Annotated in this window: 98 protein-coding genes and 1 pseudogene (2 of these 99 running past the window's edge); 57 read left to right on the top strand and 42 right to left on the bottom strand. The window is 72.8% G+C overall.

What is annotated here, in order from left to right:
* Positions 1-5991, bottom strand: the 5' portion of a protein-coding gene (locus ACZ59A_RS25340; protein WP_470962381.1) for an SDR family NAD(P)-dependent oxidoreductase. The gene continues 450 nt to the left of window position 1, outside the view; the window shows 5991 of its 6441 coding nt (coding positions 1-5991); it begins with the start codon at positions 5989-5991; its stop codon lies off the left edge, out of view.
* Positions 5992-6060: 69 nt separating this feature from the next.
* Positions 6061-7365, bottom strand: a complete 1305-nt coding sequence (locus tag ACZ59A_RS25335) for a beta-ketoacyl synthase N-terminal-like domain-containing protein (RefSeq protein ID WP_470962378.1) — start codon at positions 7363-7365, stop codon at positions 6061-6063.
* A gap of 326 nt (positions 7366-7691) precedes the next feature.
* Between ACZ59A_RS25335 and ACZ59A_RS25330 the strand changes: the two genes are divergently transcribed.
* From ACZ59A_RS25330 to ACZ59A_RS25275, 12 genes are all read left to right on the top strand, one after another.
* Entirely contained in the window at positions 7692-8207 is a 516-nt protein-coding gene (locus ACZ59A_RS25330) for an Lrp/AsnC family transcriptional regulator (protein ID WP_470962375.1), read from the top strand.
* A gap of 119 nt (positions 8208-8326) precedes the next feature.
* Positions 8327-9136 (top strand): dimethylargininase, encoded by an 810-nt coding sequence (ddaH, locus tag ACZ59A_RS25325; RefSeq protein WP_470962372.1) that lies wholly within the window; start codon positions 8327-8329, stop codon positions 9134-9136.
* Positions 9136-10380, top strand: a complete 1245-nt coding sequence (rocD, locus tag ACZ59A_RS25320) for an ornithine--oxo-acid transaminase (RefSeq protein WP_470962369.1) — start codon at positions 9136-9138, stop codon at positions 10378-10380. Before ddaH ends, rocD begins: the two co-directional genes overlap by 1 nt.
* 321 nt (positions 10381-10701) lie before the next feature.
* The gene (locus ACZ59A_RS25315) at positions 10702-11316 is read left to right on the top strand and encodes a hypothetical protein (protein WP_470962366.1); all 615 of its coding nucleotides are present in this window, start codon (positions 10702-10704) and stop codon (positions 11314-11316) included.
* Positions 11304-13523 (top strand): aminodeoxychorismate synthase component I, encoded by a 2220-nt coding sequence (gene pabB, locus ACZ59A_RS25310; protein WP_470962363.1) that lies wholly within the window; start codon positions 11304-11306, stop codon positions 13521-13523. Before ACZ59A_RS25315 ends, pabB begins: the two co-directional genes overlap by 13 nt.
* Positions 13524-13621: 98 nt before the next feature.
* Positions 13622-15127: an AMP-binding protein gene (locus ACZ59A_RS25305; RefSeq protein ID WP_470963125.1), complete on the top strand. Its 1506-nt coding sequence runs from the start codon at positions 13622-13624 to the stop codon at positions 15125-15127.
* Positions 15128-15204: 77 nt separating this feature from the next.
* Complete coding sequence (locus ACZ59A_RS25300) at positions 15205-16800, top strand: class I adenylate-forming enzyme family protein (RefSeq protein WP_470962360.1); 1596 nt, start codon at positions 15205-15207, stop codon at positions 16798-16800.
* A complete protein-coding gene (locus tag ACZ59A_RS25295; protein WP_470962357.1) occupies positions 16793-18022 on the top strand; it encodes an FAD-dependent monooxygenase in 1230 nt (409 codons plus the stop codon). The genes ACZ59A_RS25300 and ACZ59A_RS25295 overlap by 8 nt, the downstream gene beginning before the upstream one ends.
* Positions 18023-18150: 128 nt before the next feature.
* Positions 18151-18933: an aminotransferase class IV gene (locus ACZ59A_RS25290; RefSeq protein ID WP_470963122.1), complete on the top strand. Its 783-nt coding sequence runs from the start codon at positions 18151-18153 to the stop codon at positions 18931-18933.
* Entirely contained in the window at positions 18930-19433 is a 504-nt protein-coding gene (locus tag ACZ59A_RS25285; protein WP_470962354.1) for a carboxymuconolactone decarboxylase family protein, read from the top strand. Before ACZ59A_RS25290 ends, ACZ59A_RS25285 begins: the two co-directional genes overlap by 4 nt.
* Positions 19434-19524: 91 nt before the next feature.
* A complete protein-coding gene (locus tag ACZ59A_RS25280) occupies positions 19525-20142 on the top strand; it encodes an Rv1733c family protein (RefSeq protein ID WP_470962351.1) in 618 nt (205 codons plus the stop codon).
* Positions 20143-20195: 53 nt separating this feature from the next.
* Positions 20196-20486 carry a DUF1876 domain-containing protein gene (locus ACZ59A_RS25275; protein ID WP_470962348.1) on the top strand — a complete coding sequence of 97 codons (291 nt, stop codon included), beginning with the start codon at positions 20196-20198 and terminating at the stop codon, positions 20484-20486.
* A gap of 20 nt (positions 20487-20506) precedes the next feature.
* Here the strand turns inward: ACZ59A_RS25275 and ACZ59A_RS25270 are convergent, their stop codons facing one another.
* Positions 20507-21217, bottom strand: a complete 711-nt coding sequence (locus ACZ59A_RS25270; RefSeq protein WP_470962345.1) for a FadR/GntR family transcriptional regulator — start codon at positions 21215-21217, stop codon at positions 20507-20509.
* A 124-nt stretch (positions 21218-21341) separates the two neighbouring features.
* Here ACZ59A_RS25270 and ACZ59A_RS25265 point away from each other — a divergent pair, with 124 nt between their 5' ends.
* Positions 21342-22604 carry a cellulase-like family protein gene (locus ACZ59A_RS25265; protein WP_470962342.1) on the top strand — a complete coding sequence of 421 codons (1263 nt, stop codon included), beginning with the start codon at positions 21342-21344 and terminating at the stop codon, positions 22602-22604.
* Between the two features lie 48 nt (positions 22605-22652).
* Here ACZ59A_RS25265 and dgoD read toward each other — a convergent pair whose 3' ends face one another.
* Positions 22653-23798, bottom strand: coding sequence for a galactonate dehydratase (dgoD, locus tag ACZ59A_RS25260; RefSeq protein ID WP_470962339.1), 1146 nt, complete (start codon positions 23796-23798; stop codon positions 22653-22655).
* Positions 23799-23997: 199 nt separating this feature from the next.
* Positions 23998-24726: an SDR family NAD(P)-dependent oxidoreductase gene (locus tag ACZ59A_RS25255; RefSeq protein WP_470962336.1), complete on the bottom strand. Its 729-nt coding sequence runs from the start codon at positions 24724-24726 to the stop codon at positions 23998-24000.
* A 138-nt stretch (positions 24727-24864) separates the two neighbouring features.
* Here ACZ59A_RS25255 and ACZ59A_RS25250 point away from each other — a divergent pair, with 138 nt between their 5' ends.
* Complete coding sequence (locus ACZ59A_RS25250) at positions 24865-27342, top strand: SpoIIE family protein phosphatase (RefSeq protein WP_470962333.1); 2478 nt, start codon at positions 24865-24867, stop codon at positions 27340-27342.
* A gap of 98 nt (positions 27343-27440) precedes the next feature.
* On the opposite strand, the gene wrbA is transcribed toward ACZ59A_RS25250, so the two are convergent.
* Positions 27441-28061 (bottom strand): NAD(P)H:quinone oxidoreductase, encoded by a 621-nt coding sequence (wrbA, locus tag ACZ59A_RS25245; protein ID WP_470962331.1) that lies wholly within the window; start codon positions 28059-28061, stop codon positions 27441-27443.
* A gap of 165 nt (positions 28062-28226) precedes the next feature.
* Here wrbA and ACZ59A_RS25240 point away from each other — a divergent pair, with 165 nt between their 5' ends.
* Both ACZ59A_RS25240 and ACZ59A_RS25235 read left to right on the top strand, forming a co-directional pair.
* Positions 28227-28988 (top strand): pirin family protein, encoded by a 762-nt coding sequence (locus ACZ59A_RS25240; protein WP_470962329.1) that lies wholly within the window; start codon positions 28227-28229, stop codon positions 28986-28988.
* 217 nt (positions 28989-29205) lie between these two features.
* The gene (locus ACZ59A_RS25235) at positions 29206-29379 is read left to right on the top strand and encodes a hypothetical protein (RefSeq protein WP_470962327.1); all 174 of its coding nucleotides are present in this window, start codon (positions 29206-29208) and stop codon (positions 29377-29379) included.
* 132 nt (positions 29380-29511) lie between these two features.
* On the opposite strand, the gene ACZ59A_RS25230 is transcribed toward ACZ59A_RS25235, so the two are convergent.
* Entirely contained in the window at positions 29512-29979 is a 468-nt protein-coding gene (locus ACZ59A_RS25230; protein WP_470962325.1) for a MarR family winged helix-turn-helix transcriptional regulator, read from the bottom strand.
* Positions 29980-30148: 169 nt separating this feature from the next.
* Between ACZ59A_RS25230 and ACZ59A_RS25225 the strand changes: the two genes are divergently transcribed.
* The 7 genes and pseudogenes from ACZ59A_RS25225 to ACZ59A_RS25195 all read left to right on the top strand — a co-directional run bounded on the left by ACZ59A_RS25225 (position 30149) and on the right by ACZ59A_RS25195 (position 37200).
* Positions 30149-31369 carry an MFS transporter gene (locus ACZ59A_RS25225; protein ID WP_470962323.1) on the top strand — a complete coding sequence of 407 codons (1221 nt, stop codon included), beginning with the start codon at positions 30149-30151 and terminating at the stop codon, positions 31367-31369.
* A gap of 65 nt (positions 31370-31434) precedes the next feature.
* Positions 31435-31851, top strand: a complete 417-nt coding sequence (locus tag ACZ59A_RS25220) for a GlcG/HbpS family heme-binding protein (protein WP_470962321.1) — start codon at positions 31435-31437, stop codon at positions 31849-31851.
* Between the two features lie 82 nt (positions 31852-31933).
* Positions 31934-32758, top strand: coding sequence for an aldo/keto reductase (locus tag ACZ59A_RS25215; protein WP_470962319.1), 825 nt, complete (start codon positions 31934-31936; stop codon positions 32756-32758).
* 44 nt (positions 32759-32802) lie between these two features.
* A pseudogene (locus ACZ59A_RS25210) lies at positions 32803-33482 on the top strand (SDR family NAD(P)-dependent oxidoreductase).
* A gap of 105 nt (positions 33483-33587) precedes the next feature.
* Complete coding sequence (locus ACZ59A_RS25205; RefSeq protein ID WP_468043916.1) at positions 33588-34601, top strand: aldo/keto reductase; 1014 nt, start codon at positions 33588-33590, stop codon at positions 34599-34601.
* 101 nt (positions 34602-34702) lie between these two features.
* Entirely contained in the window at positions 34703-36037 is a 1335-nt protein-coding gene (locus tag ACZ59A_RS25200) for an MFS transporter (protein ID WP_470962316.1), read from the top strand.
* Positions 36028-37200, top strand: coding sequence for an anhydro-N-acetylmuramic acid kinase (locus ACZ59A_RS25195; RefSeq protein WP_470962313.1), 1173 nt, complete (start codon positions 36028-36030; stop codon positions 37198-37200). Before ACZ59A_RS25200 ends, ACZ59A_RS25195 begins: the two co-directional genes overlap by 10 nt.
* Before the next feature lie 6 nt (positions 37201-37206).
* On the opposite strand, the gene ACZ59A_RS25190 is transcribed toward ACZ59A_RS25195, so the two are convergent.
* From ACZ59A_RS25190 to ACZ59A_RS25170, 5 genes are all read right to left on the bottom strand, one after another.
* On the bottom strand, positions 37207-39192 hold the full coding sequence (locus tag ACZ59A_RS25190) for a SpoIIE family protein phosphatase (protein WP_470962310.1): 1986 nt from the start codon (positions 39190-39192) through the stop codon (positions 37207-37209).
* A gap of 55 nt (positions 39193-39247) precedes the next feature.
* On the bottom strand, positions 39248-39892 hold the full coding sequence (locus tag ACZ59A_RS25185; RefSeq protein ID WP_470963119.1) for a class I SAM-dependent DNA methyltransferase: 645 nt from the start codon (positions 39890-39892) through the stop codon (positions 39248-39250).
* A 133-nt stretch (positions 39893-40025) separates the two neighbouring features.
* Positions 40026-41894 (bottom strand): molecular chaperone DnaK, encoded by a 1869-nt coding sequence (dnaK, locus tag ACZ59A_RS25180; protein WP_470962307.1) that lies wholly within the window; start codon positions 41892-41894, stop codon positions 40026-40028.
* Positions 41895-41965: 71 nt separating this feature from the next.
* Positions 41966-43369, bottom strand: coding sequence for a Si-specific NAD(P)(+) transhydrogenase (gene sthA, locus ACZ59A_RS25175; RefSeq protein WP_470962304.1), 1404 nt, complete (start codon positions 43367-43369; stop codon positions 41966-41968).
* Between the two features lie 110 nt (positions 43370-43479).
* Entirely contained in the window at positions 43480-44229 is a 750-nt protein-coding gene (locus ACZ59A_RS25170; RefSeq protein ID WP_470962301.1) for a YoaK family protein, read from the bottom strand.
* A gap of 145 nt (positions 44230-44374) precedes the next feature.
* On the opposite strand from ACZ59A_RS25170, the gene ACZ59A_RS25165 reads away from it, so the two are divergent.
* Positions 44375-45409, top strand: a complete 1035-nt coding sequence (locus ACZ59A_RS25165) for a dipeptidase (RefSeq protein ID WP_470962298.1) — start codon at positions 44375-44377, stop codon at positions 45407-45409.
* 66 nt (positions 45410-45475) lie between these two features.
* Here the strand turns inward: ACZ59A_RS25165 and ACZ59A_RS25160 are convergent, their stop codons facing one another.
* Positions 45476-46903, bottom strand: coding sequence for a purine-cytosine permease family protein (locus tag ACZ59A_RS25160; protein ID WP_470962295.1), 1428 nt, complete (start codon positions 46901-46903; stop codon positions 45476-45478).
* Positions 46904-46993: 90 nt separating this feature from the next.
* Positions 46994-47911 (bottom strand): flavin reductase, encoded by a 918-nt coding sequence (locus tag ACZ59A_RS25155; RefSeq protein ID WP_470962292.1) that lies wholly within the window; start codon positions 47909-47911, stop codon positions 46994-46996.
* Between the two features lie 219 nt (positions 47912-48130).
* Between ACZ59A_RS25155 and ACZ59A_RS25150 the strand changes: the two genes are divergently transcribed.
* The 6 genes from ACZ59A_RS25150 to ACZ59A_RS25125 all read left to right on the top strand — a co-directional run bounded on the left by ACZ59A_RS25150 (position 48131) and on the right by ACZ59A_RS25125 (position 53591).
* Positions 48131-49270: an LLM class flavin-dependent oxidoreductase gene (locus ACZ59A_RS25150; RefSeq protein ID WP_470962289.1), complete on the top strand. Its 1140-nt coding sequence runs from the start codon at positions 48131-48133 to the stop codon at positions 49268-49270.
* The gene (locus ACZ59A_RS25145; protein WP_470962286.1) at positions 49263-49889 is read left to right on the top strand and encodes an amino acid synthesis family protein; all 627 of its coding nucleotides are present in this window, start codon (positions 49263-49265) and stop codon (positions 49887-49889) included. The genes ACZ59A_RS25150 and ACZ59A_RS25145 overlap by 8 nt, the downstream gene beginning before the upstream one ends.
* Complete coding sequence (locus ACZ59A_RS25140; protein ID WP_468043939.1) at positions 49886-50437, top strand: amino acid synthesis family protein; 552 nt, start codon at positions 49886-49888, stop codon at positions 50435-50437. The genes ACZ59A_RS25145 and ACZ59A_RS25140 overlap by 4 nt, the downstream gene beginning before the upstream one ends.
* A 5-nt stretch (positions 50438-50442) precedes the next feature.
* Positions 50443-51288, top strand: coding sequence for an alpha/beta fold hydrolase (locus ACZ59A_RS25135; RefSeq protein WP_470962282.1), 846 nt, complete (start codon positions 50443-50445; stop codon positions 51286-51288).
* A complete protein-coding gene (locus tag ACZ59A_RS25130) occupies positions 51285-52772 on the top strand; it encodes an aldehyde dehydrogenase (RefSeq protein WP_470962279.1) in 1488 nt (495 codons plus the stop codon). The genes ACZ59A_RS25135 and ACZ59A_RS25130 overlap by 4 nt, the downstream gene beginning before the upstream one ends.
* 138 nt (positions 52773-52910) lie before the next feature.
* Positions 52911-53591, top strand: a complete 681-nt coding sequence (locus ACZ59A_RS25125) for a GntR family transcriptional regulator (protein ID WP_470962276.1) — start codon at positions 52911-52913, stop codon at positions 53589-53591.
* A gap of 17 nt (positions 53592-53608) precedes the next feature.
* On the opposite strand, the gene ACZ59A_RS25120 is transcribed toward ACZ59A_RS25125, so the two are convergent.
* Genes ACZ59A_RS25120 through ACZ59A_RS25110 form a run of 3 tightly spaced genes read right to left on the bottom strand, consistent with a single transcriptional unit; the run spans position 53609 to position 56766 of the window.
* On the bottom strand, positions 53609-54283 hold the full coding sequence (locus ACZ59A_RS25120) for a GntR family transcriptional regulator (protein WP_470962273.1): 675 nt from the start codon (positions 54281-54283) through the stop codon (positions 53609-53611).
* A 36-nt stretch (positions 54284-54319) separates the two neighbouring features.
* Positions 54320-55390: a sialidase family protein gene (locus ACZ59A_RS25115; protein ID WP_470962270.1), complete on the bottom strand. Its 1071-nt coding sequence runs from the start codon at positions 55388-55390 to the stop codon at positions 54320-54322.
* Complete coding sequence (locus ACZ59A_RS25110; protein WP_470962267.1) at positions 55387-56766, bottom strand: MFS transporter; 1380 nt, start codon at positions 56764-56766, stop codon at positions 55387-55389. The genes ACZ59A_RS25115 and ACZ59A_RS25110 overlap by 4 nt, the downstream gene beginning before the upstream one ends.
* A 209-nt stretch (positions 56767-56975) precedes the next feature.
* Between ACZ59A_RS25110 and ACZ59A_RS25105 the strand changes: the two genes are divergently transcribed.
* The 5 genes from ACZ59A_RS25105 (at position 56976) to ACZ59A_RS25085 (ending at position 63171) form a co-directional block, all read left to right on the top strand.
* Entirely contained in the window at positions 56976-59279 is a 2304-nt protein-coding gene (locus tag ACZ59A_RS25105) for a glycoside hydrolase family 3 N-terminal domain-containing protein (RefSeq protein WP_470962264.1), read from the top strand.
* 184 nt (positions 59280-59463) lie between these two features.
* The gene (locus ACZ59A_RS25100) at positions 59464-60387 is read left to right on the top strand and encodes an AEC family transporter (RefSeq protein ID WP_470962261.1); all 924 of its coding nucleotides are present in this window, start codon (positions 59464-59466) and stop codon (positions 60385-60387) included.
* A gap of 196 nt (positions 60388-60583) precedes the next feature.
* Positions 60584-61408, top strand: coding sequence for a SigB/SigF/SigG family RNA polymerase sigma factor (locus tag ACZ59A_RS25095; RefSeq protein WP_470962258.1), 825 nt, complete (start codon positions 60584-60586; stop codon positions 61406-61408).
* A gap of 155 nt (positions 61409-61563) precedes the next feature.
* Entirely contained in the window at positions 61564-62400 is an 837-nt protein-coding gene (locus ACZ59A_RS25090; RefSeq protein WP_470962255.1) for an SDR family oxidoreductase, read from the top strand.
* 87 nt (positions 62401-62487) lie between these two features.
* Positions 62488-63171 carry an HdeD family acid-resistance protein gene (locus tag ACZ59A_RS25085; protein ID WP_470962252.1) on the top strand — a complete coding sequence of 228 codons (684 nt, stop codon included), beginning with the start codon at positions 62488-62490 and terminating at the stop codon, positions 63169-63171.
* Positions 63172-63566: 395 nt separating this feature from the next.
* On the opposite strand, the gene ACZ59A_RS25080 is transcribed toward ACZ59A_RS25085, so the two are convergent.
* The gene (locus ACZ59A_RS25080; protein WP_470962249.1) at positions 63567-64724 is read right to left on the bottom strand and encodes a baeRF2 domain-containing protein; all 1158 of its coding nucleotides are present in this window, start codon (positions 64722-64724) and stop codon (positions 63567-63569) included.
* Positions 64725-64877: 153 nt separating this feature from the next.
* On the opposite strand from ACZ59A_RS25080, the gene polX reads away from it, so the two are divergent.
* Positions 64878-66623, top strand: a complete 1746-nt coding sequence (polX, locus tag ACZ59A_RS25075) for a DNA polymerase/3'-5' exonuclease PolX (RefSeq protein WP_470962246.1) — start codon at positions 64878-64880, stop codon at positions 66621-66623.
* The gene (locus tag ACZ59A_RS25070; RefSeq protein ID WP_470962243.1) at positions 66620-67414 is read left to right on the top strand and encodes a uracil-DNA glycosylase; all 795 of its coding nucleotides are present in this window, start codon (positions 66620-66622) and stop codon (positions 67412-67414) included. The genes polX and ACZ59A_RS25070 overlap by 4 nt, the downstream gene beginning before the upstream one ends.
* Before the next feature lie 71 nt (positions 67415-67485).
* Here the strand turns inward: ACZ59A_RS25070 and ACZ59A_RS25065 are convergent, their stop codons facing one another.
* Entirely contained in the window at positions 67486-69147 is a 1662-nt protein-coding gene (locus ACZ59A_RS25065; RefSeq protein WP_470962240.1) for a S1 family peptidase, read from the bottom strand.
* A 199-nt stretch (positions 69148-69346) separates the two neighbouring features.
* Entirely contained in the window at positions 69347-69706 is a 360-nt protein-coding gene (locus ACZ59A_RS25060; RefSeq protein ID WP_470962237.1) for an L-rhamnose mutarotase, read from the bottom strand.
* A gap of 206 nt (positions 69707-69912) precedes the next feature.
* Here ACZ59A_RS25060 and aroQ point away from each other — a divergent pair, with 206 nt between their 5' ends.
* Complete coding sequence (gene aroQ, locus ACZ59A_RS25055; protein ID WP_470962234.1) at positions 69913-70386, top strand: type II 3-dehydroquinate dehydratase; 474 nt, start codon at positions 69913-69915, stop codon at positions 70384-70386.
* A 27-nt stretch (positions 70387-70413) separates the two neighbouring features.
* On the opposite strand, the gene ACZ59A_RS25050 is transcribed toward aroQ, so the two are convergent.
* On the bottom strand, positions 70414-71202 hold the full coding sequence (locus ACZ59A_RS25050) for a DeoR/GlpR family DNA-binding transcription regulator (protein ID WP_470962231.1): 789 nt from the start codon (positions 71200-71202) through the stop codon (positions 70414-70416).
* 151 nt (positions 71203-71353) lie between these two features.
* Between ACZ59A_RS25050 and ACZ59A_RS25045 the strand changes: the two genes are divergently transcribed.
* The 3 genes from ACZ59A_RS25045 to ACZ59A_RS25035 all read left to right on the top strand — a co-directional run bounded on the left by ACZ59A_RS25045 (position 71354) and on the right by ACZ59A_RS25035 (position 73948).
* Entirely contained in the window at positions 71354-72247 is an 894-nt protein-coding gene (locus ACZ59A_RS25045; protein WP_470962228.1) for an SIS domain-containing protein, read from the top strand.
* A 30-nt stretch (positions 72248-72277) separates the two neighbouring features.
* Complete coding sequence (locus ACZ59A_RS25040) at positions 72278-73120, top strand: class II fructose-bisphosphate aldolase (protein ID WP_470962225.1); 843 nt, start codon at positions 72278-72280, stop codon at positions 73118-73120.
* Between the two features lie 90 nt (positions 73121-73210).
* Positions 73211-73948, top strand: coding sequence for a glycoside hydrolase family 75 protein (locus ACZ59A_RS25035; protein ID WP_470962222.1), 738 nt, complete (start codon positions 73211-73213; stop codon positions 73946-73948).
* Between the two features lie 65 nt (positions 73949-74013).
* Here ACZ59A_RS25035 and ACZ59A_RS25030 read toward each other — a convergent pair whose 3' ends face one another.
* Positions 74014-74472 (bottom strand): GNAT family N-acetyltransferase, encoded by a 459-nt coding sequence (locus ACZ59A_RS25030; RefSeq protein ID WP_470962219.1) that lies wholly within the window; start codon positions 74470-74472, stop codon positions 74014-74016.
* A gap of 125 nt (positions 74473-74597) precedes the next feature.
* On the opposite strand from ACZ59A_RS25030, the gene ACZ59A_RS25025 reads away from it, so the two are divergent.
* Positions 74598-75008 (top strand): STAS domain-containing protein, encoded by a 411-nt coding sequence (locus ACZ59A_RS25025; RefSeq protein WP_470962216.1) that lies wholly within the window; start codon positions 74598-74600, stop codon positions 75006-75008.
* Here ACZ59A_RS25025 and ACZ59A_RS25020 read toward each other — a convergent pair.
* From ACZ59A_RS25020 to ACZ59A_RS25005, 4 genes are all read right to left on the bottom strand, one after another.
* Complete coding sequence (locus tag ACZ59A_RS25020) at positions 74919-75908, bottom strand: sigma-70 family RNA polymerase sigma factor (RefSeq protein ID WP_470962213.1); 990 nt, start codon at positions 75906-75908, stop codon at positions 74919-74921. The two genes, ACZ59A_RS25025 and ACZ59A_RS25020, sit on opposite strands and share 90 nt — an antisense overlap.
* Before the next feature lie 91 nt (positions 75909-75999).
* Positions 76000-76239, bottom strand: coding sequence for a DUF6296 family protein (locus ACZ59A_RS25015; RefSeq protein WP_468043984.1), 240 nt, complete (start codon positions 76237-76239; stop codon positions 76000-76002).
* Between the two features lie 106 nt (positions 76240-76345).
* Positions 76346-80782 (bottom strand): HAD-IC family P-type ATPase, encoded by a 4437-nt coding sequence (locus ACZ59A_RS25010; protein WP_470962210.1) that lies wholly within the window; start codon positions 80780-80782, stop codon positions 76346-76348.
* 126 nt (positions 80783-80908) lie between these two features.
* The gene (locus ACZ59A_RS25005) at positions 80909-81205 is read right to left on the bottom strand and encodes a hypothetical protein (RefSeq protein WP_470962207.1); all 297 of its coding nucleotides are present in this window, start codon (positions 81203-81205) and stop codon (positions 80909-80911) included.
* Positions 81206-81224: 19 nt separating this feature from the next.
* On the opposite strand from ACZ59A_RS25005, the gene ACZ59A_RS25000 reads away from it, so the two are divergent.
* Both ACZ59A_RS25000 and ACZ59A_RS24995 read left to right on the top strand, forming a co-directional pair.
* On the top strand, positions 81225-81545 hold the full coding sequence (locus ACZ59A_RS25000; protein WP_470962205.1) for a hypothetical protein: 321 nt from the start codon (positions 81225-81227) through the stop codon (positions 81543-81545).
* 561 nt (positions 81546-82106) lie between these two features.
* A complete protein-coding gene (locus ACZ59A_RS24995) occupies positions 82107-82682 on the top strand; it encodes a helix-turn-helix transcriptional regulator (RefSeq protein WP_470962202.1) in 576 nt (191 codons plus the stop codon).
* 128 nt (positions 82683-82810) lie between these two features.
* Here ACZ59A_RS24995 and ACZ59A_RS24990 read toward each other — a convergent pair whose 3' ends face one another.
* Complete coding sequence (locus ACZ59A_RS24990) at positions 82811-83599, bottom strand: Fpg/Nei family DNA glycosylase (RefSeq protein ID WP_470962199.1); 789 nt, start codon at positions 83597-83599, stop codon at positions 82811-82813.
* Between the two features lie 104 nt (positions 83600-83703).
* Here ACZ59A_RS24990 and ACZ59A_RS24985 point away from each other — a divergent pair, with 104 nt between their 5' ends.
* Positions 83704-84858, top strand: a complete 1155-nt coding sequence (locus ACZ59A_RS24985) for a PP2C family protein-serine/threonine phosphatase (protein WP_470962196.1) — start codon at positions 83704-83706, stop codon at positions 84856-84858.
* Between the two features lie 15 nt (positions 84859-84873).
* Here the strand turns inward: ACZ59A_RS24985 and ACZ59A_RS24980 are convergent, their stop codons facing one another.
* Both ACZ59A_RS24980 and ACZ59A_RS24975 read right to left on the bottom strand, forming a co-directional pair.
* The gene (locus tag ACZ59A_RS24980; RefSeq protein WP_470962193.1) at positions 84874-85608 is read right to left on the bottom strand and encodes a Mut7-C RNAse domain-containing protein; all 735 of its coding nucleotides are present in this window, start codon (positions 85606-85608) and stop codon (positions 84874-84876) included.
* Positions 85609-85686: 78 nt separating this feature from the next.
* Positions 85687-86535 (bottom strand): ribonuclease BN, encoded by an 849-nt coding sequence (locus ACZ59A_RS24975; RefSeq protein ID WP_470962189.1) that lies wholly within the window; start codon positions 86533-86535, stop codon positions 85687-85689.
* A gap of 158 nt (positions 86536-86693) precedes the next feature.
* On the opposite strand from ACZ59A_RS24975, the gene ACZ59A_RS24970 reads away from it, so the two are divergent.
* Positions 86694-90158, top strand: coding sequence for a SpoIIE family protein phosphatase (locus ACZ59A_RS24970; protein WP_470962186.1), 3465 nt, complete (start codon positions 86694-86696; stop codon positions 90156-90158).
* Here ACZ59A_RS24970 and ACZ59A_RS24965 read toward each other — a convergent pair.
* The 6 genes from ACZ59A_RS24965 to ACZ59A_RS24940 all read right to left on the bottom strand — a co-directional run bounded on the left by ACZ59A_RS24965 (position 90147) and on the right by ACZ59A_RS24940 (position 95023).
* Positions 90147-91037 (bottom strand): MauE/DoxX family redox-associated membrane protein, encoded by an 891-nt coding sequence (locus ACZ59A_RS24965; RefSeq protein ID WP_470962184.1) that lies wholly within the window; start codon positions 91035-91037, stop codon positions 90147-90149. The two genes, ACZ59A_RS24970 and ACZ59A_RS24965, sit on opposite strands and share 12 nt — an antisense overlap.
* The gene (locus ACZ59A_RS24960; RefSeq protein WP_470962182.1) at positions 91034-91687 is read right to left on the bottom strand and encodes a cell wall protein; all 654 of its coding nucleotides are present in this window, start codon (positions 91685-91687) and stop codon (positions 91034-91036) included. The genes ACZ59A_RS24965 and ACZ59A_RS24960 overlap by 4 nt, the downstream gene beginning before the upstream one ends.
* 9 nt (positions 91688-91696) lie before the next feature.
* On the bottom strand, positions 91697-92119 hold the full coding sequence (locus ACZ59A_RS24955) for a septal ring lytic transglycosylase RlpA family protein (protein WP_470962179.1): 423 nt from the start codon (positions 92117-92119) through the stop codon (positions 91697-91699).
* Positions 92120-92412: 293 nt separating this feature from the next.
* Positions 92413-93570, bottom strand: coding sequence for an acetyl-CoA C-acetyltransferase (locus ACZ59A_RS24950; protein ID WP_470962176.1), 1158 nt, complete (start codon positions 93568-93570; stop codon positions 92413-92415).
* 13 nt (positions 93571-93583) lie between these two features.
* Positions 93584-94171: a TetR/AcrR family transcriptional regulator gene (locus ACZ59A_RS24945; RefSeq protein WP_468044895.1), complete on the bottom strand. Its 588-nt coding sequence runs from the start codon at positions 94169-94171 to the stop codon at positions 93584-93586.
* 66 nt (positions 94172-94237) lie between these two features.
* Entirely contained in the window at positions 94238-95023 is a 786-nt protein-coding gene (locus ACZ59A_RS24940; RefSeq protein WP_470963115.1) for an SDR family oxidoreductase, read from the bottom strand.
* Between the two features lie 54 nt (positions 95024-95077).
* Here ACZ59A_RS24940 and ACZ59A_RS24935 point away from each other — a divergent pair, with 54 nt between their 5' ends.
* The 3 genes from ACZ59A_RS24935 (at position 95078) to ACZ59A_RS24925 (ending at position 98557) form a co-directional block, all read left to right on the top strand.
* Positions 95078-96235: an acyl-CoA dehydrogenase family protein gene (locus tag ACZ59A_RS24935; RefSeq protein WP_470962173.1), complete on the top strand. Its 1158-nt coding sequence runs from the start codon at positions 95078-95080 to the stop codon at positions 96233-96235.
* A 262-nt stretch (positions 96236-96497) separates the two neighbouring features.
* Positions 96498-97478: an acyl-CoA dehydrogenase family protein gene (locus tag ACZ59A_RS24930; protein ID WP_470962170.1), complete on the top strand. Its 981-nt coding sequence runs from the start codon at positions 96498-96500 to the stop codon at positions 97476-97478.
* A 74-nt stretch (positions 97479-97552) separates the two neighbouring features.
* Positions 97553-98557, top strand: a complete 1005-nt coding sequence (locus ACZ59A_RS24925; RefSeq protein ID WP_470962167.1) for a LacI family DNA-binding transcriptional regulator — start codon at positions 97553-97555, stop codon at positions 98555-98557.
* A gap of 11 nt (positions 98558-98568) precedes the next feature.
* Here the strand turns inward: ACZ59A_RS24925 and ACZ59A_RS24920 are convergent, their stop codons facing one another.
* Entirely contained in the window at positions 98569-99306 is a 738-nt protein-coding gene (locus tag ACZ59A_RS24920; RefSeq protein ID WP_470962164.1) for a PaaX family transcriptional regulator C-terminal domain-containing protein, read from the bottom strand.
* 128 nt (positions 99307-99434) lie between these two features.
* Here ACZ59A_RS24920 and ACZ59A_RS24915 point away from each other — a divergent pair, with 128 nt between their 5' ends.
* The 3 genes from ACZ59A_RS24915 to ACZ59A_RS24905 all read left to right on the top strand — a co-directional run bounded on the left by ACZ59A_RS24915 (position 99435) and on the right by ACZ59A_RS24905 (position 102814).
* Entirely contained in the window at positions 99435-101090 is a 1656-nt protein-coding gene (locus ACZ59A_RS24915) for an acyl-CoA dehydrogenase family protein (protein WP_470962161.1), read from the top strand.
* Positions 101091-101485: 395 nt separating this feature from the next.
* Complete coding sequence (locus ACZ59A_RS24910) at positions 101486-101854, top strand: hypothetical protein (protein ID WP_470962158.1); 369 nt, start codon at positions 101486-101488, stop codon at positions 101852-101854.
* 189 nt (positions 101855-102043) lie between these two features.
* Positions 102044-102814, top strand: coding sequence for a bestrophin-like domain (locus ACZ59A_RS24905; protein ID WP_470962155.1), 771 nt, complete (start codon positions 102044-102046; stop codon positions 102812-102814).
* Positions 102815-102824: 10 nt separating this feature from the next.
* On the opposite strand, the gene ACZ59A_RS24900 is transcribed toward ACZ59A_RS24905, so the two are convergent.
* Positions 102825-103676, bottom strand: a complete 852-nt coding sequence (locus tag ACZ59A_RS24900; protein WP_468044025.1) for a metallophosphoesterase family protein — start codon at positions 103674-103676, stop codon at positions 102825-102827.
* A gap of 269 nt (positions 103677-103945) precedes the next feature.
* Here ACZ59A_RS24900 and ACZ59A_RS24895 point away from each other — a divergent pair, with 269 nt between their 5' ends.
* Positions 103946-104407 (top strand): universal stress protein, encoded by a 462-nt coding sequence (locus tag ACZ59A_RS24895; protein ID WP_470962152.1) that lies wholly within the window; start codon positions 103946-103948, stop codon positions 104405-104407.
* 116 nt (positions 104408-104523) lie between these two features.
* Complete coding sequence (locus ACZ59A_RS24890; RefSeq protein WP_470962149.1) at positions 104524-104760, top strand: dodecin; 237 nt, start codon at positions 104524-104526, stop codon at positions 104758-104760.
* A 1-nt stretch (position 104761) separates the two neighbouring features.
* Here the strand turns inward: ACZ59A_RS24890 and ACZ59A_RS24885 are convergent, their stop codons facing one another.
* From ACZ59A_RS24885 to ACZ59A_RS24865, 5 genes are all read right to left on the bottom strand, one after another.
* Entirely contained in the window at positions 104762-105829 is a 1068-nt protein-coding gene (locus ACZ59A_RS24885; RefSeq protein WP_470962146.1) for a phosphatidylinositol-specific phospholipase C domain-containing protein, read from the bottom strand.
* Between the two features lie 101 nt (positions 105830-105930).
* The gene (locus tag ACZ59A_RS24880; protein WP_470962143.1) at positions 105931-107763 is read right to left on the bottom strand and encodes a transketolase; all 1833 of its coding nucleotides are present in this window, start codon (positions 107761-107763) and stop codon (positions 105931-105933) included.
* 43 nt (positions 107764-107806) lie between these two features.
* Positions 107807-109117, bottom strand: a complete 1311-nt coding sequence (locus tag ACZ59A_RS24875; protein ID WP_470962140.1) for an NAD(P)/FAD-dependent oxidoreductase — start codon at positions 109115-109117, stop codon at positions 107807-107809.
* A 107-nt stretch (positions 109118-109224) separates the two neighbouring features.
* Complete coding sequence (locus ACZ59A_RS24870; protein WP_470962137.1) at positions 109225-110421, bottom strand: FAD-dependent monooxygenase; 1197 nt, start codon at positions 110419-110421, stop codon at positions 109225-109227.
* A gap of 76 nt (positions 110422-110497) precedes the next feature.
* The gene (locus ACZ59A_RS24865) at positions 110498-111364 is read right to left on the bottom strand and encodes an Fpg/Nei family DNA glycosylase (RefSeq protein WP_470962133.1); all 867 of its coding nucleotides are present in this window, start codon (positions 111362-111364) and stop codon (positions 110498-110500) included.
* A gap of 148 nt (positions 111365-111512) precedes the next feature.
* On the opposite strand from ACZ59A_RS24865, the gene ACZ59A_RS24860 reads away from it, so the two are divergent.
* The 3 genes from ACZ59A_RS24860 to ACZ59A_RS24850 all read left to right on the top strand — a co-directional run.
* The gene (locus ACZ59A_RS24860) at positions 111513-112808 is read left to right on the top strand and encodes a catalase family protein (RefSeq protein ID WP_470962130.1); all 1296 of its coding nucleotides are present in this window, start codon (positions 111513-111515) and stop codon (positions 112806-112808) included.
* 81 nt (positions 112809-112889) lie between these two features.
* The gene (locus tag ACZ59A_RS24855) at positions 112890-113942 is read left to right on the top strand and encodes a LacI family DNA-binding transcriptional regulator (protein WP_470962127.1); all 1053 of its coding nucleotides are present in this window, start codon (positions 112890-112892) and stop codon (positions 113940-113942) included.
* Positions 113943-114056: 114 nt separating this feature from the next.
* Positions 114057-114403: the 5' portion of a lipase maturation factor family protein gene (locus ACZ59A_RS24850; protein WP_470962125.1), read on the top strand. The gene runs 1099 nt beyond the window's last position; 347 of the gene's 1446 nt are visible here — the first part of the coding sequence; its start codon is at positions 114057-114059; its stop codon lies off the right edge, out of view.

The raw sequence follows: 114403 nt of genomic DNA, 5'->3' as shown, positions 1-114403 counted from the left end.
CGCCAGCAGGGTGCCGAGCGCGCGGAGCCCCTCGTCGGTGGGGATGGTCTGGTAGCCGCGGTCGGCGAAGCCGGTGGCGACGCCGGTCTCGCCCCACGGGCCCCAGTTGACGGCCAGGGTGCGCAGGTCCCGGGCGGAGCGCCAGGCGGCGAAGCCGTCCAGCCAGGCGTTCGCGGCGGCGTAGGCGCCCTGCCCGGGGTTGCCGAGCAGCGAGGCCATGGAGGAGAACACCGCGAACCAGTCGAGCCGCACCCCGGCGGTGGCCCGGTGCAGCCGCCACGCCCCGGTGACCTTCGGTGTCCACACCCGGTGCAGCTGGTCCTCGTGGATGTTGGTGACCACCGCGTCGTCGAGGACCATCGCGCAGTGAACGACGCCGTCGAGCGTCGCCCCGTTCGCGGTGGCGGCGGCCACCAGCCGGTCGGCGGTGCCGGGGCGGCCGATGTCGCCGAGGATGACGGTGACCCGGGTGCCGGTGGCCGACAGTTCGCCGAGCGTCTGCGCGTCGGCGGCCAGGGGTGCGCTACGGCCGTTGAGCACGAGGTGGCCCGCGCCCTGACCGGCCAGCCAGCGGGCGGTGGCCAGGCCCAGCCCGCGCAGCCCCCCGGTGATCAGATAGGTGCCGCCCTCGCGCACCGGGAGGGGCCCGTCGGGCAGGACGGCGCTGATCTCGCCCTGCTGCGGCAGGGTCAGCACCAGTTTGCCGAGGTGGCGGGCGCCCGCCATCTGCCGGAACGCCTCGGTGACATCGGCCAGCGGATAAGTGGTGCAGCGCAGGGGCTTCAGGCGCCCGGCGGCGAACTCGTCGAGCACCTCGTGCAGCATGGCGGCGAACACCGCGGGGCGGGAGGTCTGGAGTTCCACGAGGTCGACCGTGCTGAAGGTGATGTTGTGGCGCAGCGGCGAGAGCCCGAGCGGGGCGTCGGAGAGGATGTCGCGGACGCCGAGCTCGATGAAGCGGCCGAAGGGGCGCAGCGACTCCAGCCCCGCCCGGATGGCCGAGCCGGACAGGGAGTTGAGGACGACGTCGACGCCCTCGCCGCCGGTGGCCTCCCTGATCTGGTCGCGGAAGTCGAGCGACCGGGAGTCCATGACATGGGTGATGCCCATGGAGTGCAGATAGCGGCGCTTGTCCTCGCTGCCCGCGGTGGCCAGCACCTCGGCGCCCAGCAGCCGGGCGACGGCGATGGCGGCCAGGCCGGTGCCGCCGGTGGCCGAGTGGATCAGCACCCGCTCGCCCGCCGTGACCCGGCCGATGTGGCGCAGGGCGTACCACGCGGTGATGAAGGCGAGGGGCAGTCCGGCGGCGGTGGCCGGGTCGAGGCCGTCCGGGATGGGGCCGGTGCACGCGGCGGGTACGACGGTGAAGGAGCCGAAGGCGCCGCCGCGCGCGTCGGCCGCGACGACCCGGTCGCCGACGCGGACGTGGTCGACGCCGGGGCCGACCGCGGTCACCTCACCGGCGCATTCGAAGCCGAGCCGGTAGCGGACGTCGGTGTCGCCGGGGAGCAGGCCCATGGCGGTGAGCACGTCGCGGAAGTTTAGCCCTGCGGCCAGGACGCGCAGTTCGGCCTCGCCGGGGCCGGGCGGGCGCCGCCGGGCGGTGGCGAGTTCCAGGGTGCCGAGGTCGCCGAGGCGTCCGGCCCGCAGCCGGTAGCCGTCGGTGCCGCAGCGCACGGTGCGGGCGGTGGCCGTGGTGCGTTCGGCGTCGGTCAGGGGTGCGTAGCCGAGCCGGGCGGTGTGGCGTGTTCCGTCGCGGAGGGCGACCTCGTCCTCGGTGGCGTCGGCGAGGAGTTCGGGTACGAGGCCGAGGGGTGCGGCCTGGTCGGTGTCGACCAGAGTGGTGCGCAGTTCGGGGTGTTCGTACGCGAGCACCCGCACCAGTCCGCGCAGTGCGCTCTGCGCCGGGTCGGGCACGTCCCCGGGTGCCACGGCCCGGGCGCCGCGGGTGACGGCGTACAGGCGCGGCGGGTCGGCGGGACCGCCGGAACCGCCCCGGCCGCCGGGGCCGGAGGCGAGTGCCTGGGCGGCGGCGAGCAGCCGCCGGGTGCGGCGCAGGGCGTCGTCACCGCTGTCGTCGGGAGGCGTGGCTTCCGTACGCGCGCCCTCGTCGCCCATGTCCTGAGTCGGTATGCCCGGCGACGTGCCGCACAGGAGGACGACGCCTCGTGGCAGGGCGCCGGGACCGGTCAGCCGGGCGGTGAGGTCGTCACGGAGGGCGTCGAGCGGTGTGTCGTCCAGGGGCGGGTCCCAGACCCGGGTGGTGGCTCCGGCGGCGCGCAGGGCCTCGGAGGTGGCGCGGGCCGTGCCGTCGCCCTCGCCGACGACGACCCAGTGGCCCGGCGGGCGTCCGTCGTCCGGGGCGGGCAGCGCGGCGCGTTTCCAGTCGACCTCCAGGAACCACTGGTCGACCTCGGTGGTCTGCTGGACGGCGCGGCGGGCGATCCGCAGGCCGTCGATGGCGAGGATCGGGCGGCCCTCGCCGTCGAGCAGCCGGATGTGGCCGACGAGGGTTCCGGCGGTGCTCTCGGCCGTCAGCCGGGCGTGGCAGTAGACGGCGGTGGCGGGGTCGCCGGTGACGCGGGCGGTCTGGATCCCGACGGGCAGCACCAGCCCCTGGTCACCGTCCTTCAGCAGCCCGGCGACCAGGAGCTGGGCGCAGAGGTCGACCAGGACGGGGTGGATGCGCAGGGCGTGTTGGGGGGTGCGGGCGGCCTCGGGGATCCGTACCCGGGCCCAGAAGCTGTTGCCGAGCCGGGAGGTGTGCACCTCGGTGATGCCGTTGAACGCCGGGCCGTGTTCGATGCCGCGGGCCCGCAGATTGGCGTACAGGGCGGCCGGTTCGACGGGGAGGGGGTGGCGCAGGGCCAGGGTGCGTACGGAGGCGGGGCGGGGCCGCGGGGGCGCGGCGAGGCGGCGCAGTACCGCGCCGGCCTGCCTGATCCAGGTGCCGTCGTCGTCGCGTCCGAAGATCTCGCAGGTGGCGCGGTCGGCGCCGGCCACGGTCACCGTGGTGCTGAGGTCGGTGTGGTCGGCGAGGGTGAGGAGTTCGTGGAAGCGCAGATCGGTGACCTCGACCTCGGTGGGGTCGGCGTCGAAGACCTGGCAGGCGGTGGTGAGCGCGAGGGCGTAGTAGGCGGCGCCGGGCAGCACGGGGGTGCCGTGCACCCGGTGGTCGTCCAGCCACGGCAGGGTGGCGGTGCCGGTGCTGGCGCGCCAGGAGTGGCGGAGGGATTCGCCGGGCACCTCGGTGTGGCTGCCGGGCAGTTCACCGGCGGACCGGCCGGTGGTGTCGGCGGCGGGCGCGGGGAGGGTGGGGGCGGCCCAGTGGGGGGTGCGGTCGAAGGTGATGGCGGGGACGTCGGCGAGGTCGCCGTCCCCGTACAGGTGCGCCCAGTCGACGGGGACGCCCGCGCAGTGGAGGGCGGCGAGCTGGGTGCGGAAGGTGGTGGTCTCGTCCTCGCCGCGGCGCAGGGTGGGCAGGACGACCGGGTCCCGGGTCAGATCGGCGAGGGTGCGGGCCACGGGGTGGGTGACCACCGGGTGCGGGGAGATCTCCGTGTACACCAGGTGGCGGTCCGCCGCGGCGGCGGCGAGCGCGGCGGAGAAGCGCACCGGGCGGCGCAGATTGGCACACCAGTAGTCGGCATCGAAGGCGGGGAGGTCGTGCGGGTCGTCGAGGACGGTGGTGTAGAAGGGGATGTCCGGCCGCCGGGGGGTCAGATCGGCCAGGACGGTGCGCAGTTCGGGGAGCAGGGGGTCGACCTGCGGGGAGTGCGAGGCGACGTCGACGGCGACCAGGGCGGCGGGGACGCCCCGGGCCTCCCAGTCGGCGACGAGGCGTTCCACGCGTGCGGTCTCCCCGGCCACGACGGTGGAGCCGGGCGCGGCCATGACGGCGACGGTGACGGCGCCCGAGGCGTCGGCGGCGGTGTCGAGTTCGGCCTGCACCTCGTCGGCGGGCAGGCCCACGGTGGCCATGGCGCCGTTTCCGGCGATCCGGGTGAGCAGCGCGGAGCGGCGGCAGATGACCTTGACGCCGTCGGCCAGGGAGAGCGCCCCGGCCACCACGGCGGCCGCGACCTCGCCCATGGAGTGGCCGATGACACCCGCCGGTTCGACGCCGTGGGCGCGCCAGGTGGCGGCGAGGGCGGTCTGCAGGGCGAACAGCACGGGCTGGACGCGGGCGCAGCCGGACACCGGCTCGCCCGCGCGGATGATGTCGAGCACCGAGAACCCGGTCTCGGCGGCGATGAGTTCGTCGGCCTCGGCGAGGGCGGCGGCGAAGGCGGGTTCGCGCTCCAGCAGTCCGCGTCCCATGCCGGGCCACTGCGAGCCCTGTCCGGAGAACACCCACACCGGCCGCCGGGACACCTCGGCGCCCACGGCGCCGGTCACCACGGCGGGGTGGGCCTGGCCGGTGGCGAACGCCCGTAGCGCCTGGCTGAGTTCGCCGTGGGTGGTGGCGGTGACGCCGAGCCGTCCGCGGCCCGCGGCGCGGCGCAGGGCGAGGGTGTGGGCGATGTCGCGCAGCGGTACGGCCGCGCCGTCGCCCTCCAGCCAGTCGGCCATGCGCCGCGCCGCGACCGGCAGCGCGGCGGGGGACCCGGCCGGGAGGAGGACGATGTGCGGGTCGGTGGCGATGGTGTGGCGTGGCCGCCGCACGCGGGGGCGCGCGGGGGTGGCGGGCGGCTGTTCCAGCACCACATGGGCGTTGGTCCCGGAGAACCCGAAGGAGGAGACGGCCGCGAGGCGGGGGCCGGTGCGCACGGGCCAGGGGGTGAGTTCCCGGGGGACGAAGAAGCGGGTGGCGTCGGCGTCGATGGCCGGGTTCCAGCGGGTGAAGTGCAGGTTGGGCGGGATGAGGCCCTGGTTCAGGCAGAGGATGGCCTTGATGAGGCCGGTGACCCCGGCGGCGGGTTCGAGGTGGCCGAGGTTGCTTTTGACGGACGCCAGTGCGCAGCGGTCGCGGCCGGTGCCGTACACCTCGGCGAGGCTGGTGAACTCGACGGGGTCGCCGACCGGGGTGCCGGTGCCATGGGTCTCGATCATTCCGATGTCGCGGGCGTCGATTCCGGCACGGGCGAGCGCCTCCTCGTACAGGGCGCGCTGGGCGGTGGCCGAGGGTGCGGCGAGTCCGTCGGAGTGGCCGTCCTGGTTGACGGCGGAGCCCCGCAGGACGGCGAGGACGCGGTCCCGGTCGCGGATGGCGTCGGGGAGGCGTTTGAGGACGACGATGCCGCAGCCCTCGCCGCGTACGAAGCCGTCGGCGGCGGCGTCGAAGGGGTGGCAGTGGCCGGTGTGGGAGAACATGCCCATCCGGTCGAAGGAGCGGGTGACTCTGGGCTCGAACATCAGGGTGACGCCACCGGCGAGGGCCAGGTCGCATTCGCCCGCGCGCAGCGCCTGGGCCGCGAGGTGCACGGCGACGAGGGAGGAGGAGCAGGCGGTGTCCAGGGCCAGGCAGGGCCCCTGGAGGCCGAGGAGGTAGGAGATCCGCCCGGCGGCGACGCAGTGCGCGTTGGACAGGGCCGAGCCCTGCTGTTCCTGGGTGTGCCGGTCGAGGCGGTCCGCGTAGTCGTTGTAGCTGAGGCCGGTGAAGACGCCGGTGGCGGTGCCCCCGAGCCGGTCGGGCGGTGTTCCGGCGTGTTCCAGGGCCTCCCAGGCCACTTCGAGCAGCAGCCGGTGCTGCGGGTCGAGGACATCGGCCTCGCGGCCGGAGACGCCGAAGAAGTCGGCGTCGAAGCCGGACACTTCGCGCAGATAGCCGCCGACGGCGGGCAGTCCGGAGCCGTCCGCCGGGGCGGTGGCATCCGGTGTTCCCCACAGGGCGGTGCGCTCGGCGGGGGGCGCGGCGACCGCGTCCCGTCCCTCGGCGAGCAGATGCCACAGGGCGGCGGGCGAGTCGATGTCACCGGGGAGTCGGCAGCCCATGCCGACCACGGCTATGCGGGTGGGCGGGCGCCCGGAGGCAGGGGTGTTGTGACGCATCGGGGTCTCCGTGGGGGTGTTTCGGCCTGTGGGGTGGAGGCCGGGAGGGGGCGGGGTCGCGGGGACCGCCTACGTGGCGTCCGGGCTGCCCAGCAGCATCGCGTGCTTCACGCCACCGATCTGGTAGTTGAAGCTCAGCGCGTAGTCGAAGTCAAGGGGGCGGGTGCGGGTGCCGGGGACCGGGTCGAAGGGCAGTCCTTCGGCGGGTTCCTCGCAGTTGGCGGTGGGGCACACCGCGCCCTGTTCCATCATCATCAGGGTCAGGGCGGCGCCGACGCAGCCGATCGGCGAGCCGTGGTGGCCGAAGCAGGCCTCCTGGGTGCTCACCAGGACGGAGCTGTCCGGTCCGTACAGCTCGCGGATGGTGTTGGCCTCCAGCGCGGTGACGGCCGCGCCGCCGTCGCAGGCGCCGTTGACGTACGGGATCTGCTCGATGCGCCACCGGTCGCCGAGGCAGGCGCGGACGGCCCGGACGAGCTGTGCGCCGCCCGCGTCGGTGGCGAGGGGGTTGTCGAGGCCGTCGCGGGTCATGGCGGTGGCGAGCACCTGGCCGTAGAGGTGTGCGCCGCGGCGCAGGGCGTGTTCCCGGCTTTCGAGAATCACGGTGGCGGATCCCTCACCGTGGTTGATGCAGTCGGCGCGCCGGTCGTAGGGGCGCATGAGGGAGTCGAACGAGGCGAGGAGGTCGGGCATGGCGGCGGCGTCCATCGCCTCGTGGGCGCGCTGCGCGCCCACTTGCACCTGCTGGCCCTGCTGGATCAGGGCGAGGTCGAAGACGTCGACTCCAGTGACGGCGGCCATCTCGACCTCGCCGGTGGCGATGAGCCTGCGGGCGTTGCCGATCTGCACGGCGGCGGACGAGCAGCCGCAGGTGACGGTGTAGCAGGGGCCGGTGGAGCGGGCCGCCGCGGCCTGGACGACCGCTACGTCGGAGGGGGTCGCGCCGAGCGCGGCGGCGACGAACATCTCCACGCCGTCCAGCGCGGTGGCCTCGTCGGCCTGGGTGTTCAGCAGCGAGAGATACACGCCGACGTTGGTGTCCACTCCGCCGCGGCCGACGAGGAGGGCGGCCTCGCTCAGATCCCCCGCCTGGAGGTCCAGTTCGGCGTCGGCGCAGGCTTCCACCAGGGACACCAGGCCGAAGCGGTGGGCGTTGGTGTAGTGGCGGGAGAAGAACTCGGGGATTTCGGGGAGCCGTTCTCCGAAATGTTCTGGGGTGAGGTTCACCGCACCGTAAGCGATGTCCCGCTGTACGAGCGCGGATCGGCCGTGGGAGGCCATATCCCATGCCTGCCCGGCGGTGAATACGGGCTCGCCGTCGCCCGGCAGGCAGAAACCCAGACCGGTGACCACGGCGTCCCGCGGTCTTTTCACCGCGGCCTCCTGAAGCTGATAATAGTTGTCATGACGACCTCCTGATCCTCACTCGGAAACGATTTACGGAATAGAAGACGTTACGCCGCGGCAAGGACCGTCGGTAGGTTGTGCCGTATCACCCAGGTGGATTCGGCAGGTACGGTTCGGGGATTCGTACGCCCGGCGCCCGGCGCACACCACCGCCCCGGTATCGGGCCCCGCGTTCCCCCGCACGCCCCCTCTTGCGGAAACTTCCTGAAAACCGGGGGAAAACACAGCCGTTCGCGGGCATCTCATCGGTACGTCATTTCGACTGTTCAGCACAGGCCGCCGAAAGGACCACCATGGCGAACCAGTCCGTCCCGTTCGACAACCTGGACCGCAAGATCGTCGCGGCTCTGGTGGCGAATGCCAGGGCGAGCTTCACGGAGATCGGCGACGCGATCGGACTGTCGGCGTCCGCGGTCAAGCGGCGGGTCGACCGGATGCGGGAGAACGACGTGATCACCGGCTTCACCACGACCGTGCGCCCGGCCGCCCTGGGCTGGCGGACCGAGGCGTACGTGGAGGTGTACTGCGACAGCGCGGCCCCGCCGCGGCGGCTGGCCGAGGTGGTGCGCAGCTACCCGGAGATCACCGCGGCCATGACGGTGACCGGGAGCGCCGACGCCCTGCTGCACGTCATGGCCACCGATGTGGAGCACTTCGAGGAGGTGCTGGAGCGCATCCGGACCGAGCCCTTCATCCGGAAGACCATCAGCTACATGGTGCTGTCGCATCTGATAGCGGGCAGCGCCGAGGCCGGTGCCAGCCCCGCCGCCGCACCGCCCGGGGCGATGGACGCAATGAACGGCCGCTGAACCGCTCGGAGACGCAACATCGCTGCACCATCGCGCAATTTTCCTTTCTTGTGTCCCCTCTCGTCCGCTTTCTACCGTTGGAATCATTCACCGGCCCGCGGAAGCGAGAGGACTGCTCCGTGCCCCAGACCCGTGTGCCGCGCCCCCGGCGCTATCTGACCTGTCCCCCCAGATTTTTCGACGTCCGGTACGCCATCAATCCCTGGATGCGCGAGGACACCGTGGTCGACACCGCGCTCGCCCACACCCAGTGGGAGACGCTGATCCGGACCTACCGCGACCATGGCCACCGGGTGGAGGCCGCCGAGCCGGTGCCGGGCCTGCCGGACATGGTGTTCGCGGCGAATTCGGCCCTGGTCCTTCAGGGCCGGGTCTTCGGCTCCCGGTTCCACGCGCCCCAGCGGCGGCCGGAACAGCTCGCCTACACCTCCTGGTTCAAGGCGGCCGGATTCGAGGTGCACCCGCCGGAGGCCGTATGCGAGGGCGAGGGCGACCTCGTGCCCGCGGGCCGGTTCATCCTGGCCGGTACCGGGTTCCGTACGACGCGCGCCGCCCACCAGGAGGTGCAGGAGTTCTTCGGGGTGCCGGTGATCAGCCTGCTGCTGGTGGACCCGTACTTCTACCACCTGGACACCGCCCTGTTCACGCTCGACGAGGAGAACATCGCCTACTACCCGGGGGCGTTCTCCCCCGGGAGCCGTGAGGTCCTGGAGCGCCTGTTCCCGGAGGCGCTGATCGCCACCCGGGACGACGCCATGGCCTTCGGGCTCAACTCCGTCTCCGACGGCCGCCATGTATTCGTCGCCCCGCGCGCGACCGGCCTCATCGACCAGCTCACCGACCGCGGTTTCGTCCCCGTCCCCGTCGACCTGTCGGAGCTGCACAAGGCCGGCGGGGGCATCAAGTGCTGCACTCAGGAGATCCGCTGATGACCGCACCCGCACGCACCGCCCCGGCCGCAGGCGCCCGCCCCGCGCGCTCCTCGGAAGAACTGATCGGCGCCGAGGAGTCCTCGCTCGCCCACAACTACCATCCGCTGCCGGTGGTCGTCTCCCGCGCCGAGGGCGCCTGGGTGTGGGACGTCGAGGGCCGCCGCTACCTCGACATGCTGGCCGGGTACTCGGCCCTCAACTTCGGCCACCGCCACCCGGCGCTCATCGAGGCCGCCCACCGCCAGCTCGACCAGCTCACCCTCACCTCGCGCGCCTTCCACAACGACCGGCTCGCCGGGTTCGCCGAGGGCCTCGCGCACCTCACCGGCCTGGAGATGGTGCTGCCGATGAACACCGGCGCGGAGGCGGTGGAGAGCGGCATCAAGCTGGCCCGCAAATGGGCGTACGAGGTCAAGGGCGTCGCCCCGGACCGGGCGACGATCGTGGTGGCCGACGGCAACTTCCACGGCCGTACGACGACGATCGTGGGGTTCTCCAGCGACCCGGTGGCCCGCGAGGGGTTCGGCCCGTTCGCCCCGGGCTTCCGCGTCGTCCCGTACAACGACCTCGCCGCGCTGGAGGCGGCGGTCGACGAGACCACGGCCGCCGTGCTGATCGAGCCCATCCAGGGCGAGGCGGGCGTGCTGATCCCCGACGATGGCTATCTGCGCGGGGTGCGCGACCTCACCCGGCGGACCGGGACGCTGTTCATCGCCGACGAGATCCAGTCCGGTCTCGGCCGCACCGGTACCACCCTCGCGGTCGACCACGAGTCGGTGCGGCCGGATGTGCTGCTGCTCGGCAAGGCGCTGGGCGGCGGCATCGTGCCGGTCTCCGCCGTGGTCGCCGACCGTGCGGTGATGGGCGTGCTGCGCCCCGGTGAGCACGGCTCCACCTTCGGCGGCAATCCGCTGGCCGCCGCCGTCGGTTCGGCCGTGGTCGACCTGCTGCGCACCGGGGAGTTCCAGCGCCGCGCCGCCGAGCTGGGCGAGGTGCTGGACGCCGGGCTGAGCGCGCTGCACGGCAAGGGCGTCACGGGGCACCGCTGCCGCGGCCTGTGGGCCGGGGTCGACGTGGACCCCGCGCTGGGGACCGGGCGCGAGATCGGGATGCGGCTGCTGCGCGAGGGCATCCTGGTCAAGGACACCCATGGTTCGACGATCCGGCTGGCGCCGCCGCTGACGATCACCCGCGAGGAACTTCAGGCGTCGCTGGCGTCGCTGGAGAAGGTACTCGGCTGACCAAAACCGGTACCTCCGCTCACCGACGGCGACATTGAGCGCCGGGCCGCATTACGTTCCATACGGCCCGGCGCTTCGTCTTGTTCAATCCATCTCCGAGATTCTTTTTCGAGGGCCTGAACCAGCGCGTGAACCGTAGATAACGCGCAGGTCACGGCCCTTTTATGTACGTTGTTGAGCATTCGACTGTTGCGGATCTCCCGATGTGGAACACTTCCTGTCAACTCGCCGGGAAGACCTGGTGGAGGGTGTGAAGTCCTTGCAGGTCAGCATGGGTTGAGAAGGCGAGCGTGCAGGGTGCGGGAAGGAGTTGCGGCTGGAGTGGACACGGAGCCGGTCACGGTGACGGCCGCATACCGGGTGGAGCCCGGCCGCGAAACCGAGTTCTATGGCTGGGCGATTGAGATGCTCAATGCCGCGGCAAGCCTTCCGGGATACCTGGGGGGCGGCGTCATGGGCTCCGGCCAGCTGTCCTCGGAATGGCATGTCATCTACCGATTCGACAGGGAAGTATCCGCACAGGGATGGGAATCCTCGCTCGAGCGCGCCCGGTTGGCGACTCGGGCCGGACCCTTCGTACAAGAAAAGGGAACTCAGCGCACCTCAGGACTGCAGAACTGGTTGAAGGGTCCGGTGCGGCCGCTACCGCCGCCCCCCAAATGGAAGCTCTGGCTGGTGAACCTGGGCGCCGTGTTCCCTCCGGTCCTCATGTTCAACGTGCTGGTGATCCCGTTCCTCGACGGTACCAATTTCCTGCTGCGGACCCTGGCTCTGTGTCTTGGCGTGACCGCGATGGTGACCTGGCTCGTCATGCCGCGCCTGCAGCGGCTCCTCAAGAAGTGGCTCTACCCGCCGCTTCAGTCGATCCGAGGACGCCACAGGCGCATGGCGATGGACGGCCCGAAGCAAGGAGGCAAATCCGGATGGAATCGCTGAGGACGCTCCTCGTCGATAATTATGACTCGTACACGTACAACCTCTTCCATCTGCTCACCGAGGTCAACGGTGAGGAACCGGAGGTGCTTCTCAATGACGCGCCCGAATGCGCGGACATCGACCTCTCCGAGTTCGACAACATCGTGGTCTCCCCCGGCCCCGGACATCCGGCCGACACGCGTGACTTCGCCGGGGCCGCCCGGCTGATCGAGCGGGCCACGATTCCGGTACTGGGCGTGTGCCTGGGCCATCAGGGCATAGCCCTCGGCGCCCAGGGGCGGGTGGTGCCCGCCCCCGAGCCGCGGCACGGCCATCTCTCCCGGATCAAGCACGGCGGGCGTGGCATCTTCCGTGGTCTTCCCCAGGACTTCACGGCAGTCCGCTACCACTCGCTGTGCGTGGCCGAGCCGATGCCGCTGGGTCTGCAGGGCATCGCCTGGTCCGAGGACGGCGTCCTGATGGGGCTGCGGCACCGGGCCCGCCCGCTGTGGGGCGTGCAGTTCCACCCGGAGTCGGTGCTCACCGGATACGGCCACCGGATGTTCTCCAACTTCCGCGATCTGACGATCGAGCACGCCAACGGCGAGTCCGTGACGTCCACCGCCTCCCCCGGCCAGCCCCGCAAACCCCGCACCCCGCGCCCCAGGAAGCCGGTGACGGTGAGCGCCCCCGCGGCGGACGCCACGAAGGCCCGCTCCTACCGGCTGCACGCCCGCTGGCTGGCCGACGCGACCGACACCGAGGCGGCCTTCACCCGGCTGTACGCGGACGCCCCGCGCGCGTTCTGGCTGGACAGTTCGCGGACCCAGGCCGGCGAGGCGCGCTTCTCCTTCCTCGGCGACGGACAGGGGCCGCTGGCCGAGTTCGTGGCGTACGACACCGCCACCAAGGTGTGCGAGATCGAGCGGCCAGGGCAGCCCGCCGCCACCTACCAGGGCAGTGTCTTCGACTATCTGAAGCAGGAGCTGGCCGCCCGCCAGGTCCACGCCCCGGACCTGCCCTTCGACTTCACCGGCGGCTATGTGGGCTACTTCGGCTACGAGATGAAGGCCGACACCGGCGCCCCCGGGCGGCACGAGGCCGCTACCCCCGACGCCTGCTGGCTGTTCGCCGACCGCTTCGTCGCGGTCGACCACCAGGAGGGCGTCACCTACATCTGCTGCCTCTCCGAGGACACCCCCGACGGCCACCGCGGCGCCAAGGAGTGGCTGGACGCGACGGTGACCGTGCTCACCGGGGTACCGGCGCAGACCGAGCCCCTGCCCACGCCGCCGCCGCTGACCACCACCGCGGCCGTCGAACCCTGGCTGGTCAGGGACCGGGAGAAGTACCTGGCCTCGATCGAGGCGAGCCTGCGCGAGCTGCGCGCCGGGGTGAGCTACGAGATCTGCCTCACCAACTCCGCGTGGCTGCCCGCCCCGAGCGACTCGTACACGTTCTACCGGACGCTGCGCCGCTGCAACCCGGCGCCGTACGCCGCCTATCTGCGGTTCGGCGACACGGACGTGGCGTGCGCCTCCCCCGAGCGCTTCCTGCGGGTCACCCCGGACGGCATCGCCGAGGCCAAGCCGATCAAGGGTACGGCGCCGCGCTCCGGGGACACCGACAAGGACGCCCGGGCGCTGGCCGCCCTCGCCACCAGCGCCAAGCCCCGGGCCGAGAACCTGATGATCGTCGACCTGCTCCGCAACGACCTGGGGCGGGTGTGCAAGCCGGGCAGTGTGTACGTCCCGCGGCTGATGAACACCGAGTCGTACGCCACCGTGCACCAGCTGGTGTCCACCGTGCGCGGACGGCTGCGCCAGGACACCAGCACCGTCGACTGTGTGCGGGCCTGCTTCCCCGGCGGCTCGATGACCGGCGCCCCCAAGCTGCGCACCATGGAGATCATCGACTCCCTGGAGACCGAGGCCCGCGGCGTGTACTCGGGCGCCCTCGGCTTCCTCAGCTGCAACGGCGCGGCCGACCTCAGCATCGTGATCCGCGCCGCGGTGTTCACCGGCGGCCGGATGCACATCGGGGCGGGCGGTGCCATCGTCCTCGACTCCGACCCGGCCGAGGAGTACGAGGAGATGCTGCTGAAGACCGCGGCGACGATGCGCGCCTACGACGCCTCGGAACAGCGGCCCGCCGATGAGCTGGACGACCTGCTGGTGGCGGCGGCCCCATCGCTGCCGGACTCCCCCGCGAAGGAGCTGGAACGGTGACCGCTCTCCCGGATTCCGCCCTCTCGGATCCCGACCTGCTGGATCCGTCCCTCGCCGCCGCGCTTCCGCTGTCCGGCCCGTCGGTCTTCGTCCCGTCGGTGTCCGCCAACGTGGCCGCGCATCTGGCGGCGCTCGCCGACCGCAGCGGCTGGTCGGCCCGGCCCGCCTTCCTCGAGGCGCACCGGATCTGGACCCATGGCGAGGTCCACGACCGTGCCGCGCGCGCCGCCACCGTACTGGCGGGGCGCGGGGTGGGTGCCGGGGACCGGGTGCTGATGGCGCTGCCCGACGGCATCATGTGGGTGGCCACGTTCCTGGCCGCCGCCCGGCTGGGGGCGACGGCGGTGCTGGTCAACCCCGGGCTCACCGCCGACGACCACCGGTTCATGGCCGAGGACTCGCGGGCCGCGCTGTGTGTCTCGGGGCCCGATCTGCAGGACCACTTCGACACCGCGCGCTGGCTCGGCGCGGACCAGCTGTCGGCGCTGACGGACCCCGGCGGCATCGACGCCGCGGCCGCGGCGCCGGAGGCCGAGCCGGTGACGGCCGACGCCCCGCTGTACGTCCAGTACACCTCGGGCACCACCGGCCGCCCGAAGGCGGTGACCCACACCCATGGCGATGTGGCGGCGTACTACGACCTGGTGGGGCGGGAGGTGCTGGACATCGGCCCGGACGACGTGACGTTCTCGGTGTCCAAGCTGTTCTACGCCTACGGGTTCGGGAACGCCTTCGTCTTCCCGCTGTTCTCGGGGTCGTCCGCGGTGCTGAGCGCGCAGCGGCCGGGGCCCGGCCTCACCGACGACCTGGTGGCCCGGCACCGGGTGACCCTGCTGTACTCGGTGCCGTCCGCGTACGCCGCCCTGGTGGACGAGCGCGGCACCGGCCACACCCACTGCTTCGCCTCGGTGCGCGCCGCCGTCAGCGCGGGCGAGAGCATGCCCCGCGGGCTGGGGGAACGGGTCGCCGAGATGCTGGGCGCGCCGGTGCTGGAGCAGATCGGCTCCACCGAGGCGGGCCACGCCTTCTGCGCGAACACCGTCTGGGAGAACGCCCCCGGCACCCTGGGCCGCCCGGTGCCGCGCTTCGAACTGGAGCTGCGGGACAGCGGCGGCACCGTGGTGGAGGCCACCGCCGGTGAGGCGGCCGAGGGCGAGCTGTGGGTGCGCGGGCCGACGGTGGCCTCCGTCCGCCCGGCGGACGACGGCTGGCTCGCCACCCGGGACCGGGCCCGGCGCAACCCGGACGGCACGTACCAGCACCTGGGCCGGGTCGACGATCTGGAGATGGTCGGCGGGATCACCGTGTCCCCGCTGGAGGTCGAGGAGGTGCTGCGGCACCACCCGGCCGTGCGGGAGGTGGCAGTGGCCGCCGTCCCCGACAGCCGGGGCGCGACCCGGCTGCACGCCTTCGTGGTGCCGACCGCGCCGGTGGCCGGTGGCCGGACCGTCGACGAGCGGGCCCTGTCGGCCGATCTGATCGCGCTGGCCCGGAAGCGGCTCGCCGCGTTCAAGGCGCCGCGCACGGTGCGGGTGGTGACGTCCCTGCCCCGGACGCAGACGGGCAAGCTGCGCCGCCATGTCGTACGGACGGGCGCCTGGTGACCGGCCGTCATCCCGCCGGTCCCCCTCTCTCCCCCGCGCGCACCCTCGTGAACGATTCCGAACGGTAGGTACTGCAAATGTTGGAGCGGCTACTCCCCGAGCGCGGGTTCTACCTCGGGCTGATGTTCCAGGAGGCCGCGGCCCGCCACGGCAGGGTCCGGGTGACGCTCGACCGGGCGCTGGACGTCGCACCGGACGCCGGTACGGACCTCGGGTACACCGACCTGGCGGATCTGGTCGACGACCTGGCCGCCCGGCTGTGGTCGGCGGGGGTGCGGCCGAGCGAGCATGTGGCGATCCACAAGAGCGACAACGTCGACATCGTGCTGCTGGCCTGCGCCGTCTCCCGGATCGGTGCGGTGCCCGCGCTGCTGTCGCCCTCGCTGGACGGCGGGGTGGCCGCGGTGCTGCTGGACCGGCTGCACGCGCCCTGGCTGATCACCGACCGGGCCGTGCTGGAATCCGCCCTGAGCGGTCTGGACACCGGGCTCGCCCGTGGCGTGCTCACCGTGGACGAGGCGCCCGGGAACGCACACGCGATCCCGCTCGCCAAGTACGCCGGAGTGCCGCGCCGCGCGCCCATCCGGCTGCACCCCCGCGAACCCTCCCTGATCACGCACAGCTCGGGCACCACCGGCGTCCCCAAGCTGGCGGTGCACTGCGCGCACACCATGTGGAACCGGCTCGTACCGCAGCAGGCGCTGGGCCGGGCCACCCGCGGCGAGTCCGCGGCGCTGCACATGTCGTTCGTGCACTCCCGCTTCTACCATCTGCTGGGCGTGCTGCTGCACTTCGGCAGCCCGCTGCTGCTGCTCCTCGACCCCGACCCGGCCCACGCGGGCCCGCTGCTGGCCACGTACCGGCCCGGCATCGTGGAGACCCACCCCAACACCTTCGTGCTGTGGGAGGACCTGGCCGACGCGCCCGGGGCGCCGCTGGCCAACGTACGGGCGTACGGCTCCACCTTCGACGCCATCCACCCGCGCACCGTGCAGCGGCTGCTCGCCGCGTCCCGCCGCCGCGACCCGCGGCTGGTGCAGCTGTACGGGCAGAGCGAGACCGGGCCGATCGCCTTCGGCTGGTACACCCGGCGCGGCGCGGACCGGGTGCAGGGGCGGCGGGTGGGCACCGGCATTCCCGGGTTCACCCGGATCCGGGTGGTGGACGAGCGGGGCCGGAAGTGTCCACCCGGTGCGCCGGGTGCCATCGAGGCCCGTACCCGCGGCCGGATCCTCACCTATCTCGGCGCCCCCGACCAGTACGCCCGCCAGGTGGACCGCGGCTGGTGGCGGATGGGCGACATGGGATACCGCGACCGGTGGGGCGCGCTGTATCTGCTCGACCGCGAGGTCGACCAGCACGCCACGGTGGACTCCAATCTGGAGGTCGAGGACGAGCTGCTGTCCCGGGTCGCCGAACTCCGCGAGGTGATCATCGTCCACGGTCCCGACCTGGAGCCGGTGCCGGTCGTATGCACCCGCGGGGACCAGCCGCTGGACGCGGGCCGCTGGCGGCTGGCCACCTCGGACCTGCCGCCGCTGGCCGAACCGGTGCAGTGCCGCTTCGAGGACCTGCCCCGCACCGGCACCTGGAAGATCAAGCGGCTGGAGATCAGCCGGCTGCTGGCCGAGGGCGAACTGCCCACGCTGTCCACCGCCCGGGCCCATGGCTGACCCGGCGGCGATCGAGCGGCCGGTGCTGGTGGTGGGCGCCGGGCCGGTCGGGATGACCGCGGCGCTCGCGCTGCGGGCCCGCGGGCTGCCGGTCACCGTGCTGGAGGCGGGGGCGAAGGACCGGGTGCGGCCCGGGAGCCGCGCGCTGTTCGTGCACCGCCAGTCGCTGCGGCTGCTGGAGCGGGCCCGCCCCGGGCTCGGGCAGGGCATCGCGGCGTACGGCACGACCTGGCGGACCCGGCGCACTCTCTACCGCGGGCGCCAGGTGTTCGCGCAGACCTTCCCGGAGCCCGCTGACGGCGGCGGTGGCAAGCTGCCCGCCTTCGCGAGCCTGCGCCAGGTGGACACCGAGCGGTTTCTGTACGAGGCGTGTCTGGACTCGGGCGTGGACTTCCGCTTCGACGCCGAGGTGTCCGGGGTCGAGGCCACCGGCACCGGGGTGACGGTGACCGCGGCGGACGGCGACAGCTGGTCGGCCGGTCATGTGATCGCCGCCGACGGGGCCCGCTCCGCGGTGCGCAAGGCGCTGAACATCCCGCTGGAGGGGACCCGTTCCGAGGGCTATCACGTCGTCGTGGACGTGGCGGACCCGGCGGGCGGGGAGTTGTCGGCCGAGCGGGTCTTCCACTACGAGCACCCCGCCGCCGGCGGCCGCACCGTGCTGCGGGTGCCGTTCACCGGCGGCTTCCAGATCGACCTGCAGTGCCGGGCGGGCGACCCGCCGGGCACGTACGACACCGAGCAGGCGGTGCGCCGCTGGCTGCCCCGGCTGGTGGGCGCGGACTGCGCGCACCATGTGCTGTGGGTGTCCCGGTACCACTTCCTGCGCAAGGTCGCCGCGTCGTTCACCGATCCGGCCGGCCGGGTGCTGCTGGCGGGCGAGGCGGCGCATCTGTTCCCGCCCTTCGGGGCGCGCGGCATGAACAGCGGGATCGCGGACGCGGTCGCGGCGGCCGATGCCATATCGGTGGCATGCTCCGACCCGTCGCGGGCACCCGTGGCCATCGGCGAGTTCGCTTCCACCCGCCGTCGTGCCGCGCTGTTCAACAGCGTGGCCGCGGGGGCGGCCCTGGACCATATGCGGCCACGCCGCTGGGCCCGGATGACCCAGCGGGCGGCGGCCACGCTGGCCCCGGTGGTCCCCCGGTGCGGCGCGTGGCTGGAGCACGCCCCGTACGGCCCCCGCGGCGGCCCGATGGCCGACGCGGCGCGGAAGTACTGACGGTGGAGGGGAACGAAGACGTGAACACGGACACGGACAGGCGTGCGGCGGCCCGGAACACCGGCCCGGCCCGGGGCGCGGCCCGGCACGGCGGCCACCGGCAGTCGTCGGAGCAGCAGTGGACGCTGATGTGGCGCGAGGACGGCGGGCTGATGCCCTCCCGCCCGGTGCCCGACAGCGCGCTGCTGGCCGCCGACTCCTGGCTGGTCGACGAGGGGCGGGTACGGGCGCTCGACCACCACCACCGGCGGTTCTCCGTCGCGTGCGCCGAGGCGACGGGCGACTCCCCGGCCCGGATCGAGAGCTTCTGGCGGGACGCGGTGGCGGCGCTGCCGCGCACCGGCCGCTGGTTCCCGCGGGTCGAGCTGGCCGGTCCCGAACCGGCCCGGCTCTATCTGCGGATACGGCCCGCACCGCCCCGGACGTGCGACGTGGCCGTCTGTCTGACCGAGGAGTTCGACCCGCGCGTCCATCCGCGCCGCAAGGGACCGGATCTGTCCCTGCTGGCGCATCTGCGCCACCGGGCCGCCCAGCGGGGCGCGCAGGAGCTGCTGCTCACCACCCCCTCGGGTCTGGTGCTGGAGGGGACGACGGCGAACGTCCTGTGGTGGGAGGACGACGTCCTGTGCCTGCCGCCGCCGGACCTGCCGCTGCTGGCGGGCGTCACCACGACCCTGCTCCAGGAGCGCGCGGCGGAGCTGGGCGTCCGTACCGAACACCGCCGGTGTCCCGTCCACGAGCTGGACGGGCGCGAGGTGTGGCTGGTCAACGCGTTGCACGGGATCCGGCCCGTGACCGCGTGGCTCGGCCGTCCGCTGCGCGCGGGACCGGCCCTGCGCGCCGCTTCCTGGCAGAGCTGGCTCGACAGCGCCGGCGATGTCCTCATGCCCACGAACGGAGTTCACCGATGACCGCGACCGCGCCCGGCCCGCAGGCCACCACCGCCCGGCTGGAACTGAAGAAGCTGGCCCCCAAGGTGTCCGCCGCGATGGGTGCCCTGCACGCGGCGGCCGTCGAGGCGGCGCAGGAGGCGAAGGTCGAGCCCGAGCTGCTCGAACTGGTCAGAATCCGCGCCTCCCAGCTCAACGGCTGCGCGTTCTGCCTGGACATGCACACCAAGGACGCCCGGTCCCGGGGCGAGACCGAGCAGCGCATCTACGCCCTGAGCGCCTGGCGGGAGACCCCGTTCTTCACCGAGCGCGAGCGGGCCGCGCTCGCCCTGGCCGAGGCGGTGACCGACGTCCAGGACGGCCACGTCCCGGACGAGGTCCACCGCGCCGCGTGCGAGGTGTTCGACGAACCGCAGGTGGCAGCGTTGATCTGGGCCGCCGTCGTCATCAACGCGTACAACCGCACAGCGATCAGCGCCCGGATGGTGCCCGGCGCGTATCAGCCCGCCCCTCGCACCTGACCCCCTGCCCGTCGCGTGGCGCGCCATGGGGCACCCCCGGCGCATGGCGCGCCGTGCGACGACGTCAGCACTTGCTGGAGGCATCAGACCCATGAACACCCACGGACCGCGGGGCGCTTCCGGCCCCCATCCGCCCCTGCTGGGCCGCCCGGCCCGGGGGCGCAACCCGCTGCGCAGGCGGACGGACCGGGTCCAGTCCTGGTTCACCGCGCTCTTCCTGCTGGTCCTCGTGCTCGGCCTGCCGATGGCCGCGATCAGCGCGGGGAACGCCGCGTACGCGTCGCAGATGCGCGTCGTGCACGACCAGGCCGCGGCGCGGCACCAGGTCACCGCGCGGCTTGCCGAGTCCCCTCCCGGCGGGCCCGGCCAGTCGGACGCCACCGAGCTGAGGATGGCGAAGGTCGGCTGGACCGGCGACGACGGCGCCCGGCACACGGGTGTGGCCACGGTGCCCGGCGGTGCGGACGCGGGTGCGGAGGTACGGGTGTGGGTGGGCCCGGACGGGCATCTCGCCCAGCCGCCCACCTCCCCCTCGACCGCGCGGACGATGGGCTGGTTCACCGGCATGCTGACCGCGGCGGCCGTGGCCGGGGCGGCGTTCGCGGGGCGGGCCCGGGCCCGGCACGTGCTGGACCGCCGCCGGTACGCGCGATGGGAGGCAGAGTGGAAGGTGGTGGAACCCGCGTGGTCCGGCAGGAACCGTCGCTGACCGCTCCCTGGCCGCCCCCGCCGCGGGTTCGTATGCGACGTGAGGAGCAGACAATGCCGCACACAGTGGAGTGGAAGGTCCACCTCTACCTCTTCGAGGACGACGCGGGCCGTACGAAGGCGCGCGTCGAGCTGGACACCGGTGCCGCGGCGCTCACCGGCCGGGGAACGGCACGGCTCAACCCGGAGGACCGGGACATCCCGGTGATCGGCGACGAGCTGGCGGCGGGCCGGGCCCTGAGCGATCTCGGGCAGCAGCTGCTGCGGGCCGCCGAGCACGACATCGACAGCGAGGAGCCACCGGCGCCGCGCAAGCCCCGACCCGGATACGGCTGGGTGGTCTGAGCCCCCGGCTCCCCGGAGGGTCAGCCGCCGGACGGCCGGGACGCGGCCGCGCCCACGTCCTCGGCGGCCTTGGCGAGCAGATCGAGCATGGCCCGCTCCGCGCGCGCGGCGTCCCGGTCGCGTACCGCGTCCAGCACCCGGCGGTGGCTGGGCACCGGGTCGTCGGCGTCCCCGTGGGCGTGCACCAGCCGGTCGCGCTCGCGCAGCCCGGGCTCCAGGACCAGATCGAACCGGGCGAGGAGTTCATTGCCGGTGGCGGCGAGCAGCGCCCGGTGGAAGGCGGCGTCGGCGTCCGCCTCGGCGACCAGGTCGCCCCGGGCGCGTTCCATCGCGGTCAGCGCCGCGTCCAGCGCGGCCAGGTCGGCGTCGGTGCGGCGCAGCGCGGCCCGGTGGGCGGCGGCGGGCTCCACGACGGCGCGTACGTCGGTGAGGTCGCGCATCAGCCGCTCGCCGTCGCCGCCCGCCATGCGCCAGCGGATCACGTCGGCGTCCAGCAGGTTCCACGCGGAGCGGGGGCGCACGTACGTGCCGCGCTTCTGCCGGGCGTCGATGAGCCCCTTTCCGGCCAGCACCTTCAGGGATTCGCGCATCACGGTGAGGCTGACGTCCAGTTCACCGCCGAGGGCCCGTACGTCCAGGACGTCGCCCTCGGCCCAGTGGCCGCCGACGATGCGGGCGCCCAGCCGCTGGACCACCTGGCCGTGCACACCGCGGCCGGAATAGGACGCCATGGGGTTCTCCTCGTCGACGCTGGTCAGCTGGGCATTATTTATGAATACATCTTGACACCCCCCAGGCCCGCCCGGACGATGAACCGACCTCACCGACGAGCACGCCGACCGCGGGGAGCCCCCTGTGACGCAGTCGCCGCACGCCCATCTCCCGGCCACCCTGACCATCTCGCTGTGGGACTTCAGCTGGTACACCCGTACCGGCCCGGGCGAGCCCTTCGCCGATCTGGACCGCGCCTTCGAGGACGCCGTCGCCCGCGGCTACAACACGGTGCGCGTCTGCGCGATGCCGTATCTGCTCTTCGGCTCGGGGCTCGACACCAGTCGGCTGCGGCTGCGCCCGCTGGGCGGCGACTACGGGCAGCGGATGCGCTGGTACGACGTGGGCGCGGTCGCCGAGATCGACGGACGCGCCCAGCTGCGGGCGCTGTTCGAGGCGGCCCTGCGGCACGACTGCTACGTCATCCTCTCCAGCTGGGAGTACCAGCAGAGCCCGTCGTTCGCCGAGGACCGCGCCTGGTTCGACGCGCTGATGGCGATCGATCCCGAAGGGCGCGCCGAGGCGCTCGCGGACGCGCTGGCCGATCTGATCGACTTCCTCGTCGTGCACGGTCTTGACGACCGGATCGCCTTCACCGAGCTGCACAACGAGGTGCAGGGGACCCGGCTCACCGACGGTCTGCGGGGCGAGGACAGGATCGTCGCGCTGCGCCCGCGGCTGGAGCGCGGTCTCGCCCGGTTCCGGGAGCGCCACCCGAACCGGCCGGTCACCGTCAACTACGCCATGGTGCCGGTCGGTTCGCTGCGCGGGGTGCCCCGCGACATCGACGTCGCCGTGTTCCATCCGTACGTCTACGGCGTGCTCGGCGAGCTGATCGACACCTTCGCGATCCGCGACCGCGCCCGGCCCTTCCCCCAGCCGCGGGCCCGCCGGGAGCTGCTGCGCCCCGGCGCGCCCGATCTGGCGGACTGGGTGCCGCCGGAGCGCGACCGGTGGCGGCTGGCGGCCACCACGGTCGGGCCGCGGGAGATCTACGTCCACGACTGGTGCGACCCGGTCAAGTGGGACGCCTGGCTGTACGAGCGGTACGCGACCCACCGGCTGGCGATGGAGCAGAAGCTGGTCACCTGGATCGAGGCCGCCGCGGACTGGGCGGCGGACACGGGCGTGCCGCTGGTCTTCGGCGAGGGCTGGATCGGCTACACGCCGCTGCACGGCACGTTCGAGGAGGGCCCGGTGGGGGCCGCGTTCTGCCGCCGCGCCGTGACCGAGGCGGCGCGGGTCGGCGCGTGGGGCGCGGTGGTGTGCTCCAACGCCGCGCCCCAGCACCCGATGTGGCAGGACATCGCGCTGCAGCGGGAGTGCAACGCCATACTGCGCGGCTGAGCGGCGTCACCCCGAAGCCGCCACCCCGAAGCCCTCACCCCGCAGTCCTCACCACTCGGCGAACGAACCGTCCGAGTGGCGCCAGACGGGCCCGCGCCAGTCGGGCGTGGTCCCGTCGGCGGCGCGCACGGCCCGCTCGTCGACCTCGATGCCGAGCCCGGGCGCGGTCGGCCGGTTGATGTGGCCCTCGTGGAAGCGGAACACCTCGGGGTCGACCACGTAGTCGAGGACTTCGGCGCCGTCGTTGTAGTGGATGCCGATGCTCTGTTCCTGGATCAGGAAGTTGGGGGTTGCGAAGGCGATCTGGAGGCTGGCGGCGAGCGAGACCGGGCCGAGCGGGCAGTGCGGGGCGAGGGGGATGTCGAAGACCTCGGCGAGCGAGGCGATGCGCCGCACCTCGGAGATGCCCCCGGCGTGCGAGAGGTCGGGCTGCAGCACCGCGACCCCGGCCTGCAGGGCGGGCAGCACGTCGGTGCGCGAGTAGAGCCGTTCCCCGGTGGCGATGGGTACGGGCGAGGAGGCGACGAGATCGCCGAGCAGATGGGTGTACTCGGGAAGGACCGGCTCCTCGGCGAACAGCGGGCTGTACGGGGCCAGATGGGGCAGCATCTTGCGCGCGCCCGCGGCGGTGAAGCGGCCGTGGAGGTCGACCGCGAAGTCCCGGTCCGGCCCCAGGGCCTCGCGGGCGGCGGCGGCGCGGGCCACCACGGCGTCGATGTCGGAGACGGTGGGCAGCCGGTTCATCCGCCCGGAGGCGTTCATCTTGACGGCGGTGAATCCCGCCTCGACCTGGGCGGCGACCGCCTCGCCGATCGCGCTGGGCTCATCGCCGCCGACCCAGCAGTAGGCGCGGACCCGGTCCCGTACCGGCCCGCCGAGCAGGACGTGGACGGGGACGCCGAGGGTCTTGCCCGCGATGTCCCACAGCGCCTGGTCCAGTCCGGCGACCGCGCTGGAGAGCACCGGGCCGCCCCGGTAGAAGGAGCCCTTGGTCATGAGCTGCCAGTGGTCCTCGATCCGCGCGGGGTCCTTGCCGACCAGGAGTTCGGACAGCTCATGGACGGCGGTGCGGACGGTGGCGGCGCGGCCCTCGACCACCGGCTCGCCCCAGCCGACGACGCCCTCGTCGGTCTCGACGCGGCACAGCAGCCAGCGCGGCGGGACGGCGAAGGTCTCGACACGGGTGATTTTCACAGGTTGCTCCTTAGGGGGTGTCTTACCGGTCATGCCGGGCTCCCGACGCCTGGCACGGCACCTCGCGGCCCCGCGCTCGTCGCACGCGGCGCCGCTGCGCTCTCCTCACGCGGCTTGCGATGCTCCCCCAGCTACCGCTGGGAGGTGCCCCCTGCACCAGACGCCGCTCGCTGATCCGGCATGACCGACAAGGCACCCCCTAGGAACTGGTTTTCAGCACGCTCCACCCGCCGTCGACCACCAGCGAGGCGCCGGTGACGAACGAGGCGTCGCCGCCGAGCAGGAACGCGATGGCCCCGGCCACCTCCTCCGGGCGGCCGAGGCGGCGGGCCGCGGTCTGCTCGGCGCTGTTGCGCCGGTCCTCCTCGCTGATCCCGGCCCAGGCGCGGGTGAGGACGGGGCCCGGCAGGACGGCGTTGACCCGCACGCCGGGGCCGTACTCGACCGCCAGCTGACGGGTCAGCCCGGTGAGCCCGGCCTTCGCGGCCGCGTAGGCGGGACGGCCGGGGAGCCCGACGAGGGCGTGCACGGACGACACCAGGACCGCGCTCCCCCGGGTGGCCCGCAGGCCGGGGAGGCAGGCGCGGAAGCCCAGGAAAGCGGCGGTGAGGCCGACCGACAGCTGCCGGTTCCACTCGTCGAGGCCGATCGCGTCGGCGGGCCCGATCCGTACCGCGCTGGCGTTGCTGACCAGCCCGGACACCGGTCCATGGGCCTCGGTGGCGGTACGCACCGCCGCGTCCCAGGACGCCTCGTCGGCCACGTCGCAGTGCTGGAAGACGGCCCTGCCGCCGTCGGCGCGGATGTCCCGGGCGGTGTCCTCGCCCTCCTCGCGCAGCACATCGGCGATCAGCACCCCGGCACCGTCAGCGGCCAGTCGGCGGGCGGTGGCCGCGCCGATGCCGCCCGCGGCGCCGGTGACGATCACGCATCCGGACCCCTGAGCGGGGGAAGAAGACCTCACGGTCGATATTAAATATGAATTAATGAGCGCCGCCAAGGGGTCGTGTGACCCGACCGGAGTAAGATTCGCTGCACGTGCCGGAACGAGGCGAGAGCGCATGCAATGGCCGACAGCACCTTCCGCGGATGGCCCCACCACCTCCCCGACCTGATCTCGGACGCCACCCTCGTGGTGGACGAGCGGTGCGTGCTGACCGGCTGGAGCCTCGGAGCCCGGAACCTCCTCGGATACCGCGCCGAGGACGTGGTGGGACACCCGGCGGCCGAGCTGTTCGCCCCCGGCGGCCCGGGGCCGCTCCCCTTCGACACGTACGCCGCCGACGGCGGCAGCCCCGCGGTGCTGCGCCACCGCGACGGCCACGACATACCCACCGTCCTGTGGGCCCAGCCGTGGTCCTTGGGCGACGGGCGCGCCCACTGGCTGCTCCAGGCCACCCGCGAGGAGGCGGTGCGGCGCCAGGACATCGGCCGCGCGCTGCTGGACGGCCTGGGGCTGGCGTCACCCGTGGCCATGAGCGTCTACGACGACCAGTACCGCTGTGTGATGCAGAACGCCGCGCTGCGTCGGCTCAGCGGCGTCCCGGACGAGAAGCGGCTGGGACTCACCCTGGGCGAGACGGTCTCGCAGGTGGACACCTCCGGAATGGAGGCGACCCAGCACCAGGTGCTCCGCCAGGGCGTCGCGGTCGCCGACGTCGAGATCCAGGGCCGGGTGCCCTCCGACCCGGGCCGGGAGCACGTCTGGTCCAACTCGGTCTTTCCGCTCAAGGACCGCTCCGGCGAGGTCTTCGCCGTCTGCCACGCGGTGCTCGACATCACCGAGCGGCACCGCGCCCGGGAGCGGCTCGCGGTGCTGAACGACGCCAGCGCCCGCATCGGCTCCACCCTGGACCTGCTGCACACCGCCCAGGAGCTGGCGGACGTGGCGGTGCCCCGGCTCGCCGACTTCGCCTGTATCGACCTGATCGACTCGGTCTTCGAGGGCGAGGAGCCGCCCATCGGGGCGGTGGCGGGCGAGACCGTGTTCCGGCGCGCCGCGCACCAGTCCATCGTGCCCGGCTCCCCGGAGGCGGTGGCCGACGTGGAGGACGTCGACGTCCACGCGTCCGCGCCGGACTCGCCCTTCGCCCGCGCCCTCGCCACCGGCACCTCCGTGCTGGAGTCGGTGGGCGGCCCGGGGCCGGACCCCGGCTGGCTCGCCGACGATCCGAAGCGGGCCGAGGGCATCACGCGGTGGGGCATCCACTCCTGGATGGTGGTGCCGGTGCGGGCGCGCGGCAGCACCCTCGGAGTGGCGGTGTTCCTGCGGCGGGAGCGCCCCGAGCCGTTCGAACAGGACGATCTGCTGCTGGCCGACGAGATCGTGGCCCGCGCCGCGGTCTGCATCGACAACGCCCGCCGCTACACCCGCGAACGCGGCACCGCCCTCGCCCTCCAGCGCAGCCTGCTCCCCCAGCGGCTGCCGGTGCAGGCGGCGGTGGAGGCCCAGTCGCGCTATCTCCCGGCCGAGAGCCGACTGGGGGTGGGCGGCGACTGGTTCGATGTGATTCCGCTGTCCGGGGCCCGGGTGGCGCTGGTCGTGGGGGACGTGGTCGGCCACGGGATGAAGGCCGCCGTCACCATGGGGCGGCTGCGCACCGCCGTCCGCACCCTGGCCGATCTCGACCTGCCCCCCGACGATCTGCTCGCCCATGTGGACGACCAGGTCCGGCGGCTGGTCGACGAACAGGCCGACGAGGGCCGGGAGTCCGGCGATGCCATCGGGCCCGCGCCCGAACCGGCCATCGACGCCTTCGCCTTCGGCGCCACCTGTGTGTACGCGGTCTACGACCCCATCACCCGGCACCTCACCTTCGCCCGGGCCGGTCATCCCCCGCCCGCCGTCCTCACCCCCGGCGGCCGAACCGAGTTCCTGGACTCCCCGAACGGGCCGCCGCTGGGCGTGGGCGGGCTGCCGTTCGAGGCCACCGAGGTCGAACTGCCCGACCACAGCCTGCTCGTGCTCTACACCGACGGCCTGGTGGAGTCGCGCGACCACGACATCGACGCCGGGCTCGACCGGCTGCGCCGCACCCTGGACGACGGCTGCGGCGATCTGTCGCCGGACGCGGTGTGCGACACCGTCGTCTCCCGGCTGATCCCGGGCCATCCGTCCGACGACGTGGCGCTGCTGGTGGCGCGCACCCGGGCGCTGAGCGACGACCACTGCGCCGCCTGGGATCTGCCCGCCGAGCCCGCGGTCGTCTCGCGGGCCCGGGCCCAGGTGGCGAGCCAGCTGGCGCGATGGCAGCTGGGCCATCTCGCGGCCACCACCCAGGTCGTGGTCACCGAGCTGCTCACCAACGCGATCGTGCACGCCCGCAGCCCGATCCAGCTGCGGCTGGTCAGAAACCAGTCGCTGATCTGCGAGGTGTCCGACAGCAGCGCGGCCGCCCCGCATCTGCGCCGGGCCGGACGGATGGACGAGGGCGGCCGCGGCCTGTTCCTCATCGCCCAGCTCAGCCAGCGCTGGGGCACTCGGTACTCCGGCGACCGCAAGACCATCTGGGCCGAGCAGTCGCTGAACGGTCCGCACCGGTAGGGCGGGTCCGGCGACTCTCGGTGATGCCTCGGCCGGCCGGCCGTACGACGTCGTGCGGCCGGCCCAGCCCAGGGGTGGTGTTCTGCCGGTTGGCGGGCTCAGGCGGTGGCGAGGCCGGCCTTGAGGGCGGTGGTGATGCGTACGACGCGCTCGGCTTGGACGCGGGCGGCATCGCGGGTGGTCTGGTCGACGGGGTTGTTGCCCTGGGCGTCGACGTGGGAGGTGCCGTAGGGGTTGCCGTCGGCGAACTTGACGGGGTCGGTGTAGCCGGGGGCGACGACAATGCCGCCGAAGTGATGGAAGGAGTTGTACAGGGCGAGCAGGGTGGATTCCTGGCCGCCATGCGTGGTGGCGGAGGAGGCGAAGCCGCTGTAGACCTTGTCGGCGAGCTTGCCCTGCGCCCACAGGCCGCCGAGCGTGTCGATGAACTGCTTCAGCTGCGAGGCGATGTTGCCGAAGCGAGTGGGGGAGCCGAAGATCACGGCGTCGGCCCATTCGATGTCGGCCGGGGTGGCCTCGGGGATGTCGGCGGTGGCGGCGGCGTTGGCGGCCCAGGCGGCGTTGGCGTCGATCACGTCCCGCGGGGCCAGTTCGGCTGCCTTGAGCAGTCGGACCTCGGCGCCGGCCTTCTCCGCGTACTGGGCGATCTGCTTGCTGACCTCGGTGTTCGTACCGGTGGAGGAGTAGTAGACGACGGCTACCTTGATCGGGGTGCTCACGGTTGCGGTCTCCGTTCCGTTGGTGTCGTTCGTTCGATTGCGGCTGAATATGCCCATGACAGATTTCCTTGGGATTCGTGCCCGCGACCGGACACTAGTTGAACCGTAAACCAAATGCTAGCCTCGTACAACGTTCAACTACGCACGGACAGGAAGGACCGCACCATGACCCGCCCCCTCGACATCCGGCGCGCCAACGAGCGTTTCCACACCCGCGCCGGCTGGCTCGACTCGCGCCACTCCTTCTCCTTCTCGCACCACCGGGACCCCAAAAACACCCACTTCGGGCTCCTGCTGGTCTCCAACGACGATGTCGTCGCCCCCGGCACCGGCTTCGAGACCCACCCCCACCGGGACATGGAGATCATCACCTGGGTCCTCGACGGCGGCCTCGTCCACCAGGACTCCGAGGGCCACAACGGGGTGATCTACCCCGGCCTCGCCCAGCGGATGAGCGCCGGCACCGGCATCCTCCACAGCGAGAAAAACGACTCCTGGACCCTGACCGGCCAGCCCGAGCACCACGACCCCGTCCACTTCATCCAGATGTGGACCATCCCTGACGAGTCCGGCATCCGCCCCGGCTACGAACAGCTCGACATCAACGACGAACTCACCCACGGCGGCTGGACCACCCTCGCCTCCGGGATGCCCGGGCACGACAACCAGCGCGCGATCGGCATCCGGCAGAAGCACGCCGCCCTGCACGTCGCCCGCATCCGCCCCACCGAGACCCTGCAGATTGCCACCGCCCCCTTCGTCCACCTCTTCGTCGCGCGCGGCAGCGCCGAAATGGAGGGCGCGGGGGCGCTGGCCACCGGCGACGCGGCCCGGATCACCAGCGCGGAGGGCCAGCGCCTCACCGCAGGCCCCGACGGCGCCGAAGTACTCATGTGGGAGATGAACGCCACCATCTCCATGGCCTGACCCCCAGCCCCCAAGGCCGCTCCATCGAGTCGGTACGTCGCCGCGCGTGGATCCGCATCCTTGCTTCGACACGACCCGGAGGCAAGGACCCGTGGCGCGGCGGCCGACCGTCACGAGTGCGCAGATCGCCCAGCCAGGCGGCGCGGAGCCTGGTGGGGGCCCGCTCGGGGCTCATCGGGGTCGTCATCCGGGACCTGGCGAACCGTTCCATCCGGTGATGGTCAAGGCGATGGAGCGGGTGTTGCACGAGCAGGGTCTGCGCCTGTCGCTGGTCACGGATGTGATGACCGCCGAGGAGGGCCTGGCTCTGTTGCGGCACTGGCGAGCACGGCGCGGCAGCGCGGCCGCGGATTCCGCGAGCGGGTGCGATCCAGCGAAGGCATCACGGTGATGTGGCGGGCTGTGACGCTGTTCCTCGGCCTCGGCGCACGCCACGGTCTACGCCCCCCTGCCCGCGCTGTAGTGCAGCATGCTGACGACGCATCGGCGAAGTCGCGGCACACTCTGGCCCACCGGGGGAAGGTCACCCAGGGACCGGGGCACTCTGCAACTGCTCGATCGCGTGGACAAGGGGGGCGAGTTCCGGTGCGGCGGCCGCCGCGTCGAGGGCTTCGCGCAGGGCCGCGTTGTTGGTGGGGCGGGCTTCCTCCAGCAGGCGCCTGCCCTTGTCGGTGACATCGGTGTAGATGCCGCGCCGGTCGGTGGGACACAGGTAGCGGGCGAGCAGGCCGCGGTTCTCCAGCCGGGTGACCAGACGGGTGGCCGCGCTCTGGCTGAGGACGACGGACTCGGCGACCTGGCGCATCTGCAGGTGGCCGCCCTCGCCCTCGTACTGCCGGCTGAGGACGTCGAGCAAGGAGTACTCGCGCGCGCTCAGGTCGTGCGCGGCCTGGAGAGCGCGTTCGACGCTGCTCTCGATGCGCCCGTGCAGCAGCGAGAGCGCGCACCAGCTGTGGGCGAGAGCGGTCATCGCAGGGTCTGTGGCGGTCATGTCGGCTCCCTCGGTCCGGCCGGTCGACTGGGGCGCACCGCGGAACAGCACCCCTTAGTCACGTACGCCACTATAGCGCGTTTGCCAATATGCGGCGTGTGCAATTATTGTTGATGCCTGCAAGTCGCTTGCGCCTCTATTCGCTGTCTGCATGGTAAGGACATATGTCATGCCGCTCGCACTGCTGGCCCTGGCCATCGGGGCCTTCGGGATCGGGACCACCGAATTCGTGATCATGGGGCTGCTGCCCCAGGTCGCCGGAGACCTCGGAGTGTCCGTGCCGACGGCCGGCCTGCTGGTCACCGGTTATGCGCTCGGCGTCATGGGCGGCGCGCCGATCATGACGGCTCTCGGCACCAGGATCTCCCGGAAGAACATGCTCATGCTGCTCATGGGCCTGTTCATCGTGGGGAACGTCATCTCCGCCGTGGCTCCCGTCTTCGCCGTCATGCTCATCGGCCGGGTCGTGGCCTCGCTGGCCCATGGAGCATTCTTCGGCATCGGCTCCGTGGTCGCCGCCGAACTGGTGGCACCGGAGAAGAAGGCCGGGGCGATCTCCCTGATGTTCACCGGGCTGACCGTGGCGAACGTGGTCGGAGTCCCGCTGGGCACGTTCGTCGGTCAGAGCGCGGGCTGGCGCGTCACCTTCCTGATCGTCGCGGCCCTCGGTGTCATCGGCCTGGCCGGTGTCGCCAAGCTGGTCCCGGATCTGCCCAAGCCCGAGGGCGTACAACTGCGGCACGAGGTGGCGGCGTTCAAGAACCCCCAGGTACTGCTGGCCATGGCGATGACCGTGCTCGGCTTCGGAGGTGTCTTCGCCGCGATCACCTACATCGCCCCGATGGTGACCGAGGTCAGCGGTTACGCGGACTCCTCCGTCACCTGGCTGATGGTGCTCTTCGGACTGGGCATGGTGGCCGGGAACCTCATCGGAGGACGGTTCGCCGACCGCCGGCTCATGCCGATGCTCTTCACGGCCCTTGGCGGTCTCGCGGTCGTCCTGGCGCTGTTCACCGTCGGCGCGTCGAACAAGGCCGCGGCGGCCGTGGCCGTCTTCCTCATCGGCGCGCTGGGCTTCGCCACCGTCCCCCCGCTCCAGAAGCGGGTCCTGGACCACGCGCACGGCGCCCCCACGCTGGCGTCAGCCGCCAACATCGGTGCCTTCAACCTGGGCAACGCCCTCTCCGCCTGGCTCGGCGGCATCGTGATCTCCGCCGGGTACGGCTACACCGCCCCCAACGCCGTGGGCGCCGTACTCGCCGCCGCCGCTCTCGTCCTCGCGTTCGTCTCGCAGCGCCTGGAGCACCGCTCCGGGCCCCTCGCCGCCCGGTCCCAGCAGCCTGTCACCGGGCGGGCGGACACGTCGGCCGCTGGCGTCGTCCACCACTGACCCCGGCGCGCCCCTGCGACGAAGTGCCCCTCTCCACAGCACCCTCAGCGAAAGGAAAGAACCACATGAGCACCACCGCAGTCGCCCCGCTGACCACCGAGGACGCGGACGTACTCGTCCTCGCCGCCCGCCGCGCCGCGGAGGCGGCCGGCGTACACGTCAGCGTCACGGTCCTGGACGCGGGCGGCCACCTGCTGGCCTTCCGCCGGGACGACCGGGCCGTGCTGATCTCCGGCGAGACCAGCACCCGTAAGGCGTACACCTCTCTCCAGCTCGACGCCCCGACGGCCGACCTGGTGGATCTGGTCAAGCCCAACGGCCCCTTCCACTCCCTGCCCACCGCTCTGGACCAGCCCCTGCTGTTCATCGCGGGCGGAGTACCGGTCCACCGGGACGGACGACTGGTCGGTGCGCTCGGACTCGGCGGCGGCGCCCCCGAACAGGACCACGCCTTCGCCACAGCCGCCCTCCGGGCGCTCTGAGCCACCCCTCGTCCCTCCCCGACTTCCCGCCTCTCTCCCGCACTCGGCGCGAGAAGGAACACCCAGAAAGGCGATTGTCATCATGACGTCGATTCCGAATGTGACGCTGAACAACGGTGTCGCGATGCCGCAGTTGGGCTTCGGTGTCTTCCAGGTCCCCGACGACGAGACCACCGCCGCGGTCAGCAGCGCCCTGGAGGCCGGCTACCGCAGCATCGACACCGCCGCCGTCTACGGCAACGAACGCGGAGTCGGCCGCGCGCTGGCCGCCTCCGGCATCCCCCGCGGGGAACTGTTCGTCACGACCAAGCTGTGGAACGACGACCAGGGCTACGACGCGACCCTCGCGGCCTTCGACACCTCCCTGGAGAAGCTCGGCCTGGACCACATCGACCTCTACCTGATCCACTGGCCCACACCGGCCCGTGACCGGTACCTCGACACCTGGCGCGCCTTCGAAAAGCTGCTCGCCGACGGCCGGACCCGCGCCATCGGGGTGTCCAATTTCCAGGTGCCCCACCTTCAGCGCCTGCTGGAGCACACCGGCATCACCCCGGTGATCAACCAGGTCGAGCTGCACCCCGCCCTCCAGCAGAGCGAGCTGCGCGCCTTCCACGCGGAGCACCGGATCGCCACCGAGGCATGGAGTCCGCTGGCCCAGGGCGCGGTCCTCGACGCCCAGCCCATCGTGGACATCGCCGGCAGGTACGGCGTCAGCCCCGCCCAGGTGGTGCTGCGCTGGCACCTCCACACCGGCAACGTGGTCATCCCCAAGTCGGTCACCCCGGAGCGCATCCGGCAGAACCTCGACGTCTTCGGCTTCGAGCTGAGCGACGACGACATCGCCGCCATCGCCGGCCTCGACGCCGGCACACGCACGGGCCCGGACCCCGACACCCTCAACTGATCGGCCGGCATCAACCGTTCACCTCTCCAGGAGGGCATCGCACCGTGAATATCGACCTTTCCGGCCGGACCGCGCTCGTCACCGGTTCCACCCAAGGCATCGGTTACGCCATCGCCGCCGGCCTCGCGCGCGCCGGAGCGCGCGTCGCCGTCAACGGCAGGCGCGCCGAGACCGTCGAACAGGCCGTGCGGAGGCTGCGCGGCGAGACGGACAGCGACGACATCGTTGCCGCACCCGGTGACCTGGCGGACGAGGGCGGCACACGAGCCGTCCTGGACGCCGTTCCGCAGGTGGACATCCTCGTCAACAACCTCGGAATCTTCGGCGCGACCCCGCCGCTGCAGATCGACGACGCCGAGTGGCGCCGCTACTTCGAGGTCAACGTGCTCTCCGCCGTGCGACTGATCCGCGCCTGTCTGCCCGGCATGGCTTCGCCAAGGAGGCCGCCGGTACGGGTGTCACCGTCAACTCCGTGACCGCCGGACCCACGCACACCGGCGGGGTGGAGGACTTCGTCCGCCAACTCGTCGGCGACGAACTGCCCTGGGACGAGGCGCAGCACCAGTTCATGGTCGAGCACCGCCCTCAGTCCCTGCTCCAGCGCCTCATCGAGCCCGAAGAGATCGCGAACATGGTGGTCTACCTCAGCTCCCCCTACGCCTCCGCCACCACCGGCGGCGCACTGCGGGTCGACGGCGGCTACATCGACTCGATCGTGCCCTGACACCACCACGTACGGCACGCGCGTATGAGGCCGGACGGCGCACGAAAGCGCCGTCCGGCCGGCCAAGGGCCAAAGGCCAAAGACCAAGGAAGAAGGGTGCTCCTCATGAGCCTCACCACACTGCTGCCCGGTCGCCTCGGATTCGGTACCGCACCGCTGGGCAACATGTTCCGCGCGATCCCGGAGGAGGAGGCCCAGGCAACGCTGCGGGCCGCCTGGGACCAGGGGATCCGCTACTTCGACAGCGCTCCGTTCTACGGCGCGGGCCTCGCCGAGATCCGTCTCGGGGAGATGCTCGCCCAGCACCCGCGGGACTCCTTCGTCCTGTCGACGAAGGTCGGCCGGATCATTCACGGCGAGCCCGAGGACCCCTCCGGCCGCGATCTCGGCGAGAAGGGCGGCCTGTTCGAGCACGGCCGGCCGAACAAGGTGACCGACGACTACTCGGCCGACGCCACCAAGCGCTCGATCGAGGACAGCCTCCGGCGGCTGAACACCGACCGGCTGGACATCGTCTGGGTGCACGACATCGCCCAGGACTTCCACGGCGACCGCTGGCTGGCCCAGTTCGAGACCGCCCGCACAGGCGCCTTCCGCGTCCTGGACGACCTGCGCGACCAGGGCGTCATCAAGGCGTGGGGACTCGGCGTCAACCGTGTCGAGCCGGTCGAGCTGACCCTCGCCCTGGACGAGCCCCGACCCGACGGCTTCCTGCTCGCCGGCCGCTACACCCTCCTCGACCACCGCCAGGCACTGCAGCGGCTCCTGCCCACCGCCCGGGAGCAGGGCGTCGACATGGTCGTCGGCGGCCCCTACAGCTCCGGTGTCCTCGCCGGCGGCACCCACTTCGAGTACCAGCAGGCCCCGGACGACATCGTGGAGAAGGTCCGCCGTATCAGCGGCCTCGCCGAGCGGTACGGCGTGACCGTCAAGGCGACGGCGCTCCAGTTCTCCCTGGCCCACCCTGCCGCCGCGGCCGCCATCCCCGGCGCCACCCGCCCGTCGCGCATCGCCGAGGACCTGGCAGCCCTGCGGGAAGAGATCCCCGCCGGTTTCTGGGACGAACTCCGGGCGGCCGGCCTGCTCGATCCTGCCGCGCCGCTTCCGGCCGCCACCTGAGCCACCCGCGCCGCAGCATCTGGGCCGAGCAGTCGCTGAACGGTCCATCCCGGTAGCCACTTCCGGTACGCACCCGCCCCCGGCGGGTACGGACCTTTGATGTGAGCGCTTCTCTCCCCGGTCCGGCCACGCGCCGCGCTCTGCTGGCGGGTTCGGTCGGCAACTTCATCGAGTGGTACGAGTTCGGTGTCTACGGCTTCTTCGCGACGGTCATCGCCGCGAACTTCTTCACCCCCGAGGGCGGCAGCGCCGTCGAGGGCCTGGTCAAGACCTACGCCTCGTTCGGGCTCGCGTTCTTCTTCCGGCCCGTCGGCGCCGTCCTCTTCGGCCGCGCGGGCGACCGGATCGGACGGCGCCCGACCCTGATCCTGGTGCTGCTGCTGATGACCGGCGCCACCACGCTCATCGGCCTGCTGCCCACGTACGACACGGTGGGCGCAGCCGCCCCGTGGCTGCTCACCCTGGTGCGGATCCTGCAAGGGCTGTCCGCGGGCGGGGAGTTCGGCGGCGCGGTGTCGATCATGACGGAGTTCGCTCCGCCGGGGCGCCGCGGGCTGTACGGGGCGTGGCAGTCGTTCACCGTCGCGCTGGGGCTGCTCGCCGGGGCCGGGACGGCCGCCGTCCTGGCCACCGCGCTGGGCGAGGAGGCCCTGAACGACTGGGGCTGGCGGCTGCCGTTCCTGCTGGCCCTGCCGATCGGGCTGGCCGCGCTGTGGCTGCGGCTGAGGCTGGAGGAGACCCCGGCGTTCCGGGAGAGGAGCCCGGCAGCCCTCCCCGTGGCCGCGCGCCGCGAGGCGGCCCGGGCCGTCGTGCTCGGCGCCGGGCGCGTCATGGGCTGGGCCGCGGCCGGGTACACCTTCCTGGTCGTCATGCCCTCGTATCTGCAGTCCACTCTGGACGCCACTTTTCAGCAGGCGCTGATCGCCACCGTGGTGGCCAACGCCGGGTTCGCGGCCGCCATCCTCCCGGCGGGGCTGCTCAGCGACCGGATCGGGCGGCGGCCGGTCATGCTGACCGGCGCCGCCCTGGTGACCGTGCTCGCCTTCCCGCTCCTCAACCTCCTTCAGGATCCGGACAGTTCGGCGCTCGTCCAGGGCGTGGCCGTTTTCGTGGCGGGCGCGGTGGTGGGGCTGATGGCGGGTCCCGGACCGGCGATGCTGGCCGAGATGTTCCCGACCCGGGTCCGGTACACGGGACTGGGGCTGGCGTACGCGCTGTCGAACGCCGTGTTCTCGGGGTGCGCGGGGCTGATCATCACCGAGGCGATCGAACGGACCGGCGAGGCGGACATCCCCGCGTACTACGTGGCGGGGACCGGCGCCCTCAGCATGATCGCCCTGGCCACCCTGCGCGGCGACACCCACCGGGGCGCGCTCGCGGAGGAGGAGCGGCACCCGCCCCGGGACGAACCCATGGAGGAAACCCCTTGCGCGTGATCGGACTGATGTCGGGCACATCCCATGACGCGGTGGACGCGGCGGCCGCCGATCTGGCCCTCGACGGCGACACCCTGGTGCTCGCCCCGCTGGGCCTGGTCAGCGCCCCCTATCCGGACGCGTTGCGCGCGGCGCTGGCCGCCGCGCTGCCACCCGCGGCGACCACCCTGGCGGATGTGTGCGCGCTCGACACCCGTATCGGCCAGGCGTTCGCCCGGGTCGCCGTCCGCGCGGACCGGGAGCTGTGCGACGGACGGGCCGACCTGATCAGCTCGCCCGGCCAGACCGTGTACCACTGGGCCGAGGACAACCGGGTGCACGGCACGCTCCAGCTCGGGCAGCCCGCCTGGATCGCCGAGGCCACCGGGGTCCCGGTCGTCTCCGATCTGCGCAGCCGGGACGTGGCCGCGGGCGGCCAGGGCGCTCCGCTGGTCAGCCTGGTCGACACGCTGTGGCTGCGCGGGCGGCCCGGGGTGTGTGCCGCGCTGAACCTGGGCGGCATCGCCAACCTCACCGTGGTGCCCCGGGCCGGTGAGCCGCTGGCCTTCGACACCGGCCCCGCGAACGCCCTCATCGACGCGGCGGTGCGGGATCTGACGGACGGTCGGCTCGACCACGACGCGGACGGTGTCCTCGCCGCACGCGGCACCGTCCACCCCGGACTGCTGGAGCGGCTGCTCGCCGAGCCGTACTACGCGCTGCCGCCGCCCAAGACGACCGGCAAGGAACGGTTCCATCTCCCCCATCTGCGGACCGCGCTGGCGGCCACCGGCCCGGTGGCGGGCGACGATGTCGTCGCCACCGTCACCGAGCTGACCGCCCGTACCGTGGCCGACGCGGCGCGCTCCGTCCACGCCACCGAGGTGATCGCCTCCGGCGGTGGCATCCGCAACCCCAGCCTGATGGCCGCGCTCCGCCGCACGCTCGGCCCCCTCGCCCTGCGGGTCTCCGACGAGCTGGGGCTTCCGGCGGCGGCCAAGGAGGCGTACGCCTTCGCCGTCCTGGGCTTCCTGACCGCCCATGGCCTGGCGGGCACGGTGCCGAGCTGCACCGGCGCCCGGCAGCCGCGCGTCCTGGGGTCGATCACCCCGGGGCGGCGGCCGCTCGTCCTGCCGCCGCCGGACCGGTCGGCGCCGTCCCGGCTGGAGATCTTCCGCCGGTGAGCGCCCTCAGTCGTCCGGGATCTCCATCCGGAGGTCCCGGGGCAGCTGCTGTTCGAACCACACCAGCTTGCCGGTGCTCAGCCGGGTCGCGCCCCAGCACCGGGCCAGCTCGTTGACCAGGAACAGTCCGCGGCCGCCCTCGTCGCCCGGGCGGGCGTGCAGCATCCTGGGGACGAACGGCGAGTCGTCGCCGACCTCGCAGCGCAGCACATCGGTGCGCAGCAGCCGCAGCGTCACCGGGCGGGAGGCGTAGCGGACGGCGTTGGTGACCACCTCGCTGACCATCAGTTCGGTCGGCTCCAGCAGCGAGTCCAGCTGCCAGCGGTGCAGGGTGCGGCGGGTGAGCCTGCGCGCCCGGCCCGCGGTCTGCGGCTTCGGATCCAGGAACCAGTAGGCGACGTTGTACGACGGGATGCCGTCGAAGCGGGCGGCGAGCAGCGCGACGTCGTCGTCCCGTTCGCGGGGCGTGACTCCGCCCACCGCCGCGTCGCACAGCAGCTCCAGCGGCGGGGGGTCGAGCACCTGGGCGGTGGTGTGCAGCCGGTCGCGCAGCAGCTCGGCCCCGGTGGCGACGTCGGTGTCGCGGGTCTCCACCAGACCGTCGGTGTACAGCAGCAGGGTGGCCCCGGTGGGCGCGAACATCTCCACCGTCTCGAAGCTGACGCCGCCGACGCCGATCGGCGCGCCGGGCGGGAGGTGCAGCACCCGGCCACGGCCCCCCGGCTGGAGCAGCACCGGGGGCGGATGGCCCGCGTTGGCCATCAGCAGCCGGTGCGCGATGGGGTCGTAGATCCCGTAGAGACAGGTCGCCATGTGGCGGCTGCCCAGCCGCTGGGCCTGCTCGTCGAGGTGGTGCAGCACCTCGTCCGGGGACAGGTCGAGTCCGGCGAGGGTCTGCACGATGGTGCGCAGCTGACCCATGATCGCGGCGGAGGTCAGGGAGTGGCCCATGACATCGCCGATGACGAGGGCGACGCGGTTGCCGGGCAGCGGGATCGCGTCGTACCAGTCGCCGCCGATCCGGGCGGTCTTCGAGGAGGGGAGATAGCGGGTGGCCAGCCGGATGCCGATCGGTTCGGGCAGCGAGGAGGGGAGCATGGTGCGCTGCAGGGCGTCGGCGACGGAGACCTCGCGCCCGTAGAGCACCGCCTTGTTCAGGCCGAGGGCGGTGTGGGTGGCGAGCTGCGAGGCGACCAGCAGATCGTCGCAGGTGAAGGGCGGCCGGTCGGGGTGGCGTACGAGGACGGCGGCACCCATGACGGTGCGCTCGCGGCCGTGCAGCGGGGCGATGATCAGCCGTCGGCCGGGCGGCACGGGGCCGGGGCCGCCCACCGCGGGGCTCAGCAGCTCGGCGACCGCGGCGGCGATTCCGGGGATGTCGCCGAACGCGGGGCGCCCGGCGCCGAGCAGATCGGCCAAGCGGCCGCTGACGGTGAGCCGGGCGAGTCCGGGCGGCGCGGGGCGCGCCGGGGGCACGGCCGTCCGGGGCCCGCCGCTGGGGGCGGGGCCGTCGGGGGCGGGGCCGTCGGGTTGGGCGGGGGCGGCGGTCTGGCCTCCGGGCCCGGCGCCCGGCGCGGCTTCCCACGCGGCTCCCGGCCCCGCTTCCGGTCCGGCTTCCGGCATGGCATCCGGTACGGCGGCGTGCGGGCGGAGCACGAGCGGGCCTGACGGCTCCTCTTCCCCGGCGGGCAGCGGATCGCGCAGATGCACCACGGCCGAGTCGGCGAAGGCGGGCACGGCGGCCCGGCACAGCTCGTGCAGCGTCTCGTCGAGGTCCATGCCACGGGCGATCCGCCGGGTGGCGGTGTCGAGGTAGCGCAGCCGGTCGGTCTGCGGCCCGGTGGCGTACACCGCCTCCTCCCGTGGCTGCTCCGCCCCGGGCGGGCCCGGTCCCGACCGCCGCGGCGGAGACCGGCGGGGGTTCGGCGCGGTGGGCCCCACGGCCCGGCCGCCCGGGTGGTCCGGGCCTTCCTGGGGGGTGGGGTGGGCCATCAGCTGTGCCGTTCGTCGCGGATGCGGATGCGGATGCGGATTCGATGCGGATTCCTCAGCCGCCTCGTCGGCATCGGAGGAAGATCTGCTCCTCGGGCGGAACGTCCGAGGAGGCCGGTGCGTAGGTGTAGGACGACTCGCCGACGATCTCGAAGCGGGCCGCTTCGACCACCTCGCGCAGATCGTCCCGCAGATAGCCGGTGACCCGGATGGTGGAGCGGAGGAACGGGATCGAGAAGTCGTCCACATCGGCCTCCACCATCGACAGGGCGAACAGCCCGCCGGGCGTCAGCAGGCGGTGGATGGTGCCCAGCGCGAGCGGGATCTCGGCACGGGGCAGCATCAGCAGCGAGAAGAACGCCGTGACCGCCTCGAACCGGCCGAGATCGACCGCGCCTCCGGGACGCAGGTCGGCGATGTCCGCCCGGTGGAAGTCGGCACCGGGCACAGAGGACCGGGCGAGCCGCACCATTCCGGCGGACAGGTCGACCCCGGTGACCCGGAGCCCCGCGCCGGTCAGCTGGCGCGCGGTGGGCAGTCCGGTGCCGCAGCCCAGATCGAGCACCCGGGATCCGCGCGGGAGCAGCCCGGTCAGCCACTCGCCCGCGGCGAGCTGGCCTTCCTTGTGCGGGAACGCCTCGTCGTAGCGGTTGCCGATGGCGTCGAACGCCTCGGCCTGGCCGGTGCGGTCGAGCCGCATGTTCGCATAGCCGGTGTCGCCGGTACCGTTGCTCACGGACACATCTGACACATCCCCGCAGTTTTCGACGTCACCCCCCATTCTCCTCGCATTCCGGGTCCGCGCCATGGCCGGAGCACACCTTCCGGGGCCGTCAGCCGGTGCTCCCCTTCGGCTTCTCGTCGTCCACGATCTCCGCGTCCACGACCTCGTCGCCGTCCGCGTGCGGCTGATCCTGGCCGCCAGCGCTCCCGTCCGGGGTCCCGGACTGCCCTTGCGCCTGGGCGTAGAGGGCGGTGCCGATCTTCTGTCCGGCGGTGGCGGCCTTGTCGGTGGCGTCCCGGATCGCGGTGGTGTCCTCGCCCTTCAGCGTCTCCTTCAGCTCCGCGACCGCCGTCTCGGCCTCCTCCCGGACGTCCTGCGGGACCTTCCCGGCCTGGTCGCGGAGCAGCTTCTCGGTCTGGTACACGAGGGATTCGGCCCGGTTGCGGGTCTCGGCGGCCTCGCGGCGCTCGTGGTCCTCCGCCGCGTACTGCTCGGCCTCGCGCATCATGCGGTCGATGTCGTCCTTCGGCAGCGCCGAGCCGCCGGTGACGGTCATCCGCTGCTCCCGGCCAGTGCCCAGATCCTTGGCGGAGACGTGCATGATGCCGTTCGCGTCGATGTCGAAGGCCACCTCGATCTGCGGCACCCCGCGCGGGGCGGGCGGCAGCCCCGTCAGCTCGAACATGCCGAGCTTCTTGTTGTACGCGGCGATCTCGCGCTCGCCCTGGAACACCTGGATCTGCACCGAGGGCTGGTTGTCCTCGGCCGTGGTGAAGACCTCGGATCGCTTGGTGGGGATCGTCGTGTTGCGCTCGATCAGCTTGGTCATGATGCCGCCCTTGGTCTCGATACCGAGGGACAGCGGGGTGACATCGAGCAGCAGGACGTCCTTGACCTCCCCCTTGAGCACACCGGCCTGGAGGGACGCGCCGATGGCGACGACCTCGTCCGGGTTGACGCCCTTGTGCGGCTCCTTGCCGGTCAGCTCCTTGACCAGGCCGGTCACCGCGGGCATCCGGGTCGAGCCGCCGACCATGATCACGTGGTCGATGTCGGAGGTCTTGATCCCGGCGTCCTTGATCGCCTGGTGGAAGGGGGCCTTGCAGCGCTCCAGCAGGTCCTCGGTCAGCTGCTGGAACTGCGAGCGGGTGAGCTTCTCGTCCAGGTGCAGCGGGCCCTCGGCGGACGCGGTGATGTAGGGCAGGTTGATCGCGGTCTCGGTCGCCGCGGACAGCTCGATCTTGGCCTTCTCGGCGGCCTCGCGCAGCCGCTGCACCGCCATCTTGTCCTTGGCCAGGTCGACCCCGTAATTGTTCTTGAACTGCTTCACCAGGTGGTCCACGACGCGCTGGTCCCAGTCGTCGCCGCCCAGCTGGGTGTCGCCGTTGGTGGCCTTGACCTCCACGACGCCCTCGCCGATCTCCAGCAGCGACACGTCGAAGGTGCCGCCGCCGAGGTCGAAGACCAGGATCGTCTGGTCGTTCTCCCGGTCCAGCCCGTAGGCGAGGGCGGCGGCCGTGGGCTCGTTGATGATCCGCAGCACCTTCAGCCCGGCGATCTCGCCCGCCTCCTTGGTGGCGGTGCGCTGGCTGTCGTTGAAGTAGGCGGGGACGGTGACCACGGCGTCCGTGACGTCCTCGCCGAGGTACGCCTCCGCGTCGCGCTTGAGCTTCTGCAGCACCCGCGCGGAGATCTCCTGGGCGGTGTAGCGCTTGCCGTCCACGTCGCCGGTGGCCGGGAAGCGCCAGCGCTCCTCCCCCATGTGGCGCTTGACCGACCGGGCGGTGCGGTCCACGTTGGTCACCGCCTGACGCTTGGCGACCTCGCCGACCAGCACCTCGCCGTTCTTCGCGAAGGCGACCACCGAGGGGGTGGTCCGGGCGCCCTCGGTGTTGGTGATGACGGTGGGCTCACCGCCTTCGAGGACCGAGACCACGGAGTTCGTGGTCCCCAGGTCGATACCGACTGCGCGGGTCATCTCGCACCACCTCCCGATACTCCTCCAAGTATCCCAAAAGATGGTTTATCGGGCGGGGGCGGAGGTCCGGGTCAGTCCCCCAGGTGGTCGATCTCGCGCATCCGGTTCGTCGCGTCGAGGGCGGCGACCTTGTAGGACTCGGCGAAGGTCGGATAGTTGAACACCGCGTCCACCAGATAGTCGACGGTCCCGCCGCAGCCCATCACCGCCTGGCCGATGTGGATCAGCTCGGTCGCGCCGGTGCCGAAGCAGTGCACCCCGAGCAGCCGCCGGTCCCGCGGGGACACCAGCAGCTTCAGCATGCCGTGCCCGTCGCCGACGATCTGGCCGCGGGCCAGCTCCCGGTACCGCGACACCCCGACCTCGAACGGCACCTTCGCGTCCGTCAGCTGGTCTTCGGTCCGGCCGATGAAGCTGATCTCCGGGATGGAGTAGATCCCGATGGGCTGCAGACCGTGGATCGGGTTCACCGGCTCGTCGCACGCGTGGTACGCCGCGCTGCGGCCCTGCTCCATGGAGGTCGCGGCCAGCGCCGGGAACCCGATGACATCCCCGACCGCGTAGATGTGCGGTACGGCCGTACGGTAGTGCTCGTCCACCGTGATCCGGCCCCGCCGGTCGGCGGTGAGCCCCGCCCGCGCGAGGTCCAGCTCCTCGGTCAGCCCCTGCCGCCCCGCGGAGTACATCACCGCGTCGGCCGGGATCTTCTTCCCGCTCTCCAGCACGGTCAGGGTGCCGCGCTCATGCCGCTCGACCGCGGCGACCGTCTCGCCGAAGCGGAACGTGACGTCGAGGTCCCGCAGCCGGTACCGGAGCGCCTCGACGATCTCGACGTCGCAGAAGTCCAGCATGCCGTCCCGCTGCTCGACCACGGTGACCTTGCTGCCCAGCGCGGCGAACATCGAGGCGTACTCGATGCCGATCACCCCGGCCCCCACGATGACCATGGAGCGCGGCACCCGCTCCATGCCGAGGACGCTGTCGGAGTCCATGACCGTACGCTCGTCGAACTCCACGCTCGCCGGGCGGGCCGGGCGGGTGCCGGTGGCGATCACGATGTGCCGCGCGGTCAGCAGCTGTTCGCGGCCGGAGGCGTCGGTCACGGCCACGGTGTGGTCGTCCACGAACCGTCCGGTGCCGGAGAACAGCGCGACCCGGTTGCGGGAGAGCTGATTGCGGACGACGTCCACCTCGCGGCCCACCACATGGCGGGTGCGCGCCGTCAGATCCGCGACCGTGATCTCTTCCTTGAGCCGGTAGCTCTGGCCGTACAGGTCCCGCTGGGTCAGCCCGGTGAGATAGAGCACCGCCTCGCGCAGGGTCTTGGACGGCACGGTCCCGGTGTGCAGGGACACCCCGCCCACCATGTCCGGCCGGTCGACCACGGCGACCCGGCGGCCGAGCTTGGCCGCCGCGATGGCGGCCTTCTGACCGCCCGGGCCGGATCCGATGACAAGCATGTCGAAGTCGGTCACGGAAGGAGTCTGTCACCCGGGCATCCGCGCCGGAAGGGTCTTCCACCGGGCAACGGCCCGCATGCGACGCGCACTTGAGGCACCGTACGGCCGCCCACGGATGACGGCCCTCACCACAGCCTTCCGTCGGCGGCCCGGGCCGATGAGGTGAAGGACACCAGGAGGACCAGCGCGACCAGCCCGGTCGGCAGGGCGGGCGCGGCCGGAGCGGCGTACACGACCAGCAGCGCGCCGAGCGTCGCGCCCACCACGAGGGCGGCGAGCAGCGCCACGCTGACCCAGCGCACCCGGCCGTCGCGGGCCACGTCGACCAGCAGCCCGGTCAGGGTGCCGGTGAGGTAGGTGGTGGACATCCCGGGCGGCCCGGTGGCGCGCACCAGGCCGCTCTGGCCGCCCATGGCGAGCGCGGCCACCGCGAGCAGCCCCAGCCGCGCGCCCCCGCCCGGGTGGCCGCCCGCCGTGGCCCACCCCGCCCACAGCGCGCCGAGCGCGAGCACTTCCACGCCGAGGGCCCAGCGGGTCCGCCGTACGCGCCGCTCGCCCCGGACGATACGGGCGCTGAGCAGGGCGCCCGCGATGAAACCGGCCACCGCGACGGCGGCGTCCAAGGCCCGGCCCGGGTCCTGGGCCCCCGCCGAGATGCCGAGGAGCGAGAGGTTGGCCGTCATGACGCTGGTGAAGACGCCGCCGAGGGCGAGGAAGCTGATCGCGTCCATCGCCCCGGTGGCCACGGTGAGCGCGACGGCGGTCGCCACCGGGCTGCCGTCACCGCCGCCGCGTGCCCGGCCCGGACGACGTCCGCCCGCCGGGGGCGCGGTGCCGTCCCCAGGCGGAGCCGCGGTCTCGTCGCCGTCCGCCATCGGCCACCTCCGGGCGCCCCGGGTGCCCCGCCCGGGGCGCGGGAAACGGCGGGCCCGGATTCCGGGCCGTATTCCGCTTCCCACGCGGCCACGGCATCGTTAGGTTCGGGGCTCGCACCCGTAACGCCCCCTGCACCGTGGAGGAATGCCGCACGTGTCCCGCGAACTCCATCACCGCGCGGTCGTCGCCGACGCGCACAACGACCTGCTGGTCGCCGTCGCCGCCCGCCCGCCGCGGCGCTGGTCGGCCTTCTTCCGGGAGCGGTGGCTGCCCCAGCTGCGCGAGGGCGGCGTGGACCTCCAGGTCCTCCCGGTCTTCATCGAGGACCGGTTCCGCCCCGAGGGCGCGCTGCGGGAGACGCTCCGCATGATCGAGTGCGCGCATACGCTGGCCGAGGGCAACCCGGACGAGGTACGGCTGTGCCTGGACGGGTCCGACATCGACGCCGCGCTGGCGGAGGGCCGTATCGCGCTGGTGCTGGCGCTGGAGAGCGCCCCCGGGCTGGACGCCGACGTGGAACTGATCCCGACCGTCCACCGCCTGGGCGTGCGGATCGCGTCCATCGCCCACTGGGGGCGCACCGCGCTGGCCGACGGCAGCGGCGAGGACGCCACCGGCAGCAGGCTGACGGCGGCCGGGGTCGAGGCGCTGAGCGAAATGGAGCGCCTGGGCATCCTCTTCGACGTCTCGCATCTGAGCGCCTCGGGCGTCGCCCATGTGCTGGAGCTGGCCACGCGCCCGGTGCTGGCCACCCACTCGTCGGCGCGTGCGCTGCTCGACCATCACCGCAATCTCACCGATGAGCAGATCCGCGGCATCGTGGCCACCGGTGGCATGGTGTGCGTGAACTTCCTCGGCGAGTTCCTGGCCACTGACCCGGAGGAGCGCACGGTGGACCGGCTGGCCGACCACATCGCCCATATCGCGGAGGTCGCCGGGCCGGACCGGGTGGGGCTGGGGCCCGACTTCATCAAGGAGGTCAGCGCGGACACCAGCCCGCCATGTTGCGAGGACCTGGAGTACGCCGAGCTGGTCGTCCCGGGCCTCGAAGGACCCCGTGGCCTCCCCCTGGTCACCGAGGCGCTGCTCGGCAGGGGTTTCTCCGAGGCCGCAGTGCACCAGATCCTCGGCGGCAATGTGCTGGACCTGTTCCGCAAGGAGCTGGGCCGCCCCGCGTGAGTCCGGCGCCCGGAACGCCGAACGGGCGGCACCGCCACCGCGATGCCGCCCGCCGCTGAGAGCCCGTCAGGAATTCGCCACCGCGGCGGCTTCCGCGGGCGATCCGGCCGGGGTGTCCTCACCGCCACGTACCCACAGCGGCTTCAGCCGGTAGGTCAGCAGGTACAGCACCACGGAGACGCCCGCGGCGACGTACATGCTCAGGTCGCCCGCGCCCGGGTACGCCGAGGCGAACGCCCCGGTGTACAGCTTGGACTCCCAGAAGGGTATGGACGCCAGCACGCCGCCCGCCCACGCGACGAAGCCCCAGGAGAGCACCCGCTTGCGGTCGTACAGTTCGGCGATCCGCGCCGGGTCGGAGCGGCCGCCGAGCCAGTAGTCGAGGAGCAGCACGGTGGCGAAGGGCGCGATGAAGTAGGCGGTGAGATTGAGGAACACGTTGAACTTCTCCTCGATCCCGGACTCGCCCCACAGGCTGATGACGTACGCCAGCAGACAGATGACGGTGACCGCCTGGGTCCGGGTGACCGGCACCTTCAGGGTCTGGACGGAGATCGCGCCGCCGTAGACGTTGAGGAAGTTCTGCGCGAGCGCCGAGAGTCCGACCGCGATGAGCGCGGGGATGGCGAACGGCCCGGCTAGTTCGTGGAGGGCGGTGATGGAGTCGGTGCTGTTGGCGTTCGAGCCGACCAGGACGCCCAGGATGCCGAGCCAGCTGATGGTGACGAAGTTGCCGAACCCGGTGTACCAGGCGGTGCGCTTCACCATGGACGGGGTGTCCGGCAGATAGCGCGAGTAGTCGGAGGCGAACGGCGCCCAGGCGACCAGGAAGGAGAGGAACCAGCCGCAGAAGGTGATCCAGCCGCCGGTGTCACCGATGTAGCCGGACGCCTTCGGGTTGGCGTCGAAGGTTCCCGCGCCACGTACCAGGGCCACGACCGTGATCATCGCGAACAGCGGGGTGAGCACATAAGTGAGCACGCGCTGAAGGAAGTTGATCATGTTGTAGCCGAAGATGGACACCACCAGCACGATCGCGGTGAGCAGCAATCCGCAGATCCAGTACGGCAGATGCGTCAGCTCCGAGATCGCCTTGCCACCGAGGATCACGGTGACCGAGGCCCAGCCGACCCCGGCGAACACATTGATGTACGCCACCGGCAGGAAGTTCCCGAAGAAGCCCAGCGGGCCGCGCGCCTGAATCTGCTGCGGCACCCCGAGCCGTACGCCCATCTTGGACATCACGGCCATCAGCACCGAGCCGACCCCGGCCCCGACGACGATCGCGGCGACCGCGCCGGCGAAGCTGAGGCCCAGGCTGATCGCGCTGAATCCGAGCAGGATGATGGGGAAGTTGAGGCCGGCGGCGAACCAGACGAAGAACTGCGAGCTGGGCTTGCCGTGCCGCTCGTTGTCGGGGATGTGGTCGACCCCGAAGGGTTCTACTTTGGTGACCGCGCTGCCGTAGACCGGCGCCGCATCGTCGTGGGTCATGGGCGTGCTCCTGGGGGCAGGGGAGATCGGGGCGTCAAGGGGTGGCGGTGTGCGGAGGGAAGGGTGGGTCCAGGCGCGGCCGGAGGCGTCTCACCACGGCAAAGGCGCTGTGTTCGAGATATCGAAAAACCCGCCACCACTGTAGACCAGAGGTGCCAGGTCCTCGTGACGGGCCGCGACCACCCGGCCGGTGAAGACGGTGTGGCTGCCCGCTTCCAGCCGCTCGCCGATCTCCACCTCCAGCTGGGCGCAGGACCCGTCGAGCAGGGGGACACCGGAGTCGCCCGGGGTCCAGGACAGCCCGGCGAACTTGTCGTCGCCCTTGGACGCGAAGACCTTGGCGACGTCGAGCTGACCGGCGGCGAGGATGTTGATGCCCAGGTGGGTGGCCCGGTGCAGCGCGGGGTGGGTGGTGGAGCTGCGCTGGACGCAGACCAGCACCATCGGCGGGTCCAGTGAGATGCTGGAGAAGGCGTTGACAGCCAGGCCCCGGGGCGTCCCGTCGTCGTCGGTGGTCACCACGGTCACGCCGGTGATGAACTTGCGGTGCACCCCCTTCACCAGGTCGGCGTCGACGGCGGCCTCCTGGGTGGTGGTGATGATCCCCAGCGCCTCCAGCAGCTGGCGGGGGTCCCAGGTCACCCACTCCTCGGCGATCACACCTTTGTCGAAGTGAGTGAAGGTGGCGCCGGAGACTTCGACCGGTCGGCCGGTGGGTGGCACGCCGAGGAAGTCGCCGGTGTGGCTGCCGGTGCTGCGCCAGCGGATCGCCAGCTCCTCACCGTCCTCCACGATCTCCTCGATCTCGGTGTGGAGGTCGGGGAACGCCTCGCGGATGGCACGTACGGAGTCCTTGAACTGCTCGCGGTCCTGGGGCGCCGCGGCGGGGCCGCGCCGCCGGACGTAGCCGGGGCTGAGCAGCTCGTCGAGCGCCTCCATCCGGCCCTGATCCCAGGCGGCCTGCCAGGCGGAGCGGATGCGGGTGGTGCGGTCAAGAGTGTGCGTCATGACGGATCCCTCATTCGGCTCTTGTATGGCAGAGGACGCTAAGAACGGCGTCGGTTGCTGTCAACACCCTGGGACAAATAAGCCGGGAAAGAACCGCTCTCGCACCAAATACACAGGTCAAAGTTGTTGCCTGGACGTTAACCCTTGACGGTCCCGAACCGGACTCCTAGCCTCACTGCCATGGCACAGCGCAACCCGGGAGAACAGGACGGACGCTGCATGCGATTCTCGATATTCCACAACCTCGGAGCACCGGGCCGGCTCGGCTCCTACTCCGAAGTCATGGACGAAGCACGGGAGTTCGCGGTCGCCGCGGACCGCGCGGGCTTCTGGTCCACCTGGTACACCGAGCATCACTTCGGCCACGAGGCCATCGAGATCACCCCGAACCCGGTCCTGATGGGCACCGACATCGCCGCCCGCACCGAGAACATCAGGATCGGCCAGGCGGCGAACATCGCCACCTTCTGGCACCCGCTGCGGCTCGCCGAGGACATCGCGATGCTCGACCAGCTCTCCGGTGGCCGGGTCGAGGTGGGCCTCGGCCGGGGGCTGTACGGGCGCGAGGCCCTCAATCTGAACGCCCTCGCCGATCCGCGCGACCAGGAGCAGAACCGCGCGCTGTACGACGAGACCGTGGAGATCCTCCGCAAGGCCTGGAGCGGCGAGTTCTTCTCGCACCAGGGCCGCTTCTACGAGTTCCCCGCCCCGGGGGTGAAGTGGAACCACCCGCTCTCCCCCGCCACCCCGGACTACATGGAGGACGGGGTCATCACCAAGATGCAGGTCACCCCGTTCCCGCTGCAGCGGCCGCATCCGCCGCTGTGGCAGGTCATCGACAGCCCCCGGTCGATCAAGGCGGCCGCGGCCGACGGGGTCCAGGGGATGTTCTGGCTGCCGCCGGTCTCGGCGCTCAAGGAGCGCTTCGAGCTGTACCGCGACACCGCGAGCCAGGCGTCGGGCCGCGAGTACGCGCTCGGCGAGGGCATCGGCCTGGTACGGGACGTGTACGTCGCCGACACCATGGAGCAGGCGCGCGCCGACTTCGAGGAGGCGCTGCTGACCACCTACCGGTGGATCATGCACTTCCGGGGTCTGGGCAACCTCATGGAGGCGGGCGAGGAGCTGACCGACGCCCACGAGCTGTCCTTCGAGTTCCTGGCCGAGCGCAATCTGCTGGTCGGCACCCCCGAGTACGTCTCGGAGAAGATCGCCGAGCTGCGGGAGGAGGTGGGCCTGGAGCATCTGCTGCTGTGGACCACCCACCCCGGCCTGGAGCACCGCAAGGCGATGCGCAGCCTGGAACTGTTCGCCGAGAAGGTCATGCCGCGGTTCACCGGTGGCGGCGGCCATGAGTGACCTGGGCCTGCGCAAGGTCGTCAGCGTCACCGACGAACTGCTGCTGGAGCTGGGCCGCCCGGTGGCCGTGCCGGTGCGCCGGGTCGCGGCGGCCGCGGTGATCCGTAACCCCTGGGCGGGCCAGGGCCTGGTGGCCGATCTGCAGCCCGAGGTCGAGCGGATCGCCCCGGGGCTCGCGCGGCTGCTCACCGACCGGGTGAGCGAGGCGCTGGGCGGCGTGGAGCGGGTCGAGTCCTTCGGCAAGGCCGCGATCGTCGGCCTGAACGGCGAGATCGAACACGGCGGGGCGCTGATCCACACCCCGTTCTTCGGCAACGTCCTGCGGGAGCTGACCGAGGGCACCTCGATCATCGTGTTCAGCGACGACCGGCTTCCGGCGGGTGAGCCGCTGACCGTACCGCTGTGGCACAAGACGGCGGCCGCGACCCGCTCGCACTATCAGACGTGCCAGATCCGCATCCCCGACGCGCCCCGGCCCGACGAGATCGTCGTCATCGCCGCCGGTGCCTCCGGGCCCCGCCCGAACGCCCGGATCGGGGACCGGGCCACCGACCCCGCCATCCGCCTCGCCGACCTGGAAAACCGGGCGGACCCGAACCACATGGAGACCGTGCAGTGAACGTCCGCAAGATCATCACCTTCACCGAGGACATCCACAGCGAGGGCGGCCGCCCGGTGGATCCGCCCGCCCGGACCGCGGTGGTGCTCGCCATCATCGAGAACCCCTGGGCCGGGCAGGGCTATGTGACGGACCTGCTGCCGGGCATCGACGAGGTGGCGCCGAAGCTCGGCGAGCTGCTGGCGCCCCGGGTGGTCGAGGCGCTGGGCGCGCCGGTCGAGGCGTACGGCAAGGCCGCCATCGTGGGGCTGGACGGGGAGATCGAGCACGGCTCCGGGCTGATCCACACGCTCAAGTTCGGCGACCACTTCCGCCGGGCGGCGAAGGCGACCACGCTGCTCCCGGCCGTGGAGAAGCGCGCGGCCGCGGGCACGGTCTTCGACATCCCGCTCAAGCACATCACCGATGCCACGATCCGCTCGCACCACCAGAGCATCGAGGTGCGGGTGGCGGACGGACCGCGCGCCGACGAGATCGTCATCGGGCTCGCGGCCGCCGCCCAGGGCCGCCCCCAGGCCCGGCTGGCCCCGCTCACCACGGAGCAGTGAGCGACATGGGCACGGGCAGCGGTACGCACGCGCCCCGGACGGGCGGTCCGGCCCGGCCGTCCGGGGCGCGCTCCACCACGCCGGTCGCGCTGGGGCACGAGACGCACGGCACCGGGCCCGGCCTCGTGCTGCTGCACGGGGTCGGGCTCGACCGGGGGATGTGGGAGCGGTGTCTGCCCGCGCTCACGGCCCGGCACCGGGTCACGCTGGTCGATCTGCGCGGCCACGGCGCCTCCCCGGCCGCGGCCCCCGGGGTGTCGCTGGCCGAGCTGGCCGCGGATGTCGCGGCCCTGCTGGACGGACCGGCGCATATCGCCGGCTTCTCGCTCGGCGCCCTGGTCGCCCAGCAGCTCGGCCTGGACCGGCCCGACCTCACCGCCTCACTGACGCTGGTCAGCTCGGTGGCGGGGCGGTCGGAGGAAGAACGCGCGGCGGTGGCGCGGCGGCGGGAAGTGGCGGCCCGGGACTTCGGGGCGTCCGCCTGGGCGGCGGTCGACCGCTGGTTCTCGCCCGGGTGGCGGGCCCAGGAGCCCAGCCTGGCGCAGCGGGTGCTGGACACGCTGCTGGCCAACGACCCCGTCTCATACCTCGCCTGCTACGACATCTTCGCGACCGCCGACGCCGGGCTGTGGCCGGTGCTCCCCCGGATCACCGCCCCCACCCTCACGGTGACCGGGGAGAACGACCCCGGCTCGACCCCGGCCATGTCCCGCCTGCTCGCGCGGCGGATCCCCGGCGGCCGGGCGGTGATCGTGCCCGGGGCCCGCCATCTGCTGCCGCTGGAATGCCCGGAACAACTCGCCGAAGCGATCCTCACCCACACCGGACATCAGGAGTGCCACAGCTCATGAACCGCCTGCCGCGCCATGACCACTACATCGCGGGCGAGTGGACCGCCCCCGCCGACGGCGGCTACTTCGCCAGCGTCAACCCGGCCACCGCCGAGCCCTGGTACGAGGCGGCGAACGGCACCGCCGCCGATGTGGAGCGCGCGGTGGGCGCCGCCCACGCCGCCTTCGAGGATCCGCGCTGGCGCGATCTGAGCCAGACCCGGCGCGGCCGGCTGCTGCGTGACCTCGGCGATCTGATCGGCGAACACGCCGAGGAGCTGGCCCGCACCGAATCCCTCGACAACGGCAAGCTGCTGCGCGAGATGCGGGCCCAACTCGCGGGCCTGCCCGAGTACTTCTATTACTACGCGGGGCTCGCCGACAAGATCCAGGGCGATGTCATCCCCGGCGCCAGCCGCGAACTGCTCAACTACACGTTGCGCGAACCGGTGGGCGTGGTGGGTGCCATCACCCCCTGGAACTCCCCGCTGCTGCTCACCGCCACCAAGCTCGCCCCGGCGCTGGCCGCGGGTAACACGCTGGTCATCAAGCCGTCGGAGCACACCTCGGCCTCGCTGCTGGCGCTCGCCCCGCTCTTCGAGAAGGCGGGCTTCCCGCCCGGCGTGGTCAACGTGGTCACCGGCTTCGGCGCGTCCGCGGGCGGCCCGCTGACCGAGCACCCGGACGTGGCCAAGGTGACCTTCACCGGCTCGACCGAGACCGGCCGCCGGATCGCCCGCACCTGCGCCGATCGGCTGATCCGCTGCACCCTGGAGCTGGGCGGCAAGTCGCCCAACATCATCTTCCCGGACGCCGATCTCGGCTCGGCCGCCATGGGCGTGATCGCCGGGGTGTTCGCCGCCGCGGGCCAGACCTGTGTGGCGGGCAGCCGGGTGCTGGTCCACCGCGAGGCGTACGACGAGGTTCTGGAGCGGGTGGCGGCCCGGGCCGCCACCATCGCGATCGGCGACCCCCTCGACGACGCCACCGAGCTGGGCCCGCTGGCCATCGCCGACCAGCTGGAGAAGGTCGAGGGTTACGTCGAACTGGGGCGCTCCGAGGGCGGAAAGGTGATCTGCGGCGGGTCCCGGCCCGACACCGGGCTGAACGGATACTTCTACTCCCCCACCGTGTTCACCAACGTCGACAACACGCTGCGGATCTGCCAGGAGGAGATCTTCGGGCCGGTGGCCACGGTCATGCCCTTCGACTCCGAGGAGGAGGCCCTCTCCATCGCCAACAACTCGGCGTACGGCCTCGCGGCGGGGGTGTGGACCCGGGATGTGAACCGGGTGCACCGGATGGCCTCCCGGCTGGAGGCGGGCACGGTGTGGGCCAACACCTACCGTTCGATGTCGCCGATGTCGCCCCGGGCGGGCTTCAAGAACAGCGGCATGGGTACCGAGCACGGCACGGAGGTCATCCGGGAGTACACCCGGCTGAAGAGCGTGTGGATCAACACCAGTGAGGAACCGGCCGGGGATCCGTTCATCCTCAGGTCATGAACCTATGAGGTCATGACGGCAACAGGTCATGACGACATGTCCAGGCGGGAGCGCTCTTGTATGGCAGATCACACTGGCCTGTCCCCGATTGAGGGCCCGGTTGACGGGGAGAGAGCGCCCCGCATACTGTCCCGTGCCATGCAACAACCCACAGGGAAGCGGCTTCAGCAGACCAGCATGCAGGCCAGGGTCGCCGAAGAGCTGCGGCAGATGATCATCAGTGGCGAACTGCCGCCCCGCTCCAGCCTGTCCGAGATGGCGCTGTCCGAGACCTTCGGGGTCAGCCGGACGCCCATCCGCGAGGCCCTCAAGCAGCTCCAGATAGAGGGGCTGGTCGAAGTCCGGCCACGGGTCGGCACCTTCGTGGCCGTACCGTCACGCCGTGAGCTGACCGAGCTGTTCCAGATGAAGGAGCTGTTCGAGGGGGCCGCCGCCCGGCTGCTCGCCTTCCGGGGGAACGTACCCGAGGTGGAGCAGCTGGAGGCCAGCATGCGGGCGGCCGACCAGGCCGTCCAGGACGGCGACGCCGAGCGGTACGCGGCGCTGGTCCACGAGTTCCACGATCTGATCGTCAGGGGCGCGGACAACAGCAAGCTGGAGGGGCACTACCGCACCCTGATGAACCAGCTCGCCTACGCCCGGCTGGTGCGCACCTCGCTGTCCCGCCCCGGGCGGCTCATCGAGTCGGACTCCGAGCATCATCGCGTCCTCAGCCTGATCCAGGCCAAGGACGGCGACGGTGCCGAGCGGGTGATGCGCGAGCATGTGCGCGCCAGCCACCAGGCCCTGATGAAGGGCATGGACGAGCGCGGACACTGAGCGCGTCCCGGGGGCCGTCAGCTGTCGGTGGCGGCCCGAGCGGTGCGCAGCGCCGAGCGGAGCCGGTTCCTGGCGCCGAGCAGGTGTTCCCGCAGGGTGGTGACGGCGGTCTCGGTCTCGCCGCCGCGCACGGTCTTCAGCAGGTCGACGTGGGCCTCGGCGGAGGGGTGCAGATCGACGTCCTGGGCGTTGGTGACGTCGAGGATGACCCCGAAGGTGGGGCGGTACTGCTCCCAGACCGCGACCAGCCGCCGGTGCCCGGACAGCAGGTAGAACTGGGAGTGGAACTCCAGGTCGGCGAGAGCGAAGTCGCTCGGCGAGGAGCGGTCCGCGGCGTCCCGCATCCGGTCGACGAAGCCCTGGGCGCGGTCCCAGTCGCCGGGTTCGGCCCGGCTGATGGCGAGGGTGAGGGCCAGGGTCTCCAGGGATTCCCGCAGCGTGTACAGCTCGTCCACGTCCGTCTCGGTGAGCCCGGTGACGAAGACCCCGCGGCGGCGGGATTCGACCAGCCCCTCGGCCTCCAGCTGCCGCAGCGCGTCGCGGACCGGGCCGCGGCTGACGTCGTACTGCTCGGCGAGGGCACCTTCGACGAGATGGGTGCCGGGGCGCTGCCGTCCTGAGATGATGAGGACGCGCAGCTCGTGAGCGACCAGATCGCCGAGGGACTGCTGCTGTAGCGAGGTGATGGGCACCGACGGGCTCCTTCTGGGGGGCGGAACGTCCTTCAGTCAACGGTTAACCGTCGACTCATTATTCCTCCTCAGGGCCGCTTCGGAAACGGTGGCGAAGGCGATGCCGCGCCGCTGCCACGTATACGCGACCGCGACGCCGTCCGCCCAGGGCACGACCGCCGGGTAGGAGAACTCAGCTCGGCCGTCGGTCCGCACGCCGGTCTCGTCCGGGACGATGGCGCCGGGGCGGGAGACCGGGCGGTCCTCCAGCACCACCGCCCGGCGCCAGGTGATCCCGTCGTCCTCGGAGACGGACAGCACCAGCGGGGTGCGGGCGCCCCACTCGGCCGCCACCGGGTTGTGCGCCAGCACCACCCGGCCGTCGGCCAGCCGTACGGCGTCCAGACCGCTGTTGTTGTTCGGGACCTCCAGCGGCCGCGCGGTCGACCACGTACGGCCGCCGTCGTGGGAGGCGCTGCGGCAGACCCGGCCGCAGGAGCTGCGCAGCAGCATCCGGACCTCGCCCGGGGCGCTCTCCCACAGCGCGGGCTGGATGACCCCGGCGCCGGGGAACGCCGGGCGGTCCAGCGGTACGGGCGCGGAGCGCCGCCAGCTCGCGCCGCCGTCGTCCGAGCGGTCGGTGAACGCGTCCCAGCGGCCGCCCGCGCGCTGCGGCTCCTCGGTGGAGGCGGGCGCGAGCCAGCCGCCGTCGGCGAGGCGGACCGGCTTGTTCTTCACCGGTCCGCGGCCACCCGCCCCCTCCCCTCCCGGCACCAGTTCGGCGGGGGCGGACCAGGTGCGGCCGCCGTCCGGGGAGCGCAGCACCCGGGTGCGCCAGTCGGGGATGCGGTGGCCGGTCTTGTAGAAGAGCAGCACCTCGCCGCGGCCGGTGGCGAACAGCACGGGGTTCCAGTGCGGCAGCCCCGCCTCGTCCGCCACCTTCACCGGCGCCTGCCACCCGCCGTCGGTCCGCCGCGCGAGCCAGATCGCCACGTCGTCCGCGCCCTCCCGGCTTCCGGCGAACCAGGCGGCCAGCGCCTCGCCGTCCGGCAGCGGAAGCAGGGTGGCGGCGTGGCAGTGTCCGAAGCGGGGATCGTCGCGCAGGACGAACTCGCGGCGGACGCTCACGGCCGGCTCTTGGCGGTGGCGCGCTCCGGCGCCTCGGCGGTCTCGGGACCCGGTGCGGGCGCGGGCCCGGCCGCCATCGCGGAGCTGGTGTCGACCAGGTCGCGGCGGGAGGTCTCGGGGGTGAAGAAGTACGCGGCGGCGGCCGAGACCAGGGCGACGGCGCTCGCGTAGGCGGCCACCGGGACCCAGTTGTCGCCGCCGCCGGTGAGCGCGGTGGCGATGAACGGGGTGAGGCCACCGGCCACGATCGCGCCGAGCTGAGCGCCGACCGAGGCGCCGCTGTAGCGGACCTTGGAGCCGAACAGCTCGGTGAACAGGGCGGGTTGGACGGCGTTGCAGGCATTGTGGGCGAGGTTGATGACCAGGCAGTACGCCAGCACGATCAGCACCGCCGAGCCGGACTTCAGCAGCAGGAACGCCGGGAAGGCCAGCACCGCGGCGGCCAGCCCGCCGTAGACGTAGACCGGCCGGCGGCCCACCTTGTCGGAGAGCGCGCCGAAGAAGCCGTGGGCGGGGAAGGCGAGCACCGAGGCGATCATGATGGCGGTGGTCAGCGTGGCCTTCGGGATGCCGAGGTGTTCCGGTCCGTAGGACACCGCGAAGACGGTCAGCAGGAAGAACGGCACGCTCTCGCTGAACCGCAGCGACATGATCAGCAGCACGCTCCGCCAGTCGTGGCGCAGCACCTCCAGCAGCGGCGCCTTGGCCTTGCCCTCCTCTTGCTTGACCTGCTCGAACACCTCGGACTCGCCGAGCCGCCCGCGCATCCAGAGCCCTACGCCCACCAGCACCGCGCTGCACAGGAACGGCACGCGCCAGCCCCAGGACTGGAACTGCCCGTCGGGCAGCATGCCCATCAGCGCGAACATTCCGGTGGCCAGCAGCTGCCCGGAGAAGCCGCCGGTGTTGGGCCAGGCGCTGAAGAAGCCACGGCGGTGGGCCGGGGCGTTCTCGACGACCATCAGCATGGCGCCGCCCCATTCGCCGCCGACCATGAAGCCCTGGACGAAGCGCAGCACCACGAGCAGCACCGGCGCCCAGATCCCGATGGTGTCGTACGTTGGCAGAAGACCGACGGCAAAGGTGGCGGCGCCCATTCCGCACAACGTCGTGATCAGCGTGGTCTTGCGCCCGATGGTGTCGCCGAGGTGGCCGAAGACGAAGCCGCCGAGCGGGCGGGCGATGAAGCCGATGCCGAAGGTGGCGAACGAGGCGAGGGTGCCCGCGAACGGGCTCAGACTCGGGAAGAAGAGATCGCCGAACACCAGCGCGCTGGCGAGGCCATAGAGCAGGAAGTCGTAGAACTCGATGGTGTTGCCGATGAAGCTCGACAACACGGTGCGACGGAGCTGGGCGGACGCGTGGCGTGAGGTCATGTGGTTCTCCTGCTCTGGGCCTCATTGCCCGGGAAACCAGTTAACCGTTCACGGTTAACCGTGGCGATGAGTATGGGATCCCGCACGACACCCGTCAATAGGAACCCTTGACGCCGCGGAAACGGCTCCGTAACTTCGGTTCAACTTTTGAAAGATCGAACCGTCGAACACCTGCAGAACCCTTCAATTCTCTTCAAGGGGCGAAGAACATGAATGGTGTGCGCAGACGAACGGTGCTCGCCGCGGCCGGTGGCACGGCCATCGCGGGCAAGGCCGCGACCGGCACGGCCCACGCCCGGGAGCGGCCGGGCCCCGGCGAGCGGCCCGCGGCGGAGCCCGCGCCGTACGAGGCCGAAGTCCAGGCCCTGCTGGGGAAGATGACGGTCGAGGAGAAGCTGGGCCAGCTCCAGCAGCTCGGCTGGACCGGCGACACCGGGCCCGGCGGCGGACAGACCGCCGAGGCGGAGAAGGCGGCCCGCCAGGGACGGCTCGGCTCCGTTCTCAGCATCTACGGGGCGAAGACCACCAACACGCTCCAGCGGATCGCCGTCGAGGAATCACGTCTGGGCATTCCGCTGCTGTTCGGGCTCGATGTCATCCACGGCATGTGGACCACCTTCCCGATCCCGCTGGCCCAGGCCGCGAGCTTCGACCCGGCGGTGGCCGAGCGGGACGCCGAGGTGTCGGCGAAGGAGGCCCGCTCCGTCGGGGTGCACTGGGCCTTCTCCCCCATGATGGACGTCACCCACGAACCGCGCTGGGGCCGGATCTCCGAGGGCAACGGCGAGGACCCGCATCTGACGGCCGCGTTCGCCGCCGCCAAGACCCGCGGCTACCAGGGCGAGGACCTGCGGTCCAAGGACCGGCTCGCGGCGTGCGCCAAGCACTTCGTCGCGTACGGCGGCGCCGAGGGCGGGCGCGACTACAACACGGTGGACGTCTCCGAGGCCCGGCTGCGCAACCTCTACCTCGGTCCCTTCCTGGCGGCCGTGGACGCCGGGGTGGCCACCATGATGGCGAGCTTCAACACCATCAGCGGGGTCCCGGCCCATGGCAACCCGCACACCCTCACCGACATCCTCAAGGGCGAGTGGAAGTTCGACGGCGTCGTCGTCAGCGACTACAACGGCGTTCAGGAGTTGACGGTCCACGGCTTCGCCGCCGACCAGGCCGACGCCGGACGGCTGGCGCTGAACGCCGGGGTCGACATGGAGATGGTCAGCACCACCCTCGCCGACCATGGCAAGCGGCTGCTGCGCAGCGGCGCGATCACCACGGCCCGGCTGGACGACGCGGTGGCCCGCATCCTGCGCCTGAAGTTCCGGCTCGGGCTCTTCGAGCACCCCTACGTGGACGAGGACGCGGCGGTCAACGAGCCCACGAAGGCGTCCCGGGCGGCGGCCCGCGAGACCGCCGCGCGCACCATGGTGCTGCTCAAGAACACCCCGCCGAAGAAGGAGAAGAAGGCGCTCCTCCCTCTCGGCCGGTCCGTCTCCTCCATCGCCGTCGTCGGCCCCTTCGCCGACTCCACCGATCTGCGCGGCTCCTGGGCCGGGCCCTGGGCGGACGCGTTCCCGCCGGTCACCGTCCTCGACGCGGTCAAGGACGCCGCGCCGAAGGCCCGGGTCAGCCATGCCCCCGGAGTGGACCCGGCGGGGAAGGACACCGACGGCATCGCGAAGGCCGCCACGGTGGCCAGGGCGGCCGAAGTGGCGATCGTCGTGGTCGGGGAAGCCTCGGAGCTCAGCGGGGAGGCGGCCGTACGCAGCGACATCAGCCTGCCCGGGCAGCAGGAGAAGCTGATCGCGGCCATCGCGGACACCGGCACGCCCTTCGTGGTGGTCCAGGTCAGCGGGCGCCCGCTGGTGATGAGTGGCTGGCTGGACTCGGCACCCGCGGTGCTCCAGGCGTGGCATCCGGGCATCGAGGGCGGCAATGCCATCGCGGACGTCCTGTTCGGCACCGTGAACCCGGGCGGCAAGCTGCCCGTGTCCTTCCCGCGCTCGGTCGGGCAGATCCCCGTCTACTACAACCACGAGAACACCGGGCGCCCCTACAACCCGGACGACAAGTACACGTCCAAGTACCTCGACCTCGCCGACGGCCCGCAGTTCGCCTTCGGCCACGGCCTCAGCTACACCACCTTCGACATCGGCGGGCCGAAGCTGTCCGTCAGCCGGATCACGGCCGACGCGCTGCGCGAGGGCGACACCGTGGAGGTGGCGGTCGCGGTGCGCAACACCGGGGAGCACGAGGGGGACGAGGTGGTGCAGGTGTATCTGCGCGACCCGGTGGCCAGCCTCGTACAACCGGTGCGGCGGCTGTGCGGGTTCCGCAGGATCACCCTCGGCGCGGGGAAGTCCACCACCGTCCGGTTCCGGCTGGGCGCCGAGGATCTGGGCTTCTGGACCCATGACCGGGACGGCACGTTCACGGTGGAGAAGGGCGAGATCCAGATCTACGCGGGCGACAGCTCGCTGGCGAGGAGTGAGACCACCCTCACGATCACATAGTGGGACGGCGTCCGGTCTTCTGCACAGCCCGCCCGGGTTACTTGTAGGGTGCATGCTGACAACTCCAGCCCGGGAAGACCTCGCCCATGACCGCCGCGCCCCGCCCCTCGCCCCGCATGCCGAGAAGCCACCCCGTCCCGCGACACCGCGCGGCCCCCCGGAACTCCGGCCGGGCGGAGGTCCCGTGGGCGGTGTGATCACCGGTTTCGGTGTCATCGCGAGCATCATCGTCACCGGCTATGTGCTCGGTCGCCGCGGGGCGTTGGGCGGGCAGGGCCGGGAGGTGCTGACCAAGCTCTCCTTCAACGTGGCCTCGCCCGCGCTGCTGTTCACCACGCTGGCCCATGCCCACCTCGCCGTCGTCGTCTCGACCCCGCTGCTGGTCACGGCCCTGAGCACCTTCGTGGTGGCGGGCGTGTTCGTCACGGTCGGCGCGGTACGCAAGTGGAGCGTGGGCCGCACCACGATAGGCGCCCTGTGCGCCAGTTATGTGAACGCGGGCAACCTCGGCATCCCGATCGCCGTGTACGTCCTCGGCGACGCGTCCCTCGTCGCCCCGGTGCTGCTGTTCCAGCAGCTGGTGATGACCCCGATCGCGCTCACCGTCATCGACCTCAGCCGCCCCGGCGAACACCCGCCCTCGGTACTGCGCCGCCTGACCACCCCGTTCCGCAACCCCATCGTGATCGGCTCGCTGTCCGGGGTCGCGGTGGCCGCCACGGGGTGGCGGGTGCCCGGGCCCGTCATGGAACCGTTCAACCTGGTGGGCAGCATGGCCGTCCCCGCCGTGCTGCTGGCCTTCGGGATCTCGCTGCCGGGCAGTGAGCTTCCCGGGCGGGGCGAGGAGCGCGGCCCGGTGCTGCTGTCCGTGGCGCTGAAGTCCTTCGGCCAGCCGGTGGTGGCATGGGCCATCGCGGCCGGTGTCTTCGGGCTCAGCGGCCCCGCCCTCTTCGCGGCCGTCGTCACCTCCGCGCTCCCCGCGGCGCAGAACCTGTTCACCTACGCCGTGCGCTACGACACGAGCACCATCCTGGCCCGCGAATCCATCCTGCTGTCCACGGTGCTGGCCGCGCCCGTGCTCCTCACGGTGGCGGCGCTGCTGGGCTGAGCCCGGGGCCCGGTGGGGTTTACCGCCGGAGGCCCCGGGCAGGCGATTATTCGTGCTTCGGACCGGAGGCACGCCTCGCGGGAGCAGTTCGACCGCTCCAGGACGCGGCCCACCGGTCCGTATTCTGCGCGCTCCCGCATGGCAGCGACCACGGTCCCAGGCGACCCGTCAGTCCATCGCAGGAGAGGTGTGTGACATGACGACCGCAGCGCAGCACACGGCACGTCCCCGGTCCGGTTCCTCGAAGCACCCGCATGACGATGCCCCCGACACCAGCGCCGAGTTCCACGAGATGGCCCGCCTCCCCGAGGGCCCCGAGAAGGAGGCGCTGCGGCAGCGGGTGGTGGAGGCGTGGATGCCGATGGCGCGGCGACTGGCCCGCCAGTACCGCAACCGGGGGGAATCCTTAGAGGATCTGGAGCAGGTGGCCGCGCTGGGCCTGGTGAAGGCCGTCAAGCGGTACGACCCCGAACACGGCACGGCGTTCGCGGGTTTCGCGGTGCCCACCGTCGTCGGCGAGATCAAGCGCCACTTCCGGGACCACCTGTGGGTGCTGCACGTCCCGCGCCGGGTCCAGGAGCTGCGCAACCGGGTGCGGGCCGCACACCGCGAGCTGTCCCACTCCCTCGACGACGCCACGGTCCCCACCGAGGCCATCGCCGAGCGCACCGGCCTCACCGAGAAGGAGGTGCGCGTCGGCATGGAGGCCATGGGCAGCTTCACCCCGCTGTCCCTGGACGCCCAGCTGACCGGCGCGGACGACGGCTACTCGCTCGCGGACACGCTCGGCGGCCAGGAGCCCGCGTACGACCGCGTGGTGGACCGCGAGGCGGTGCGCCCCGGGCTCCGGCGGCTGCCCGCCCGGGAGCGCGAGATCCTCTACATGCGGTTCTTCTGCGACATGACCCAGAGCCGGATCGCCGAGCAGCTCGGCATCTCCCAGATGCATGTCTCCCGGCTCATCAACCGCACCTGCTCGACGCTGCGCGCCCAGGCCATGGCCGAGCCGAGCGCCGGCTGAACCGCGCGCCGTCCGCCGCTCCCCCGCGTTGCGCCGCTGGAACGATGTGCATCGCCTCAGCGGGTGACCGCGGCGCCGTGGAGAGCGACGGATCCGCTCCGGGCTGCGAGGGTCGGGGCGCGCGACCCACGGACGCCCAGCGAAGGAGAACGCCCATGACCACCCCCCAAGGCCCGCCCGCGGTGTCCGACCTCAAGCTCCTCATGGGCCAGAAGGCGCTGGTGACCGGGGCCAACTCGGGCATCGGCAAGGCCACCGCGATCGCCCTGGGGCGCGCGGGCGCGGATGTCGTCGTCAACTACGTCTCCGACCGGCCCGCCGCCGAGGCCGTGGTGAAGGAGATCGAGGGCCATGGTGTGCGCGCGTACGCCCACCAGGCGGATGTGTCGCAGGAGGACCAGGTGGTCGGCATGGTGTCCGCCATGGTCGACCGGCTCGGCACGATCGACATCCTGGTCGCCAACGCGGGCCTCCAGCGTGACGCCCCGATGGTGAAGATGACCCTGGCGGACTGGGAGAAGGTGCTCTCCGTCAACCTCACCGGCCAGTTTCTGTGCGCCAGGGAGGCGGTCAAGGAGTTCCAGCGGCGCGGTGTCGTCCCGGAGGTGTCGCGGGCGGCCGGGAAGATCATCTGCGTCAGCTCGGTCCACCAGATCATCCCCTGGGCCGGGCATGTGAACTACGCGTCGTCCAAGGGCGGCGTGGCGATGATGATGCAGACCATGGCCCAGGAGCTGGCGCCGGAGAAGATCAGGGTGAACGCGGTCGCGCCGGGCGCCATCAAGACCCCGATCAACCGCGACGCGTGGGACACCGAGGAGGCCCGTACGGCTCTGCTGGAGCTGATCCCGTACGGCCGGATCGGGGACCCGCGGGACATCGCGCACGCCGTCGTCGTCCTCGCGTCCGACCTCTGCGACTACGTCGTGGGCACCACGCTCTACGTGGACGGCGGGATGACCCTCTTCCCCGGCTTCGCGACGGGCGGCTGACCTCGGCCGGAGCGCCGCCGTCGGGCGATAAGGCGCGGGTGGAGCGACGATGGTGGTGTCACTGTTCCCTCAAGGAGGTGGACGACGATGACGTTCCCCTCGGATAACTCGCGTGACTCCGATGATCAGCGTAATGAGCGCCCCACCGGCCAGGACCGCTCCCCCGGCGGTCTCCTGGGCACCCTGTCGGACTCCGCCTGGCAGGTTCTGCTGACCGCGGGCCTGGCCGCCATCGTGCTGGGGCTGCTGGTGCTGGTGTGGCCCTCGGCCACCCTGGCCGTGGTCGGCGCCCTGTTCGGCGTGTACCTGCTGATCAGCGGGATCTTCTCGCTGGTCGGGGCCTTCGGGGCGCACGTCCCGCGGTCGATGCGTGTCCTCAGCTTCGTCAGCGGCGCGGTGAGCGTGTTCCTGGGCCTGATCTGCTTCCGTGGCCCGGCCCAGTCGATCCTGCTGCTCGCGCTGTGGATCGGCTTCGCCTGGCTGCTGCGGGGCGTCATGCACACCGTCATGGCCGTCCAGGACAGGGAAATCCCCGCCCGCGGCTGGCAGATCTTCCTCGGTGTCGTCAGTGCCCTGGCCGGGATCGTGCTGATCGTGTCGCCCTTCGGCTCCATCGCCGCGCTCACCCTGGTGACCGGCGTCTGGCTGCTCGTTCTGGGCATCATCGAGGTCATTCACGGAATCCAGCTGCGGGCCCGGCTGGGAGGCCACGCGCCCCGCAAGGCGCATCACGGCTTCCGCTTCCGTCAGCAGCCCCATCCGCAGCCGTGAACCGCCGCGACAGCCGCCCCCGAGCGGCTGTCGCGACAACCAGGGGGGCTAGTGGGTCTGCACCCACCACGCCATCAGACCGATGGCCGCGGTGCCGCTCGCATACGACGCGCCCCGCACGAAGTTCGCGGCGGCGAGCCGACCGTATCGGCGCCATCTACTACTGGAACGGCTGGGTACCGGTGGGCGAACCTCCATCGTCTGCATATGGAGCCCCTTTCGTGACCGTACGGACAGTGACTGTCCGACAGGGGGAACGACGCGCTGAAGAAAGCATACAAAAGTGTGAACTTCCCTCAGGTGACTGACTCGCCGAGAAAATACCTTTCGACACGATTTCAGATCTCGTGCGCTCAGGGGCCGCTCCCGACCGGCGTACCGACTGCGAGGCGCGCTCAGCCCTGTCCGTGCCAGCGCAGCACCGCGCCCAGTCCCCCGGCCGGTCCGGACACGCCCTCGGGGACCAGCAGCACCTCGGTGTCGGCCACCACCGCGGACCGCATCAGCGCGTCGTCCGCCCGCGCCGGTTCGGGCGTGCTCACGCCCAGCGCCCGCGCCTGGGCCCGCTGCACCGCCACCTGATCGGCGCCGGGCCCTACCCACACCTCATGGCGCATGTCGCCGCCCGCCTGCCCCAGCAGCAGCGTGGCCGCCTGATGGCTGCGCACCGCCTCCACCACCGCGGGCACCCCCTCCGCCGCCCCGCTCGGCGCGGAGCCGTCGTGGCCGCTCGCGACGTGCCCGCCGGGGCGGCCGCGCCCGGCGCGGAAGAGATCGAGTACGGCTTCCAGATGGGCCCGGGCGCGGTCCGCGCGGGCATGGTCGATCTCCGCCTCCAGAAGCTCCCGGGCGGATCCGGGCGCCCGGCTGCCGTGCCGCGCCTCCACCGCCCGGTCCCGCAGCGGCTCGGGCAGCCGGTCGCGCACCGCCCTGCGCTCGCGCGGATCGCCCGCCAGGACCAGCAGCGGCGCGCCGCTGTCCGGCCACTGCCGTACCAGCTCCTCGGCGACGAGACCCGCCGTGTGCTCCCAGCCGTTCTCGACCCGGTTGCGGTAGTGCCACTCGTACCGGTCGGCGGGCATCGACCGGTGGCCGCGGCCCCGCGGCGCCCCGCCCGCGGTGCGGCACACCGGGCGGGCCCCGCCCTCGTCGCGCAGCTCCACGTCGGCGCCCGTCCGGTCGACGTACACCACCAGGCACGACGGCCACTCGCCGCGCAGCGACGCCAGCGGCGCCACCCGGGGCAGCGGCGACCAGGACGTCACGACGTCGCCCGGGGACGCGGCCAGCGGCAGGTCGAGCACCACCTCGCCGTCCGCCGCGAACAGCGCCCGTCCGGCGGACGCGGTGGCCGCCCGCTCACCGGCCAGTCTGCTCACCACCGCCTCACGGGTGCGCGGGTCGGCGCCCTGGGCGGTCAGCTGACCGGCCACGAACCGCTCCCGCAACCGGCGCCGCGTGGGGGCGTCCTCCGTGGCACGCGAGGTGTCGAGGTAGACGCACGCCCACGGACCGGGACGATCGAACAACGGCTTCAGGAATCCAACGTCCATGACCTCCCCCAAACCGGGGAAACACACGACCCGGACGGACGTCCGGACCGCCGCGCCACGTGGGCCACGTCGGGCGCTTCTCGAACCAAGGATCCCTCCAGCTCCCCGGGATCGCCAGGGCTGTCCGGCCGTTCCGCGACTAGAATTTGTCCCATGGCTCGCTCCAACGAGGAGGTCGAAGCCCTCCTGCGTGAGTACGCCGATCTCCTCCTGATCACAGGCGGGGACGCGTTCCGGGCGCGCGCCTACGAGAAGGCCGCACGGTCGATCGGCGGCCATCCCGCCGATGTCGCGGGGCTCGATGTGAAGGGGCTCCGGGAGATCCCCAACGTCGGCAAGTCGATCGCCGAGAAGGTCGTGGAGTATCTGCGCACAGGGCAGGTGCCCGCCGTCGAGAAGGCGCGCGCCGCGATCCCCGCCGGAGTGCGGGAGCTGACCGCGATCCCGGCGCTCGGGCCGAAGAAGGCCATGCTGCTGTACGAGGAGCTGGACATCGCCTCGATCGAGCAGTTGGCCACCGCGATCGATGAACACCGGCTGCGCGACCTCAAGGGCTTCGGGCCGAAGTCCGAGGAGAACATCGCGCACGGCATCGGGCTGCTGCGGGCCGCGGGCGGCCGGGTCCCGCTCGACCGGGCCATGGACCTCGCCGACGACATCGTGGCCGCGCTGTCCCGGGTGCGGGGCTGTGAGCGGGTGGCCTACGCCGGGTCGCTGCGCCGGATGCGGGAGACCGTGGGCGATGTGGACATCCTGGTGGCGGCGGCCGAATCGGCCCCGTTCATGGACGCGTTCACCGCGCTCCCGTACACCACCGAGGTCATCGCGCACGGCGAGAAGAAGACCTCCATCCGCACCACCAAGGGGCTCCAGGTGGATCTGCGGGTGCTGCCGCTCGACTCCTGGGGCGCGGGGCTGCTGTATTTCACCGGCTCCAAGGCCCACAACATCCGCGTCCGCGCGATCGCGGTGCGCCATGGCCTCAAGCTCTCCGAGTACGGCCTCTTCGAGACCAAGAGCGGGAAGAAGATCGCCTCGCGCAGCGAGGAGGACGTGTACGCACGGCTCGGCATGGACTGGATCCCGCCGACCCTGCGCGAGGACCGCGGCGAGGTGAAGGCCGCGCTGGAGGGCCAACTGCCCTTGCTGGTAGGCGAATCCGATCTGCGCGGCGATCTGCACACCCACACCGATCTCACCGATGGCCTCGAACCGCTGGAGAACATGATCGCCACGGCGGAGGGGCGCGGCTACGCGTACTACGCCGTCACCGACCACGCTCCGAAGCTCTATATGCAGCAGATGACGAAGGAGAAGATCCTCGCCCAGCGGGAGCGGCTGCGTGCCATGGACCGCGGGCGCGGGCGCCGGGACATGCGGCTGCTGCACGGTGTGGAGCTGAACATCGACGCCGACGGGGAGGTGGACTGGCCCGATGACTTCCTCGACGGCTTCGATCTGTGCGTGGCCTCGGTGCACACGCAGTTCGGCCAGGACCGGGACACCATGACCCGGCGGTTCCTGCGGGCCTGCGAGAACCCGCACGTCAACATCATCGGCCATCCGACGACCCGGATCCTCGGCAAGCGGCCCGGGGTCGACGCCGATCTGGACGCGGTGTTCGCCGCGTGTGCCCGTACCGGCACCGCACTGGAGATCAACGCGCATCCGAACCGGCTGGACCTGTCGGACGAGAACATCCTGCGGGCGAAGGAGTACGGCGTGGTGTTCGCCATCGACAGCGACGCACACTCGACGCCGGACCTCGCCAATCCGCGGTTCGGGGTGGGCATGGCCCAGCGCGGCTGGCTGACCACCGACGATGTCATCAACACCTGGCCGCTGACCCGGCTGAGGCGTTTCCTGCGCAAGGGATCGGGGCACCCGCGCGACGTATGACCGCAATGGATCCGCGTACCGAGCCCGCCCGCCGGGCACCCGGCGCCCGCACGCTCGCCGAGCTGGACGCGCGGGTGTGCCGGTGCCGCGCCTGCCCGCGGCTGGTCGCGTGGCGGGAGGAGGTGGGCCGTACCAAAAGGGCCGCCTTCGCCGACTGGGACTACTGGGCCCGGCCGGTGCCCGGGTTCGGCCCTCCGGACGCGGCGCTCGCCCTGGTAGGTCTCGCCCCGGCCGCGCACGGCGCCAACCGCACCGGCCGGATGTTCACCGGCGACCGCTCGGGCGACTTCCTGTACGCGGCGCTGCACACCGTCGGCCTGGCCAGCCAGCCCACCGCCACCCACCGCGGCGACGGTCTCGCCCTGCGCGGGGTCCGCGTCACCGCGCCGGTGCACTGCGCCCCGCCCGCCAACCGCCCCACTCCCGGGGAGCGGGACACCTGCCGCCCGTGGCTGGAGCGGGAACTGCGTCTGCTACGGCCGACGCTGCGCTCGGTGGTGGTCCTCGGGGCATTCGGCTGGCAGGCCGCCCTGCCCGCGCTGACGGCCGCCGGATGGACGGTGCCGCGGCCGCGGCCCGCCTTCGGACACGGCGCGCGGATCACGCTGGAGGCCGCCGACGGGGGTGCCCCGCTGCGGGTGTTCGGCTGCTACCACGTGAGCCAGCAGAACACCTTCACCGGCCGGCTCACCCCGGCCATGCTGCACGACGTACTCGGCGCGGCGGCGGAGGCGGCCGGGCTGCTGCCGCCACCCGCCGCTCCGCTCGGCCCCGCGCCGGAGGGTGGCTGACGAGGGGAAGGTGAGGCCCCGGGCACTGGGGCAGGAGGGCGCCCGGGGCCTCGTTCAGGGGGTGGGCCGGGTCAGTTGTCCCCGGCCCCGCTGGCGGCGTCACCGGCTCCGGCGCCGCTCTGGTCGCCCGTACCGGCGCCCGCGCCCGCGTTGGCACCGGCACCCGCACCGGCATTCGCGGCGCCCTCGGCACCCGCGCCCGCGTTGGCAGCGCCCGCGGCACCCGCACCGGCGTTGGCGGCGCCCTCGGCACCGGCGTTGGCGGCGCCTTCATCGCCCGCACCGGCATTCGCGGCGCCTTCGGCACCGGCGGCGGCGCCACCGGCATCGCCCGCGCCTGCGTCACCGGCGCCGATCACCGCGCCCGTGGCCTCCAGGGCTCCGGTCACCGGCTGGAAGAACGTCTCGCCACCCTGGGTGCAGTCGCCGCTGCCACCGGAGGTGAGGCCGACCGCCGCGTCCCCGGCGAACATCGCGCCACCGCTGTCGCCCGGCTCCGCGCACACGTTCGTCTGGATGAGACCGTTGACGATGTCGCCACCGCCGTAGTTCACGGTGGCGTTGAGGCCCGTGACCTCGCCATCGCTGACGCCCGTCGTACTGCCGGAGCGCTGGACCTCAAGGCCCACGCTGGCCTCGACGGCCCGGCCGATCGCCTGGTTGCTGCCGTTGGCGAGCTTGACCGCGCTCTCCGGCTGGGTGGTCGCGTCGTCGTACATCACCAGCGCGAAGTCGGTCTCGGGGAACTTGGTGTCCTGGACCGTGCCCAGCGCTTGGGCACCCGCCTGGTCCGCGGTCCAGGTCTCGGACTCGTTGCCGCAGTGGCCCGCGGTCAGGAAGCCGGGGGCTCCGTCGACGCTGACGTTGAAGCCGAGGGAGCAACGCGCGCCACCGCCGAAGATGGCATCGCCGCCGACGACACCGCCGGCCGCCGCGTCGCCACCGCCCGCGCCACCGGCAGCGTCGCCGGCACCGCCCGCGGCGTCCCCGGCACCACCGGCCGCTTCCCCGGCGCCACCAGCGCCCGCGTCACCCGCACCACCAGCGCCCGCGTCCCCGGCGCCACCGGCACCGGCACCGGCATCACCCGCACCACCGGCACCCGCGTCACCCGCGCCCCCAGCGGCCGCGTCGTCCGCACCCCCAGCGGCCGCGTCGCCCGCCGCGTCACCGGCCCCGGCGCCACCGCCGTTGGCGCCCTCGGCACCCGGCTGCTCCGTGTCGCCGCCGTCGAACCTCTTGAACTCGCCCTTCGTCCGCTGGACGGTCACCATGCCGTCCATCGCGTCCGTGGCCTTGGTCAGCGTGGCCCACTTCGTACCGGTCACGGTCTTGTCCGCGGTCACCCGGACCTTGTTCGTCACCGGGTCGATGGACCAGGCGGTACCGGCCACCGAGGCGTCGGTGCTCAGGGTGCCGGTGGCGGCCTTCAGCTCGGCCATGCTGTTCTGCACGATCTTGGCGACGGCGCCCTGGGCTTCCACGGTCTTCGCCGCGTCCTCGGTCATGACGTTCATGACCAGTTGGCTCGTGTCGTTGTTGAAGTACCAGCCAGCGCCATTGTCACCGAGGTCAGAGGCGAGGCTCCGCGCGAGTTTCACTGCCGAAGGGGACGAGAAGGTCTTCACGTCCGTCGTCTTGTCCTGGCTCGCATTGGCATTGGGCAGCAGAAGGGCGGCTGCCCCGAGCGCGACAACAGCAGCTCCGGAAACGGCGAGGGTCCGCTTGTTCACACGTCGGTGGTGGCTCAACACTGACCTCCAGTAGGGGGGCGCGGAGCGTGTGCGGATCGCCTGTTGCGTTCCGCCACGCTCCCGCGCAGGGCCACCACCGAATACGGGAGGCGTTTACTCGGTTCTCACCATGACTCACAGTGTGATGAATGGCTGCGCCGATCGATCCGGAGCGGTAGGGTCCGCCGGTTCCGCACCCTCAGCCCGCGTCACCGGCCGCCCGGGCGGCCTGGGCGCGCAGTTCCCATACCTCCCCCAGGGCCATCTGCGCCGAGCCCTCGGCCGGGGAGCCGTCCGTGGTCTCGAAGTGGTCGACGTACTCGCCGATGAACTCCTGCCAGCGGTGGTTGACGGGGTCCTCGTCCAGCGCCGCCATCGCCGCGGCGAAGTCCTCGCAGTCCACGAGGTGGAAGAGATGGCGGCCGCTGCGCCAGATCCGCCAGTTGGTGATCCCGGCCCGCCCCAGCGACTCCAGCAGATCCGCCGGAACCGTGGCGTGCTCCCGTTCGTAGCCCGATTCCTGGCCCTCCTTGAGGACCGAGTGCAGCGCCACGCGCATCGGTGTCTCCCTTCATCCACTCTCGTCACGGCATATGCCCGGAGCCACTCTGCCCCGTCCGGGCCCGGCCGCCAACGGTCCAGCGGTGATCTCATGGACCACCGGGCGCCGGAAGCCGTCGCCGCGATCTACGATGCCTCGCGGAGCGGCGCGATCCCCGGAACGCCCGCTCCCGCCGACGACGACCACGGAAGGACCCCGACGACATGGCCAACACCCCCGTGCGCGACCGTTCCACGATCTTGGTTCTCAACGGGCCGAACCTGAACCTGCTCGGCCTCCGCCAGCCGGAGATCTACGGCACCGACAGCCTGGCCGACGTCGAGAAGCTGGTCACGGAGACGGCCGCCCCGCACGGGCTCACCACCGACTGCCGGCAGAGCAACCACGAGGGGCAGCTGATCGACTGGATCCAGGAAGCCCGGGAACGGCACGCGGCCATCATCATCAACCCGGCCGGTTACTCCCACACCTCGGTGGCCCTGCGCGACGCGCTGGCGACCTGCGACGACATGCCGATCCTGGAGGTGCACATCTCCAACATCCACCAGCGCGAGCCCTTCCGGCAGCACTCCTATGTCTCCGCGCTCGCCAGTGGCGTGATCGCCGGATGCGGCATTCAGGGCTACGCCTTCGCGGTGGAGCGGGCCGCCACGCTGCTCGCGGCCATGAAGAAGTAGGCCCCGAAGCGGTGAAGCCCGGGCCCGTCAGGCCCGGATGACGCGGACACCGGCCTCGATGTACGGGGCGATGGCCTCCTCGGTGGCGCCGGTGTCCGTGACCAGCACCTCGATCTCCTCGAGCGCGCAGATCCGGGCGAACGCCCGGCGGCCGAGCTTGGAGCTGTCGGCCGCCACGACCACCCGGGCCGCGCGACCGGCCATGAGGTGATTGATGCTGGCCTCGCCCTCGTGGTGGGCGGCCGCGCCCCGCTCGGGGTCCAGCGCGTCCACGCCGAGGACGGCCAGATCGAGGGAGACCTCGGCCAGCACCCCGGTGGCCAGCGGCCCCATCAGTTCGAACGACTGGGGGCGGGCCACCCCGCCGGTGAGCACGATCTTGATGTGCGGGCGTACCGCCAGCTCATGGGCGATGTTCAGGGCGTTCGTCACGACGGTGACGGCCGGGCCGCCGCCCTCGGAGCCGGACAGTTCGCCGCGGGTGGCGATGGCGCGGGCGATTTCGGTGGTGGTGGTCCCGCCGTTGAGGCCGACGACCGCCCCGGGATCGACCATGCGGGCTACGGCGATGCCGATCCGCTGCTTCTCCGAGGCGCGCCGGGCGGTCTTGTAGCGCAGCGGAAGGTCGTACGACAGGTTGTGCGCGACCGCTCCGCCGCGGGTGCGGGTGAGCATCTGCTGCTGCGCGAGTTCGTCCAGGTCCCGCCGGATGGTGGCAGGAGACACGGCCAGCTCGGCGGCGGCCTCCTCGACCTCGACCTTGCCGTCCCTGCCCAGCAGCTCCAGCAGGGCGTTCCAGCGCTCGGGCCGTTTCACGCCGTCTCCTCGACCCCCGTCGTACCGTCGCGGATCACCTTACCCCGAGTGTCCGCACTCTGGACATCTATGCAATATCATGCGCATTATCAGGCCGTAGGAAGCATCTTCGAGCATTCGCGTCCGCTGGGAAGCCGAGCTGGGGAGCCCCATGAGCCACACCGAGACCGAGATCGCGAGCCAGCCCGACTGCTGGCGCCGCGCCATCGAGCTGGCCCGGGATCCGGACGGACCGGCGCGCGAGGCGCTGCCCCGGACCGGTGAGCGGGTCGCCGTCGTCGGCTGCGGCACCTCGTGGTTCATCGCCCAGGCGTACGCGGCGCTGCGCGAAGGCAGGGGCGAGGGCGAGACGGACGCGTTCGCGGCGTCGGAGATGCCGGCCGGGCGCCCCTACGACCGGGTGCTCGCACTCTCCCGGTCGGGCACCACGACCGAGGTACTGGAGCTGCTGGGCCGGATACCGGGCACGGTGTCCACCGCCGTCATCACCGCGGTCCCCGGCTCCCCGGTCACCGCCCTGGCGGACACGGCGGTCGTGCTCGACTTCGCGGATGAGCGGTCGGTGGTGCAGACCCGCTGGGCCACCACCGAACTGGCCTTTCTCCGCGCCCACCTGGGGCATGGCCTGTCCGGCGTGGTCGAGGACGGCGCGGCGGCGCTCGCCGCGCCGCTGCCCGACGGGCTCGCGGAGGCGGGCCAGTTCACGTTCCTGGGGCGCGGCTGGACGTACGGCGTCGCGCAGGAGGCCGCGCTCAAGATGCGCGAGGCCGCGGGCGCGTGGACCGAAGCGTATCCGGTGATGGAGTACCGGCACGGGCCGATCAGCGTCACCGGCCCGCGCAGCGTGGTGTGGTGGCTCGGCGAGGGCCCGTCCGGGCTGGCGGAGAAGGAGGTCACCGAACCCGGTGGCCGTCTCATCGGATACGGCCGCGATCCGCTGGCCGAACTGGTGCTGGTGCAGCGGCTGGCGGTGGCGATCGCGGTGGCGCGCGGCCTCGACCCCGACCGGCCCCGGAACCTCAGCCGCTCGGTGATCCTCGGTTGAGCGGGCGGAGCGGGGGAAGGGAGGCGGGCCATGCCGCTGGTGGCCACCGCTGAGATCGTCGGGCCTGCCGTCCGGGGCAGGCTCGGCGCGGGTGCGTTCAATGTGATCCAGATCGAGCACGCCCAGGCGATCGTGGCCGGGGCGGAGGCGGCCGGGGCTCCGGTCATCCTCCAGATCAGCGAGAACGCGGTGCGGTATCACGGCGCCCTGGCCGCGATCGGCCGGGCCACCGTCGAGGTCGCCCGCGCCGCGCGGGTCCCGGTCGCGGTGCATCTGGACCATGCCACCGCACCGGAGCTGGTGCGGGAGGCGCTCGGACTCGGCTTCGGGTCCGTGATGTTCGACGCCTCGGCGCGCGATTACGACGGCAACGTGGCAGCCACCGCGGCGGTGGCGGCCGACTGCCACGCGGCCGGGGTGTGGGTCGAGGCGGAGCTGGGCGAGGTGGGCGGCAAGGACGGGGTGCACGCGCCCGGCGCCCGGACCGATCCGGCCGAGGCCGCCGCCTATGTCGCGGCGACGGGCGTGGACGCGCTCGCGGTCGCGGTGGGCACCTCGCACGCCATGGTGGTCAAGGAGGCGGTGGTGGACCTGGAGCTGGTCGCGGCGCTGCGCGCGGCCGTGCCCGTACCGCTGGTGCTGCACGGCTCCTCCGGGGTGCCCGAGGCCGATCTGACCCGTGCCGTCGCGGCGGGTCTGACGAAGGTGAACATCGCGACCCACCTCAACGTGGCCTACACCCGGGCGATCCGCGACCATCTGGCCGACCATCCCGAGGTGGTCGACCCGCGCCGCTATGTCGCGGCGGCGCGCGAGGCGGTGGCCCGCGAGGTGACCCGGCTGCTGGCCCTGGTGCGCGCCGTGCCGCGCTGAGACCGCGCGGCGCATGACTGTTGACATGATCTCATCAGATCGCCACGATGCGGGGGAGGTTAGGAAAGGTTCCTAACAGAGGAGTGTCCCATGCGCACACGACTCGCGTTCGTCCTGGCCGGTGCCGGGCTGCTGGCCGGATCCCTCACTGCCGGGGCCCAGGCCACCACCCGGGCCCCCGCACCCGCCCCCGACACGGCCTCGGTCGAAGCAGGCTCGGCCACAGCAGGCTCGGTCAAGGAAGGCTCCGTCACGGCCGCGCAGTTACTCGCCAAGGTCAAGAGCTGTTCACAGATATCCAGCGGCAAATACCGCACCGACGACGAGACCTCGGCCACCGTGCCGGTCTGCGACGCCGCTGGCGCGGTCTTCTGGAAGGCGGACATGGACGTCGACTGCGACGGCCAGGTGACGTCCCGGTGCAACGGGGACACCGACCCGTGGTTCCAGGACGACACGGCCTTCCACCAGTCGAACGGCAAGCCCCTGATCGCCGACAAGCTGCCCTATGTGGTGGTGCCCAGCAAGAGTTCCACGTGGGACTACTCCAAGTCCGGCATCAAGGGCGGCGGCGTGGTCGCCGTCATCTACAACAACAAGGTCGAGTACGCGGTGGTCGGCGACACCGGCCCGACCAAGATCATCGGCGAGGCGTCCTACGCCACGGCCGACGCGCTCGGCATCGACCCCGACCCGGAGACGGGCGGCGCGGAGTCGGGCGTGACGTACATCCTGTTCAAGAACTCCTCGGTGTCCCCCATCGAGAACCACGACAAGGCGGTCTCGGTCGGCGACGGCCTCGCCAAGCAGTTCGTCCAGAACAACTGACCCCGCCCGATCCCGCAGCGCACGGCGGCCGCCGGGCCTGCCCTCGGGCCCGGCGGCCACAGGCGTCACGGCAGGGCTTCCAGCAGCGGCAGCATCCGGCCCGGGACGGAGCCCGACGGGGCGGTGCCGATACGCCGCGCCCCCATGGCCAGGTAGAAAGGCTCGGCATACGGATCGGCGTCGATGGTCAGCCGGGTGAAGCCGAGGCGGCCCGCCGTCTCCAGCACCTCCCGGTACAGCAGCCGCCCCACTCCCCGGCCGATCGCGGGCGGGTCGACGAACAGCATTCCCACCCACCCCTGCGGGGCGGTGCCCTCCAGGGTGGAGAATCCCAGCACCCGGCCGCCCTCCTCGGCAACCGTGGTCCGACGGGCCGCCAACTCGCCCTCGCGCATCGTCAGTTCCTTCCGGCAGGCGGCCAGGAACTCCTCGTCATACCCCCAGTGGCCCTTCGACCGCAGCGCCAGCTCGGTCAGCGCCCCGGCCTCCTCCTCGCGCCCGGCTCTCAGCCGTCGTGTCGTCATGCGCCGATCGTGGCACCGGCTCCCCCGTGCGGCCAGCGGCGGTGCGGCGATGATTTTTCCCGGCCCGGAGGGTCCCTTCTGATGAGCGCGCGTGCCACCGCGCGCCCCACAACAGGAGGTGGACGTTGGCCGGTCCCGAGCCCGAGAGCCCGCCCGTGCTTCCCCCGGCCGTCCTGGTCCTCGACCGGCCGCCGGAGACCCGCGCCGAGGTGGAGCGGCTGTGCGAACGGCTGCGCGAGGTGGTGGACCGCAGCGCCCCCGGTCCCGTCACCGTGGACGTGGGCGCGGTGCACCGACCGGATCTGACCATGGTCGAGGCCCTGGCCCGGTTGCGGCTGACCGCCCGCCGCCTGGGGCGGGAGATGCGGCTGCGGAACACCGGCGGTGAGCTGGCCGAGGTGCTCGCCCTGGCGGGGCTGGACGAGGTGCTGACCGCGCCCGCGACGTTACGGGTCGAGCCGGGCCGGGAGGCCGAACAGGGGGAACAGCCGCTCGGTGTCGAGGAAGGAGTTGAGCCCGGTGATCCGCCCGGCTGATATCTCCAGGACCTGGAGCGCCCAGGGCTCATGGGCGCCGCCCGGTCCGCCCGGCCGGTACTGGCCGAAGGCCGGTGCCCCGTTCGCCACGGTAGGGACCAGCCGGGAGCCGCGGCAGCCGATGCCGTGCCCCAGCAGCCAGGTGCGGATGTCGTCATGGCCGCGCAGCCACAGCTCGTAGGGCGGCATGGACAAGGTGGCGTCCTCGTGGAGGAGCGAGGTGAGGGAGTCCAGGTCGTAGCGCTCGAAGGCGTCGACGTAGCGGGCGAGCAGCGCGCGCTGCTCCTCGTCCAGCGGCTTGACCGGATCGGTGTCGCTGATCTCGGTCGCGGCGAGCGTGGCCCGGGCGCGCTGCAGCGCGCTGTTGACCGACGCGACCGTGGTGTCCAGCAGCTCGGCGACCTCGGACGCCTTCCAGGCCAGCACCTCCCGCAGGATGAGCACCGCGCGCTGGCGCGGAGCCAGGTGCTGGAGCGCGGCCACGAACGCCAGCCGCACCGCGTCCCGCTGGGCGGCGACGTCGGCGGGGTCCCCGCCGTCGGCCAGCACCTGCCCGTCGGGCACCGGCCCGACCCAGGTGGCCTCCGGCTGTGCGGTGAGGGTGGCGGGAGTCGCCGAGGACACGGCGGTGAGGTCCATCGGGCGGGCCCGGCGCTTGTTCCCGTTCAGCATGTCCAGACAGACGTTGGTCGCGATGCGGTACAGCCACGAGCGCAGCGCCGACCGCCCCTCGAAGCGGTCCAGCCCCCGCCAGGCGCGGACCATCGTCTCCTGCACGGCGTCCTCCGCCTCGAACGCCGAGCCCAGCATCCGGTAGCAGTAACCGGTGAGCTGGACCCGGTACGGCTCCAGCTGGAGCTCGGCACCGGCCGTGCCGTCCACTGCCGCGACATCACTCATCGACGCACCTCGATCGTTCTGCTTCTGCGGACTCCCATGGGAGGAAAGCTAGCGCGCGGCACCGACAAATCCCCTGACCTGCGCGATCCACTCACGTCACCGGCCGCGCGCGGACCATCGACGCATGCACCTGGTGCCCGCCGCTGGCGATCATCCGCACCTCGGCGCGGTCGCTGATCTCGGCCCGCACTATGCCCGTGTCGTCCGCGTAGACGGGGTGTCCGCCGGGACCGCTGGAGTCCGTGCGGTGCACCATCACGATGTCCTCGGCCTCCGGCTCCGGGGCGACCGGGTCGGCGAAAATCAGCTCGTATCTCTCTCGTCGCGGCATCGCGCACTCCTCCCGCACAGACCCGCCCTCAATTCCCAAACCGGGACAATCAACACTATCGAACAGACCCGGCACCGCAAGAGGGTCGGGGCGCCCGGCGCGGCTGTCAGGTTTCCGGGGCGACCGCGTCGCGGGCCAGCGGGGTCATGACCGAGCCGATGACGGTGGCCGCGGCGATGGAGCCGAGGGTGATCCCCCAGGCGAGCGGGCCGAGGGGGGTGCAGTCGAAGAACTGGCTCACACCGGGCGTCTGGATGATGCCCGCGAGGACCGCGGCCGAGCCGATTCCGGCGATCAGCACATGCCGGTCCAGGCCCCCGGTGGCCAGGGTCTGCGCCAGCTGCGTACCGACCAGGGCGACGAGCGCCACCGTACTGGCCCGGCGTTTGCGGCCAGTGAGCCGCGCGCCCGTCCACGCCACGCCCGCACCGGCGGCCGTGATGATGCCGCGCAGCATCATCTCCCGGTTCAGCGCGGTGCCCAGGGAGCGGCTGGGGCCCTCCTTGAGCAGCCGCTCGCCGGTGTGTCCGGTCGGTTCGCGCACCGCGATGGCCAGCGCGGGGGCGAGGTCGGTCAGCAGGTTGACGAGCATGATCTGCCGGGCGGTCAGCGGGGTGCTGCCCGCGATGGCGGAGGCGAGCACGCTGAAGGTGACCTCGCCGAGGTTGCCGCCGATGAGGATGGCGAGCGCGGCCCGTACCGAGGCCCACATCGCCCGCCCTTCCATCAGGGCCGACACGATCGTCTCCAGGCGGTCGTCGGTGACGACGAGGTCCGCGGCGGCGGTCGCGGCGGGGGTGCCGCGCCGCCCCAGGGCGATCCCGATATCCGCGAGCCGGATCGCGGGGGCGTCGTTGGCGCCGTCGCCGGTCATCGCCACCACCCGGCCGAGGCGCTGGTACGCCTGCACGATGCGCACCTTGTGGTGCGGGCTGCACCGGGCGATGACGTCCACCGCGGGCAGCAGCTCGTCCAGCTCGGCGTCGCCCATCTCGTCCAGATCGGGCCCGGTGCACACCTTCAGCTCGGTGGCCTCGATGACGGTGGCCGCGATGGACTCGGCGGTCGCCGGGTGATCGCCGGTGAGCATCACGGTGTGCACGCCCGCCTCGCGCAGCCGCGCGGTCGCGGGGGCGGCGCTGGTACGGACCGGGTCGGCCAGCGCGATGAACCCGCGGAAGACCAGGTCCCGTACCGACTCGTCGGTGAGCTGCTCCCCCGCCCGCATGGGTCGCTCGGCCACGGCCAGGACCCGGCGCCCGGCCCCGGCCAGCTCCTCGGCGGTCGCGGTCAGTTCGGCGATGCCGCCGTCGTCCAGGGCGGTGCTCGCCGCCCCGCCGGGCGGCTGCCTGCGGACGCAGCGCTCCAGCACGCTCTCCGGGGCGCCCTTCACGCTCAGCAGGGTGCCGCGCGCGGTGGACCCGGCGGTGGCGTGATAGGCGCGGGAGGGCTCGAAGGGCAGTGCGTCGGTGCGCCGCCAGCGCGGTGCGCCCCGGCGCACCGCGACCCCGGCCCGGCGCGCCCCGGCCATGACCGCGCGGTCGGTCTGGTGGGCCATGGGCTCGGCCTGACGGGCGGGCGGGGTGGCCCGCAGGGCGGCCGCGAGCACGTCCTTGCGCGGGGTGTCGAGCCGGTCGGCGGGCTGCGGGCCGCCGCCGTCGCTGACCGCCGCGAGCTGGAGGGTGCCCTCGGTGAGCGTGCCGGTCTTGTCGAAGCACAGCACGTCGGCGCGGCCGAGCGCCTCGATGGTGCGCGGGTTGCGGACCAGGGCGCCGAGGTCGGCCAGCCGCCGGGCGGCGGCCAGCTGTGCCGCGTTGACGAGGAACGGCAGGCCCTCGGGTACGGAGGCGACGGCGAGGTTGACCGCCGAGGCCAGGTTCTCGGTCAGCGGGAGGCCGTGCAGCAGCCCGGCCCCGGACACGGCGGCGGCCGATCCGATCGCGATGGGGACGCTGGAACGGGTGAGCGAGGTGAGCCGCGCCTCGACGCCGGTCACGGGCGCGGCGCGGCGGGCGGTGGCCAGGCTGCGGCCGACCTCGGTGGACGGCCCGGTGGCCACGACGACGGCCTGCGCGCGCCCGGCGGAGACGGTGGTGCCCTCGTACAGCATCGAGCGGCGCTGGGTGATCTGCGCGGCCACCACCGGCGCCGGGTTCTTGGCCACCGGCAGGGATTCGCCGGTCAGCGAGGACTCGTCGACCTCCAGACCGTCGGCCTCCAGCACCCGGCAGTCGGCCGGGACCACGTCCTCCGGGCCCAGCGTGATGATGTCCCCGAGGACCAGGTCCCCGGCGGTGACCAGGCGTTCCGTACCGCCGCGGCGCACCCGGGCGCCGACCGCGGACCTGGCGAACAGCTCGGCGAGCGCCCGCTCGGTCCTGACCCGCTGGAAGCCGCCGACGAGCGCCGAGGTGGCGGTGATGGCCGCGACGAGCGCGGCGTCGGTGCGCGAGCCGACGGCGGCGGCGAGCGCGGCCCCGGCGGCGAGGACCGGGGTGAGCGGGTTGGCCAGCTCCTCGATGAACGCCGCCGGGAGGCTGGTGCCGGTCGGCTCTCCGGTGCGGGTGGGCGCCTTACCGGCCCGGGTCGCGGCCTGCTCCGGGGTCAGCCCCAGGTCGGCGTCGGACGACAGCCGCTCCAGCACCCGGGGGACGGGCATCAGGTGCCAGGGGGTGGTGGCCACCGGGGGCACCAGCGGGCGGGAGAGCAGCTGCCGGGCGCGCCAGTTGCCGAGGCCGAACGCGAGGACCCCCGCGGTGGTGCCGACCGCCGCGCCGCGCGCGGTGGCCTGGGCGCGGGGGGCCTTGAGGGCGGCGACCGCGCCGATGCCGCTGCCGCCGGCCGACAGCAGGGCGCTCTCCCGGTCCACCTGGGCGGCCACGCCGACCGCGTCCACGATGATTCCGGCCGACTCCAGGTCGGCGCCGACGAGCAGATGGGCGCCCCAGGCGGGCGGCTCGCCCTCGTGGTGGATGCCGACGCCGCAGTCGGACGCGCCCAGGGCCCGGCGGTTCCCGGACAGCAGCATGACGACCGCGCCGTCGGCCTGGAGGCCGCGTACGGAGGCCACCAGACGGCGGCCCGCCGGTACCACCGCGTCGGCGAAGGTGAAGGCCGTCGGAGGCGTCCGGTCGGTGGCCAGGACGATGCGCGCGCCCGCCCGGCGGGCGGCCGCCGCCACCGCCTCGGCGCCGGGGACCGCCTGGGCGGCGAGCCCGGCGACCGCCTGGAGCCGGTGTCCCCGGGCCAGGCCGAGGGTCCGCTCGCTGCCCCTTCGGCGCAGCCTGGCGGCGGTATGGCGGCCGGTGCGGCCGGTCAGCTCGAGCCGGTCCAGCGGCCCCAGCACCCATCCGTTGTCGCGCCGGACCTCCAGGGGCTCGTCCGGGTCGAAGAGGTCGAAGAGCCGCCCGGCGGCCTGCTCGGGGTCGGCGCCGCCGAGGAGTTCCAGGTCGATGGGCTCGTACCGGTCGCCGCGCAGCGCCGCCTCGTCGAGCACCACGGTGTCGACCTGGCCGAGCCGCCGCAGGGCGCTGCGGTCCATGGCCAGGGCGCCGCGCAGGGCCAGAAAGCGGCCGAGGCTGGTGGCGAAGCCCTCCCGCCCGGCGCCGGGCGCCTTCGGGGTGGAGGCGAACGCGACGGCCAGCCCGCGGCGCGGTCCCGCGAAGGGCACGGCGAGAGCACCGGCCACCGCTCCGGCGGCCATGGACCGCTCCGCGAACCGCTCCATGCTGTCCTTGGGGGTGGGGCCGGGCCGCTCCACCACGATGGGCTCCGCGGCCACGTCCTGGGGCCCGTGCACCAGATGCGGTTCCATCGCCGCCCATGCCTCGCCCTCGGCCGCGGCCTCCCGCCACAGGGCCAGGCGCTGGGCGAGGTCGAGGGCGAGCCCGCCGCCGCGGGTGGCCACGCCCTGGGTCAGCGCGCTCAGCACGGGCAGGGCCGCCTCCGTGGGCTCACCGCGGGTGATGGCCAGGGCCAGGCGGCGCAGCCGGGGATGGTTCTGGATGGCGGACAGGGACGCGCTCGCCTCGGCCGGGAGCCGGAGCCACGGGACCAGCCGCAGGGTGGTGGCGACGCTCAGGCCCAGAACGTCCGCGGCGACCACGGCGAGGGACTGGGCCTCCCGCGCCCCGCCCGAGGGGTGGCGTGGCTCCGGGGCCCATTCGTCGAACTCCTCGGTGGGCACGGCGGGGCCGCGGGTCTCGGCGCGCTCGATCAGGGCGACCAGTTCCCCTTCGCGAGGGGGCGGCTTCGTGACGGCGACGACGACCCGCTCGGAGGGTGCGTTCACCCGTGCCCACAGCACGCCCGGATGCTTTTCGAGGGCCTGTTCCACCCGGCTCGCCACCTGCTCGCCGCCGATGCCGTGCACACCGTGCACCTCGATGTAGTAGCGGCCCGGGTACGACCACACCCCGCGACCGGGCGGGTGGACCAGCCGGCCGACCGCACCGGCGGCGTCCCGTACCCGGGTGGCCACTCCGTGGGCGAGGGGCTCCAGCATCGGGGGTTTCATCAAGTACAGCCCAGGCAGCATCGTCATCGGTGAGACCTCCGGTGTGTCGGCGTCCGTGGCGCGGTTTCCGTGTTGTCCGCGGCGCGGTTTCCGTGTGGAGCGGCCTGTCCGGTTGATTCCGATTACCCTGAAATAGGAAGAAGATTCCGGACGTCAATCATGTGTGGACGTGAGACCAGTGACCACTCCCACCAGCTCCCGCAAGCGCAGCACTTCCGCAACGGCACGGTCGTCGGCGCGCGGCACCGGCAAGTCGGCCCGGAGCCAGGCCACATCGAAGAGCCGGGCCCCGTCGAAGACCGCGACCGCTCCCAAGTCCGCGGCCGCCGCCAAGTCCGCGCCATCGGGGAAATCGAAGGCGGCGAAGAGTACGCAGAGGTCGAAGACGGCCAAGGCGGCGAAGTCGGCGAAGCCCACCGCGCAGAAGGGCGACCACCGGATCACCGTCACGGTCCCCAGCCTCGGCCACGTGGCGCAGGCGACGCGGCTGGACCGCGCCGCGAGCGCGACCGCGAGCGCGACCCATCTCGACCGCATCGACGGCGACCGCGTCGGCCGCGTGGCGAAGGACGCCGCGAACATGGCACTGATGCCGATCGCGGCGGCCCGCCGGGTACTGCCCGCCAAGGGCGGACTCCCGCTGTACGCGGGGCTCGGAGTGCTGGGCGCCGCCGAGATCATCGAATGGCCGGTGGCGTTGGGCGTCGGCGTCGGCTACGCGGTACTGCGGCGCGGCGGGGTCATGGCGCCCCCGTCCGGGACCCGCAAGGCCGGAGCCCGCAAGACCTGAGCCCGCAGGGCCCGAACCGGGCGGACCCGAACAGGGCGGACCAGCCATCCCCGGGCGGCGATTTCGCATCCGCCGCGCGGGGACGGCGGGTTGCGTGGATCCGAGGCAGAATTCCGGTACCCATGGAGAGGGAACGGGACAGACTAGGGAATCCCCGAGACTTCACGATGCGCCGCCGATGCCCGCTTTCCCCGATCAGCAGTGCCTTTGACCGTTTCATCAGGTCAGACGGGCAAGAAACGGGCAGAAGTTGACCACAAACGGGCTGCGGCAAGCAGTCGAAACGTTGGTATATACCATGAAGCGCATCTAACACCCGTCACTGGAACCGTCCCACGACTCGGTTCCGGCGCCGGTCCGGTGGCTGGTGGCAGGGCCGCGACCTCAGCTTTTCTCGGATTACGCACGACCATGCCGTTGTTGAGACAACAGAAAGCGGTGCTCTCCATGGCTCACCCCCACACCACTCAGGCGGCCCGTCGCCTGCCCGGACAGACAGCTTCGGGCTTAACCCATGACCGGAACCGGGCCCGCGCCGTGCCCGGTCGCCACGCCACCGGCATGGCTACCCTCGCTCCGGACCTCCAAGTCCTCGCCGGGGACGAGGACTTCTTCCGGCACTTCGGCGGAACCTCGGCCGAGCTGTGCGGCCGCAATCTCTTCGACCTGCTCGACCCCAGCGCCCCCGCGGTCCTGCGGGAGCACTTCCTGCGGCTGCACGACGGCCGGCGCACCCGCTTCACCGAGCGCGTGGTCGGCTACCGCTCGGGAGGCCGGGTGTTCTCGGGCGAGTTGACCGGTACGGCCGTCCAGGGCCCGTCCGACGCACTCTCGGCGATCGTCGTCCTGGTCAAGCCGGACGACGAGAAGGCCGAGGACGACGCCACAGCCCAGCGCCGCAATCTGCTGTCACCGCTGGAGGCGCAGATACTGGAGGGCGTGGCGACGGGCGCCTCGACCGTGCAGATGGCCGCCAAGCTCTATCTCAGCCGCCAAGGCGTCGAGTACCACGTGGGATCGATGCTGCGGAAGATGAAGGCGCCCAACCGTGCGGCCCTGGTCTCGCGCGCGTACGCGGCGGGCATGCTGACCGTCGGCACCTGGCCCGCCCGGGTCCGCCCGGATTTCGTCAAGTGACGCGACCGTGAAGTGACTCTTCGCCAGGCGAGGTTCGCGCTCCTGGTGGCCGACGAGTTCGGGGGTTCCGTCGGCCACCTCCTCCACCGCCCCACGCGGCTCCTCCAGCGCCCCGTACGGCGGCCGGATCAGGAGCGTTCCGGCTGGCAGTTCGGGCACCAGGTACTGGTCCGCCCGGCGATCTTTCCTCGGCGCAGCGGGCGGCGGCAGCGCGGGCAGTGCGGATCCGGGTCGTCGCGGTGGCCGGTGAGCCACGACGGCCGGGGCGGCACCTGCCCCGCCCGCACCGAGGTGGTCAGCACCCCGCGCAGCGCGGTGTGCAGCCGCCGCAGCTCGTCGGGGCCCAGATCGCTCGTCCGGCTCTTCGGATGGACCCGCGCCCGCCACAGGATCTCGTCGCCGAGCAGATTGCCCAGCCCGGCGACGACGGACTGGTCGGTCAGCGTGGCCTTGACCCGTCCGCGCCGCCCTTCCAGCAGGCGCTCCAGCTCCGCCCGGCCCAGCGAGAGCGCGTCCGGGCCCTGCTCGCCGAGAATCCGGTCCACGTCGGCTTCGGTGGCGGCGAGCCACAGGCCCCGCAGCTTGCGCTGGTCGTGGTAGCGAAGCTGATGGCCGTCGCCGAGGGTGAGGGCGACACGGCCGAACCGCTCGGGCGGATCGCCCGCGGAACGGCACACCAGCGCCCCGGTCATGCCGAAGTGCAGGATGAGCGTGGGACCCTCGGCCGGGGCGATCAGCCACTTGCCGTGGCGCCGCGGAGCGGCGAACCGGCGGCCCTCCAGCTCGCGCTTCAGCCGCTGCGCCGTGACGCCGCGCAGCACCCCCGGATCGGCCACCTCGACGCGCTCGATCCGGCGCCCCTGCGCGCAGGAGGCCAGCGTGCGGCGGAAGCCCTCGACATCCGGCAGCTCCGGCATAGCGCCAGATTACGCCGGGCCGTGGCCGACGGCCCGGCGGGCACAAAGGAGAGAAAACGGGTCCAAAACCAAAACTTTGCTCTCGTCGGATAAAGTACCTGGATATGCGATTCATCCGCTCCGAGCCGGGAGCGAGCGGTCGCAATCAGACGCTCTTCGCGATCGCGCGGTGCCTGCCCTTCGTGGTCATGGCAGCGGTTGTCACCATCGAATTGACGCCCGCGCATGTGCTCTACACCGGCCCCCTTCTCACCCCGGCCCCGGCGCTGGCCGCGGTGACGATGGGACCGGTCGGCACCGGGGGCGTGGTGGCGCTGGCCGCGGGGATCAGCGCGCTCACCGCCACCCACAACCACGCCTGGGGCACCCAGCAGGTGTACGCGAACCTGCTGGCGCTGCTCGTGGTGTCCGTGGCGAGCGTGGCGAGCAGCGCCATCCGGGAGCGCAGGGACCGGGAGCTGAGCCAGGTCCGCCGGATCGCCGAGGTCTCCCAGAACGTGGTGCTGCGGCCGCTGCCCGCCCGGATGGGCGGGGTGCGCACCGCCAGCGTGTACATGGCGGCCGAGCGCGGGGCGCAGATCGGCGGCGATCTGTACGAGGCGGTGGGCACCCGCTACGGAGTGCGGCTGATCGTCGGGGACGTACGCGGCAAGGGGCTGGCCGCCGTGCGGTCCGCCGCGGCGGTCCTGGGCGCCTTCCGGGAGGCCGTGCACTACGAACACGATCTGATCGAGGTGATGGAGCGGTGCGCGGCAGCGCTGGGCCGCGAATACGAGCTGCTGGACCGGTCCCGGCTCCAGGACTGGGACGAGCGGGCCGAGCAGTTCGTCACCGTACTGCTCGCCCAGGTGGTGCCCGACACCGCCATGATCCAGCTGATCAACCGTGGCCATCCCCCGCCACTGGTGCTGCACGACCGCAAGGTACGGACGCTGGGCCCGGTGCGCCCGCTTCCGCCGCTCGGCCTGGACGAGTTCCTGACCCCGCCCCCGATCGGCGTCGAGACCTTCCCGTTCGCCGTCGGAGACCGGCTGCTGCTGCACACCGACGGGGTGCTGGAGGCGCGCAACCACTGCAATGAGTTCTTTCCGCTGCCGCAGGCCATGGAGACCGTGGAGGGCGCCACCCCGACCGAGTACCTGGACCGGCTGCGCCACGCACTGGTCCACCACGCCGAGGGGCGGCTGGCCGATGACGCGGCGATGATCCTCGTCGAGCGGGCGACGGGGGCCGAGCCGGGGTGGCGCGCGGCTCCCTGAGGGCCGATGAAGGCGCTACGGCACCGGGGCGCCGAACTCCTCCAGCGCGGCCGCCACGATCGCCTCCAGCCGGGCGTGGTGGGCGCCGCGCCAGTAGACGCGCTCGCAGGCGGCGCAGCGGGCGAACACCTCGTAGGTGCTCCGCGTGCCGTGCGCCAGCCGCTCGCGGACCGTGTCCTTGTCGGCGTCCTCCAGCGGGCCGTTGCACGCCGTGCAGCGGGTCCACGGGGCGAGGGACGGGGCGAACCGGCTCAGGACGTCGCGCAGTTGCTCCTCGGGCCGGTCGCTGTAGACATACGCCCCGGCCCACAGCTCGCGCCGCCGCAGCAGCCCCCGGTCGCGCGAGAGGAGCACCCGGCGCTGGGCCGCGGAGCGGGTGGCGAGCGCGGGGTCGCCGATGTCCTCGCTCTCGTACGCCGCGTCGACGCCCAGCAGCCGCAGGCGGCGCGCGAGGGTGCCCAGATGGACGTCGAGCAGGAAGCGCAGCGGCGCGCCCGGCACCCGCTGCGGCCGGACGACCGGGTGCACCTCCACGGACTCCCCCGCCCCCGGCACATGCGAGACCGCGGTCTCCCGGCCGTCGACGAGCAGGCGGCCGACCTCGGTGAGCGGGACCCCGAACGACTCGACGACATGGCCGAGGGTGGACGCGCCGTCGGTGACGACGGCCGTGCGGCCCCGGCGCCGTTCGGGAGCGGCGAAAAGCCGCAGTTCAGGGGCGAGGCTGAGCTGGATCTCCGGTCCGTTCACACCGCCAGCATGCCAGGCGTGACCGGCCCCGGGCGACGCGGTTCCGGCCTCCCGGCCGGGCCCGGGACCGCCCGCCCGTCAGGCGTCGCCGGAGCGCTCCAGGCGCCGTCGCTTGCGGCGCCAGGTCACCAGCCGCAGATACTCCTCGTGCAGCAGCCGTCCGACGAGCGCGCCGCCGAACACCACGAAGCCGACGCCGACCAGCCAGGACTGGACGACCAGCACGGTGCCGACCGGGCCGTAGGACACCGCGCTGGAGGCGATCAGCGGCGAGAACACCAGCCGGGAGAAGACCCGCAGCCCCAGCAGCCCCACGCCCGTGGCCAGGGCGCCCGGCAGCAGGGCACCCCAGCTGATCCGTCCGCCGAGCAGCAGCCGCTGCGACCACCAGAAGAAGAGCACCGTGCCGACGACGGCGACGAACAGCCGGGTGGGGCCGGGACCCAGGTGGGACGAGAGCAGCAGGTAGGCGATGAGCACGACGAGCCAGACCAGATGGCGCCACATGGTGTGCCAGCGGCCCGGGGGCAGCTCCCACACCTTCTCGTAGCCGGTCTGCACCGCCCCGCAGAAGGTCAGCCCGAAGAGGGCCAGCGTGGCCAGACCGAAGGCGGTGGTGGTCTCCAGCGACCGCCTGGGCGGGGCGAACAGGTCCAGGACCTCGTCCCGTGAGGTGGCGGACACCCCGAGCCCCTCGGCCAGCCACTGGGCGAAGCCGTGCCGGTTCACCGGATCGGCCGCGGCGACCACGATCAGCAGCGGCACCAGTGTGAGGAAGCCGAGCGCGGCGAACCCCAACGCCCGGTGCATCAGCTCGAATTCGCTGCCCCGGCGCCACCCCCGCCCGGCCGGGGAGCGGTGGAACGTGTGGTGCAGCCGCCGGAACCGCGAGCGGTGGCGGGAGGAGTCGGGGGACTTCTCGGACATACCACTCCCACTCCCCCACCACCGGTTCATGCGATATGCCCCAGTAAGTCATGCATCGTCCAGCGTACTCAGTGCGGATGCCCGTGCAACCCACGGTGTCGGCGGTGCCCTCGCCCGGTGGCGGCACTGTGCCAGACTGTGAGAGGAAAGCTGACTCGATGAACGGGCCCGGAAACCAGCGGACGCAGGCCGGGGAGCTGTTCGCCGAGGGCGGTGCGCTCGGCAGGGTGATGAGCGGAATCGACTGGTCGGCGACGCCCCTCGGCGCCGCTGACGCCTGGCCTCCGCGGCTGGTCGAGGCGCTGCGCATCGTGCTGTTCACCGAGCAGCCGATGGCGGTCTTCTGGGGTCCCGCGTACACGATGCTGTACAACGAGGCGTACACGGCCATCATCGGCTCCAAGCACCCGGGGGCGCTGGGGCGGCCCGGCCGGGACGTCTTCCCCGAGAACTGGGATCTGTCCGCCGCTCCGCTCTTCGAGACGGTATGGGAGAGCCGCAAGCCCTCTCTGGTGACCGACCGGGCCTTCGTCATCCAGCGCCGCGGTTTCCTGGAGCAGTCCTACTTCGACGTCTCCTTCCAGCCCCTGCTGCTGGAGGACGGCACGGTGGGCGGGGTGATGTGCCTCGTCACCGAGACCACGTCGCGCGTGCTCAGCGAGCGGCGGCTGCGGCTGCTGGCGGGGCTCGGCGCCCGGACCGCCGGGCTGCGCACCCCGCGGGACGTCGCCCAGACGGTCGCGGAGATGCTGGACATCCACCGGGAGGACGTCCCGTTCACCGCCTTCTACCTCGCGCCCGAGCCCGGCAGGCTCCAGCTCGCCGCGTCGGCCGCCATTCCGGCGGAGGCCGCCCGGGAGATCGGGGAGGTGCGGCTGGACCGGACCGAGGAGACGGCGGGCCTGGCGGCGCGGCTGGCGGCCGTCGTAGGTGACGCGGCACCGGCCCGGCTCCCGGGCGCGCTGTTCGCGATGGACGAGGACGAGGCGCTGGCCCATCCGCTGGTCCGGTCGGGCACGGTGGAGGGCGTGCTGGTGATGGGCGTCAACCCGCGGCTGCCCGCCACCGCCGCCTATCAGGACTTCTTCGAGGTGCTGGCGACCAGCGCCGGGGCGGCCCTGTCGGCGGCCCGCACCCAGCAGGAGCACCGGCAGCGCGCGGAGACGCTGGCCGAGCTGGACCACGCCAAGTCGGTGTTCTTCTCCGACATCACCCATGAGTTCCGTACGCCGCTCACCCTGATCCTCGGCCCGGTCCAGCAGGCGCTGGCCGACGAGGAAGATCCCGGGCGGCGGTCCCGGCTGGAGCTGGCGGAGCGCAGCGCGCTGCGGCTGCTGAAGCTGGTCAACACCCTGCTGGACGCCTCCCGGGTGGAGGCGGGCGGGCTCAAGGGCGTCTTCGAACCGGTGGACCTGTCCCGGATGACCGCCGAGCTGGCGGCCGTCTTCCGTTCCTCGTTCGACATGGCCGGGCTGACCCTGGAGGTGGACTGCCCGCCGCTGCCCGAGCCGGTCCACGTCGACCAGGACATGTGGGAGAAGATCGTCCTCAATCTGATCAGCAACGCGCTGAAGTTCACCTTCAACGGCGGCGTCACGGTACGGATGGCCGCGGACGGCCGCCACGCCCGGCTCACCGTGAGCGACACCGGCACCGGCGTCCGGCAGGCGGAGCTGCCCCATCTCTTCGAGCGCTTCCACCGGGTGCGCGGGGCGCGGTCCCGGTCGCACGAGGGCAGCGGCATCGGACTGGCGCTGGTCAAGGACCTGGTCGAGCTGCACTCGGGCACCATCTCGGTGACCAGCGTCCCGGCCCGGGGCACCGAGTTCACGGTGGAGATACCGTTCGGCACCGCGCATCTGGAGGACGCCACGCGCGAGGCACCGTCCGTACGGGGCGCGACGGGCGAAGGCGAACGCGCCGCCGCGTACGCGCGGGAGGCGCGCCACTGGCTCGACACCGCCCCGCCCGAGCCCCTGGCGGCGGAGTTCCCGACGGGGGCGTCCGAGGCGGAGGGCGCCCGCGCGGAAGCGGAGCCCGTCCCGGGGCCACCGGAGCCGACTCCGGGGCCGGAGCCCGTCCCGGCCGGGCGGCCGCGGCTGCTGGTCGCGGACGACAACGCCGACGTACGGTCCTATCTCGGCGATCTCCTCGGCCGCGAGCACGACGTCCTGCTCGCGGCCGACGGCCGTGCCGCGCTGGACACCGCCCTGGCGCACCCCGTCGACTTGGTGCTGACCGATGTGATGATGCCGCGCCTGGACGGCTTCGGGCTGGTGCGCGCGCTGCGCGCCGACCCCCGGACCACCCGGCTGCCGATCATCATGCTGACCGCGCGGGCCGGGGAGGAGGCCACGGTGCGGGGGCTGGGCGCGGGCGCCGACGACTACCTCGCCAAGCCCTTCTCGGCGCGCCAGCTCCTCGCCCGGGTCGGCGCCAACCTGGAGCTGTCACGGCTGCGCGAACGGGTGCTCAGCGACAGCAGACGGCAGGCGGACATGCTCACCTCGCTGTCCCAGGCGAGCCTGCAGCTGTCCGACACCCTCGACCCGCCGCAGGTCCTGGACACCGCCCGGGAACTGCTCGTCCCCGCGCTGGCCGACGCGATACGCGTCCGCCTCGCCGACCCGCGCGCCGAGCGGCCCGTGTACGCCGCCGGGGAGCCCGTCGCCCCGGACGAGCTGCTGGACCGGGCCCTCGCCGACACCCTGCGCGCGGGCGCCGCCCCCGACGCGCCCGCCACCGGCGGCACCCTGCTCTCCGTACCCCTCCTCGCCCACGGCCGGATGCTGGGCGCCCTGGCCATCGCCCGGCGCGAGGGCGTGTACACCATGGCCGACCGGCAGTATCTCCAGGGCGTGGGCGGCCGGCTGGCCCTCGCCTACGACAACGCGGCCCGCTTCCGCAACGAGCGCCATCTCGCGATGACCCTCCAGCGCGCCCTGCTGCCGCAGACCCTCCCCCAGATGCCGGGGCTGCGCACCGCCTCCTACTACGAGGCGAGCACCAGCGGCGCCGAGATCGGCGGCGACTGGTACGACGTCATCGCGCTGCCCGACGGCGAGATGGGACTGACGATCGGCGATGTGATGGGCCATGACGTGGACGCCGCCACCGTGATGGGCCGACTGCGCTCCACCCTGCGCGGCTTCGCCCTGGACCGCGCCTCCCCCGGCGTACTGCTCGGCAAGCTGGACGCCTATCTGCGCTCCCTGGACGTCGACCACTTCGCGACCTGCCTGTACGCGGTGTACGAACCGCGCACCCGGCGGCTGCGGTACGCGACCTGCGGCCATCTGCCGCCGCTGCTGGTGGCGGACGGGACGACCAGCTTCCTCGACGTCTGCCCCAACGCCCCGCTGGGCCTCTCGCACGGGCCCCCGGCCGGCCACGAGACGCGGCTGCCGCCCGGCGCGGGGCTGCTGCTGTTCACCGACGGGCTGGTCGAGAACAGTCATCTGCCCCTCGACGACGGCCTGGCGGCGCTGCGGCGCGCCTGCGACGGGCTCGCCCCGCCCGACCTCGCCGACCCTCAGGCGATCATCGACCGGGCGCTGGGGCTGCTGGACATCCCGGGCCGGGTGGACGACGACACGGCGCTGCTGGCCGCGTCAGCCCCGTAGCGGATGCCCCCGGTCGCCCGCTGCCACCGGCTCGCCCGTATCGGCGTCGAGGACGCTCACCCGCACCGCGGGCTCCCGTACCGCGTCCCGGCTCGCCCCCGCGTCCAGCGCGAAGAGCACCACAGCCGGTCGCGCGGTGCCGCCGCGCGCGTGGACCCCGGCGTACTGGAGGATGCGCCAGCCGCCCTCGTCCCAGTGGTCCAGCAGCGCCGACCGCACCAGGGGCGAGGTGTCCTGCCAGGCGAGCGAGTGTTCCAGCAGCTCGACCGTCGCGGCCACCGGCACCCGCGCCCCGGCCGGGGTTCCGGTCAGCGGGTGTCCGGCGTAGCGGAGGCGCAGCCTGCGCCATGTCATCCGCCACCGGCGGCCGGCGGAGAGGACCACCAGCCCGGCCGCCGCCGCGAGGGCGCAGCACCCGGTGGTGGCCGGGTGGCGCGGGGCCGTGACCCACCAGGGGTGCCCGGCCAGCGCCACGGCGACACCGCCCGCCGTCACCACGGCCGCGCGGGCGAACGCCCTCGCCCCCACCGGCCCGTCGTCCCGCGCCGTACAGCCGCACGAGGCGCCGGGCGCGGTCGCGCGGGCGTACCCCAGATAGCCGAGGAAACCGGCGCCGAGCGCGGCGGCCGCCCCGCCCGCGGCCACGGACGGCGGCAGCGCCAACAGCGCGGCGCACAGGAGGAGTTCGAGCGCGCCCAGGGCGCGCAGTGCGAACGCCGCCCGGCCGCCACCGCGCAGCAGCCGGGCCAGCGCGGTCCGGTGCGCCGACCGGGCCGTGCCGGGACCGAAGAGCTTGCCCGCACCGGCCGCGCCCAGCACCCAGGCGAGCAGCGGCGCGGCGAGATCGAGGGCGACGAGGCCGAGGGCGGCAGGGCTCATCTGCGGTGCCCCGCGCCCGGACCGACCGCCACCCGCACGATGTCCACGGAGTCGTCGGACGGCCGCCAGGCACCCAGGACCCCGGCACCCTGCCCGATGCGCAGCCCGGAGAGGTCGGCGGTGGGCGCGGCGCCGGAGTACGAGGCGCTGGAGACCTCCGGGAGGAGGTTGCCGACGATCTCGTGGGAGCCGTGCGCGAGGTGCAGCCGGGTCTTCTCGATGCCGCGGATGGTGGTGTGGAGGTTCACGATGTTCACCCATACCGCGTCGGCGGCGACCGTGCCGTCGGGCATCGGGACGCCGCGTGCGTAGAGCCCGTCGCCGGTCTCGATCGACGCGGCGGTGGTGGCGCGCACCTTCCACACGCTGGTGGCGTGGGTGATCCGGACCCGGGCGTAGTCGCCGTAGGAGCCCGCCACATGCAGCACACCGCCGTCCATGAAGGTGATCCGCCCCTCCACGAAGGCGCTGGCGGGGACGGCCGGGTCCAGGGGGCGGCGCAGGGGCGCGGCGAAGACGGCGTCGGCGTCCACGGCACCCAGCGCGGTCGCGCCGATGACGCCCGTCCCGACGACGGTCGCGCCGCGCAGCGCGGCGGCGGTGAGGAAGCGGCGGCGGTCGAGGGGGTCGGAAATCCGGTGCGCGGTCATCGCTCCGCCTCACTCGTAGAGGGAGACCGGCAGGGTGCCGGAGCTGAGGCTGCCGATGGCGGAGAAGGCGGCGGGGGTCAGGTCGATGACGCGGTTGCCGCGGCACTTGCCGTCGCAGCAGCTGGACTCGCCGCAGAAGCTCCGGGTGCGCGGACCGCAGTCGCTGACGGTGACGCAGACGGACGCGCCGGAGCACAGATGGCGCACCTTGATCGCCGAACCGCAGCCGCGCCGCGGCAGGTTCTCGCCGCACAGGTCCGGCCGGGTGATGTCCCAGCACGCCTTGGACGCGTTGGGCCAGGCGGCCTGCAGGGCACTGGACTTGCAGGTCCCGCAGGCGCCGCCACCCGCGGCGGCACACGGGCCCCAGGCGTTGCCACAGCAGAACCAGGTGGCTTCGCCGTTCCCGAGACTGGTCGATCCGCACGCCATGCGGCCATCATGCGGGTGCCCTGCGGGAGCCACCAGTCAGAAGGGTCCGATCCGGCGCCGGGGTCGGGGGGCGGCGGGACGCGCGGGGCACGGCGCGGCGCAGCGCGATGCCCGGCGCGGCGCACCGCCGTGCCGTCAGAGCCGCTCCACGATCGTCACGTTCGCCTGACCGCCGCCCTCGCACATCGACCCCGCCCCCAACGGCACCCTCGCACCGCTCGGCCCCAGAGGGCCTCACAGGCTTCGGCCGCCTGCGTCGGACTCCGTCCGCCGAGCAAGGCGGCCGCCCGCCGTCAGAGCCGCTCCACGATCGTCACGTTCGCCTGGCCGCCGCCCTCGCACATCGTCTGTAGGCCGTAACGACCACCCGTGCGCTCCAGTTCGTGCAGCAGGGTCGTCATCAGCTTGGCGCCGGTCGCGCCCAGCGGGTGGCCCAGGGCTATCGCGCCGCCGTTGACGTTGACCCGCTCCGGGTCGGCGCCGCTCTCCTTCAGCCAGGCCAGCACCACCGGCGCGAACGCCTCGTTGATCTCCACCAGATCCATGTCGGCGATGGTCATGCCGGTCTTCTTCAGCGCGTACGCGGTGGCCGGGATCGGCGCGGACAGCATCCGGATCGGGTCCTCGCCGCGCACCGACAGATGGTGGATCCGGGCGCGCGGGGTCAGGCCGTGTTCCCGTACGGCCCGTTCGGAGGCGACCAGCAGCGCGGCGGCGCCGTCGGAGACCTGCGAGGAGAGCGCGGCGGTGAGCCTGCCGCCCTCCATGAGCGGGGCGAGCGCGGCCATCTTCTCCAGGCTGGTGTCCCGGCGCGGGCCCTCGTCGGTGTGGACGTCCCCGTACGGGACCACTTCGCGGTCGAAGCGGCTCTCGTCGATGGCGCGGATCGCGCGCCGGTGGGAGCGGAGCGCGAACTCCTCCATCTCGGCGCGGCCTATCCCCCACTTCTCGGCGATCAGCTCGGCCCCGTAGAACTGGCTGACCGGCCGGTCGCCGTACCGCGCCCGCCAGCCCTCCGAACCCGCGTAGGGCCCCTCGGTCAGCCCCAGCGGCTCGGCCGCCTGGCGGCTGGCGAAGGCGATCGGCACCTGCGACATGTTCTGCACACCGCCCGCGACCACCAGGTCCTGGGTGCCGGAGAGCACCGCCTGCGCCGCGAAGTGCAGGGCCTGCTGGGAGGAGCCGCACTGCCGGTCGACGGTCACGCCCGGCACCTCCTCGGGCAGCCCGGCGGCCAGCCAGCAAGTGCGGGCGATGTCCCCGGACTGCGGGCCCACCGTGTCGAGGCAGCCGAAGACGACGTCCTCGACGGCGGCCGGGTCGGCGCCCGAGCGCTCCATCAGCGCGCGCAGGACGTGCGCGCCGAGGTCGGCCGGGTGGACGGACGCCAGCCCGCCCTTGCGGCGGCCGACGGGGGTCCGTACCGCTTCGACGATGAATGCCTCGGCCATCACTGCTGCTCCTTCAGTTTCGTGGGGTGATGCCGTCCAGGACCATCGACACGTACTGGCGGGCGATCTCCTCGGGGCTGTGCTGTCCGCCGGGCCGGTACCAGGACGCGGCGACCCAGACGGTGTCGCGCAGGAAGCGGTAGGCCAGCCGGATGTCGAGGTCGGCGCGGAACGCCCCGTCGGCCACGCCGCGCTCCAGCGTGCCCAGCCAGGCCCGTTCGAATCTGCGCTGCGAGTCGGTGAGATAGCCGAAGCGGGGCAGGGCGGCGAGCTGCCGGGACTCCTTCTGGTAGATCGCGACGGCGGCCCGGTGCCGGTCGATCTCCCGGAAGGACTCGGTGACGAGCGCCTCGATGGTCTCCCTGGGGCCGAGCCCGGCCCGCAGCACGTCCTCGTACCCCGCCCACAGCTCGTCGAGGAAGGTGGAGAGGATCTCGTCGACCATCGACTCCTTGGAGTCGAAGTGGTAGTACAGGCTGCCCGCGAGCATCCCCGCCTCGTCCGCGATCCGGCGGACGGTGGTCGCGTTGTAGCCCTGGGCGGCGAACACCTCGGCCGCCGTCGAGAGCAGTTCGCGGCGCCGCTCGGGGGACGGGCTCACGGTGGTCTTCTTGCTGTTCCCGCTGATTTTCGGCACGTTCCCATTCTCGCCTCACCGCTGCCGCGCTCATGGGTGCCGACTGCTGACCGAGACCGTCTCGCCCGTCATGTACGACGAATAGCCGCTGGCCAGGAAGACGATGACGTTGGCGACCTCCCACGGCTCGGCGTACCGGCCGAACGCCTCGCGCTCGGTCAGCTCGGCCAGCAGTTCGGGCGTGGTGACCTTCACCAGGTGGGGATGCATGGCGAGGCTCGGCGAGACGGCGTTGACGCGCACCCCGTACGCGGCGGCCTCGACGGCGGCGCAGCGGGTGAGCGCCATGACCCCGGCCTTGGCGGCGGCGTAGTGGGCCTGCCCGGCCTGGGCGCGCCAGCCGACGACGGAGGCGTTGTTGACGATGACGCCGCCGGACGCGCGGGCCTTCATGCGGCGGAGGGCGGCGCGGGTGCAGCGGAAGGTGCCGCCGAGGGTGACGTCGATGACCTTGTGCCACTGCTCGTCGGTCATCTCGGTGAGTTCGGCGGTGCCGCCGAGACCGGCGTTGTTGACCACGACGTCCAGCCGTCCGTGCTGCTCCTCGGCGAGGTCGAGGAGCGCCGCCACCGCGTCCTCGTCGGTGACGTCGCAGGTCAGCCCGGTGACGCGGTCCGCGCCGAACTCCTCGGCGAGCGCGGCGGCCGTCTCACCGAGGCGGCGCGCGTGGGCGTCGCCGATGACGATCCGGGCGCCCTCCTCCAGGAACCGGCGGGCCGTGGCGCCGCCGATCCCGGCCCCCGCCGCGGCCGTGATGACGGCCGTGCGGCCGGTGAGCAGGCCGTGGCCGGGGACGTACGACGGCTTGTTGTCCATCACGGCGCCACGGTAACCTACCAAACACTTGTTAGGGAAGGAGCCCGGGGCCCGATGGATCTCGACCTGACCGAGCGGCAGGAGGCGTTCCGGGCCGAGGCCCGGCGGTGGCTTACGGCCCATGTGCCCGCCGCTCCGCTGCCGTCCCTGGAGACCGCCGAGGGGTTCGCCGCCCACCGCGCCTGGGAGCGGACCCTGGCGTCCGGCCGCTGGTCGGCGGTGACCTGGCCCGAGGAGTACGGCGGGCGGGGCGCGTCGGTGCTGGAGTGGCTGCTGTTCGAGGAGGAGTACTACGCGGCGGGCGCGCCCGGCCGGGTGAGCCAGAACGGCGTCAGCCTGCTGGCCCCCACCCTCTTCGACCACGGCACCGCCGAACAGCGCGCCCGCGTCCTGCCGCCGATGGCATGCGGCGAGGTGGTCTGGGCGCAGGCGTGGTCCGAACCGGAGGCGGGCTCCGACCTCGCCTCCCTGCGCTCCACCGCCCGGCGCACGGACGGCGGCTGGCTGCTGACCGGCCAGAAGACCTGGTCCTCCCGGGCGGCCTTCGCCGACCGGGCCTTCGGGCTGTTCCGCAGCCACCGGGAGCCGGGGGCGCCGCCCCACCGCGGGCTGACGTATCTGATGTTCCCGCTGGACGCGCCGGGCGTGACCGTACGCCCCATCGGCCGCCTCGACGGAAAGCCCGCCTTCGCCGAACTCTTCCTGGACGAGGTGTTCGTGCCCGACGAGGACGTCATCGGCGAGCCGGGGCAGGGCTGGCGCGTCGCGATGAGCACGGCGGGCAACGAGCGCGGGCTGACCCTCCGCAGCCCCGGCCGCTACACGGCCGCGGCCCGCCGCCTGACCGCCCTGTGGCGGACGCGCGCCGCCGCCGGGGACGAGGCGGGCACGGCCCTGCGGGACCGGGTGGCCGACGCCGTGATCCGCGCCCGCGCGTACGAACTCTTCGCGTACGCGGGCGCCTCGCGCCTGGCCGCCGGGGAACAGCTCGGGGCCGAGTCGAGCCTCAACAAGGTCTTCTGGTCGGAGCTGGACATCAGCCTCCACGAAACGGCCCTCGACCTGCTGGGGCCCTCCGGTGAGCTGGCGGAGGACGGCTGGGCGGAGGGCTATGTCTTCGCGCTGGCGGGGCCGATCTACGCCGGGACGAACGAGATCCAGCGGGACATCGTGGCGGAACGGCTGCTGGGCCTGCCGAAGAGCAGGCGGTGAGCGGGCCTCTCAAGGCCCCTCGAGGCCCCTCGAGGCCCCGGAATGTTCCCGGACGCCCGGCCACCGGGATGCTCCCGGGTTCCCGGGCCCCCCGGCCCGCGTCGGCGGCACCGGCCACCGGGGTTCCGGGGCCCGGGCTCGGGGGTGCTCCCAGCCGCTGGGCCCGGGGGCCCTGGGGCCCCGGCCCGAGCACGGGGCCCGGGCCACCGGCCTTATGGATACCGCGACGGCGACGGCTACCCGCGACGAAAGGCGACCGCGCATGAGATTCCTGCTGGACGAGGCGCAGAGCGAGTTCGGCCGCACCCTCGACCGGATGCTCACCGCCGCGGACACCCCCGGCGCGGTGCGGGCCTGGGCGCGGGGTGAGCACGCGCCCGGGCGGGCGCTGTGGAGTCGGCTCGCCGAGGCCGGGGTGACCGCGCTCGCCGTGCCGGAGGCGTACGAGGGGGTGGGGCCGCTGCCGGTGGAGCTGGCCGTGGCCTGCGTCGAGCTGGGGCGGCACGCCGTGCCGGGCCCGTGGGCCGAGACGGCCGCCGCTGCGGCGCTGCTGACGGCGGCGCCCACGGCCGGGGACTGGCTGCCCCGTATCGCCTCCGGGCAGGCCATGGTCACCGTGGCGATGGCCGACGGCGGTCCGTTCGCCCTGGACGCGGACGCCGCCGACGCCGTCCTCGCCGTCCGCGGCGAGGAGTTGTGGCTCGCCCCTGGGCACGGCCCGGTGCGGGCCTCCCTCGACCCCGCCCGGCGCCTCGCCCCGCCGCTGCCCGGGGGTGAGCCCCTCGCCCGGGGCGCGGCCGTCGCCGCGGCCGCCGCGCGCGCCGCGGACTGGGCCGCCCTCGCCACCGCCGCGCAGTCCCTCGGCGTCGGGCTCGCGCTGCTGGACCGGACGGTGGCGTACGTCAAACAGCGCACCCAGTTCGGGCGTGCGATCGGCTCGTTCCAGGCGGTGCGGCACCAGTTGGCGGATGTGCTCATCGGGCTCGCCTTCGCCCGCCCACTGCTCCACGGGGCCGCGGTCGCGCTCGCGGCGGGCGGGCCGGGTGCCGGGGCCGAGGTCGCCGCCGCCAAGGTGGCGGCGGGCGACGCGGCGTACGCGGCCGGGCGCACCGCCCTCCAGTTGCACGGCGCGATCGGCTACACCGACGAGTACGACCTGTCCCTGTGGATCCGCAAGGCCCGCGCCCTGCGGGGCGCCTGGGGCTCGCCCTCGGTCTGCCGCGCGCGCGTGCTCGCGCCCTGACAAGGGGGCGCACACCGGGCCATGCTGTACCGACGAGAGCAGCGGCGGCGAAGCGAACAGCGAGGTATGCCCGGATGCACCGGCCCCGGCCCACCCTGGAGAGCGTGGCCCGGCACGCGGGCGTCTCGCGCGCCACCGTCTCCCGCGTCGTCAACGGCTCGACCAGGGTCGCCGAGGACAGCCGTACGGCGGTACTGCGGGCCGTCGAGGAGCTGGGGTACGTCCCCAACCAGGCGGCCCGGAGCCTGGTGACCCAGCGCACCGACTCGTTCGCACTCGTCCTGCCCGAGGAGCCGGGCCGGGTCTTCTCCGACGACCAGTTCTTCCCCGGTGTGGTGCGCGGCGTGGGCCAGGAGCTGGAGGACGCGGACAAGCAGCTCGTACTGATGATGGCCCGCTCCCCCGCCAGCCGGGACCGCATCGAGCGCTTCGCCCTGGCGCGCCATGTCGACGGCGTCATGGTCGCCTCCATGCACGGCGCCGATCCGCTGCCCGCCGCGCTGGCCCGCATGGGCATTCCGGTGGTCTGCAACGAACGGCTGCCGGGCGCGGCGGCGCTGCCGTACGTGGGCGTCGACAACGCCGGGGGCGCGGCCCTCGCCGTACGGCATCTGCTCCGCTCGGGCCGCACCCGCGTCGGCACGGTCGCGGGCCCGCAGGACATGGTGGCCGGTATCGACCGGCTGACCGGCTACCGGACGGCGCTGGCCGGGGCGGGGCGGGAACCGGTGGTGGCGGCCGGGGACTTCACGCAGGAGTCGGGCGCGGTCGCGATGCGGGAGCTGCTGGGGCGGGTTCCGGAGCTGGACGCCGTCTTCGTGGCCTCCGACCTGATGGGCCTCGGGGTGCTGCGGGCCCTGCGGCAGGCCGGGCGGCGGGTGCCGGAGGACGTGGCGGTGGTGGGCTTCGACGATGTGCAGGCGGCGCGCTACGCGGACCCGCCGCTGACGACGGTGCGGCAGCCGATCGCGGAGATCGGGCGGCGGCTGGCACGTCAGCTGCTGCGGCTGGCAAGCGGGGAGACGATCGAACCGGCGGTGGTGCTGGACGTGGAGCTGGTGCTGCGAGGGTCGGCGTAGCAGCGTCGCCACTACAGCGTGTACTGGCGCAACTGCCCGCGGAACTCCCGCTCGAACGCTTCGTACCTCCCCCGCAGCTCGGCGCCCGGCCACCCCTGCGGCAGCAGTTCGTCCGGGAGCACCGGGTCCGTCAGCAGATGCCGCAGCACGGCCGCCGCGACGGTGAAGCGGTCGGCCGGGCTCCGCGCCGCGTCCAGGGCCTCGACCAGGCGGCGCGCCCGGTCGGCCCAGTCCGGCAGGTCCCAGAGCCGGGCCGCGAGGGCGGCGGGGTCGTCCTCCGGGGCGGCGGTGAAGCAGCCGCACTGCTCGGCGACCACGGGCGGGCGGGGGCGTACGAGGTTGGCGGGGCGCAGCCAGGTGCCCTCGCGGAGCTCGGCGAGCCGCAGCGCGGACATCGCCTGGCGGAGCGCGGCGCGCTCGGGGGCGGGGCGGCGGTCGGGGGTGACGACGGCGATCTCCCAGGTGCCGTCCCAGTGCCGGACGCGGGGCGCGCGGCTGTCGTCCTGGCGGGCCTGGCGGGCGAGCAGCCGGTCGGTGAGCCGGTAGGCGCCACCGTGCTGTTCGAGGTCACCGGCGGCCACCATCCGGGTGAGGGCGACCCGCACCGTCCCCTCCGCCGTGCCGAACAGCGCGCCGACGCGGACGAGCGCGCGGGCGGGCAGCTGCGGCGGATGGTGGCCCAGCAGGGTGCTGAGCACGATCGAGCGCGCCGTGAGGGGGCGCAGCGTGAGCGTTCCGGTGTCATCCATAACTGTGCGCAACCTTATCCATCGCCGCTTCCGGCTACCATTACAGTTTTTCCTCACGCATACTGGAATTGTAAGAACCGCAGAACGACCCGGCACGGCACCCGCGGCGATCCCAGGAGACGCTTGCCATGAGCGCGACGCACGAAGTCCTCAACCAGGCTCCGCCCCTCGTCGGCTTCAGCACGGCCGACGACCCCGCCCTGCTGGAGGCCCTGCGCCGGGACGGCGCCGAATGGGCCGAGCCGCGGGTGCGGGAGGTGGGCGCCCGGGCCGGTTCCGCCGAGGTCCAGGACTGGGCGCGGATGGCGGAGGGGCACCCTCCGGTGCTCCACACCCATGACCGCTACGGCCACCGGATCGACGAGGTCGAGTACCACCCCGCCTACCACCAGCTGATGACCGCCGCCGTGGAGAGCGGCCAGCACGCGGCGGCCTGGGCCGAGACCCGCCCCGGGCGGCATCTGGCGCGCGCGGCCACGTTCTACGCCTTCGCCCAGGCCGAGCCCGGCCACGGCTGCCCGATTTCCATGACGTACGCCGCGGTCCCGGCCCTGCGCGCCGCACCGGAGCTGGCCGCCGCGTACGAGCCGCTGCTGACCGCCCGCACCTACGACTTCGGACTGCGCGCGCCGCTCACCAAGCGCGGGCTGATCGCGGGCATGTCGATGACGGAGAAGCAGGGCGGCTCGGACGTACGCGCCAACACCACCGAGGCCGTACCGGTGGCCGGGGACGACGGCACCTACCTGCTCACCGGCCACAAGTGGTTCACGTCCGCGCCGATGAGCGATGTGTTCCTGACGCTGGCGCAGGCCCCCGAGGGGCTGACCTGCTTCCTGGTGCCGCGTGTCCTGCCGGACGGCACCCGCAACGCCCTGTACCTCCAGCGGCTCAAGAACAAGCTCGGCAACCGCTCCAACGCGTCCTCCGAGATCGAGTACGACCGCGCCATGGCCTGGCGGATCGGCGAACCGGGCCGCGGGGTGCGGACCATCGTCGAGATGGTCAATGTGACCCGGCTGGACTGCGTGATCGGTTCGGCGGCGGGCATGCGCGCCGGGCTGCGGCAGGCGCTGCACCACAGCGAGCACCGCCGGACCTTCGGCACCGAGCTGATCGACCAGCCGCTGATGCGCAACGTGCTGGCCGATCTGGCGGTCGAGTCGGAGGCGGCCACCACGCTCGCGATGCGGCTGGCGGCCGCCCTGGACCACGCGGAGGCCGGGGACACCGGCGAGGCGGCGCTGCGTCGGCTGGGGCTCGCGGTAGCCAAGTACTGGGTGTGCAAGCGCGGCGCCACGCACGCCGCCGAGGCCCTGGAGTGCCTGGGCGGCAACGGCTATGTGGAGGACTCCGGCATGCCGCGGCTGTACCGGGAGGCGCCGCTGCAGTCGATCTGGGAGGGCTCGGGGAACGTCGCCGCCCTCGATGTGCTGCGCGCGCTCGGCCGGGAGACGGGCGCGCTGGACGCCTTCCTCGCCGAGGTGGACACCGCCGCCGGGGCCGACGCGCGGCTGGACGCGGCCGTGGCCCGGCTGCGCGCGCTGCTGCCGCAGCTCGCCGATCCGCAGCGGGCCCAACTGCTCGCGCGCCGCCTCGCCGAGCAGATGACCCTGGTCCTCCAGGGCAGCCTGCTGGTGCGGTACAGCCACCCTGCGGTCGCCGACGCGTTCTGCGCCTCCCGGCTCGACGGGGACTGGGGGCACGCTTTCGGCACCCTGCCGCCGGGGACGGACACCGGCCCGATCCTGGACCGGGCCCGACCCAAGGACCTCCGGGCGTAAACCTCACACCCGGAAACCTCCACACTAGTTCCCCTATTCGGGCGAATAGTTGGGGACATACGGCTGACAGCGGCCCATTCAGCCGAACATCACCTCGTGAATCGATGGAATCGCGCATGGCGGGCGGGGGTCCTGACCACAACCCTGCTGCTCGCCTCGACGGGGGCGACGGCGTTAGCCGACGGGGGTGGTGACGGCCGGGCGGCCGCCACCACGGCCCCGCGGCCGACGCCCGACGTCCGGACCGGGGCGGGTACGGGGGACGGGGATGCGGACCATGGACCGCGTACGGGGCTGAGGGTGCGGGTGCGGGTCCAGATCGGCCCGGGCTTCTGTGTATGCGTCAGGGCGTCGGTGGCGGCGCGGCGGGGCTGGCTCAGGTTCCGCTACGGCTGGTGCCCGCCACCCAAGCCCACGCCGACCCCGTCGCCGACGCCGACGCCGACACCCACGCCGACGCCGACGCCCAGCCCCACTCCGACCCCGTCGCCGACGCCAACACCCAGCCCCACGCCGACCCCCGCGCCGACGCCCACGCCCAGCGCGTCGCCGTCGGCCACCCCGGCGCCGAGCCCCACCCCGACGCGCGCTCCCGCGCCCCCGCGGTCGGCAGGGCCCGCACCCGCGCCCGCCCCGTCCGTGCGGCGTCCCGAGCCACCGCGCCCGGTCGCTCCGCCGACCCGGCCCCCCGCGCCTCCGGCGCCGCCTCCCGAACCGGCTCCCACGCCGAGCGAGACCCACCGCGTCGCGGTGCACGCGTATGAGAAGCCCGCGCGCCACGAACCCGACGGCGGAACCTCCTTGGTCACATTCACCCTGCTGCTCACCGCGCCCGCGGTCCTCGCGGCCGCCGCGCTCCGCCCCCGCTCGCGCTCCGGCTCGCGCGGCGGACGACGCGGCTGACCCGCACCCACCGCCCGGCCGTACCGGCCGATCCGTACCGGAGGTTACCCATGCCCGAATGGCTGATTCTGATTCTTCTGATGGCCGGGATCTGCGCGGCCGTCGTCGTCCTCGCGATCCTCAACGCCCGCCGCCTGGGCGAGGACGACGATCCGAGCGAGACGCCCGATGTCCTCGACTACATGATCATGATGATCGGCGTGGTCTACGCGATCGTGCTGGGCCTGGCCATCGCCGGGGTCTGGGAGTCCCGCGGCGCCGCCCAGGACGGCGTGCGGACGGAGGCGCAGGCGCTGCACGAGGTGTCCGAGCGGGTGAGCGTCTACCCCCAGCCGGTGCGCGACCGGATCCGCGACGACGTCGACGCGTACGTGAGCCATGTGGTGGGCCGGGAGTGGAAGGTGATGGTCGACAAGGGCGAACTCACCGACCGGGGCACCGATCTGCTGGCCAGGCTGCGGCACGACGTCACCATGGCCAAGCCGCAGTCCGACCTTCAGGCGCAGGCGTACCAGCCGCTCGTGGACCAGGTGGCCGCCGTCGACGACGCGCGGGGCGCCCGCCAGCAGAGCGCGGGGCCGACGATGCCCGACGTGGTCTGGGTCGGGCTGCTGTTCGGCGCGGCGCTGGTGATCGGGCTGGTCTTCACCCTGCAGATCCGCCGCTCGCCACGGGAGCTGATGCTGGCGGTGATGTTCACCGCCCTCATCATCTTCCTGCTCTATCTGGTGTGGGACTTCGACGAGCCCTTCGGACGGTCCGTCGGCGACGCGACCACGCCCTTCACCGACCTGTTCCCGAGCGCCCGGGGAGGTGTGTGACCGGCCGGGGTCAGGACACCGACACCGGGAGCACCCGGCGCAGCGGGTCCTCGGGCACCCGGCCGTGGGCCTTCCACTCGCGCGGGTAGCCGACCGAGACCTCCTGGAACTTCACCCCGTCCTCCACCGTGGTCCGGGGGATGTGCAGATGGCCGTAGACGACGGTCTCGGCGCGGAACCGCACATGCCAGTCGGCGGTCAGCTCGGTGCCGCACCACAGGGCGAAGTCCGGGTAGCGCAGCACCCGGGTGGGCAGCCGGGTCATCGGCCAGTGGTTGATGAGCACCGTCTTGAACGCGGGGTCGCAGGCGGCGAGCCGGGCCTCGGTCTCGGCGATCCGGGCGCGGCACCAGGCGTCGCGGGTGGGGTACGGGTCGGGGTGCAGGAAGTGCTCGTCGGTGCAGACGACGCCCTCGTCGTGGGCATGGGCGAGGGCGGCCTCCTTGGTGGTGAGGCCGTCGAGGCGGAAGGTGTAGTCGTAGAGCAGGAACAGCGGGGCGATGGTGAGCGGCCCGCCGTTGCCCTCCCACACCGGGTACGGGTCCTCGGGCGTGACGATGCCCTTGCTCCGGCACATCTCCACCAGCGCCTCGTAGCGCGCCACCCCCCGGGCCTCCACCGGGTCCTTGGGGTGGGTCCACAGCTCATGGTTGCCCGGCGACCAGATGACCTTGGCGAAGCGCTCGCTCAGCAGCCCCAGTGCCCATTCGATGTCGGCGAAGACCTCGCCGACGTCCCCGGCGACGATCAGCCAGTCGTCCTCGGAGCCGGGCCGCAGCCGCTCCACGATCGCCCGGTTCTCCTCGTAGGCCACGTGCAGGTCACTGATGGCGAGTAGTTCGCCCCGGTGCGTGCCGCCCATTGTTTCTCCTGTCGTACGGTCGGCGGTCATGGTGTGGTCGCGACGTATTCACGCCGCGGGACGGCCCGGCTGATCACCGGCTCGTCCCCAGGGGGTGTCTCGCCGATCATGCCGGGCCCCCGGCGTCTGGCACGGCACCTCGCGGCCCCGCGCTCGTCGCACGCAGCGCCGCTGCGCTCTCCTCACGCGGGTTGCGATGCACCGCACCAGATGCCGCTCGCTGACCCGGCCTGATCGACAAGACACCCCCAGGCGCTAGCCTCGCAGATGTGGTGGACAAACTTCCCGCGGCCTTCGAGCGCGGAACTGACGGTCCGAAGGTTATCGTGGCCGGTCTGGACGGCTCCGAGTCGTCCTGGCGTGCCGTCGCGTACGCCGCGGGGCTGGCCAGACGGCAGCACGCGCTGCTCGCCGTGGTGTACATACAGCCGGTGATGGCGGCCGGGGCGGCGCTGGGCGCCTCCGTGGTGGACACCACGGGCGAGGTGGCCGAGGAGTTGCTGCGGGAGATGCGCGAGGCCACCGAGCGGCTGCGCGGGGTCTTCGAGGTGCGCTGGGAGTTCCACACCTTCCGCGGCGATCCGTACAACGGCCTGGCGACGGCGGCGGACGAACTGAAGGCCGACGCGGTGGTGGTCGGCGCGTCCGAGCAGGCGGGGCACCGCATCGTGGGCTCGGTGGCGGTCCGGCTGGTCAAGGCGGGACGCTGGCCGGTCACGGTGGTGCCGTAAGGCGCCGGGCGTGGCGGGGCCGTCCGGAGGAGCGGGGCCGTCCGGCTCGCGGACCGGGGCGGGGTGAGGCACCGTGGGAAGTGGACCCATCGGACACCCCGACCGGGGAGACTGCCATGTCCCATACCTACCGGGTGACGGAGATCGTCGGCTCGTCCACCGAGAGCGTCGACGACGCGATCCGCAGCGGTGTCAGCCGCGCCTCGAAGACGCTGCGCAATCTGGACTGGTTCGAGGTCGGCGCCGTCCGCGGACATATCGAGAACGGCCGGATCGCGCACTACCAGGTGGGGCTGAAGGTCGGATTCCGGCTGGAGGACGCCGACTCCGCCGCCGGTGATCTGCCCGGCTGATTCAGCCACGGGGGACGACGGCGGACAGCACGGACGGCAGCGGATACCAGTCGGCGGTCGCGAAGCTGGCGTGCCGCGCGGCGAGGTCGTTCACCCGCTCCCGGGCCTGCGCCTCGGTGGGGCTCGTGCCGTCGATGGCGGGCGCGACGTTCTGCGCGTCCGTCATGGTCAGGATGTAGTGGCGGGTGTCGTACCAGGCGGTGTCGATGTTCCCGCTGACGTACGCGGAGGCGTCGCCGTCGAAGAACACGAACCACGGGCGGATCGCGGCGTCCTGGTAGCGGGTGCGCGGGTCGCCGGAGGCGGCGGTGTGGACGGCGGGGAAGGCGCCCGCCTCGCGGAGCCTTCCGGCGGCGGCGAGATCGCGCAGATGGGTGGCGTACTCGCGGTCGGTCCACAGGGTGTCGAGCGGGTTGTTCTCCTCGACGGTGCCCGGGATCAGCTCGACGATGAACTTGCCCGCGAGCGCGGACCGGGACGGCCAGGCCCCGGCCCGTACCGCCGCGTCCAGGTCGGTGTGGTCGCCCACCACGTCCGCGGGGCGCAGCAGCGCGTCGCCGAGGGTGCGGGACAGGAGCGCGTCGAGGTCGTCGGGTCCGCGGCCGCTCTTGTCGTAGAAGCCGTCCTTCATCTCCGTCTTGATGACGATGGGCCGGTGGCCGGGGTGGGCGTCGTGCCATGCCTTCATGTCGGCGAGGCAGCCCGCCAGGCTCTGGTTGCGGGCCTTGGTGCGCAGTTCGGCGGGGGTGGCGGCGTTCTCGCAGTTGTTGTCGTTGCCGAGCGGGTTGCCGTGCGAGACCCGCCACCCGGAGCCGAACGCGTTGGTCCACACGTCGAGTTCGAGCAGGGAGGCGCCGGAGTCGAGCGCGTCGGCGAAGTACGGATACTTGGCCTTCTCGTACGCGTTGTGCACGCCCACCCCCGTGGTGGCGGCGTACGACGGCTCGGCCGCTGCGGCCGGACCCGCGCCCTCCGCCGCCGTCAGACACAGTGCGGCGGCCGCCGCCGCGACCGCCACCGTCCGCGTGTGCCGCGCCCTGCCGGACGCGGCTCCCCCCGAGTCGCCCATCTGCCCCCACCCCTGCCGCTGCCGTCAGAACTGGGCAGCAGCGTACGGGAGGGGCCCGCGGGTGACGAGGGGAGCTTGGTCACATAGGGGGTGTTCCGGGGTCAGGCGCCCACGAGTTCGCGGGCCGCCGCGGTGATCGCCTCGGCGTCGATCCCGGCCTGGTTCAGCTGCTCGGCCGGGGTGCCGGACACCGGCATGTTCCGTACGGCGAGCCGCACGACGCGGGGCGCCGGGCGGCCGTCGGCGAAGGCGCTCTGCACCGCGTCGCCCACACCGCCCTCGGGGTGGTGGTCCTCGACGGTGATCAGACGGCCCGTCACCTCGGCGGCGGTGCGCAGCGCCTCGGCGTCGACCGGCTTGAGCGAGTACAGGTCGATGACGCGCGCGGAGATGCCGTCCCGGGCGAGCCGGTCGGCGGCGGCGAGGGCCTCGTGGACGGTGATCCCCGCCGCGACGAGGGTGACGCGGTCGCTCTCGGTGGCGCGCAGGATCTTCGATCCGCCGATGGGGAAGCGCTCGGAGGACGGGTAGATGACGGGCGTCCCGCCGCGCGAGGTGCGCAGATAGCGGATGCCCGACAGCTCGGCCATGGTGGCGGTCAGCTGGGCGGTCTGGTTGGCGTCGCACGGGTAGAGCACGGTGCTGCCGTGCACCGCCCTCATCGCCGCCAGATCCTCCAGGCCCATCTGCGAGGGCCCGTCCTGGCCGATGGCGACCCCGGCGTGCGAGCCGACCAGGCTGAGGGAGGCGCGGCTGACGGAGGCCATCCGGACGAAGTCGTAGGCGCGGCTGAGGAAGGCGGAGAAGGTGCAGGCGTACGGGGTCCAGCCGCGGGTCTGCATGCCCACCGCGGCGGCCACCATCTGCTGTTCGGCGATGTAGAACTCGAAGTAGCGCTCGGGGTGTTCCTTGTGGAAGTACTCCAGCCGGGTCGAGTCGCCCACCTCGCCGTCGAGCGCCACCACATCGCCGCGGGCGGTGCCGACGGCGGCCAGCGCCTCGCCGAACGCGTCGCGGGTGGGGACGGTGTCGCCGGTGTTGAAGCGCGGCAGGCTCAGCGGGCCCTCCGACGTGGGCCGGGTGGGCTTCTCCGCGGGCGGGCCGAGCACCGGTACCGCCATGTTCCTTACGCCACCGAGCTCGGCGATGGCCTCCTCGGGGTCCTTCAGCGGCTTGCCGTGCATGCCCTCGTGGTTCTCCACGGAGGCGACGCCGCGGCCCTTCTGGGTGCGGGCGATGATGGCGGTGGGACGGCCGACGGTCGAGGTCGCCTCGCCGTACGCGCGGTCGATCGCGGCGATGTCGTGCCCGTCGACCTCGATGGTGTGCCAGTCGAAGGCGCGGATGCGGCGGGCGTAGGCGTCCAGGTCCCACTGGTGGCGGGTGGGTCCGCGCTGGCCGAGCCGGTTGACGTCGATGATGGCGGTGAGGTTGTCGAGCCGTTCGTGGCCCGCGTGCTCGAACGCCTCCCACACCGAGCCCTCGGCCATCTCGCTGTCCCCGCACAGCACCCAGACCCGGCTGGAGACATGGTCGAGCCGCGCTCCGGCCAGCGCCATGCCGACGCCGTAGGGCAGCCCCTGGCCGAGCGATCCGGTGGCCACGTCCACCCAGGGCAGTTCGGGCGTGGGATGGCCCTCCAACCGGCTGCCGAGCTTGCGGAAGGTCAGCAGCTCCTCGTCCTTGAGCGCACCGGCCGCCTTGTAGAGCGAGTACAGCAGCGGAGAGGCGTGCCCCTTGGAGAAGATCAGGTGGTCGTTGCCCGGGTGCTCCGGCTTTTCGAAGTCATAGCGCAGATGGTTGCCCATGAGGACGGCCATCAGGTCCGCCGCCGACATCGACGACGTGGGGTGGCCGGACCCGGCGGCGGCCGAGGACCGCACGGAGTCCACCCGGAGCTGCTGCCCGAGCTCGCTGAGCTGTTCGTGTCGCATTGTTCTCCTTCCAAGCTTTTCCGGCGGCCCAGCTTCCGGCGCTTCAGCCGCGGCTGTGCTGCGCGACCTCGGGTGACTCGGTGTCCAGCGGCACCGACCAGGACGGCACCAGGCCGAACTGGACCGCCTGCGGCGGCAGCGCCGCGTCCAGCAGCCAGTCGGCGGCCACCCGGACCCGGTTGCCGGGCATGGACATCAGGTGGTAGCCGCGGGTGACCGCGTTGGCCGCGGGACCGGCCAGCGGGATGTGCAGCGGGTCCGCGGCCGCCTGCACCCCGCCGAGGTCGACCGTGAACCCCAGGTCATGGTGTTTGTACGGGCGCGGGGCGCCGCGCCCGAGGGAGGCGAGGATGTTGTGGGCGGCCACCTTGCCCTGGCGCTGCGCGTGCTGCGCGGTCATCGGCGTGAACTCGCCCGGCCGGGTCAGATCCGGCACCGCGGCGGCGTCCCCGCAGGCCAGTACCTCCGGGTGGCCGGGCACGGTCAGGTACTGGTCGACCCGCAGCCGCCCCCGCTCGGTCGCCAGCCCGAGGTCCTCCACCAGCGGGTCGGGGCGTACGCCGACGCACCAGATCAGCGACCGGGTGTCGATGAACTCGCCGTCGTCGAGCAGCACGCCGTCGGAGGTGGCTTCCTTGACCGAGGTGCCCAGCCGGACGTCCACACCGCGCCGCCGCAGCACCCGGTCCGCGGTGCGGGAGAGGCGCATCTCCAGGTTGGGCAGCACCCGCTTCGCCACGTCGAGCAGGAGCCAGCGGGGCTGGTGATCATGGCGCAGCGCGATGTTCCGCCGGGCGAGCGAGTCGGTGAACAGCACGCCGTGGGCCGCCACTTCGGTGCCGGTGTATCCGGCGCCCACCACCACGAAGGTACGGCGCGCGGCCCGCTCGCGGGGGTCGCGGGTGTTGGCCGCCATCTCGATCTGGCGGGTGACATGGTCCCGCAGGTACAGGGCCTCCGGCATGCCGCGGAAGCCGTGCGCGTGCTCGGCCACGCCCGGGATCGGCAGCAGCTTGTTGACGCTGCCCAGCGCCAGGACGAGCCGGTCGTACGCCATCTCGCCGCGGCTTCCCTCGGGGTCGGTCCAGGTGACCCGGCGGCCGGTGAGGTCGACGGAGTCGACGTTGCCCAGCACCAGCCGGACGTATGGCAGCGTGGCGGTGAGGGACACCGACACCCGGCGCGGCTCCAGGACACCGGCGGCCACCTCGGGCAGGAGCGGCAGGTACAGAAAGTAGTCGTTGGGGTTGATCAGGACGATCTCCGCCGCGCGGCGCAGCGAGCGCGACAGCGTACGGGCGGCCTGGTAACCGGCGAAACCGGCCCCCACGATCACGATGCGTACTGGGCTCACACGTAACTCCCGGGCACGACGAGGGCAGAGCGCTCCAAGTGCCCGTACAGACCGAGGCCAAACCTGGGGTGGTGGCCGGCCTCGGCCCGGTGGAGAATCCGCGCCCGTTACGCCCGCACCGGCTCGTCCCAGTCGATGCGGTAGCCGGTCAGCCAGTCGTCGCCGCCCGTGCCGCCCGCCCGGTCCAGCCTGCGGGCCATCGTGGCGTCCCGCAGGGCCCGCTTGACCGGCCCTGGGGCGTTGCGGCGGGCCAGGCCCGCGCTGTTCGCGGCCACCTTCTCGACCCGCTCGCGGCGCAGCCCCTCGTACGCGGCGAACGCCGACCGCGGGCCGGGCAGGTCGCGCAGGCACTTGGCGAGCACCACACCGTCCTCGATGGCCATCGAGGCGCCCTGGGCGGCGTTGGGCGCGCAGGCGTGGGCCGCGTCCCCCACGATGACCATGCCCTCCTCGGACCAGACGGGGGTGGAGACGAGGTCGTACGCGGCGGTGGCGACGATGTTCTCGCCGGTGGCGCGGACGATGTCGGCGGCCGGGGTCTGGTCCTCGGCGAACAGCTCCGTCAGCCGGTCCCGCCACTGCTCGGGGGTGACGGCGGCCAGCTCCGCCTTGGACAGTTCGGCCGCCGGGGCGTTGCTGAACCACCACACCTCGCCGTCGGGCGCGGCGGTGCAGCCGAAGAACGCCTGCTTGCCGAAGACCATCGAGTAGGTTTCCGCGGCGGGCGGCGCGGTGGCGTCGCGGGTGTAGCCGCACACCGTGTGCTGTCCGGTGTAGCGGGGCCGGGGCGCGCCCGCGTCGATGGTCCGGCGGATGAGGGAGTGGATTCCGTCGGCGCCGATGAGAACGTCGCCCACGGCCCGGCCGCCGTCCGCGAAGGAGCCCACGACGCGGCCGTCCGGGCCGGTCTGGGCGGCCAGCAGCCGCTTGCCGTGCTCGATGCGCACGCCGCGGCGGATCGCCTCCTCGCGCAGCACCCGGGCCAGCGTGGCGCGCCTGATGGTGACCGCCCCGAGGCCGCCGTCCTCCGCTCCGGACATCGGCTTGTCGCCCAGCCGTTTGCCGGTGTTGCTGAGGAACTCGACGCGGGTGGCGGGAAAGGCGTGCTCCAGGACCGGTCCATGGGCGTCGATGGTGCGCAGCGCCTCCAGCCCGTTGTTCGCGACGAGGAGGAACGCGCCGCCCGTGTCGGTGGCGTCCGGCGGGTACGCCTCGTGGACGACCGCGTCGATGCCCGCCTTGTGCAGGGCCATCGCGGTGACCGTACCGGCGATGCCGCCACCGATGATCAGAGCCTTGGTCATGGTGCTCCGTGACAGAGGGTCGGTAAAGGTGACAGCACCCTAGGGCCCGGACACGGGCCCCGGGGCCGGTTCGGGCCTATTTCAGCAGCCGGGACATCCGGCGGTCGGCGAGCGGTTTGCCGCCGGTCTGGCAGGTGGGACAGTACTGGAGCGAGGAGTCCTTGAAGGACACCTCGCGCACGGTGTCGCCGCACACCGGACAGGGCTCGCCGGTGCGGCCGTGCACCCGCATCCCGCTGCGCTTCTCCGCCTTGAGGTCCCCGGCCGCGAGCCCCCGGGAGCGTTCGACGGCGTCGCGCAGGGTGGCGCCCATCACCTCGTACAGGAGGGCGATCTCCGCCTCGGTGAGGTCCGAGGCGAGCCGGTAGGGCGACATCCGGGCGGCGTGCAGGATCTCGTCGGAGTAGGCGTTCCCGATCCCGGCGATGACGCTCTGGTCGCGGAGCACCCCCTTGATCCGGTGGCGTACGCCGCGCAGCAGTCCGGCGAACGCCTCCAGGGTGAAGGAGTCGTCGAGCGGGTCGGGGCCGAGGCGGGCGATGCCCGGCACCTCGTCGGGGTCGCGCACGCAGTACACGGCCAGCCCCTTGCGGGAGCCCGCCTCGGTGAGGTCGAAGCCGGAGCGCTCCGGTCCGGAGAGCAGCAGCCGCAGCGCCAGCGGGCCCCGGCCGGGGCGCGGCGGGGCCTCGGGCAGTGAGTCCTTCCAGCGCAGCCAGCCCGCCCGGGCGAGGTGGACGACCAGGTGGGGGCCGTCGGTGGCCAGGTCGAGGAACTTGCCGTGGCGGGTGGCCGCGGTGACGGTGCGGCCTTCGAGGACGGTCAGCGGCGGGTCGTACGTCTTCAGCACGCTCACCGCGACGGGCAGGACGCGGGCGATCTCCCGGCCCACGGCGCGGTCGGCCAGGATTCCGGCAAGGGCCTCCACCTCGGGCAGCTCCGGCATGCCACCAGTGTGCCGCAGCACCGGCCGGTGCGCGCCGGGCCGGCGGCGCCCCACCCCCGTACCACTCCGGGCTGCGGGGTGCGACTCCCTCCCCTACTGTCTCTCTTGTCCCACTGCGTCCCTTTGCGCCCTTGTACGGAGAGTCCCCATGCCCGACACCGGACAGCGTCAGCGGTCCGTACCGCAGTACGAGCCGTACGAGGCTCATGAGGCGTACGAAGGGGGCAGCCCCGAGGCCGAACGGCTGCTCTTCGAGAAGCTGGCCCGCGAGCTGATGAGCGTCCAGCGGGCGCACATGCGGGCGTCGGGCGCCGCCCAGCTGCTGCGCACGTTCCACGCGAAGGCGGCGCTCGGCGCGGAGAACGCGCGGCTGCGCTTCCACGACAGCCTCCCGCCCGAGCTGTGCGTGGGATACGCCCGGCCGGGCGCCGCCTACCCGGCCGTGGTGCGGCTGTCGAACGAGAGCGGCACCGAGCGCCACGACGCCACCCCCGATCTGCGCGGGATGGCGGTACGGATCCAGGTCGCCCCCGGGGAGAGCCACGATCTGCTGGCCACCAGCTTTCCGGTGTCCCACGCCGCCGACGCCCGCGAGTTCGTGGCCTTCGCCAAGGCCACGGCGGGCGCGGACACCACCGTCGAGAAGGCGTTCGGGCTCTTCGTCAAACTGCCGCTGACCGTCGGCTGGGGGGCCGCCGACCGGATGCGCCGCAATGTGCACACCGCCACCCGCTACGCGGTCGGCTCGCTGGCCCGCGAGACGTTCTGGAGCCGGGGCGCGATCCTGTGGGGCGCGGCCGGGCCCGTGCGCTACCAGCTGCGCCCGGCCCCCGGCGGCACCCCCGCGCCGTTCCCCGACAGCGCCGACCCGGACTATCTGCGCCATGAGCTGACGATGCGGCTGGCCACCGGCGATGTGTGCTTCGAGCTGTGTGTGCAGCGGTACGCGGACGAGCGGCGCACCCCGGTCGAGGACGGCTCGGTGGAGTGGCGGGAGAGCGACGCGCCCGTCGTCCCGGTGGCGCTGCTGACCGTGCCCCGCCGGGATCTGGACACCGCCGAGGCGCGGGCGGCGGCCCGCCGGGTCGAGCAGCTCGCGTTCAACCCGTGGCACACCACGGAGGAGTTCCGGCCGCTGGGCAACCTCAACCGGGCCCGCAAGGCGGCGTACGAGGCGGCCGCCGCGCACCGTCTCGGGCTGTGCTCCAGCACCGCGCCACCGGAGCGCGACACCCTGCTCGGGGTGCCGGTGCGGGCCGGGGCGCGGATGGCCTTCGGCCTGGTCGACCGCTATGTGCCGTGGCACCGGCTGCCGGTGCCGCCGGGGCTGCTCGACCTGCCCGCGCTGCGCCGGACGCTCCGGCGGCTCCGTCTCATGGACGCGGACGCCGGTGCCCACGAGGGCGACGACGTCCGCGGAGCCCCGCTGCCGCCCGCCCGCTGAACGCCGCCGCGGCCCACTGGACCGGTTCACCACCGCGATATCGTGTGGCGGTTCACACGGGCCGGACACGGGGGAGCGGTTATGGACGGCGAGGCCGGGGCGGACCGGGCGCGGCGCGTCACCATACGGGACGTGGCCGCGCGCGCGGGGGTCTCCAAGGGCGCGGTCTCCCTCGCCTTCAACGACCGGCCCGGCGTCTCCCCTGCCACCCGGGACCGCATCTTCGCGGCCGCCCGCGACCTGGGCTGGGCACCCCATCTCTCCGCCCGCTCGCTGTCCAGCTCCCGGGTGGACACGGTCGGTCTGGCCATCGCCCGCCCGGCCCGGATGCTGGGTCTCGAGCCCTGGTTCATGGAGTTCGTCTCGGGCATCGAGAGCGTGCTGGCCGAGCGGTCCTGCTCACTGCTGCTGCGGCTGGTGCGGGACGTGGAGGAGGAGATCGCGGTCCAGGAGGCGTGGTGGCGCGGGCGGCAGGTGGGCGGCTCGATCCTGGTCGACCTGCGCGACGGCGATCCGCGCGTCCCCGCACTGCGGCGGCTCGGGCTGCCCGCCGTCGCCGCCGGACACCCGTCCCTGGCGGGCGGGCTCGCCTCGGTGTGGACGGACGACGCCACCGCGGTGGGCGAGGCGGTGCGCTATCTGGCGGCCCTCGGCCACCGCCGGATCGCCCGGGTGGGCGGCGCGCCCGCGCTCGGCCACAGCACGGTCCGTACGGCGGCCTTCGAGGCCACCTTGGGCGAGTTGGGGCTCGGGGCCGGGCGCACGGTGGCCACGGACTTCTCCGGCGAGGAGGGGGCGCGGGCCACCCGCGCCCTGCTGGCCTCGGGCGACCGGCCGACGGCCATCATCTACGACAACGACATCATGGCCGTGGCCGGGCTGTCGGTGGCGGCCGAGATGGGTCTCGCGGTCCCGGCCGACGTGTCGCTGCTGGCGTGGGACGACTCCCAGCTGTGCCGATTGACGCATCCGACGCTGTCGGCCATGAGCCACGATGTGTTCGGCTTCGGGGCCCAGGTGGCGCGGCGGCTGTTCGACGTTCTGGACCGGGCCGAGCCCCGCGCCCACCAGGCCCCCACCCCGGCCCTCACCCCCCGCGCCAGTACGGCGCCGCCACCGCGCCGGAGGACCTGAACCGGTTCAGGTGCCCCGCCGGGCCCCGAATGCCCCGCCGCGCTGCGGGCACTCGCCGGAGGTGGTACGGATAGCCGCAGGCCGCGGCGGCAACAGGCCCAGGGAGCAGCCCTTATGGAGTGGTTCACCTCATCCGGCTACTGGCTGAGCCGACTGGTCTTCCAGCGGGGGCTGGCCGCGATCTACCTGATCGCCTTCCTGACGGCGGCCACCCAGGGCCGCGCCCTGATCGGCGAACGGGGGCTCACCCCGGTGCCCCGGTTCACCGCGCGGGTGCCGTTCCGCCGTTCGCCCAGCCTCTTCCATCTGCACTACTCCGACCGCTTCTTCACCGCCCTGGCCTGGCTCGGCGCCGCGCTGGCCGCCGCGGTGCTGGCGGGGGCCGCCGACGACGTGCCGCTGTGGGCTGCGATGGCGGCGTGGCTGGTGCTGTGGGTGCTGTATCTGTCGATCGTCAACGT

This window comes from Streptomyces sp. NPDC040405 (genome assembly GCF_055595765.1).
Note: the sequence above shows the minus strand (reverse complement) of the source record. Positions and strands in the feature narration are given on the sequence as shown.

Coding starts and splice junctions, on each gene's coding strand:
- ACZ59A_RS25330 (WP_470962375.1), top strand. CDS start 7,692: ATGGCGAACCAGTCCGTCCCGTTCGACAACCTGGACCGCAAGATCGTC.
- rocD (WP_470962369.1), top strand. CDS start 9,136: ATGACCGCACCCGCACGCACCGCCCCGGCCGCAGGCGCCCGCCCCGCG.
- pabB (WP_470962363.1), top strand. CDS start 11,304: ATGGAATCGCTGAGGACGCTCCTCGTCGATAATTATGACTCGTACACG.
- ACZ59A_RS25300 (WP_470962360.1), top strand. CDS start 15,205: ATGTTGGAGCGGCTACTCCCCGAGCGCGGGTTCTACCTCGGGCTGATG.
- ACZ59A_RS25295 (WP_470962357.1), top strand. CDS start 16,793: ATGGCTGACCCGGCGGCGATCGAGCGGCCGGTGCTGGTGGTGGGCGCC.
- ACZ59A_RS25290 (WP_470963122.1), top strand. CDS start 18,151: ATGTGGCGCGAGGACGGCGGGCTGATGCCCTCCCGCCCGGTGCCCGAC.
- ACZ59A_RS25285 (WP_470962354.1), top strand. CDS start 18,930: ATGACCGCGACCGCGCCCGGCCCGCAGGCCACCACCGCCCGGCTGGAA.
- ACZ59A_RS25280 (WP_470962351.1), top strand. CDS start 19,525: ATGAACACCCACGGACCGCGGGGCGCTTCCGGCCCCCATCCGCCCCTG.
- ACZ59A_RS25275 (WP_470962348.1), top strand. CDS start 20,196: ATGCCGCACACAGTGGAGTGGAAGGTCCACCTCTACCTCTTCGAGGAC.
- ACZ59A_RS25270 (WP_470962345.1), bottom strand. CDS start 21,217: ATGGCGTCCTATTCCGGCCGCGGTGTGCACGGCCAGGTGGTCCAGCGG.
- ACZ59A_RS25250 (WP_470962333.1), top strand. CDS start 24,865: ATGGCCGACAGCACCTTCCGCGGATGGCCCCACCACCTCCCCGACCTG.
- ACZ59A_RS25240 (WP_470962329.1), top strand. CDS start 28,227: ATGACCCGCCCCCTCGACATCCGGCGCGCCAACGAGCGTTTCCACACC.
- ACZ59A_RS25235 (WP_470962327.1), top strand. CDS start 29,206: ATGGTCAAGGCGATGGAGCGGGTGTTGCACGAGCAGGGTCTGCGCCTG.
- ACZ59A_RS25230 (WP_470962325.1), bottom strand. CDS start 29,979: ATGACCGCCACAGACCCTGCGATGACCGCTCTCGCCCACAGCTGGTGC.
- ACZ59A_RS25225 (WP_470962323.1), top strand. CDS start 30,149: ATGCCGCTCGCACTGCTGGCCCTGGCCATCGGGGCCTTCGGGATCGGG.
- ACZ59A_RS25220 (WP_470962321.1), top strand. CDS start 31,435: ATGAGCACCACCGCAGTCGCCCCGCTGACCACCGAGGACGCGGACGTA.
- ACZ59A_RS25215 (WP_470962319.1), top strand. CDS start 31,934: ATGACGTCGATTCCGAATGTGACGCTGAACAACGGTGTCGCGATGCCG.
- ACZ59A_RS25205 (WP_468043916.1), top strand. CDS start 33,588: ATGAGCCTCACCACACTGCTGCCCGGTCGCCTCGGATTCGGTACCGCA.
- ACZ59A_RS25190 (WP_470962310.1), bottom strand. CDS start 39,192: ATGGCCCACCCCACCCCCCAGGAAGGCCCGGACCACCCGGGCGGCCGG.
- ACZ59A_RS25185 (WP_470963119.1), bottom strand. CDS start 39,892: ATGCGGCTCGACCGCACCGGCCAGGCCGAGGCGTTCGACGCCATCGGC.
- dnaK (WP_470962307.1), bottom strand. CDS start 41,894: ATGACCCGCGCAGTCGGTATCGACCTGGGGACCACGAACTCCGTGGTC.
- ACZ59A_RS25170 (WP_470962301.1), bottom strand. CDS start 44,229: ATGGCGGACGGCGACGAGACCGCGGCTCCGCCTGGGGACGGCACCGCG.
- ACZ59A_RS25165 (WP_470962298.1), top strand. CDS start 44,375: ATGCCGCACGTGTCCCGCGAACTCCATCACCGCGCGGTCGTCGCCGAC.
- ACZ59A_RS25160 (WP_470962295.1), bottom strand. CDS start 46,903: ATGACCCACGACGATGCGGCGCCGGTCTACGGCAGCGCGGTCACCAAA.
- ACZ59A_RS25155 (WP_470962292.1), bottom strand. CDS start 47,911: ATGACGCACACTCTTGACCGCACCACCCGCATCCGCTCCGCCTGGCAG.
- ACZ59A_RS25150 (WP_470962289.1), top strand. CDS start 48,131: ATGCGATTCTCGATATTCCACAACCTCGGAGCACCGGGCCGGCTCGGC.
- ACZ59A_RS25145 (WP_470962286.1), top strand. CDS start 49,263: ATGAGTGACCTGGGCCTGCGCAAGGTCGTCAGCGTCACCGACGAACTG.
- ACZ59A_RS25135 (WP_470962282.1), top strand. CDS start 50,443: ATGGGCACGGGCAGCGGTACGCACGCGCCCCGGACGGGCGGTCCGGCC.
- ACZ59A_RS25130 (WP_470962279.1), top strand. CDS start 51,285: ATGAACCGCCTGCCGCGCCATGACCACTACATCGCGGGCGAGTGGACC.
- ACZ59A_RS25125 (WP_470962276.1), top strand. CDS start 52,911: ATGCAACAACCCACAGGGAAGCGGCTTCAGCAGACCAGCATGCAGGCC.
- ACZ59A_RS25110 (WP_470962267.1), bottom strand. CDS start 56,766: ATGACCTCACGCCACGCGTCCGCCCAGCTCCGTCGCACCGTGTTGTCG.
- ACZ59A_RS25105 (WP_470962264.1), top strand. CDS start 56,976: ATGAATGGTGTGCGCAGACGAACGGTGCTCGCCGCGGCCGGTGGCACG.
- ACZ59A_RS25095 (WP_470962258.1), top strand. CDS start 60,584: ATGACGACCGCAGCGCAGCACACGGCACGTCCCCGGTCCGGTTCCTCG.
- ACZ59A_RS25090 (WP_470962255.1), top strand. CDS start 61,564: ATGACCACCCCCCAAGGCCCGCCCGCGGTGTCCGACCTCAAGCTCCTC.
- ACZ59A_RS25085 (WP_470962252.1), top strand. CDS start 62,488: ATGACGTTCCCCTCGGATAACTCGCGTGACTCCGATGATCAGCGTAAT.
- ACZ59A_RS25080 (WP_470962249.1), bottom strand. CDS start 64,724: ATGGACGTTGGATTCCTGAAGCCGTTGTTCGATCGTCCCGGTCCGTGG.
- polX (WP_470962246.1), top strand. CDS start 64,878: ATGGCTCGCTCCAACGAGGAGGTCGAAGCCCTCCTGCGTGAGTACGCC.
- ACZ59A_RS25070 (WP_470962243.1), top strand. CDS start 66,620: ATGACCGCAATGGATCCGCGTACCGAGCCCGCCCGCCGGGCACCCGGC.
- ACZ59A_RS25060 (WP_470962237.1), bottom strand. CDS start 69,706: ATGCGCGTGGCGCTGCACTCGGTCCTCAAGGAGGGCCAGGAATCGGGC.
- aroQ (WP_470962234.1), top strand. CDS start 69,913: ATGGCCAACACCCCCGTGCGCGACCGTTCCACGATCTTGGTTCTCAAC.
- ACZ59A_RS25045 (WP_470962228.1), top strand. CDS start 71,354: ATGAGCCACACCGAGACCGAGATCGCGAGCCAGCCCGACTGCTGGCGC.
- ACZ59A_RS25040 (WP_470962225.1), top strand. CDS start 72,278: ATGCCGCTGGTGGCCACCGCTGAGATCGTCGGGCCTGCCGTCCGGGGC.
- ACZ59A_RS25035 (WP_470962222.1), top strand. CDS start 73,211: ATGCGCACACGACTCGCGTTCGTCCTGGCCGGTGCCGGGCTGCTGGCC.
- ACZ59A_RS25030 (WP_470962219.1), bottom strand. CDS start 74,472: ATGACGACACGACGGCTGAGAGCCGGGCGCGAGGAGGAGGCCGGGGCG.
- ACZ59A_RS25020 (WP_470962213.1), bottom strand. CDS start 75,908: ATGAGTGATGTCGCGGCAGTGGACGGCACGGCCGGTGCCGAGCTCCAG.
- ACZ59A_RS25015 (WP_468043984.1), bottom strand. CDS start 76,239: ATGCCGCGACGAGAGAGATACGAGCTGATTTTCGCCGACCCGGTCGCC.
- ACZ59A_RS25010 (WP_470962210.1), bottom strand. CDS start 80,782: ATGACGATGCTGCCTGGGCTGTACTTGATGAAACCCCCGATGCTGGAG.
- ACZ59A_RS24995 (WP_470962202.1), top strand. CDS start 82,107: ATGGCTACCCTCGCTCCGGACCTCCAAGTCCTCGCCGGGGACGAGGAC.
- ACZ59A_RS24990 (WP_470962199.1), bottom strand. CDS start 83,599: ATGCCGGAGCTGCCGGATGTCGAGGGCTTCCGCCGCACGCTGGCCTCC.
- ACZ59A_RS24985 (WP_470962196.1), top strand. CDS start 83,704: ATGCGATTCATCCGCTCCGAGCCGGGAGCGAGCGGTCGCAATCAGACG.
- ACZ59A_RS24975 (WP_470962189.1), bottom strand. CDS start 86,535: ATGTCCGAGAAGTCCCCCGACTCCTCCCGCCACCGCTCGCGGTTCCGG.
- ACZ59A_RS24970 (WP_470962186.1), top strand. CDS start 86,694: ATGAACGGGCCCGGAAACCAGCGGACGCAGGCCGGGGAGCTGTTCGCC.
- ACZ59A_RS24965 (WP_470962184.1), bottom strand. CDS start 91,037: ATGAGCCCTGCCGCCCTCGGCCTCGTCGCCCTCGATCTCGCCGCGCCG.
- ACZ59A_RS24960 (WP_470962182.1), bottom strand. CDS start 91,687: ATGACCGCGCACCGGATTTCCGACCCCCTCGACCGCCGCCGCTTCCTC.
- ACZ59A_RS24955 (WP_470962179.1), bottom strand. CDS start 92,119: ATGGCGTGCGGATCGACCAGTCTCGGGAACGGCGAAGCCACCTGGTTC.
- ACZ59A_RS24950 (WP_470962176.1), bottom strand. CDS start 93,570: ATGGCCGAGGCATTCATCGTCGAAGCGGTACGGACCCCCGTCGGCCGC.
- ACZ59A_RS24940 (WP_470963115.1), bottom strand. CDS start 95,023: ATGGACAACAAGCCGTCGTACGTCCCCGGCCACGGCCTGCTCACCGGC.
- ACZ59A_RS24935 (WP_470962173.1), top strand. CDS start 95,078: ATGGATCTCGACCTGACCGAGCGGCAGGAGGCGTTCCGGGCCGAGGCC.
- ACZ59A_RS24930 (WP_470962170.1), top strand. CDS start 96,498: ATGAGATTCCTGCTGGACGAGGCGCAGAGCGAGTTCGGCCGCACCCTC.
- ACZ59A_RS24925 (WP_470962167.1), top strand. CDS start 97,553: ATGCACCGGCCCCGGCCCACCCTGGAGAGCGTGGCCCGGCACGCGGGC.
- ACZ59A_RS24920 (WP_470962164.1), bottom strand. CDS start 99,306: ATGGATGACACCGGAACGCTCACGCTGCGCCCCCTCACGGCGCGCTCG.
- ACZ59A_RS24915 (WP_470962161.1), top strand. CDS start 99,435: ATGAGCGCGACGCACGAAGTCCTCAACCAGGCTCCGCCCCTCGTCGGC.
- ACZ59A_RS24905 (WP_470962155.1), top strand. CDS start 102,044: ATGCCCGAATGGCTGATTCTGATTCTTCTGATGGCCGGGATCTGCGCG.
- ACZ59A_RS24900 (WP_468044025.1), bottom strand. CDS start 103,676: ATGGGCGGCACGCACCGGGGCGAACTACTCGCCATCAGTGACCTGCAC.
- ACZ59A_RS24890 (WP_470962149.1), top strand. CDS start 104,524: ATGTCCCATACCTACCGGGTGACGGAGATCGTCGGCTCGTCCACCGAG.
- ACZ59A_RS24885 (WP_470962146.1), bottom strand. CDS start 105,829: ATGGGCGACTCGGGGGGAGCCGCGTCCGGCAGGGCGCGGCACACGCGG.
- ACZ59A_RS24880 (WP_470962143.1), bottom strand. CDS start 107,763: ATGCGACACGAACAGCTCAGCGAGCTCGGGCAGCAGCTCCGGGTGGAC.
- ACZ59A_RS24870 (WP_470962137.1), bottom strand. CDS start 110,421: ATGACCAAGGCTCTGATCATCGGTGGCGGCATCGCCGGTACGGTCACC.
- ACZ59A_RS24865 (WP_470962133.1), bottom strand. CDS start 111,364: ATGCCGGAGCTGCCCGAGGTGGAGGCCCTTGCCGGAATCCTGGCCGAC.
- ACZ59A_RS24860 (WP_470962130.1), top strand. CDS start 111,513: ATGCCCGACACCGGACAGCGTCAGCGGTCCGTACCGCAGTACGAGCCG.
- ACZ59A_RS24855 (WP_470962127.1), top strand. CDS start 112,890: ATGGACGGCGAGGCCGGGGCGGACCGGGCGCGGCGCGTCACCATACGG.